At 44.1% G+C, this 103,204-nt stretch carries 100 protein-coding genes and 6 tRNA genes (1 of these 106 only partly in view); 60 read left to right on the forward strand and 46 right to left on the reverse strand.

Annotated elements, in window-relative coordinates; all coding sequences use genetic code 11:
* From HYN59_RS17395 to HYN59_RS17415, 5 genes are all read left to right on the forward strand, one after another.
* Nucleotides 1-443, forward strand: partial view of an aspartate aminotransferase family protein gene (locus HYN59_RS17395; protein WP_108779498.1) — the 3' end only. Its footprint begins 745 nt before the window's first position; only the last 443 of its 1,188 coding nucleotides appear in the window; the start codon falls outside the window, past its left edge; it ends in the stop codon at nucleotides 441-443.
* Nucleotides 444-550: 107 nt separating this feature from the next.
* Nucleotides 551-1,951, forward strand: coding sequence for a tetratricopeptide repeat protein (locus HYN59_RS17400; RefSeq protein ID WP_108779499.1), 1,401 nt, complete (start codon nucleotides 551-553; stop codon nucleotides 1,949-1,951).
* A gap of 59 nt (nucleotides 1,952-2,010) precedes the next feature.
* On the forward strand, nucleotides 2,011-2,469 hold the full coding sequence (locus HYN59_RS17405; protein WP_108779500.1) for an energy transducer TonB: 459 nt from the start codon (nucleotides 2,011-2,013) through the stop codon (nucleotides 2,467-2,469).
* Between the two features lie 6 nt (nucleotides 2,470-2,475).
* Nucleotides 2,476-3,228 (forward strand): shikimate dehydrogenase family protein, encoded by a 753-nt coding sequence (locus tag HYN59_RS17410; protein WP_108779501.1) that lies wholly within the window; start codon nucleotides 2,476-2,478, stop codon nucleotides 3,226-3,228.
* Between the two features lie 145 nt (nucleotides 3,229-3,373).
* Nucleotides 3,374-5,593, forward strand: coding sequence for a DUF349 domain-containing protein (locus HYN59_RS17415; RefSeq protein ID WP_108779502.1), 2,220 nt, complete (start codon nucleotides 3,374-3,376; stop codon nucleotides 5,591-5,593).
* Nucleotides 5,594-5,990: 397 nt separating this feature from the next.
* Here the strand turns inward: HYN59_RS17415 and HYN59_RS17420 are convergent, their stop codons facing one another.
* The 5 genes from HYN59_RS17420 to def all read right to left on the reverse strand — a co-directional run bounded on the left by HYN59_RS17420 (nucleotide 5,991) and on the right by def (nucleotide 12,739).
* On the reverse strand, nucleotides 5,991-9,260 hold the full coding sequence (locus tag HYN59_RS17420; RefSeq protein WP_108779503.1) for a T9SS type A sorting domain-containing protein: 3,270 nt from the start codon (nucleotides 9,258-9,260) through the stop codon (nucleotides 5,991-5,993).
* 264 nt (nucleotides 9,261-9,524) lie between these two features.
* Nucleotides 9,525-10,586: a hypothetical protein gene (locus tag HYN59_RS17425; protein ID WP_108779504.1), complete on the reverse strand. Its 1,062-nt coding sequence runs from the start codon at nucleotides 10,584-10,586 to the stop codon at nucleotides 9,525-9,527.
* Between the two features lie 66 nt (nucleotides 10,587-10,652).
* Complete coding sequence (gene mazG / locus HYN59_RS17430; protein ID WP_108779505.1) at nucleotides 10,653-11,426, reverse strand: nucleoside triphosphate pyrophosphohydrolase; 774 nt, start codon at nucleotides 11,424-11,426, stop codon at nucleotides 10,653-10,655.
* 220 nt (nucleotides 11,427-11,646) lie between these two features.
* Nucleotides 11,647-12,096, reverse strand: coding sequence for a DUF5606 family protein (locus tag HYN59_RS17435; protein WP_108779506.1), 450 nt, complete (start codon nucleotides 12,094-12,096; stop codon nucleotides 11,647-11,649).
* A gap of 55 nt (nucleotides 12,097-12,151) precedes the next feature.
* On the reverse strand, nucleotides 12,152-12,739 hold the full coding sequence (gene def, locus HYN59_RS17440) for a peptide deformylase (protein WP_108779507.1): 588 nt from the start codon (nucleotides 12,737-12,739) through the stop codon (nucleotides 12,152-12,154).
* A gap of 166 nt (nucleotides 12,740-12,905) precedes the next feature.
* Here def and HYN59_RS17445 point away from each other — a divergent pair, with 166 nt between their 5' ends.
* Both HYN59_RS17445 and HYN59_RS17450 read left to right on the forward strand, forming a co-directional pair.
* Nucleotides 12,906-15,125, forward strand: a complete 2,220-nt coding sequence (locus HYN59_RS17445; protein WP_108779788.1) for an FUSC family protein — start codon at nucleotides 12,906-12,908, stop codon at nucleotides 15,123-15,125.
* Nucleotides 15,126-15,457: 332 nt separating this feature from the next.
* Nucleotides 15,458-15,766, forward strand: a complete 309-nt coding sequence (locus HYN59_RS17450; protein WP_108779508.1) for a GIY-YIG nuclease family protein — start codon at nucleotides 15,458-15,460, stop codon at nucleotides 15,764-15,766.
* Between the two features lie 92 nt (nucleotides 15,767-15,858).
* Here the strand turns inward: HYN59_RS17450 and HYN59_RS17455 are convergent, their stop codons facing one another.
* The 5 genes from HYN59_RS17455 to HYN59_RS17475 form a co-directional block, all read right to left on the reverse strand.
* Nucleotides 15,859-17,355 (reverse strand): malate:quinone oxidoreductase, encoded by a 1,497-nt coding sequence (locus HYN59_RS17455; protein ID WP_108779509.1) that lies wholly within the window; start codon nucleotides 17,353-17,355, stop codon nucleotides 15,859-15,861.
* 103 nt (nucleotides 17,356-17,458) lie between these two features.
* Complete coding sequence (gene ruvX, locus HYN59_RS17460; RefSeq protein WP_108779510.1) at nucleotides 17,459-17,875, reverse strand: Holliday junction resolvase RuvX; 417 nt, start codon at nucleotides 17,873-17,875, stop codon at nucleotides 17,459-17,461.
* Between the two features lie 29 nt (nucleotides 17,876-17,904).
* Nucleotides 17,905-18,690, reverse strand: a complete 786-nt coding sequence (locus tag HYN59_RS17465; protein ID WP_146185982.1) for a hypothetical protein — start codon at nucleotides 18,688-18,690, stop codon at nucleotides 17,905-17,907.
* Between the two features lie 16 nt (nucleotides 18,691-18,706).
* Nucleotides 18,707-19,444 carry a class I SAM-dependent methyltransferase gene (locus tag HYN59_RS17470; protein ID WP_108779512.1) on the reverse strand — a complete coding sequence of 246 codons (738 nt, stop codon included), beginning with the start codon at nucleotides 19,442-19,444 and terminating at the stop codon, nucleotides 18,707-18,709.
* Between the two features lies 1 nt (nucleotide 19,445).
* The gene (locus HYN59_RS17475) at nucleotides 19,446-20,729 is read right to left on the reverse strand and encodes an MBL fold metallo-hydrolase (RefSeq protein ID WP_108779513.1); all 1,284 of its coding nucleotides are present in this window, start codon (nucleotides 20,727-20,729) and stop codon (nucleotides 19,446-19,448) included.
* A 204-nt stretch (nucleotides 20,730-20,933) separates the two neighbouring features.
* Here HYN59_RS17475 and HYN59_RS17480 point away from each other — a divergent pair, with 204 nt between their 5' ends.
* Both HYN59_RS17480 and HYN59_RS17485 read left to right on the forward strand, forming a co-directional pair.
* The gene (locus HYN59_RS17480) at nucleotides 20,934-21,749 is read left to right on the forward strand and encodes a 2,3,4,5-tetrahydropyridine-2,6-dicarboxylate N-succinyltransferase (RefSeq protein ID WP_108779514.1); all 816 of its coding nucleotides are present in this window, start codon (nucleotides 20,934-20,936) and stop codon (nucleotides 21,747-21,749) included.
* A gap of 9 nt (nucleotides 21,750-21,758) precedes the next feature.
* On the forward strand, nucleotides 21,759-23,594 hold the full coding sequence (locus tag HYN59_RS17485; protein ID WP_108779515.1) for a glycosyltransferase family 9 protein: 1,836 nt from the start codon (nucleotides 21,759-21,761) through the stop codon (nucleotides 23,592-23,594).
* 103 nt (nucleotides 23,595-23,697) lie between these two features.
* Here HYN59_RS17485 and HYN59_RS17490 read toward each other — a convergent pair whose 3' ends face one another.
* Together HYN59_RS17490 and HYN59_RS17495 are read right to left on the reverse strand one after the other, a co-directional pair.
* Nucleotides 23,698-24,528 carry a glycosyltransferase family 2 protein gene (locus HYN59_RS17490; RefSeq protein ID WP_108779516.1) on the reverse strand — a complete coding sequence of 277 codons (831 nt, stop codon included), beginning with the start codon at nucleotides 24,526-24,528 and terminating at the stop codon, nucleotides 23,698-23,700.
* A gap of 92 nt (nucleotides 24,529-24,620) precedes the next feature.
* On the reverse strand, nucleotides 24,621-25,394 hold the full coding sequence (locus tag HYN59_RS17495; protein WP_108779517.1) for a lipopolysaccharide kinase InaA family protein: 774 nt from the start codon (nucleotides 25,392-25,394) through the stop codon (nucleotides 24,621-24,623).
* Nucleotides 25,395-25,662: 268 nt separating this feature from the next.
* Here HYN59_RS17495 and HYN59_RS17500 point away from each other — a divergent pair, with 268 nt between their 5' ends.
* Genes HYN59_RS17500 through HYN59_RS17510 form a run of 3 tightly spaced genes read left to right on the forward strand, consistent with a single transcriptional unit; the run spans nucleotide 25,663 to nucleotide 28,397 of the window.
* A complete protein-coding gene (locus tag HYN59_RS17500; RefSeq protein ID WP_108779518.1) occupies nucleotides 25,663-26,517 on the forward strand; it encodes a glycosyltransferase in 855 nt (284 codons plus the stop codon).
* A 39-nt stretch (nucleotides 26,518-26,556) separates the two neighbouring features.
* Nucleotides 26,557-27,618 carry a glycosyltransferase family 4 protein gene (locus HYN59_RS17505; RefSeq protein ID WP_108779519.1) on the forward strand — a complete coding sequence of 354 codons (1,062 nt, stop codon included), beginning with the start codon at nucleotides 26,557-26,559 and terminating at the stop codon, nucleotides 27,616-27,618.
* Nucleotides 27,619-27,641: 23 nt separating this feature from the next.
* Complete coding sequence (locus HYN59_RS17510) at nucleotides 27,642-28,397, forward strand: class I SAM-dependent methyltransferase (protein WP_108779520.1); 756 nt, start codon at nucleotides 27,642-27,644, stop codon at nucleotides 28,395-28,397.
* A 175-nt stretch (nucleotides 28,398-28,572) separates the two neighbouring features.
* Here the strand turns inward: HYN59_RS17510 and HYN59_RS17515 are convergent, their stop codons facing one another.
* Nucleotides 28,573-29,439: a hypothetical protein gene (locus tag HYN59_RS17515; RefSeq protein WP_108779521.1), complete on the reverse strand. Its 867-nt coding sequence runs from the start codon at nucleotides 29,437-29,439 to the stop codon at nucleotides 28,573-28,575.
* Nucleotides 29,440-29,562: 123 nt separating this feature from the next.
* On the opposite strand from HYN59_RS17515, the gene glf reads away from it, so the two are divergent.
* From glf to HYN59_RS17560, 9 genes are all read left to right on the forward strand, one after another.
* Nucleotides 29,563-30,672, forward strand: a complete 1,110-nt coding sequence (gene glf / locus HYN59_RS17520) for a UDP-galactopyranose mutase (protein WP_108779522.1) — start codon at nucleotides 29,563-29,565, stop codon at nucleotides 30,670-30,672.
* Nucleotides 30,662-31,435: a DUF4422 domain-containing protein gene (locus HYN59_RS17525; RefSeq protein ID WP_108779523.1), complete on the forward strand. Its 774-nt coding sequence runs from the start codon at nucleotides 30,662-30,664 to the stop codon at nucleotides 31,433-31,435. The genes glf and HYN59_RS17525 overlap by 11 nt, the downstream gene beginning before the upstream one ends.
* A 12-nt stretch (nucleotides 31,436-31,447) precedes the next feature.
* Nucleotides 31,448-32,551 (forward strand): DegT/DnrJ/EryC1/StrS family aminotransferase, encoded by a 1,104-nt coding sequence (locus tag HYN59_RS17530; RefSeq protein ID WP_108779524.1) that lies wholly within the window; start codon nucleotides 31,448-31,450, stop codon nucleotides 32,549-32,551.
* Nucleotides 32,548-33,123: an L-threonylcarbamoyladenylate synthase gene (locus HYN59_RS17535; RefSeq protein WP_108779525.1), complete on the forward strand. Its 576-nt coding sequence runs from the start codon at nucleotides 32,548-32,550 to the stop codon at nucleotides 33,121-33,123. The genes HYN59_RS17530 and HYN59_RS17535 overlap by 4 nt, the downstream gene beginning before the upstream one ends.
* Nucleotides 33,123-34,556, forward strand: coding sequence for a CCA tRNA nucleotidyltransferase (locus HYN59_RS17540; protein WP_108779526.1), 1,434 nt, complete (start codon nucleotides 33,123-33,125; stop codon nucleotides 34,554-34,556). The genes HYN59_RS17535 and HYN59_RS17540 overlap by 1 nt, the downstream gene beginning before the upstream one ends.
* A gap of 3 nt (nucleotides 34,557-34,559) precedes the next feature.
* On the forward strand, nucleotides 34,560-35,576 hold the full coding sequence (locus HYN59_RS17545; RefSeq protein ID WP_108779527.1) for a COX15/CtaA family protein: 1,017 nt from the start codon (nucleotides 34,560-34,562) through the stop codon (nucleotides 35,574-35,576).
* A gap of 96 nt (nucleotides 35,577-35,672) precedes the next feature.
* Nucleotides 35,673-35,855 (forward strand): CsbD family protein, encoded by a 183-nt coding sequence (locus HYN59_RS17550; RefSeq protein WP_108779528.1) that lies wholly within the window; start codon nucleotides 35,673-35,675, stop codon nucleotides 35,853-35,855.
* Between the two features lie 391 nt (nucleotides 35,856-36,246).
* Nucleotides 36,247-37,095: a transketolase gene (locus HYN59_RS17555; RefSeq protein ID WP_108779529.1), complete on the forward strand. Its 849-nt coding sequence runs from the start codon at nucleotides 36,247-36,249 to the stop codon at nucleotides 37,093-37,095.
* Between the two features lie 118 nt (nucleotides 37,096-37,213).
* Entirely contained in the window at nucleotides 37,214-38,167 is a 954-nt protein-coding gene (locus tag HYN59_RS17560) for a transketolase family protein (RefSeq protein WP_108779789.1), read from the forward strand.
* A gap of 122 nt (nucleotides 38,168-38,289) precedes the next feature.
* Here the strand turns inward: HYN59_RS17560 and HYN59_RS17565 are convergent, their stop codons facing one another.
* Complete coding sequence (locus HYN59_RS17565; RefSeq protein WP_108779530.1) at nucleotides 38,290-39,186, reverse strand: FKBP-type peptidyl-prolyl cis-trans isomerase; 897 nt, start codon at nucleotides 39,184-39,186, stop codon at nucleotides 38,290-38,292.
* A 79-nt stretch (nucleotides 39,187-39,265) separates the two neighbouring features.
* On the opposite strand from HYN59_RS17565, the gene HYN59_RS17570 reads away from it, so the two are divergent.
* Nucleotides 39,266-39,661: an RNA-binding S4 domain-containing protein gene (locus HYN59_RS17570; RefSeq protein ID WP_108779531.1), complete on the forward strand. Its 396-nt coding sequence runs from the start codon at nucleotides 39,266-39,268 to the stop codon at nucleotides 39,659-39,661.
* 33 nt (nucleotides 39,662-39,694) lie between these two features.
* The gene (locus HYN59_RS17575) at nucleotides 39,695-40,192 is read left to right on the forward strand and encodes a phosphoribosyltransferase family protein (RefSeq protein WP_108779532.1); all 498 of its coding nucleotides are present in this window, start codon (nucleotides 39,695-39,697) and stop codon (nucleotides 40,190-40,192) included.
* Here the strand turns inward: HYN59_RS17575 and HYN59_RS17580 are convergent.
* Nucleotides 40,189-40,704, reverse strand: coding sequence for a shikimate kinase (locus HYN59_RS17580; protein WP_108779533.1), 516 nt, complete (start codon nucleotides 40,702-40,704; stop codon nucleotides 40,189-40,191). The two genes, HYN59_RS17575 and HYN59_RS17580, sit on opposite strands and share 4 nt — an antisense overlap.
* A gap of 141 nt (nucleotides 40,705-40,845) precedes the next feature.
* Between HYN59_RS17580 and HYN59_RS17585 the strand changes: the two genes are divergently transcribed.
* From HYN59_RS17585 to HYN59_RS17610, 6 genes are all read left to right on the forward strand, one after another.
* Nucleotides 40,846-40,918 (forward strand) — tRNA-Lys (locus tag HYN59_RS17585).
* Between the two features lie 26 nt (nucleotides 40,919-40,944).
* A tRNA-Lys gene (locus HYN59_RS17590) sits at nucleotides 40,945-41,017 on the forward strand.
* A gap of 54 nt (nucleotides 41,018-41,071) precedes the next feature.
* Nucleotides 41,072-41,153 (forward strand) — tRNA-Leu (locus tag HYN59_RS17595).
* 393 nt (nucleotides 41,154-41,546) lie between these two features.
* Complete coding sequence (locus tag HYN59_RS17600; RefSeq protein ID WP_108779534.1) at nucleotides 41,547-44,861, forward strand: T9SS type B sorting domain-containing protein; 3,315 nt, start codon at nucleotides 41,547-41,549, stop codon at nucleotides 44,859-44,861.
* Nucleotides 44,862-45,031: 170 nt separating this feature from the next.
* Entirely contained in the window at nucleotides 45,032-45,334 is a 303-nt protein-coding gene (locus HYN59_RS17605) for a hypothetical protein (protein WP_108779535.1), read from the forward strand.
* 127 nt (nucleotides 45,335-45,461) lie between these two features.
* Nucleotides 45,462-46,799, forward strand: a complete 1,338-nt coding sequence (locus HYN59_RS17610; RefSeq protein ID WP_108779536.1) for a sigma-54-dependent transcriptional regulator — start codon at nucleotides 45,462-45,464, stop codon at nucleotides 46,797-46,799.
* 129 nt (nucleotides 46,800-46,928) lie between these two features.
* On the opposite strand, the gene HYN59_RS17615 is transcribed toward HYN59_RS17610, so the two are convergent.
* The 3 genes from HYN59_RS17615 to HYN59_RS17625 all read right to left on the reverse strand — a co-directional run bounded on the left by HYN59_RS17615 (nucleotide 46,929) and on the right by HYN59_RS17625 (nucleotide 51,322).
* The gene (locus HYN59_RS17615; RefSeq protein ID WP_108779537.1) at nucleotides 46,929-49,340 is read right to left on the reverse strand and encodes a hybrid sensor histidine kinase/response regulator; all 2,412 of its coding nucleotides are present in this window, start codon (nucleotides 49,338-49,340) and stop codon (nucleotides 46,929-46,931) included.
* 65 nt (nucleotides 49,341-49,405) lie between these two features.
* Nucleotides 49,406-49,735 (reverse strand): helix-turn-helix domain-containing protein, encoded by a 330-nt coding sequence (locus HYN59_RS17620; protein ID WP_108779538.1) that lies wholly within the window; start codon nucleotides 49,733-49,735, stop codon nucleotides 49,406-49,408.
* Nucleotides 49,736-50,179: 444 nt separating this feature from the next.
* The gene (locus HYN59_RS17625; protein ID WP_108779539.1) at nucleotides 50,180-51,322 is read right to left on the reverse strand and encodes an acyl-CoA dehydrogenase; all 1,143 of its coding nucleotides are present in this window, start codon (nucleotides 51,320-51,322) and stop codon (nucleotides 50,180-50,182) included.
* 87 nt (nucleotides 51,323-51,409) lie between these two features.
* On the opposite strand from HYN59_RS17625, the gene HYN59_RS17630 reads away from it, so the two are divergent.
* Nucleotides 51,410-52,483: an anhydro-N-acetylmuramic acid kinase gene (locus tag HYN59_RS17630; RefSeq protein WP_108779540.1), complete on the forward strand. Its 1,074-nt coding sequence runs from the start codon at nucleotides 51,410-51,412 to the stop codon at nucleotides 52,481-52,483.
* Here HYN59_RS17630 and HYN59_RS17635 read toward each other — a convergent pair.
* Nucleotides 52,480-53,157: a response regulator gene (locus HYN59_RS17635; protein ID WP_108779541.1), complete on the reverse strand. Its 678-nt coding sequence runs from the start codon at nucleotides 53,155-53,157 to the stop codon at nucleotides 52,480-52,482. The two genes, HYN59_RS17630 and HYN59_RS17635, sit on opposite strands and share 4 nt — an antisense overlap.
* Nucleotides 53,158-53,258: 101 nt before the next feature.
* Between HYN59_RS17635 and HYN59_RS17640 the strand changes: the two genes are divergently transcribed.
* The 10 genes from HYN59_RS17640 to HYN59_RS17685 all read left to right on the forward strand — a co-directional run bounded on the left by HYN59_RS17640 (nucleotide 53,259) and on the right by HYN59_RS17685 (nucleotide 62,554).
* Nucleotides 53,259-53,984, forward strand: a complete 726-nt coding sequence (locus tag HYN59_RS17640) for a LytR/AlgR family response regulator transcription factor (RefSeq protein WP_245895610.1) — start codon at nucleotides 53,259-53,261, stop codon at nucleotides 53,982-53,984.
* Nucleotides 53,985-54,167: 183 nt separating this feature from the next.
* The gene (locus HYN59_RS18125; protein WP_181369477.1) at nucleotides 54,168-54,338 is read left to right on the forward strand and encodes a hypothetical protein; all 171 of its coding nucleotides are present in this window, start codon (nucleotides 54,168-54,170) and stop codon (nucleotides 54,336-54,338) included.
* Nucleotides 54,339-54,402: 64 nt separating this feature from the next.
* Nucleotides 54,403-56,442 (forward strand): tetratricopeptide repeat-containing sensor histidine kinase, encoded by a 2,040-nt coding sequence (locus HYN59_RS17645; protein ID WP_108779542.1) that lies wholly within the window; start codon nucleotides 54,403-54,405, stop codon nucleotides 56,440-56,442.
* A 69-nt stretch (nucleotides 56,443-56,511) separates the two neighbouring features.
* Nucleotides 56,512-57,738: a Glu/Leu/Phe/Val dehydrogenase dimerization domain-containing protein gene (locus tag HYN59_RS17650; protein WP_108779543.1), complete on the forward strand. Its 1,227-nt coding sequence runs from the start codon at nucleotides 56,512-56,514 to the stop codon at nucleotides 57,736-57,738.
* A 56-nt stretch (nucleotides 57,739-57,794) separates the two neighbouring features.
* Entirely contained in the window at nucleotides 57,795-59,009 is a 1,215-nt protein-coding gene (locus tag HYN59_RS17655) for a bifunctional folylpolyglutamate synthase/dihydrofolate synthase (protein ID WP_108779544.1), read from the forward strand.
* Between the two features lie 83 nt (nucleotides 59,010-59,092).
* Nucleotides 59,093-59,167, forward strand: a tRNA-Val gene (locus HYN59_RS17660).
* A 205-nt stretch (nucleotides 59,168-59,372) separates the two neighbouring features.
* Entirely contained in the window at nucleotides 59,373-59,618 is a 246-nt protein-coding gene (locus HYN59_RS17665) for a hypothetical protein (RefSeq protein ID WP_108779545.1), read from the forward strand.
* Between the two features lie 201 nt (nucleotides 59,619-59,819).
* Nucleotides 59,820-60,116, forward strand: coding sequence for a hypothetical protein (locus tag HYN59_RS17675; RefSeq protein WP_108779547.1), 297 nt, complete (start codon nucleotides 59,820-59,822; stop codon nucleotides 60,114-60,116).
* 353 nt (nucleotides 60,117-60,469) lie between these two features.
* Nucleotides 60,470-61,627: an alpha/beta hydrolase-fold protein gene (locus HYN59_RS17680; RefSeq protein WP_108779548.1), complete on the forward strand. Its 1,158-nt coding sequence runs from the start codon at nucleotides 60,470-60,472 to the stop codon at nucleotides 61,625-61,627.
* 27 nt (nucleotides 61,628-61,654) lie between these two features.
* On the forward strand, nucleotides 61,655-62,554 hold the full coding sequence (locus HYN59_RS17685) for an alpha/beta hydrolase family protein (protein WP_108779549.1): 900 nt from the start codon (nucleotides 61,655-61,657) through the stop codon (nucleotides 62,552-62,554).
* 66 nt (nucleotides 62,555-62,620) lie between these two features.
* On the opposite strand, the gene HYN59_RS17690 is transcribed toward HYN59_RS17685, so the two are convergent.
* From HYN59_RS17690 to HYN59_RS17700, 3 genes are all read right to left on the reverse strand, one after another.
* Nucleotides 62,621-63,991: a hypothetical protein gene (locus HYN59_RS17690; protein ID WP_108779550.1), complete on the reverse strand. Its 1,371-nt coding sequence runs from the start codon at nucleotides 63,989-63,991 to the stop codon at nucleotides 62,621-62,623.
* Nucleotides 63,992-64,371: 380 nt separating this feature from the next.
* A complete protein-coding gene (locus tag HYN59_RS17695; RefSeq protein WP_108779551.1) occupies nucleotides 64,372-66,051 on the reverse strand; it encodes a T9SS-dependent choice-of-anchor J family protein in 1,680 nt (559 codons plus the stop codon).
* A 326-nt stretch (nucleotides 66,052-66,377) separates the two neighbouring features.
* Nucleotides 66,378-68,063 carry an RluA family pseudouridine synthase gene (locus HYN59_RS17700; protein ID WP_108779552.1) on the reverse strand — a complete coding sequence of 562 codons (1,686 nt, stop codon included), beginning with the start codon at nucleotides 68,061-68,063 and terminating at the stop codon, nucleotides 66,378-66,380.
* A gap of 114 nt (nucleotides 68,064-68,177) precedes the next feature.
* Between HYN59_RS17700 and HYN59_RS17705 the strand changes: the two genes are divergently transcribed.
* The 3 genes from HYN59_RS17705 (at nucleotide 68,178) to HYN59_RS17715 (ending at nucleotide 70,458) form a co-directional block, all read left to right on the forward strand.
* Nucleotides 68,178-68,735, forward strand: a complete 558-nt coding sequence (locus HYN59_RS17705) for a DUF6642 family protein (RefSeq protein WP_108779553.1) — start codon at nucleotides 68,178-68,180, stop codon at nucleotides 68,733-68,735.
* A gap of 94 nt (nucleotides 68,736-68,829) precedes the next feature.
* Complete coding sequence (locus HYN59_RS17710) at nucleotides 68,830-69,945, forward strand: AI-2E family transporter (RefSeq protein ID WP_108779554.1); 1,116 nt, start codon at nucleotides 68,830-68,832, stop codon at nucleotides 69,943-69,945.
* Between the two features lie 84 nt (nucleotides 69,946-70,029).
* The gene (locus tag HYN59_RS17715) at nucleotides 70,030-70,458 is read left to right on the forward strand and encodes a hypothetical protein (RefSeq protein WP_108779555.1); all 429 of its coding nucleotides are present in this window, start codon (nucleotides 70,030-70,032) and stop codon (nucleotides 70,456-70,458) included.
* Between the two features lie 201 nt (nucleotides 70,459-70,659).
* On the opposite strand, the gene rpsT is transcribed toward HYN59_RS17715, so the two are convergent.
* From rpsT to proS, 4 genes are all read right to left on the reverse strand, one after another.
* Nucleotides 70,660-70,911 (reverse strand): 30S ribosomal protein S20, encoded by a 252-nt coding sequence (gene rpsT / locus HYN59_RS17720; RefSeq protein ID WP_108779556.1) that lies wholly within the window; start codon nucleotides 70,909-70,911, stop codon nucleotides 70,660-70,662.
* 37 nt (nucleotides 70,912-70,948) lie between these two features.
* Nucleotides 70,949-71,020 (reverse strand) — tRNA-Glu (locus HYN59_RS17725).
* A 20-nt stretch (nucleotides 71,021-71,040) separates the two neighbouring features.
* Nucleotides 71,041-71,112 (reverse strand) — tRNA-Glu (locus HYN59_RS17730).
* Between the two features lie 80 nt (nucleotides 71,113-71,192).
* Complete coding sequence (proS, locus tag HYN59_RS17735; protein WP_108779557.1) at nucleotides 71,193-72,665, reverse strand: proline--tRNA ligase; 1,473 nt, start codon at nucleotides 72,663-72,665, stop codon at nucleotides 71,193-71,195.
* A gap of 103 nt (nucleotides 72,666-72,768) precedes the next feature.
* Between proS and HYN59_RS17740 the strand changes: the two genes are divergently transcribed.
* The 4 genes from HYN59_RS17740 (at nucleotide 72,769) to HYN59_RS17755 (ending at nucleotide 78,000) form a co-directional block, all read left to right on the forward strand.
* On the forward strand, nucleotides 72,769-73,881 hold the full coding sequence (locus HYN59_RS17740; protein WP_146185983.1) for a hypothetical protein: 1,113 nt from the start codon (nucleotides 72,769-72,771) through the stop codon (nucleotides 73,879-73,881).
* A 64-nt stretch (nucleotides 73,882-73,945) separates the two neighbouring features.
* A complete protein-coding gene (locus HYN59_RS17745) occupies nucleotides 73,946-75,469 on the forward strand; it encodes an OmpP1/FadL family transporter (protein ID WP_108779791.1) in 1,524 nt (507 codons plus the stop codon).
* A 737-nt stretch (nucleotides 75,470-76,206) separates the two neighbouring features.
* A complete protein-coding gene (gene rimO / locus HYN59_RS17750; RefSeq protein ID WP_108779559.1) occupies nucleotides 76,207-77,538 on the forward strand; it encodes a 30S ribosomal protein S12 methylthiotransferase RimO in 1,332 nt (443 codons plus the stop codon).
* A 63-nt stretch (nucleotides 77,539-77,601) separates the two neighbouring features.
* Nucleotides 77,602-78,000: a hypothetical protein gene (locus HYN59_RS17755; RefSeq protein WP_108779560.1), complete on the forward strand. Its 399-nt coding sequence runs from the start codon at nucleotides 77,602-77,604 to the stop codon at nucleotides 77,998-78,000.
* A 2-nt stretch (nucleotides 78,001-78,002) separates the two neighbouring features.
* On the opposite strand, the gene HYN59_RS17760 is transcribed toward HYN59_RS17755, so the two are convergent.
* On the reverse strand, nucleotides 78,003-80,270 hold the full coding sequence (locus HYN59_RS17760) for a B12-binding domain-containing radical SAM protein (RefSeq protein ID WP_108779561.1): 2,268 nt from the start codon (nucleotides 80,268-80,270) through the stop codon (nucleotides 78,003-78,005).
* An 87-nt stretch (nucleotides 80,271-80,357) separates the two neighbouring features.
* Between HYN59_RS17760 and HYN59_RS17765 the strand changes: the two genes are divergently transcribed.
* From HYN59_RS17765 to HYN59_RS17785, 5 genes are all read left to right on the forward strand, one after another.
* Entirely contained in the window at nucleotides 80,358-81,143 is a 786-nt protein-coding gene (locus tag HYN59_RS17765; protein WP_108779562.1) for a Cthe_2314 family HEPN domain-containing protein, read from the forward strand.
* Nucleotides 81,144-81,204: 61 nt separating this feature from the next.
* Nucleotides 81,205-82,794, forward strand: a complete 1,590-nt coding sequence (bshC, locus tag HYN59_RS17770) for a bacillithiol biosynthesis cysteine-adding enzyme BshC (protein WP_108779563.1) — start codon at nucleotides 81,205-81,207, stop codon at nucleotides 82,792-82,794.
* A gap of 36 nt (nucleotides 82,795-82,830) precedes the next feature.
* Nucleotides 82,831-83,061, forward strand: a complete 231-nt coding sequence (locus HYN59_RS17775; RefSeq protein ID WP_108779564.1) for a hypothetical protein — start codon at nucleotides 82,831-82,833, stop codon at nucleotides 83,059-83,061.
* A complete protein-coding gene (locus tag HYN59_RS17780; protein ID WP_108779565.1) occupies nucleotides 83,051-83,338 on the forward strand; it encodes a type II toxin-antitoxin system RelE/ParE family toxin in 288 nt (95 codons plus the stop codon). Before HYN59_RS17775 ends, HYN59_RS17780 begins: the two co-directional genes overlap by 11 nt.
* 56 nt (nucleotides 83,339-83,394) lie before the next feature.
* Complete coding sequence (locus HYN59_RS17785) at nucleotides 83,395-83,814, forward strand: nucleoside-diphosphate kinase (RefSeq protein ID WP_108779566.1); 420 nt, start codon at nucleotides 83,395-83,397, stop codon at nucleotides 83,812-83,814.
* 60 nt (nucleotides 83,815-83,874) lie between these two features.
* Here HYN59_RS17785 and HYN59_RS17790 read toward each other — a convergent pair whose 3' ends face one another.
* On the reverse strand, nucleotides 83,875-84,171 hold the full coding sequence (locus HYN59_RS17790) for a DciA family protein (protein ID WP_108779567.1): 297 nt from the start codon (nucleotides 84,169-84,171) through the stop codon (nucleotides 83,875-83,877).
* Nucleotides 84,171-84,584, reverse strand: a complete 414-nt coding sequence (locus tag HYN59_RS17795) for a lipocalin-like domain-containing protein (protein WP_181369478.1) — start codon at nucleotides 84,582-84,584, stop codon at nucleotides 84,171-84,173. The genes HYN59_RS17790 and HYN59_RS17795 overlap by 1 nt, the downstream gene beginning before the upstream one ends.
* Nucleotides 84,585-84,687: 103 nt before the next feature.
* Between HYN59_RS17795 and HYN59_RS17800 the strand changes: the two genes are divergently transcribed.
* Nucleotides 84,688-85,770: a serine hydrolase domain-containing protein gene (locus HYN59_RS17800; RefSeq protein WP_108779569.1), complete on the forward strand. Its 1,083-nt coding sequence runs from the start codon at nucleotides 84,688-84,690 to the stop codon at nucleotides 85,768-85,770.
* Between the two features lie 307 nt (nucleotides 85,771-86,077).
* Here the strand turns inward: HYN59_RS17800 and ftsY are convergent, their stop codons facing one another.
* From ftsY to HYN59_RS17865, 12 genes are all read right to left on the reverse strand, one after another.
* Entirely contained in the window at nucleotides 86,078-87,031 is a 954-nt protein-coding gene (gene ftsY / locus HYN59_RS17810; protein WP_108779571.1) for a signal recognition particle-docking protein FtsY, read from the reverse strand.
* A gap of 95 nt (nucleotides 87,032-87,126) precedes the next feature.
* A complete protein-coding gene (locus HYN59_RS17815; protein WP_108779572.1) occupies nucleotides 87,127-87,279 on the reverse strand; it encodes a DUF4295 domain-containing protein in 153 nt (50 codons plus the stop codon).
* A 10-nt stretch (nucleotides 87,280-87,289) separates the two neighbouring features.
* Nucleotides 87,290-87,472 carry a 50S ribosomal protein L33 gene (rpmG, locus tag HYN59_RS17820; protein ID WP_008253902.1) on the reverse strand — a complete coding sequence of 61 codons (183 nt, stop codon included), beginning with the start codon at nucleotides 87,470-87,472 and terminating at the stop codon, nucleotides 87,290-87,292.
* A 26-nt stretch (nucleotides 87,473-87,498) separates the two neighbouring features.
* Nucleotides 87,499-87,735: a 50S ribosomal protein L28 gene (rpmB, locus tag HYN59_RS17825; RefSeq protein ID WP_054409746.1), complete on the reverse strand. Its 237-nt coding sequence runs from the start codon at nucleotides 87,733-87,735 to the stop codon at nucleotides 87,499-87,501.
* A gap of 79 nt (nucleotides 87,736-87,814) precedes the next feature.
* Entirely contained in the window at nucleotides 87,815-89,062 is a 1,248-nt protein-coding gene (locus tag HYN59_RS17830; RefSeq protein WP_108779573.1) for a competence/damage-inducible protein A, read from the reverse strand.
* On the reverse strand, nucleotides 89,059-89,406 hold the full coding sequence (locus tag HYN59_RS17835; RefSeq protein WP_108779574.1) for an Hpt domain-containing protein: 348 nt from the start codon (nucleotides 89,404-89,406) through the stop codon (nucleotides 89,059-89,061). Before HYN59_RS17835 ends, HYN59_RS17830 begins: the two co-directional genes overlap by 4 nt.
* Nucleotides 89,406-90,017, reverse strand: coding sequence for a fumarylacetoacetate hydrolase family protein (locus HYN59_RS17840; RefSeq protein ID WP_108779575.1), 612 nt, complete (start codon nucleotides 90,015-90,017; stop codon nucleotides 89,406-89,408). Before HYN59_RS17840 ends, HYN59_RS17835 begins: the two co-directional genes overlap by 1 nt.
* 12 nt (nucleotides 90,018-90,029) lie before the next feature.
* Nucleotides 90,030-90,806, reverse strand: a complete 777-nt coding sequence (locus HYN59_RS17845; protein ID WP_108779576.1) for a 3'-5' exonuclease — start codon at nucleotides 90,804-90,806, stop codon at nucleotides 90,030-90,032.
* Nucleotides 90,807-90,910: 104 nt separating this feature from the next.
* Nucleotides 90,911-91,582: a M15 family metallopeptidase gene (locus tag HYN59_RS17850; protein ID WP_108779577.1), complete on the reverse strand. Its 672-nt coding sequence runs from the start codon at nucleotides 91,580-91,582 to the stop codon at nucleotides 90,911-90,913.
* Nucleotides 91,583-91,627: 45 nt separating this feature from the next.
* Nucleotides 91,628-91,843 carry a hypothetical protein gene (locus tag HYN59_RS17855; RefSeq protein ID WP_108779578.1) on the reverse strand — a complete coding sequence of 72 codons (216 nt, stop codon included), beginning with the start codon at nucleotides 91,841-91,843 and terminating at the stop codon, nucleotides 91,628-91,630.
* A 4-nt stretch (nucleotides 91,844-91,847) separates the two neighbouring features.
* Nucleotides 91,848-92,678, reverse strand: coding sequence for a hypothetical protein (locus tag HYN59_RS17860; protein WP_108779579.1), 831 nt, complete (start codon nucleotides 92,676-92,678; stop codon nucleotides 91,848-91,850).
* A gap of 86 nt (nucleotides 92,679-92,764) precedes the next feature.
* On the reverse strand, nucleotides 92,765-93,064 hold the full coding sequence (locus tag HYN59_RS17865; protein WP_108779580.1) for a hypothetical protein: 300 nt from the start codon (nucleotides 93,062-93,064) through the stop codon (nucleotides 92,765-92,767).
* Nucleotides 93,065-93,216: 152 nt separating this feature from the next.
* Here HYN59_RS17865 and HYN59_RS17870 point away from each other — a divergent pair, with 152 nt between their 5' ends.
* The 3 genes from HYN59_RS17870 (at nucleotide 93,217) to HYN59_RS17880 (ending at nucleotide 94,616) form a co-directional block, all read left to right on the forward strand.
* Nucleotides 93,217-93,834, forward strand: a complete 618-nt coding sequence (locus tag HYN59_RS17870) for a hypothetical protein (RefSeq protein ID WP_108779581.1) — start codon at nucleotides 93,217-93,219, stop codon at nucleotides 93,832-93,834.
* Nucleotides 93,835-93,989: 155 nt separating this feature from the next.
* A complete protein-coding gene (locus tag HYN59_RS17875; RefSeq protein WP_108779582.1) occupies nucleotides 93,990-94,223 on the forward strand; it encodes a hypothetical protein in 234 nt (77 codons plus the stop codon).
* A gap of 162 nt (nucleotides 94,224-94,385) precedes the next feature.
* Entirely contained in the window at nucleotides 94,386-94,616 is a 231-nt protein-coding gene (locus tag HYN59_RS17880; protein ID WP_146185984.1) for a hypothetical protein, read from the forward strand.
* Between the two features lie 237 nt (nucleotides 94,617-94,853).
* Here HYN59_RS17880 and hisS read toward each other — a convergent pair whose 3' ends face one another.
* On the reverse strand, nucleotides 94,854-96,278 hold the full coding sequence (gene hisS, locus HYN59_RS17885; protein WP_108779584.1) for a histidine--tRNA ligase: 1,425 nt from the start codon (nucleotides 96,276-96,278) through the stop codon (nucleotides 94,854-94,856).
* A 169-nt stretch (nucleotides 96,279-96,447) separates the two neighbouring features.
* Here hisS and HYN59_RS17890 point away from each other — a divergent pair, with 169 nt between their 5' ends.
* Entirely contained in the window at nucleotides 96,448-97,689 is a 1,242-nt protein-coding gene (locus HYN59_RS17890; protein ID WP_108779585.1) for an ABC transporter permease, read from the forward strand.
* Nucleotides 97,690-97,786: 97 nt separating this feature from the next.
* Here HYN59_RS17890 and prmC read toward each other — a convergent pair whose 3' ends face one another.
* Entirely contained in the window at nucleotides 97,787-98,680 is an 894-nt protein-coding gene (gene prmC / locus HYN59_RS17895; RefSeq protein WP_108779586.1) for a peptide chain release factor N(5)-glutamine methyltransferase, read from the reverse strand.
* Nucleotides 98,681-98,768: 88 nt separating this feature from the next.
* Nucleotides 98,769-99,275 carry a GNAT family N-acetyltransferase gene (locus HYN59_RS17900; protein WP_108779587.1) on the reverse strand — a complete coding sequence of 169 codons (507 nt, stop codon included), beginning with the start codon at nucleotides 99,273-99,275 and terminating at the stop codon, nucleotides 98,769-98,771.
* Nucleotides 99,276-99,351: 76 nt separating this feature from the next.
* On the opposite strand from HYN59_RS17900, the gene ribD reads away from it, so the two are divergent.
* Nucleotides 99,352-100,443, forward strand: coding sequence for a bifunctional diaminohydroxyphosphoribosylaminopyrimidine deaminase/5-amino-6-(5-phosphoribosylamino)uracil reductase RibD (gene ribD, locus HYN59_RS17905; protein WP_108779588.1), 1,092 nt, complete (start codon nucleotides 99,352-99,354; stop codon nucleotides 100,441-100,443).
* Nucleotides 100,421-101,032, forward strand: a complete 612-nt coding sequence (locus HYN59_RS17910) for an HAD-IA family hydrolase (protein WP_108779589.1) — start codon at nucleotides 100,421-100,423, stop codon at nucleotides 101,030-101,032. Before ribD ends, HYN59_RS17910 begins: the two co-directional genes overlap by 23 nt.
* 59 nt (nucleotides 101,033-101,091) lie before the next feature.
* Here the strand turns inward: HYN59_RS17910 and HYN59_RS17915 are convergent, their stop codons facing one another.
* Nucleotides 101,092-101,886, reverse strand: coding sequence for a hypothetical protein (locus tag HYN59_RS17915; RefSeq protein WP_108779590.1), 795 nt, complete (start codon nucleotides 101,884-101,886; stop codon nucleotides 101,092-101,094).
* Between the two features lie 69 nt (nucleotides 101,887-101,955).
* On the opposite strand from HYN59_RS17915, the gene HYN59_RS17920 reads away from it, so the two are divergent.
* The gene (locus HYN59_RS17920) at nucleotides 101,956-102,558 is read left to right on the forward strand and encodes an IMPACT family protein (RefSeq protein ID WP_108779591.1); all 603 of its coding nucleotides are present in this window, start codon (nucleotides 101,956-101,958) and stop codon (nucleotides 102,556-102,558) included.
* A gap of 60 nt (nucleotides 102,559-102,618) precedes the next feature.
* Here the strand turns inward: HYN59_RS17920 and HYN59_RS17925 are convergent, their stop codons facing one another.
* Complete coding sequence (locus HYN59_RS17925; protein WP_108779592.1) at nucleotides 102,619-103,017, reverse strand: acyl-CoA thioesterase; 399 nt, start codon at nucleotides 103,015-103,017, stop codon at nucleotides 102,619-102,621.
* Between the last annotated feature and the right edge of the window lie 187 nt (nucleotides 103,018-103,204).

Here is a 103,204-nt window from a genome sequence, read left to right on the forward strand (position 1 = left end):
GTGGGATGCCCGTGGGCGCTTTTACCGCATCGCCTGAAATGATGGACCTGTTGAGCCACGATCCGAAGCTTGGACACATCACGACATTTGGCGGCCATCCGGTAATTGCAGCGGCTTGTTTGGCTACATTACAGGAAATAACCGAAACTGACATTATGGCGCAGGCTTTGGAAAAAGAGAAATTGTTCCGTAAACTGCTCGTGCACCCGCTTATTAAAGAGGTGCGCGGCGAAGGGCTGATGCTGGCGGCAATGACCGAAAGCGCCGATATTACTAATAAAGTGATATTGCGCTGCCAGGAAAAAGGGCTGATATTGTTCTGGCTGCTGTTTGAAGGGACGGCCATCCGGATAACCCCTCCCCTCACCATATCGGATGATGAGATAATAGCAGGATGTGGCATTATTATTGAAGTTATGAATGAGGTAGTGGCAGAACAATAAAAAACACTATTTAAGTGTTAATTAAATTGTTCAAAAGATATCTTAATTAATTCCTTTTTACCGTAACTATTCGTAACTTTAAGAAGGATAATTTTAAACAAAAGACTATGAATTTGAGTCACGAAGAAGAAGATCACAGTTTATCCTTATCAAAGTTCGAATCTATGTTGAAAACCAACAAAGTATTCTTCTTTGACTCCGAAGAGTTTGAGGACATTATTCTTCATTACCTCGACTCCGGAAAAATCAATTTAGCTAAAAAGGCCTTAAAACTCGGCCTGGAACAACATCCCAGGTCAACAGGCTTAAAATTAGTACAGGTAGAGATTTTAGTTTTTGACGATAAGCTCGAAGTTGCAGAGCGCTTACTGAATGAATTATACGCCATAGAGCCCACGAACGAAGAAATATATATACAGAAAGCCAATATTTATTCCAAAAGGGATGACCACGAAAAAGCGGTTGAACTCCTGAAAATAGCCCTTAAATATACCGATGACTATGCCGATGTATATTCACTTATCGGGATGGAGTACCTTTTTATGGACAATCTGGAATTGGCAAGGGATAATTTTATCAAGTGCCTTGAAGAAGATACCGAAGACCACTCTGCATTGTATAATGTGGTGTACTGCTTTGATTTTCTTGACCAGAACCTTGAGGCTATTGATTTCCTTAACAGCTTTATCGACAGGAACCCGTATAGCGAAGTGGCGTGGCACCAGCTGGGCAGGCAGTATTATGCCATAAAAGACTACCCTGGTGCATTGCGTGCTTTTGACTATGCTACGCTTATCGATGACAGCTTCCTCGGTGCATTCCTTGAAAGAGCGAAGACACTGGAAAGGCTTAAACGCTATGAAGATGCTATCGAATGCTACAATGTAACTATGGAGCTGGACGACCCTACGTCGTATGCTTTGTTGCGTGTGGGCAAATGTTATGAGCGCCTTGGCAACCATGAAAAGGCACTGAAATTTTACCTTAGGACGGTTCATGAAGACCCGCTTCTGGATAAAGGGTGGATCGCCATTACCGACTTTTACATCCGCCGCAAAAATTACCAGAAAGCGCTGTATTATGTGAACAAAGCCAATGGTATTGACAATGAGAACAAGCTGTACTGGAAGCGTTATGCCATCATCAACAAGGCGTTGGGCTTTCATGAGGAATCGGAAGAAGGCTACCGCAAGGCTGTGGAGTTTGGCGATTACCAGCTGGACACCTGGCTTTTCTGGACCGACAGCCTGATAACACTGGGCGAATATGATACGGCTATCACTACGTTATTGCAGGCCTGCGAATATTTCCCGGAAGAATATGAGATTGAGTACCGACTTGCCGGGCTATATTTCACACAGCAGGAACCGGATAAAGGGATATTCCACCTCAGTAATGGTTTAAGGCTGAACTTTAAAAACCATACGTTGATAGAAGAATTTTTCCCATCGGTATGGTATTCGGATATGGTTCAGGATGCTATAGAAAAACATAAAAAAAGAAAATAACCGCTTAGTTTAGGTAAAACCCGACAGGGCCTCGCGCTTTTGCCGGGTTTTTTATTACTATGAAAAAGATAATTTTTAGCATTTCAACGCTCATCTTTACGTTGTTTACACAAGCACAGGAAAATCATATTAGAATATCAGGTGACGATATTCCTATCGATGCTTCCATAGCAGAACCAGAGCAATTTGAAAAGGACAATAAAGTTTATCAACTCTCAGAAGTAGAAGTGCTACCTGAATTTTCTGGTGGGAATACTTTTTTAGCATCCTACTTAGACAAGAATATCAGAAAAGATGCGTTTGAAAAGAATTATCCTCCATCATGCATTGTTTATGTTTCGTTTATTATAGAAAAAAACGGAAACATGACTAATATCAAAATAGAAAGAGATCCGGGTTACGGCATAGGAAAAGAAACGCTTAGGGTTTTAAAAACCATAAAGACCAAATGGAATCCCGGTGTCCAAAATGGAAAGCCTGTACGGGTTAATTATCCATTACCAATAAAAATATCCTAAACCTATATGAAGATCAAAGAAAAAATATACGGGCTGGTTGGGCGCAATATCCATTACTCATTTTCGGCTACCTATTTCAATAAGAAGTTCGCAGAAAAAAAAGGGACGGAAAACTGTACGTATGTTAATTTCGATATCCAGAACATCAGCGAGCTGCCCGGCATAATCGAAAACACCAAAAAACTGAAAGGGCTCAATGTGACCATACCTTATAAAGAGGAAGTGATACCGCTTTTGCATTCGCTGTCGAAAACGGCAAAGGTTATTGGGGCGGTCAATACCATAAAAATATCCAAGGACGGAACGCTAAAAGGCTATAATACCGACCATCATGGCTTCAAAAAAGCATTACAGCCTTTATTGCAGCCCCACCACACCAAAGCCCTGATACTGGGGACGGGCGGTGCAGCCAAAGCGGTGGCCTATGCCTTACGTAAATTGAAAATCGAATATGATTTTGTTTCGCGTAAAGAAACCGATACCGTATTTTCGTATGACAGCCTGGACAACGAGATATTCAGTGAATATCAAATAATCATTAACACAACGCCACTCGGGACATTCCCCGCTGTTGAGGAATGCCCACCGATAGATTACAGCCTTTTCACCGATAAACATATCGCCTTCGATCTGGTATATAACCCTTCGGTAACCAAGTTCTTACGATTGGCAAAGGCTAATGGCGCCGTTACTGAAAACGGTTATGCCATGCTGGTACACCAGGCCGAAAAGGCATGGAAAATATGGAACGAGAAATAAACCCTTCATTTCCTGATTAATAAAATCTTACTTCTCTTTTAAAATAATTGTATATCAGGGCAGAAATTCATGTTTTTCTTTGAATTTTAAACTTGCTTTATTATCTTTCGCCATTAAAGTAGTAAACCCTTAAGCATTATATACAATGTTAGAAGAAAAGAATGATAACCTGCATGGCGCAGATGGAGAGGAACTGAACGAAGTGAACGGTACCGTAAACAAAGACTTTGTGCCTGAAGACGGTGCAGCTGATGGCGACGATATGCCTGTAGTTCACGAAACGGAAGGCCAATTGCCTTTTGCCCCGAAAGAACTGCTGGACGCTGCTAAAGTAGCTGAAAATGAAGAAGTAACAGCAGAAGCGGCAACAGAGGAAACCAAACCTGCATCGGAAGAAGATACCGATGACAGCGGTGCGGGGCTTTCAGCTGCGGAAACCAATGCCGAAGTGACGCAGGCCAACAGGGAAAGCTATGCCCCGGAGGTAGTTGCCAATGATACTAAAATAGACGAAATCGCTGCCGAGACCATAGAGCCGGCGATTGAAACAGAAGATACACCGCTTTCGGCCGTTGAGTCGATTGCGGAAAGCAATGCCGAGGAAGGCGAAGATGAATCACTGGCCGAAAGGCACGACATCCCGATGCAGGATTATGATGCATTGAGCATGGAACAGCTGCATGACGAGCTTGAAAAGCTGGTAGGCACTGAAAAAGTGATGTCGGTAAAAGAGCATGTAGAGGAGATAAGGAAAGCCTTTTACGCCAAATACAATCATTTCATAGAAGAGAAAAAAGACGAGTACAGCCATGAAAACAATGGCGACACTACCGACTTTGAATACCATTTTCCGCTAAAGAATAAGTTTGACACCCTCTACAACCAGTACAGGGACAAAAAGAACAGCCATTTCAAAAAAGTGCAGGGTGACCTGAAGGGCAACCTGGAAAACAGGCTTGCAATAATCGAGGAGCTTAAAAACCTTGCCGATGGCGGCGAAAGCATGAAAGATGCGCTGAAGCATGTGACCGAACTGCGTGAGCGCTGGAAAAATGCAGGGCCTATACCACGTGATAAGTACAACCACGTATGGAATAACTTCCACTTCCATATAGAGCGTTTTTACGACCACCTGCACCTTGACAGGGAGGCTCGCGACATGGACTTTAAGCACAACCTGGAGCAAAAGCAAAAGATAATAGCCCGTGTTGAAGAGCTTGTAAAAGAGGAAGACATAAACAAAGCGTTCCGAGAATTGCAGGCGTTGCACAAAATATGGAAAGAAGAGATCGGGCCGGTATCGCGCGACCACCGCGAGGATATATGGAACCGTTTCAGCGAACTGACGAAGCAGCTGCACGACAAGCGAGAGGCATTGTTTGCCAAAAGCCGTGAGCTGGAGGAAGAAAATCTTGCGAAGAAAAAGGACATTATCGCCCAGATCGATGCTATAGCTGCGGAAAAAATAACCGCCCATAATGCATGGCAGGGACAGATAGACCGTATTGAAGCGCTGAGGGAACAATTCTTTAAAGCAGGTAAAGTGCCTATCGAAGTGAACGAGGATACGTGGGCAGCTTTCAAAAATGCTGTGCGGAACTTCAACTCAGTGAAAAACTCCTTCTATAAAGACATCAAGAAAGACCAGCAGGACAACCTTAACAGGAAGCTTGCCTTGGTGGAAAGGGCAAATTCGCTTAAAGACAGCGAAGATTTTGATACCACTACACAGGTGATGAAGCAGATACAGGACGAATGGAAGACCATTGGCCATGTGCCAAGGAAATATTCTGATACTGTATGGAAGGATTTCAAGGCAGCGTGCAACCATTATTTTGACAGGCTCCATGCGTACCGCAACGAGGCCAACAAAGATGAGATAGACGCTTTCGAAAAGAAAAAAGAATACCTGGACAGTATAAAGGATTTTGAGCTTACAGGTGACCATAAAACCGATCTTGATGCCATCAAAAAGCATATTGAGAACTGGAAAGGCTTTGGCCGTGTTCCTCAGGCAAGAAGGCACATCGAAGGCAAATTCAACAAGATACTTGATGCGTTATTTGACAAGCTGAGCCTCTCTAAAAAAGAGACGGACATGGTGAAATTCAACAACCGCCTTGAGCAGATGGCTGAGGGCGACGATACCCGCAGGCTGGAAAATGAGCAGCTGTTCATCATGCGCAAGATTGATGAGATCCAGGCGGAGATATTCCAGTTGGAAAACAACATCCAGTTCTTCTCTAATGCAAAAGGCGATAATCCATTCGTAAAAGAAGTCCGCAAGAACATTGAGCGCCACAAGGATGAGCTCAAGACCTGGAAAGACAAGCTTAAGCAGATACGAAGCATGAAGAGCGAATAATAATAAACCCCGGCCTGTAAAGCCGGGGTTTTTACTTTTTGCAATTATATGGAGTTATAAATACTTATATAAATACCCGATAAATAAGAACGCGGATGACGCGAATTTCGGCGGATTTACACGGATTCCTGAGCAAACTCTTGGCCTAATTGAAAACATTTAATAAACTCTATATATACACCCCAGAACACTGGCCAAAGTGGCGCTCGCGTGAGGAATTGCAGCGGCATCCCCGCTTGCGGAGGGATAGAGCGGAAAGCCCGTCCCGCCGTGGCGGGACACGCCCAAATATAAAAAAGCCGCAGTGTCTTACGATCAATGCGGCATTTTTTATTATTCTTACTTCTCGACTGCGCTCGAAGTGACAATCGCAACGTAAATATATATTTAAGTACTCTTACTGCTTCGCAATTTTCACAGAAGCCGAACCATTACCGGAGTATACCTGTAGTATGTAGCTTCCCTGTGCCAGCGCTGAAACATTTACTTTCAGGTCATTGCTGTTACCGTCAATATCCATAACTTTTTGGCCTAAAAGGTTTGTAATAGTTATACGGCTGATGATGCCATCGTTGGAAATATTCAAAATATCATTGGCAGGATTAGGGTACACCATCAGGTTTTTAAGCCCGAAGGATGCAGTTGCAAGCAATTCGTTGGCTTCTATTGACAGGGACATACTTTCGCAATTGCCAACGGATTGTGTTACGTAATAAACAGTCCCGTCTTCAAGTGGGGTATCAGTTCCTACTTCCACAAGCTCAAAAGCATCATTCATCATGTACCATGTTACGGTAGCCCCTGATTCCGTTGTAATTTCCAGGTCTGCAATAGTTTCGCCTGCTGTAAAATCCTGGAAATCCATTCCGCCCGGAAGCTCAGGAGTTGGGTGAACAGTTACTGTAACTTCGGATGTACCGCTTTCACATTCGTCGTGCACCTGTGTAGCATAATAAGTTGCACCGTCTACAAGTAGTGTAGATCCCGGCAGCATTTCGCCACCTTCTCCTTCGTACCATTGCAGGTCTGCACCTTCCATGTAATCTGCCTCAATATCGGCAAGTGTAGCGCCTGAACAGAATTCCTGTCCGGCAGCTATTGCAGGCTCATCCAGCTCTATTATAGTTACGGCTACTTCGACCCTTGCGCTCTCGCATGCCGCTACAGTTTGCGACACATAGTATGTACCCGTTTGTAAAACTACCGATCCCGCAAGCGGAGCCCCGCCGGTAGCTGTATTGTAAATATGGTAGTTATCATTACCCTCTGTAGCATCGGCTACAGTGATACCATAACATCCTGTCTGGGTGGCCTCGATATCGGGAAGCGGAGCTGCATTAAATGTCACGACAACATCCTCCCTTGCACTTTCGCAATTACCTACCGTCTGCGATACGTAATACGTTCCGGGCGCCAGCAGTGTAGTTCCTGCCAGTGCAGTACCACCTGTTGCATCGGTATACCAGTTGAAAGTTGCAGATGCAGATCCTGTAACAGTTAAGTCACTAACCATTGCACCGGAGTCAGGGCAGAAATTCTGGTTGGCCGCCATCGGAAGCGAAGGCGCAGCTACCGTTACTGCTACAGCAACCCTTGTGCTTTCGCAGCTTCCTACTGTTTGAGAAACATAATATGTTCCTGTAGCCACTACAGCGGTCGAAACAAGCTCGGTTCCACCTGAAGCAGTAGTATACCAATTGATCTCTGCACTTGCAGTTCCCGTAGCAGTAAGGTTAGCTACTGTAGAGCCCGGGCATAGTGTCTGGGCGCTTGCAGTTGGAACCGCAACCGTGGTGATCGTTACCGCTACCGGTATCCTCGTACTTTCGCAACCATTCATGGTTTGCGAAACATAATACGTTCCTTGTAGTAAAATAGCAGCAGGGACCAGTTCTGTACCTCCTGAGGCTGTAGTGTACCAGTTAAATTCGGCACCAGTACCACCTGTAGCTACCAGGCTGGCAACTGTAGTACCCGGACAGAAGCTTTGAGCGCTTGCTGTAGGTGCTGCAACCGTTGTGAAAGTTACCGCTACCGGTACCCTATTGCTCTCACAGCCACCCACCATCTGGGATACATAATATGTTGCAGCTGATAATGGTGTTGTAGCCGCAAGGGCAGTTCCGCCAGTGGCAGCGCTATACCATTTAAAAGTTGCGTTTGAAGCCCCTGTAACCTGCAGGGCTGCTATTGTTGACCCCGGGCAAACCTGCTGTGACGTAGCGACAGGATCGGCAGGAGTTGTACAGTTAAGAGCTGAATAGGTAACAGTTACCGTCCAGTTAGGGTCTACACGGTTCCAGGTGGTATTACAATCCGAGCCTCCATACATTCTCCACGCCCTTAGCTCAAATTGTACAGCGCCTGTAGCACCATTGGCAAAAGTAAGACCCGTACGGCTGTATGCCTGTGTTCCGCCACTGTTGCCGGTACCTGTAGATACAGCATCTTCAGAAGTATTGGTTGTCGTACAAACCAAAAGTGAGCGCTGCTCTGATTTCCATCCGTTGGATGCGGTTGTCATAGTATAGGACGTCGCCACTGAAGCGATTTGGTATCCCGCAGGAACATTTACAGTCAGCGTTCCAGGGCAATCAGTGGTTGTATCTACCGTCGGGTCATCGTCAGCAAAGAGTGTTGGTATCTCTGACGGGCCGGTTCCCGAAAGCTGTCCGGGCGTAAATGTTACCATTACCCATGGGCCTTTATCGGTAGTACTACAATTCGACCTCACCCATGCAAAATAAGGTATGCCTGTAGTAAGGCTGGAAAGGTTTGCGGTAGTTATAGCTGAGCCGACATTTCCTGATGGCACGGTAGCATCCGTAGGCGGCGTACTGCTTGTTGAATAATAATAGTCATATCCGCCGGCAGGTACTACAATAGCCGGAGACCATGATAATACCGCAGCATCAGCCGTAGCTACAGCGCTAAGGCCTCCCGGAGACGGACAAGTACCCGTTTCTTCCGCAGTAACCGCAAATATATTCAGTGCTCCTTCAGCAGATGATATTTTTGTAAATTCTATGCTGGCTATGGTCTTTAACTGGTTTTCAGGCAATATTTCCATGGTATATTGATAAATCCTTGGGTCTCCAGAAGGGTTTTCAATGACATTGGTATTTCTGTAAACACGGCCAATGCCTGAAATCGCTACAGGAAGCGCATTACTGAAAAACCAGTCAGGTATTACCCCGCCCGATACCAGCTGCGTAGAAGAATCGGTAAAATGTATGGTCGCACTTATGGTAGACGATCCGCTGCCCGTTGTAGCCAGCAAATATAGTCTTGATGCAGGTACACCATTAGAGAACACCAGGGTACCTGTATCATTTTGTTCAGGAAGGCGCAATGAGTTGTTACCGGATAATGGCCCAAGCTGGAAGGTAAGCCCGCTGGTTACATTTGATGTTATAAGCCCCGTTGCCGGGATCGCATAGGCAGGCGGCGTTATCGAGCCAGGCTGGAAATCGGTAGCCATAAAGCAAATGTTGCCATTATCGATACCAATTGTAGAGGAATTCAGGGCCGGACCCGCACCGTTGGCTATTACATCCTGGTTAAAGCCTGATGTTACCAAAAGCTGTTCATAGGTTTGTGCCTTTATCGTACTTAGCGATAAAAGCGCCGCAAACACAGTAAAGGATTGAAGTAATTTTTTTTTCATGCAAGTAGGTTTTTAATTGGTTGAATTGATAGTAATTTTTGTTATCAAGGTAACTAATACTCAGTAATTTAACAAATACATTCACCTTTTGCGGAATAGCATTCAAAAACAAAAGAACATTATAGAATAATCAGGATATCGCATAAAATTGAGATATAAATTAATAATCATTCAACAAAACCTATAAAAAGCCGTTTTAAAAAAATAAAAAAGCCCATTCCTGAAGGAAAGGGCTCACTATTTTCACAAAATAAATTGGCTTTGTTATTTACCGTAAGGAACAGGTATCTCCCTGGTGACGATGGACGGTTCCCGCACGATCTTTTTTTCGTACCGCGGCGTAACCGACTTATCCATATATTTTTCGTCTTTATATTTGATATGCTCAATGATCGCTGATACTTTTACATTGACATCAAGGGCCTGTACAATATTATCATTGGCAAGTGCAATGACGAATTTTCCCTGCAGCTTGTCGTTTTCTGTAATTCGCTTATAGCCTGCTATCCCCTTTCCGCTATCGAAAGATTTATATGGCTTGCCTTGCAGGAACAATTTGTTGTTCTGCTCGTTCACCAGGGCATACTCAACATCTTCACCATTCACGGGCAGCATAAGATTGGTTATCGCCCCGGCCGCAATGCCACCCAGCGGTGTTGTAAAATAAGTTGCCACGCCCTGTACCGCGCCCGCGATCACTTTACGGTTCTGGTTCCAAAATTCATTGCTCTCCTTGCCCACGCCAATCCAATAGGCCCAGGCCACAACCTTTTTGGTCTCATCTTTTGTAACCGTATTTACCGGAAGCGAAAAGTTTACTGATGCTTTTGTATCGCCAAAGCTTGTCTTAGCATTCACACGCTGGCTTTTATCAAACACCATTTCTTCATATTTCTTTTCAAAAGCGACTACCCGCCTTGTCTTTTGTACCTGAAGCGTATCATAGCCGGCCACCACATCTTTAGTAAGTGAATTCCAGACAGTATCCTGTACTTTTATCCACTTTACGGCCGTATTAAAGTTCTTATCTTCCGATCTTTTCGGTACGCGCTGTATCGTTACATTGCAGTTCCGCTTTCCTTTAGTAGTATTGCCAAACCTGAAAACATATACCGAATTGCCCTGTACCGTAAATTCCTTCTTTTCCTCCTTTACATTTTGGCCTCTGTACTTCAGCGCAGCAGGATATTCAGTCACAGTAACCTCACTGACAGCGCTGCCTTGGGCTTCGATTGTAAAAATAATCCTGTCACCATCTGCAAAGCCGTACATCAGCTCTTCGGTGGCTCCGGGTTCAATCTTAATTTGTAAATCGGCAACGGGCATTTTTTGCCCAAAAGAAAATGCTGAAAATAACAGCAAAACAACACATCTGATCATAATACTAAACTCCTATAATTTTTTTGCTTCGTTCCAGAAAACATCCATTTCTGCAAGGGTCATATCGGCTAACGGTTTGCCGAGCTCGCCTGCCTTGCTTTCAAGGTACATAAACCGTTTAATGAATTTTTTATTGGTGCGCTCCAAGGCATCCTCAGGGTTGATGTTTAGGAAACGCGCATAGTTGATCATGGAGAACAGCACATCACCGAATTCCGATTCGATTTTATCCGCATCGCCGTTTTTCACCTCTTCCTGGAATTCCTCAATTTCTTCCTGCACTTTATCCCATACCTGGTGCGGCTCTTCCCAATCGAACCCAACGCCTTTTGCCTTGTCCTGTATGCGGCTGGCTTTCACTAGCGCAGGCAGGCTTTTTGGTACACCTTCCAGAACCGACTTCTTGCCTTCCTTCAGCTTTAGCTTTTCCCAGTTCTGCTTTACCTGTTCTTCATCTTCCACAACCACATCGCTATAAATATGCGGGTGGCGGTGTATCAGCTTGTCGCAAATCTCGTTGGCTACATCGGCAATATCGAAGTCGCACGTCTCACTGCCTATTTTGGCATAAAAAACAATATGCAGCAGTATATCGCCCAGCTCTTTTTTGATCTCCTGAAGGTTGTTGTCGAGGATAGCATCCCCCAGCTCATAGGTTTCCTCAATAGTAAGATGGCGAAGGCTTTGGAGCGTCTGCTTTTTATCCCACGGGCATTTTTCGCGAAGGTCGTCCATTATGTCGAGCAGCCTGCCAAAGGCATCGAGTTGTTGCTGGCGTGTGTTCATGGTGGAAAATTTTGTGCAAAATTACGGAATAGCTACCGAAATATACTCCTACGGGAAATCAAAAAGATTTTTTACAACGAATGACACAAATTTCAAAATTCCAGTACTCCAAAAATTTAAGGAATTCGTGTAATTCGTAGCAAACACAATTCATAGGGAAAATAAAAAATCCTGCCTCTTGTTTGCAAAAAGCAGGACTAGTAATATAACGTAAGATGTATTATTCTTCTGTCTTTACCTCTTCAGCAGGGGTTTCATCTACGGCAGGGGCGGCAGCAACAGGGGCTTCTTTATTAACAAGGCCTTTTGCCTGGAGCATGTTGTACCAGTTAAGTATCTTTTTGATATCAGAAGCATAAACCCTGTCCTCATCGAATTCAGGAAGCACTTCCCTGAAATACGACTCCAGCTTGGCATTGTCTTCTTTATGCGACATTGCCGGGCCGTTATCCTCTTTTTCAGCTATGGCGCGGAATACCTCTGAAAGCTTTATCTCGCCGTCATACGTGTATACCGATATTTCAGAAAGCAGGCTTACGTTGCTCCTCATGCCAACGGTTATTTTCTTGCCGTCTATAAGCGATTCTGCCACAAAACCTGTGCGCGTTTGGATCTTTAGTTCATATAATCCAGGTTTCCCTGAGATAGCTAATATTTTTTCAACACTCATTTTTCTTTTTTTTAAGGATGGCAAATATGCAATGTTTGGTTTTAAAAACAAAAAATTACCTGCCTTTTTTGGCGATAAATTTCATTTTATAGTCCGGCCTTGTCTTGCCTTCCATGATGTTCTGTAGTTTCTTTTGTATCAAACGTTTTTTCAGCGACGATATTTTATCGGTAAACAAAATACCTTCAATATGATCGTATTCGTGCTGTATCACCCTGGCAATAAGCCCGTCATACACATCCGTGTGCTTGTTAAAATCCTCGTCGTAATATTCTATGGTAATCTTTTCATGGCGGTACACGTCCTCACGAACTTCAGGAATGCTCAGGCAGCCTTCGTTAAAGCCCCACTCCTCGCCTTCTTCCTTCAGCATTACCGGGTTGATAAACGTTTTTTTGAAATTCGCCAGCTGTTCCTGCTCTTCTTTCGGAAGGTCCTCGTCATCGCTGAATGGCTTGGTATCTACAATGAACAGGCGTATGGCAAGGCCAACCTGTGGTGCAGCAAGGCCAACGCCATAGGCATTATACATGGTCTCATACATATCAGCAACGATCTGCTTAAGGTTCGGCATATCCTTCGGGATGTCCTCTCCTTTTTTTCTGAGCACAGGGTCGCCGTATCCTACAATCGGTAATATCATATCAAATGTATTTTAAATCAGGCATAACGCCTTTTTCCGGACTGCAAAAGTAATAAATAAAATTGACTCTTTAACCCTTGCCCAAATGCTAAAATTTTGTGAGAATTCACGCATGCTCCCGAAGAATGATTTGGCATTTAGTACCTTTGCGGCATACCCTTTTTTTATGATCGAAAAGATAAGGCAGTTTGCTGACAGCACCAATTTTACCAAAGCCGTTATCGTAACGGTCGCTGCCGTGCTGCCTGTACTTATCCTCGCTCAGTTCGGGCATTTCGAGACGGGTTTTACCATTGCCATAGGCGCATTCCTTACCTATCCGTCCGATATCCCGAGCAACCTGTTGCACCGTACCAAGGGCCTTCTTACTGCTTCCGTTATCGTTGCGGGGTGCATGCTGGCTGTGAATACGCTGCATCCCTGGCCGTGGTTGTTCTATCCCGTGGTGATTGCGCTGGTTTTCTTCCTTTCGATGATATCGGTCTACGGGCAGCGCGCCACGATGGTTTCTTTTTCGGGATTGCTTGCGCTGGCGCTGGGTTCCGGGCACATTCATACAGGGTGGGATATCGTTACCTATGTAGGACTGGTACTTGCCGGGGGACTGTTCTATACCTTTATATCGGTAACATTCAACTACCTCAGCCCGCACCGTTATACCGAGTTGGAGGTAGCAGAGTGTATGAAGCTAACCTCAAAATACATGAAGCTGCGCGGTGACCTCTGGAACGCAGATGCCGACAGGGCTGCCATTGTAGAGAAACAGCTGCACCTGCAGGTCGAGATAAACACCACCCACGAAAACCTGAGGGAAATACTCCTTCGTAACCGGAGCAATGCCGGGCACTCTAACCGAAGCCGGAAAATGCTCTTGGTATTCATATCGTTAATGGAAATACTCGAACTGGCGCTGTCCACCTCGTTCGACCACAGCAAGCTGCACCAGAAATTCAGCGCGCACCCTCAGGTTTTGGACACTTACCAAAATCTTGCTTACAACTTGGCATCGACATTAAAAAGGATATCGAAAAGCATTTTTAACCGCAAAAAGTATCTGCCAAAGCACCAACTGCTCCGGGATGTGGAAGCGCTCGAACAAGCCATTACTGATTATGAAGCCCTGCTTGGCAAAGAAGCTGCCTCCGAAGGGGTGTGGATGCTGTCGAACATGCTGCATTATGCCGAAAAGCAGTTAGAGCGCATCAAGATCATTGAGCGTGCCTTTACCAATAAAATTGACTTCAAAGACCTGAAAGGGCGCGATAAAGACCTTGAAAAATTCCTTGCGCCGGAGTATTATCCATGGCATACACTGCGCGAGAACCTTAGCTTTTCGTCAACCATATTCAGGCATTCGCTGCGGCTCACGCTTACGGTTGCCATTGGGTTTATCATCGGAATCATCTTTGAACTGGAAAACGTGTACTGGATACTGCTCACTATTGTGGTTATCATGCGCCCCGGCTACGGGCTTACCAAGCAGCGTTCTTTCCAAAGGATTATTGGCACGGTAACAGGCGGCGTGATTGCCTTCGCCTTCCTGAGCGTTGTGCACCATAATATCATTATAGGTACATTGGCTATTGTATGCATGATATTGGGCTTTGCGTTCACAGCCATCAATTACCGCATAGGTGCAACATTCGTGACCATTTATGTAGTGTTTGTCTATGCCTTGCTGAACCCGAATTTTGCCGACGTTATCCAGTACCGCATTGTAGATACTGCTGTGGGTGCGCTGCTCGCTTTTATGGCGAATTATTTCCTGTGGCCCACGTGGGAATTTATCAACCTGCCGGGATTCATCAAAAAATCCATAGAAGCCAACCGGAACTACCTTGAAGAAATATCGGTGTATTACAATCATAAAGGCAATGTAACGACTTCCTACCGCCTTGCCCGTAAGAGTGCTTTTATCGAGTTGGGTAACCTGATGTCGTCCTACCAGCGTATGGCACAGGAACCTAAGTCGAAACAAAAACAGCAGCAGCAGGTGTACAAGTTGGCAGTGCTCAACCATACATTGCTATCGTCGCTGGCTTCACTGGGCACGTACATCCAGTCACACAAGACCTATAAGGCGTCTGAAGCATTCAATGTAGTCGTGAATACGGTCATCCGAAACCTTGACCATGCCATTGCCCTGCTTGCCATGGAAACACAGGCGGGCGAAGCACAGCAATCGCAAAACGAAGAGCTTGCCATGCGCTTTACAGAACTCAAAAACATCCGGGCGCGTGAACTTCGTGAAGAACATTTAACCGAAGAAGAGGAATTCAGGTTAAAAATGGAAGAGGCACACTTGGTTATAGAGCAATTGGTTTGGTTGAACAGCTTATCTGAAAAGATAGTGAAAGCGGCCAGGCAATTGGAGTTGGTGAAGTAGGTTTTTGTTGGAAGCAGGGATGTCCGAAGTCCGATGCGTTTTGGCAACATGCGTCCGTGTCATTTCGACCGTAGCGCAGCGGAGTGGAGAAATCTTTAATTATTTATTCTTTTGAAACGAATGTTCGTGTCATTTCGACCGCAGTGCAACGGAGTGGAGAAATCTTTAATTATTTATACTGAACGTGCATCCGTGTCATTTTGACCGCAGTGCAACGGAGTGGAGAAATCTTTAATTATTTATACTGAACGTGCATCCGTGTCATTTCGACCGCAGTGTAACGGAGTGGAGAAATCTCAGAAAAAACATATATTTGAAATAAATACCTTACGATGTATAAGACACTTGGAACACACAATTACTACGTCTATATCCTTACAAACAAAATAAAAACAGTCCTTTATATTGGCTTTACAAACAATATGAAGGAACGATTATACTATCATCAACATCCTGAAGCATTTTGCAAGGCTTTTACAACAAAATATAAATGCTATAACCTTGTGTATTGGGAACATTACCAGGATGTTGATATCGCAATTGATAGGGAAACACAGCTAAAAAAATGGAGCCGGAAGAAAAAGGATGCACTCATTACCGCCTTCAATCCGGAGTGGAAATTTCTCAATGATGAAATTTGAATTTTGAGATTTCTCCACTCCGCTGCGCTGCGGTCGAAATGACACGGAATTAGCGCTACACGACTGAAAACTGTGACTGCGACTGAAAACTACTAATTCACCAACCCCAGCACTTCACTCGTATGTTCCCGCATGGCTTTAAGGATTTGCGGGTTCTCATTAAGGGACTGCCCGTGGGACGGGATCATCTCACGAAGCTTATCCTGCCATTCAGCGCTTTGCATCTGCTCCGGGAAGCAGCGCTCAATAACATCGAGCATGATAGAAACCGCTGTTGATGCTCCCGGGGAAGCACCTAGTAATACGGCCAGTGAGCCATCGGCGCTGTTGATGACCTCGGTACCGAATTCCAGCTTGCCGCCTTCTTTTTCATCTTTCTTGATCACCTGCACGCGCTGCCCTGCCGTTTCCAGTTCCCAGTCTTCCATCTTTGCTTCAGGAAGGTATTCTTTCAGGGCTTCAAGGCGGTCTTCGCGGCTTTGGGTAACCTGTTCAATGAGGTATTTCGTCAGCGGGATATTATGGAAACCAGCAGAAAGCATCGGACCTATATTATTGAATTGTATTGAAAGCGGCAGGTCGAAGTATGAACCGTTCTTCAGAAATTTAGTGCTAAAGCCCGCATAGGGTCCGAACAACAATTCTTTCTTCCCGTTGATCATACGGGTATCGATATGCGGCACCGACATTGGCGGCGCACCTACCGAAGCTTTGCCATATACTTTCGCATTGTGTTTTGCTATCACCTCCGGGTTGTTGCATTTTAGCCATTGCCCGCTCACAGGAAAGCCGCCAAAACCTTCGCCTTCCGGGATATTGGCTTTTTCGAGAAGGTGCAGTGAGCCGCCTCCCGCGCCGATAAAGACGAATTTGGCATAAGGCCTTGTCTTTTCACCGGTTTGCAGGTCTTTTATCTTAAGCTTCCATTTGGGTGCTTTTGCCGAACGGCGGATACCTTTCACTTCGTGCTCAAAAAACAGGTTTATGCCTTCCTGCTTTTCGAGCCAAACGAACATATCTCGGGTCAGTTCGCCAAAGTTCACATCGGTGCCTATCTTCATGCGCGTGGCAGCCACAGGCTCATTGCCTTCACGGCCTTCCATGATTAGCGGCGCCCATTCGGCGATCACTGCGGGGTCTTCGGTATATTCCATCCCCTGGAAAAGCGGGAATTTTTGAAGCGCATCATAGCGTTTTTTCAGGTAGGCCACGTTCTCTGCGCCCCACACAAAACTCATGTGCGGAATACTTTTTACAAATTCTTCGGGATTTGAGATCAGGCCTCTTTCGACCAGATGTGCCCAGAATTGTTTTGAAGCTTCGAACGATTCGGCGATCTTCACCGCTTTGGAGGTGTCGATGCTGCCATCGGGAAGCTCGGGCGTATAGTTGAGCTCGCAGAAAGCCGAGTGGCCTGTACCCGCGTTGTTCCACGCATCGCTGCTTTCGGCGGCAGCCACATCAAGCCTTTCGTAAATGTTTATTGTAATTTCAGGCATCAGCTCTTTCAGGAACATGCCAAGGGTAGCGCTCATGATTCCGGCGCCTATAAGAACCACATCGGGTTCATTTTGTATGATTGCAGACATTGTGTAAATTTGAATATGCAAATTTACCTCCAAAGAGTCTAAATATTATCTTAATATACGCAGTTGCAGGCCTAAAGCACCATTTTTACCGAATTTGAAGGAATTACAGGAATTTTTTTCGCGATAGGTAATCCTGTAATAAGATCGTTGCCGAAATTTCATCAATCAGGGCTTTATTCTGACGCTGCTTCTTTTTAAGGCCACTGTCAATCATCGTCTGGAAGGCCATTTTACTTGTGAAGCGCTCGTCTACCTGTTCCAGCGGCATATCTGGGAACTGCTCTTTAAATTTTACGATAAAAGCTTCGATAATAGGCGCGCTTTCGGATGGCTGGCCGTTCATCTGTTTTGGCTCGCCAATAAGTACGCGCTCTACTTTTTCTTTTGCAAAATAATTACGCAGGAAATCGATAGCCGTAGCCGACTCAATAGTGGTAAGTCCAGAGGCTATCATTTGCATCTCATCGGTTACTGCTATTCCGGTGCGTTTAAGTCCGTGATCTATGGCGAGGATCCTCATTTCTGGAGTTAGATTATTAGTTTATTGTTTTACATTAGTACATCCATGAGGATGTATTCATTTTCAAAATCGAATACTGCGCAGGTATCCCTTAGCATTTCATAGCATTCAGCTAAATTATCATTCGTCAGGGCCGGGTCAAGGGTTTTCAGAAAATCACAGTAACCATTGTATTTGTTTTTAGCAGGAATGCAGGCGCCAAGTTGCGAGCTGTCGTAATAATGATCGGTTATCTCCTTGAAATAATTAAGGTTGGCCATCATCCTGAAACTCATCAGGGCAGGCCTTGACGAAAGCCAAAAATCGTTTATACCTTTAAAATCCCTTTTATAGCCAATATAAATGAACATTTCCTGTTCCGATGGGGCAGGCTTGTGTAAAACGACATGTTCGGCAACAGTGACGTCCTCATGATGTTGCAACAGGTTTATAATGTCCACGGGGTTTAGCTCACGGCCGCTGTCAGCTACATGCAGGATCTCTTCATCAGTAAGTGTTTCGATATAATAAAATTCCCTGAAGTTCAACTTAAAAAAATCTTCAAGCAGGTATACTGAAGGCGTGTAAGGATTCTCAAAATAGGAAGAATTGATAAACAATTCAACCGAGCTATCCTCAGTATCAAAAAGCTTTGAATGATCGATCTCCAAAGAACCGTATTCCGATCTGGCAGCCCATCGTCCCTCATTGGTATCATATAATTCGATCCCCCGTAACTTTAAAAACCCTAGTATCGATTTCTTCATCAGGAACTGATTGATATCCGCAAGCTGGCGTACGCAGTATATATTTATTTTGTAGTGCTTCGTCTCCATAAACATCGGGCTGCTTTCATTTTTTTAGCCTTCCCACCCGCAAAAGTAACAGAAAAACAGCCTTGCCATCGCTTTTGTCCCATGATTCTTTTAATTCATCACGAATGAGGTCGACCGGGTTGCTGCCGTTCTTTTTGATATAATGCTGCACTGCCGACCACGAGTCGATATAGCCAATAAGGTGCTCAAACGTCCATGTAAAGGTCTCAGAGAATTGTTTTGCTTCAATTTCGTCGAACGGAAAAGGGATGGTTTCGTAATCCTTGTCTACATACCTGCGCTCCGGATCCCAGTAGTCGCCTAATGTCTTTTGATGGAAATGGCGGATGATGCGGTCGCTCTCAGGGTTGGTGGAAAAAAGGCCGTAACCCATAACTATGAATAGCCCATCCGGTTTAAGAATACGGTACACTTCTTTATAAAAAGCATCAAAATCAAACCAGTGGATGGCCTGAGCAACTGTTATAAGGTCGAACATTTTATCATTAAAAGAGGTATGCTCTGCCCTTTCTTTCTTATAAATAATATTATCGGCAGTAGCAGCATTTTCCAGCTGCTTATCGCTGATGTCTGTCGCATATACCGTTGTAAAGTGCTTTGCAAGCTTTGCTGCTACCTGCCCATTGCCTGTAGCTACATCGAGGGCAAGGCCTTTTTGAGGGACTAAGGAAATTATATAATCAATGATCTCATGGGAATAGTCGGGCCGGAATTTAGCATAGGTTTGCGCCTGTGTGGAGAAGTTGTCTTTCATTTTAATAGCTTTGTGAAATATTTAATGTACATAAGCCCGAACACGGAGCAGTCGCTGTTATCAAATTTTCTTTTAAGGCAATGCTTCCTCTAATAGTTTCTAGATGATTCCAATTATTTGAAACATATTTTCTTCTAGCATTACAATGAGCATGTTTATGAGTGTTGTCAAGCCCAAATGAATATGCCAACATTGATGGTTTACTGGCATATGGCACACCGTCAACACTTCCATTTGCACCATGATGACTAGCTGTTATTCCTATAATTGTTTTTGAAGGATGATAAGGTATTTTTAAAAATTTTGCATCCCCAGATAATAAAACATACTCATTATTTCCATAGTGAACAAATAAAGCCAGCCCAGAATTGTTCTTATTATTTATATTGCCGGAACACCTAACTATTCTGTGATTTGAAAAGTCAATAAAGTTATCTGAATTATTCCAACATAGTAAATTTCCATTCCGTAATAAAGCAGTAGCTAATTTAATCGCTGTATTACTTAGCCTTTGTTTTGGAACTAACCATTCAGTATTTAAAAGGTCTGAGTTATTTATGTCGAAAGCTAAACATATATGATCTAAATCCCAATGTGAAAGTATTACTTTGGGTTGATTAGAAAAACATAACTTAAATCCAAAAGGAAAAGTTTTTTTATTGGCATTACATCCCCCGCCAACATCGAAATAAAGTAAAGGTATATTATCACCGCTTACTAATGCATTACAATTACCCTGTCCCACATTATATATATTAACATGACTGAAACTATTCAAATTAATATTCTCCAAAAATGCTTTATTTTGTTTTCTTGGGGTACTACTTATTTGGGTGGCGGAAACTATTTCCCTAATCTTTTCCTGCTCGATTTCGGAAAGGTTTTCAAATAGTGTTATATTTTCTAAATCATAATTACCCATAGGCTCTTCGCCTATTAATTGAAAATTGAAAAATTGTTGTTGTAAAATATCTGTTTCTCTTATATTTGTTTGAATTTTCATCCAATCACTCTCCATTCCATAAATAAAATCCGTTCCGAATTTATCAATAAGTTTTGAATAATTTCCACGAACATCAATAATTATTGAAGGAAAATTTAAAATGGTTTCATTATTAATATTTACCTGAAGAGCATCCTTAATATTGATACAGTCGAACCTTATATGTAATTCTCCCATAATTTTCTCAATAGAATCCAAATAAGCAAAATAGCTTTCTCCTGTCAATTTAGGTAATTCACTTTCTTTGATAAGTTTGGGATTGATATTAAACCCTTCATTCATAAAATAATTTATTTAAATGTTTATTTATCGGTATATTTTCGCTTGGAGAGAAGTTGTCTTTCATTGTGTGCTGTTTACCATAAAGATAAAAAAATATAACAAAAACGAGACAGTACATTGAAAAATATTTGTACTTTGTTCCGTGAAATTTGGCATCCATAATAATTACGGATTGTTATCTTTGCCGAAAACATACTTTTTGCTATGAACGCCTTACAACCTATTATAGAGGCTGCCTGGAATGACAGGTCGCTGTTACAGAATGAAACAACTACCAATGCCATACGCGAGGTTATCGAACTTTTAGATTCCGGGAAACTTCGGGTTGCCGAACCTGTAGAAAGCGGCTGGCAGGTAAACGAATGGGTGAAAAAGGCAGTGGTGATGTATTTCCCTATCCAGAAGATGGAAACCCTTGAGGCCGGTATATTTGAGTACCACGACAAAATGCCGCTAAAGCGCGGCTATGCCGAAAAAGGCATTCGTGTGGTACCTAATGCCGTAGCCCGCCATGGAGCCTACATATCATCGGGCGTGATCCTGATGCCAAGCTATGTGAACATCGGCGCTTATGTAGACGAGGGCACCATGGTAGATACCTGGGCCACCGTAGGCAGCTGCGCACAGATAGGCAGAAACGTACACCTGAGCGGCGGTGTGGGCATTGGCGGCGTATTAGAACCGCTCCAGGCCGCACCCGTTATCATTGAGGATGGTGCCTTCATCGGCTCCAGATGCATTGTGGTAGAAGGTGTTCGCGTAGAGGCCGAAGCGGTGCTTGGCGCTAACGTGTGCCTGACTGCCTCCACAAAAATTATAGACGTTACAGGCGATACGCCGATAGAAATGAAAGGTGTGGTGCCTGCACGAAGTGTTGTGATACCGGGCAGCTATACCAAAAAATTCGCTGCAGGCGAATACCAGGTGCCGTGCGCCCTTATTATTGGGAAGCGCAAGCCTTCAACCGACCTGAAAACTTCGCTCAATAACGCTTTAAGGGAATATGACGTAGCGGTTTAACCATAGCTTATGAGTGAACTCAACACAAGAATATCTGCCCTCGCAATTGTTTTTAACGAAGAACATAATATAAGGGAGTACCTGCAAAACATGTCGTTTGCCGACGAGATCGTTGTTGTGGACTCTTTCAGTACCGACCGTACGCCACAAATCATAAAGGAAGAATTCCCCCATGTGCGGTTCTACCAGCGTGTTTTCGATGATTTTTCCTCACAGCGTAATTATACCATAGACCTGGCTAACAACGAATGGGTGGTTTTTTTTGATGCCGACGAAAGGGTTACCCAACAAGGCATTGAAGAGATCGTTGCTACGGTAAACAGCAATCCTGAAGAAGCCGCTTTCTGGGTAAAGCGTATTTTTTACTACCAGGGCAGGCCGCTTGTAAACAACAGCTTTAACGAAGACAGGACCGCAAGGGTTTTCCGGAAGTCGCTGTGCCGTTATTCCGATAAGCTTGTGCACGAACAGCTGAGCATCAACGGCAAAAGCCGTGTACTAAAGCATGCCATACACCACTACTCCTTTAAGGACAAGGAAGACTTTTTGCAGAAAAGGCTCCAATATTCAAAACTGAAGGCAAAAGAATTTCATAAAGATGGCATAAGGCCGAATATTTTTCATTTTACGGTGCGCCCGGCTTTCCGCTTCTTTAAGTATTATGTCCTGAAATTCGGTTTTGTAAATGGCAGGCGCGGCTATGAAATTGCATCCATACTGGGGCACCATGTGTACATGCGCTATGTGTACCTCAAAGAAATGTATGCCGGCGAAGGCAAAAAGATATTAGTGATCCAGCAGAAAATGATTGGAGACGTGCTGGCCAGCAGCGTTATCTGCAATACACTGAAAGAAAACTGCCCGGCATCGCAAGTAGATTATATGGTGCACGACTTTACCAAACCGGTAATTGAGAACAACCCTAATATAGACAACATCATTGTCTTTAAGGAAGAATACCGCAAAAGCCGTCTGGCCTTGTTCCGCTTTGCACTGTCAATCCGAAAATCCAAATACGATGCGGTTATCGATGCGTATAACAAATGGGAAAGCGGCATCATTACACTATTCTCGGGTGCAAAAACAAGGATAGGCTATAAAAAATGGTATACCTCTTTCTTTTACGACAAGACTATTTCGCCCGACTGGAAAGCGCCCAACTCGGCACTGGTACACCGTATGCAGCTTGCAGAAGCCCTTACAGGACAACAACACCCGGTAGTGTACCCTAAGATATACCTTTCCGAAAGCGAAGTGGCCGGGGCAAAAAAAGTACTTGAAGCAAGCCTTGATATGTCGTTGCCCGTGATCATGATAAGCGTACTGGGAAGTGACGAAATAAAGAGCATGCCGGCACCTGAAATGGCGGCCATATTAGATGCTATTGTACAGAACAGCAATGCGCAGCTGCTTTTTAATTACCTCCCTAAACAAGTGGATCAGGCCCGCGAGATCTACAACCTGTGCCGCCCCGAAACACAGCAAAGGATATTATTCGACCTGTATATAAGGGGATTGCGCGAATTTATGGCAGTACTCTCGCAATGCGATGCGCTGATAGGTAATGAAGGCGGCGCGGTGAATATGGCCAAAGCGCTTAGTGTGCCTACATTTACCATATTTTCCCCGTGGATCAACAAAGGATCGTGGAGCATGCTCAACGATGATGAAACGCACATGGCAGTGCACCTACAGGACTTTTTCCCGGAAATTTATGGCGACAGGCACCCGAAGGAATTCAAGGAAAAGTCACTCGAACTATATCAAAAGCTGAAGCCGGAATTGTTTAAGGACAAGCTGCTACGTTTCCTGAAACTGAATGTTAAGCAGCATATGCCTATTTAGAGCATATTGAACATGCGATCTTTATTTTCTTCTGCGTCCGTTTCATAGAAAGATTGCTTCGTCGTGCCTCCTCGCAATGACTCGCGTAGTGGGAACTTAAAAATTACTCAACAGTAACGCCCGGCTCCTTCACAATGCCATAAGGTGTCCATTTTATCTTTTTCTCTTTAACTTCTTTACGGATGGCAAGGTTGGCCGCTAATGATTCCGGCGTTTTGTAACCGCGTGCATGGTCAAGGTGCAAGCATACGGCCTTGTGGCGTATCTGCTTGCCTTTCACGCCAAAATTCTCAAGACGTTCGCCAAACTCACGGTCAGGACCGCCATATTTCATTCTTTCATCATAACCATTCACCGCTATCATATCCTCACGGAAACCTGATGAGTTACAGTTATTGAACGAAGGTGTTGTAGTAGTCACCGTATCGAGCACGGCACCTAATACAGGGCCCGCAGATAATTTCAGCGCCTGCGAAAAGCCCAGCTTGTCCTGTTTTTTCAACCAGTCTACATCAAAGCAATTTTCGTTGAGGATATCTTCTTTGGTAATGGCCTCACTTGTTTTCATGGTGAGCTTGCAGTACCCACCTGAAAGGAATTTCCCCTTCTCGGCAAATTTTGCATGTATCTCTACAAAATCCTTACGCGGAATGCAGTCGCCATCGGTCATGATGATGTACTCATTGGCCGCCTCTATAATGGCAATATTCAGTATCTCCTGCCTGCGATAGCCTTTGTCCTCATGCCAAAGGTGGCGTACAGGAACGGGATAATCAGCGGCATAGCGGTCGATCAGCTCTTTTGTAGCCGGCCGCGAACCGTCATCGGCAATAATAAGCTCAAAATCTTTATAGGTCTGGTTGCTGTACCCTATCAGGACATTCTCCAGCCAGCGTTCTGCATTATACGTACTTACTACTACTGATATTTTCATTTTTTTTCTGAGATTCTTAATTTCTTAGGTACTTAGCAAACTAAGGAACTAAGCACCTCAGCACCTAAGCACCTTTTACTGCACAAAGATAGTTATTTTGTCTTTTTCCTGAGGCCAAGCTTTTCCTTAAGGCGGCGCTTGCGGTGAAAGCGGTTGGCAAAATATTCCGTATACTTTACCATCATTGCCAGTACTTCACTGTATGGGCTGCCGTAAAGCCTGGCATATTCATCACTCATTACTTCCACAAGGCGGATCTCGGGAGTGAGCTTTGCCATATTGATTACCCTTTGCTTCAGTGTCATAGCGCTGCTATGGAAGTTCATCCGGTTCAGGTCGACCAGGAAAAATTCATATTTCTCAGGGCCGGTCTTTTTTATCAGTGTATTGCCCGGTGTATGGTCGAGAAATTCTATTCCCAGCTCATGCAGCCTAAAGGTGAACTGCGTGAACTGGCGCAGGATGATCTCGTGTTCCGGATAATCAGGAATCTCTATCAGCTGCCTGTATGTAAGGTCGGCTTCCAGCTGCTCGCTCATATAATAGCTGTCCTTTAGCGACAAAGGCCCCTTGTTTTCAAAATAAGCAATGGGCTGCGGGGTGCCAATACCTTTTGAAAGCAGGATGTTTGCAAATTCATAAGAGCGCTGTGCCTTGCCTTTTCGCAAAAAACGGTACACTAATTTATTGAGGATGTTGGGCACTTTGAACGATTTGACATTTACCGTCATACTGCCCAGCGGAAATAGCTTTATCCTGTTGCGCTTGCCGTCGATGAACAGAACGCCTTCGGTATCAAAATTGTCGATAATATGTGTTATCTCTTGTGTTTGCGGAAGGAATTCAGGATGGATGGTTTTATTCATCTACAATTGCAAATTTTGTACAAAAGTAACCATTTTGCATTTTACACTTCAAATAATTGCGCTATTTTTACCGGATTAAGTATCTGGCTGAAATATCCAACCACATAGGAACATAGGTTTCATAGCGTTTTAAAGAAAGTGTATACTCACATAGGTGAAGCGTCGCTTCATCTATGTGTTCTTAAGCATCACTTAAAGGTTCTTTTAGGCCTATGTATCTATGTGGTTAAAAATAAAACAGATCGTATAATTAACCATAACCCGCTTTATGTTCAACCATTACCTCATCACGCGCTTCAACCTGAAAAACCCCAAGTGGGATGTTACCAAGAACAACGAATCCCTTCTGACGGATGAGTGGCTGGAACACAGGCTTTGGCTGTTCGAGAATTTCTGCTTCCCTTCTGTGGCGGCACAGGTGAACAGGAACTTTGAATGGCTTATTTATTTTGACATAACCACACCTGATACTTATAAGCAAAAAATTGCCGCTATCATCGGGAACCAGCCCAACATCAGGCTGTTTTATATTGAAGGGATGCCTGCTTTTTACCCTGAGATCCAAAAGCTCATCGCAACAGAAGCTACCGGAAAGCCTTACCTCATCACTTCGCGCATTGATAATGACGACTGCATACGGAACACCTTCATCGACGAAGTGCAAAAACAATTTGACAAACAGGATTACCTTGCCATCGATGTAATAAAAGGCTATTCTTTACAGATAAAGCCCGTGATCATGCTGGGCAAGAAAGAGCACATCTTCAACCCGTTCATTAGCCTTATCGAGAAAAACGACAACCCGACGACCGTTTGGGCCAACGACCATAACCACTGGAAAAAAGAAACCCGGGTAAAGCAGGTTACCGACAAACGCTTATGGATGTCGATCATCCACGAGAAAAATAAAGTGAACGAGTTCGACGGCTACGGCAACATCAAATGGGACGATGTAAAGAACGATTTTATCGTGTCCGGTGCCATGGCATCAACTATAAGCCGGGACATACTGCCGCACAGCCAGTGGTGGTGGACCAGCTTTAAGAACGGATTGTACGTAAACTGGGTACTGTTTAACAAGTCGCTCAAAAAAGCGCTTGGCATTTATAAATTAAAACAATAGCGGGACCTGCCGGAATTGATAATCCTATAAAAGAATTACATGAGATCTGTCTTCCTGGAATCACACAATATGAAGAACCGCGCCGGCGGACTGGGCACTTTCAATTATGAGCTCATCAAAGCAATCGCGAAAAAGCCGCTGACAGACCTGGAGATCTGCCTGAACCTGAAAGATCCGCAACAGGCACAGGATGAGTTTAAGGACATATTCAAATATAAAAAATACACCAGCCTGCAGCGTCATGCCTTTTTCAGGATACGCGGGAAATTCGATGTATGGCACAGCATGAACCAAAACACGAAAGTAGAGCCGTTTTCTGCGCCTAAAAAATACATCCTTACTGTGCATGACGTAATTTTTATGGAACAGGGGAATGAAGCAGACAGGCAGAAAAACGTGAAGCTTTTTAAGGACAAGCTGGAGCGTGCCGATGTAATAACCTATATTTCCGACTTTGCCAGGCAGCAGGTGCACACGCATTTCCGGGTCCCGCAGGTGGAGGAAGTAATCATCTATAATGGGAACCCTGTTGCTTCAGCGTTAAATTATGAAGGCTATACACCACAGGCACCTATGGATAAGCCATTTTTTTACAGCCTTGGTGACTTCCTGGAACGCAAGAATTTTATGGCGCTGGTAAAAATGATCGAAATAACCGATGGCTATAATCTTGTCATCTCAGGGAATAACGACAAAAGCTACGGGCAGGAAATAAAGGATTACATTAATCAAAAGAACCTTCAGGACAGGGTATTCCTTACCGGAAAGGTGAGCGAGGAAGGCAAGCGGTTCTACATGGCCAATTGCGCCGCGTTCCTGTTTCCGTCTGTTAATGAAGGTTTTGGGCTTCCGCCGATAGAGGCTATGTACTTTGGTAAGCCGGTATTTTTAAGCAACCTGTCGTCGCTGCCCGAGATAGGCGGGGATGCTGCTTTTTACTGGGAAAATTTCGATCCGGGATACATGAGGGATTTCGTACTGCAAAACCTGCAGCGCTATCATGCCAGTCCGGGCAGTTATGTTGAAAAAATAAAAGCAAGGGCAGCTTTTTTCAGTTGGGACAAAGCCGCTCATGCCTATCTGGAACTGTACCGCAAGTAACATTACGATATAAATAACACACTATGATAATAGAGCAATATTTTACTAAAGGCAAAAAGGTTCTGAACGATCCTATATTTAAGGACGCGCAGCAAAAAGGACGCGACGAACTGAATAAAAAGCCTTCCCGCAGCGATATTATTAACTTCCTTTTATCGAAACTGAACCGCGAAACGACCTACCTTGAAATTGGCGTGCGCAACCTGAATGATAACCACAACCATGTAAAAGCTGATAAAAAATATGGCGTAGACCCGGGAGTTGATTTTGCAGGCAACCCTAATGGATTCCAGCTTCCCAGCGATGATTTTTTTGCAAAGCTGGAAAAGGGCGAAGTTCTCGATAAGGATATTTTGTTCGATGCGATCTTCATTGACGGCCTTCACCTTGCAGAGCAGGTAGACCGTGACATCATCAACTCCCTGAAGTATATTAAGGATGACGGCTTTATCGTGCTGCACGACTGCAACCCGCCAACAGAATGGCATGCCCGGGAAGATTACGATTACAAGCACTCCCCAGCAGGCGTGCAATGGAACGGCACCACCTGGAAGGGATTTGTAAAATGGAGGCACGAATCATCAGTCTACTCCTGCTGTGTAGACAGTGACTGGGGCGTGGGCGTAATTGCTAAAAAACATGCTATAGGCAACAGCATAGCTACACCTAACAGCAATCCTTTTTATGAGTTCGATGTATTTGCCAAAGACCGAAAGGGCTACCTCAACCTGATATCGTTCGAAGAGCTTAAGGCAGCGGTAAACAAAGCAATGCCATAATTAAAGAGATATAAAAAGGCTCCGATGCTAAACACACCGGGCCTTTTTTTTATGCTTAATACGTTACAACCGAAAATATTCTAAAGCCGAACGAAAATGTCAGATTGAGCGCAGTCGAAATGCGGCATTTTCGTTCTTCATGCTTACCGAGTACGCTCGAAGCTGCAAGATTATCTTATTTTTTAAACAAAAACTTGAACCACTGCCCGAAATTCTTTTTAAGAAGGAAGAAGGAAGGAACATTCAGCTTACCCGAGCGCTTAAAGTTCTCCAACAGCTCCTGTATGGTTTTGCCCGGCATGAACTCCAGCGTTTTCCAATGCATCGGGTTCAGGTAAAAGAAGCCCTCGATCTGCTTGTAGTTCGACTTGTTCACCATATCCCACTTTTTCATAAAAGCCTCTTTGTCTATATCGGTATTGTGGCCCCAGTTTTCCAGCTTCTGCACCAGCTCTCCCCTTTCCCTCGAAAGGCAGTCGTGCAGCGCGATGCTGTTGGTATAAACGGACCTGCATTTACAGTGGCGGCCCACCTTATAACCCGGGTGGTTGGAGGCCACCATGAACTTATCTAGCTTATCTACATAGAGAACGCCTTCATCTACATATTTATACAGGTTCACCTTGAAGGCACATATTTGTATCTTTTCGGCCCCTTCCTTCAGGAAATGGTTCTTTGACCTTAAGAAGTCGGTAAACGATTTGAAGTCATAAAAATATTCGTCGCTGTCCAGCTGTACAAGCCAGTTGCCAACACCCATTTTTTCGGCCAGCATCTTGCGTTCCCTTACTTCACATGCCATAGTGCTGAGTTCCGGCACGTAAAACTCATCTTCATAAATGACAATCTTATTGTCGGTATCTACGGCTTTTATCCATTCGAAAAAAGACGGGTCGATATCAAAACTTTCCCCGTTCCAGGTTTTCTTATTCTTGTCGATAGCCAGGAAAATGGTATCGCTCTCAGAATATATAGGCGGCAATGCGAACTTAATCAGCTTATAATCATACGACACAAGAAAGCCTACCTGTATTTTTTTCATGTTGGAAGATGTTGATTTTTATGCGGTGCAAGTTAAGATAATTTTGAATTTCATGTGCAGGTAATATTTTCTTTGTGACGGCGGTTCGCCAAAACTTAAAAAAATATTGCATAATTTCGCCAAATGGACAAATATGATTACGTTATAGTGGGTTCGGGGCTTTTTGGAAGCGTTTTTGCGCATGAAGCTTCCAAAAGGGGAAAAAAATGCCTCGTGATAGACAAGCGCGACCATTTGGGCGGCAATGTATATTGCGAAAATGTAGAGGGCATCAATGTGCACAAATACGGCGCACATATTTTTCATACCAACGATAAAGGCCTTTGGGATTACGTGAACCAATTTGCCGAATTCAACCATTACAGGAATTCGCCGTTGTCGCTGTCTAAGGGCAAACTGTACAACCTGCCTTTCAATATGAATACCTTTTACCAGCTTTGGGGAACGATAACCCCGGCAGAGGCGCAGGCAAAGATCGATGAGCAAATAGCTGAATACGGGACATCCGACCCGCAGAACCTTGAGGAACAGGCGCTATCGCTGGTGGGGAAGGATATTTACGAAACCCTTATAAAAGAATATACCGAAAAGCAATGGGGAATGAGCGCAACGCTGCTGCCTGCTTTTATCATAAAGCGGCTGCCGGTGCGTTTTACCTTTGACAATAATTATTTTAACGACACCTACCAGGGCATCCCGAAAGGCGGCTACAATAAGATCATAGACGGCCTGTTGGAAGGAATAGAATGTAAAACGGATATTGATTTTTTTGAGGAAAGGGAAAAATGGGAAGGCCTGGCCGATAAGATCGTGTTTACCGGCAAGGTGGATGAATATTTCAATTATGAGTTCGGGCAGCTGGATTACCGTTCACTGCGCTTTGAGAACGAGATATTGCCAGTGGCTAACCACCAGGGGAATGCGGTGGTTAACTATAATGATAAGGAAGTTCCCTATACCCGCATCATAGAGCATAAGCACTTTGAGTTTGGCACACAGCCATCGACGGTCATTACGAAGGAGTACCCCGACGAGTGGACGCCCGGCAAAGAAGCCTTCTACCCCATAAACGATGATAAGAACCAGGCGATCTACCAAAAGTATAGCGAGCTGAAAAAACAGCAGCCCAACACCATATTTGGCGGGCGCCTGGCAGAATACCGTTATTATGACATGCACCAGATCATTGCCTCTGCACTCACTGCCATAAAAAAAGAATTCAATGAGAACTAAGATATTCGTAGTTACCCACAAAGGCAAGCCGCCTGTAATTAATGAAGTGTTTATCCCGATTCAGGTAGGCAAAGGCGAGACCATTTATGATGGCATTGCACGTGACAACACCGGGGATAACATCACGCAAAAGAACAGCAGCTTTTGCGAACTTACGGCATCCTACTGGATTGATAAGAACATAACCGATGCCAACTATGTAGGCATCTGCCATTACAGGAGGTATTTCAATTTTTTCCCGCCGCTGTTCACTTTTAAGCCCTCGCGGCAGAAAAAGGCAACGGAGCAGGAATTCAAAGCGTCCCCTACCGGAAAGGCTTCTGCTGAAAAGACCGCTAAGAAAGTAGCCGCGATCATGAAAGACCATGATTGCATTATGCTGCGCCCCTACCACATGAAAGAAGGGCTTTCGGAATCATATTACAATGCGCAGGGCGGGCACCGGGAATCGGACTGGAAAGAAACCATGAAGATCATCAGGGAGCTTTATCCTGAATACGACCAAAGCATTGTGGACTATCTTGACAACGGGCACAATTTCCACATGGGCAACATGATGGTTACTACCAAAGAGAAGTGGGCTGCCTACCACAAATGGCTTTTCTCCATACTATTTGAACTGGAAAAAAGGATCGAAGTGCCGACTGACGCTGTACAGGGAAGGGTTTTCGGGTATATCTCGGAAAGGATCATCAACCTGTATGTATACCATAACAAGTTCAGGATAAAAGAAATGGGCGGCTATAAGATCACCGACCTTTAAACTGTCTTTGGCATGATAAAATTCCTCGACCTGCAAAAAATAAACCTCCTGCACCAACAGGAAATTGAGGCACGCCTGCTTAAAGCGTTCAGGAGCGGCTGGTACCTGCTGGGCGATGAAGTAAAGCAGTTCGAGAAAAATCTTAGCGCTTATATTGGCTGCAGGAATGCCATTGGGGTTGCCAACGGGCTTGATGCATTGCGCCTGATCCTGAAAGCTTATATGGAACTCGGTGTAATGCAGGAAGGCGACGAAGTGATTGTCCCGGCAAATACGTATATTGCCTCGTTGCTGGCCATTACCGATAACCGCCTCTCCCCGGTTTTAGTAGAGCCGGACATTGACACTTATAATATCGACATTGCCAAAATAGAAGCCGACATTACACCGAAGACCAAAGCCATAATGATTGTGCATCTGTATGGGCGTGTTATATTTTCGGAGGAACTGAAGGCATTGGCACAAAAGCATAACCTGAAAATAATTGAAGATAACGCCCAGGCCATCGGGGCTGAATGGAACGGAATAAAAAGCGGCAACCTTGGCGATGCAGCGGGCTTTAGCTTTTATCCCGGCAAGAATCTTGGCGCGCTGGGCGATGCCGGCGCTGTTACGACCAATGATGATGAACTGGCAAAAACGATCCGCACACTGGCCAATTACGGTTCGGAAGAGAAGTATGTGAATAAGTTGCAGGGACTGAATTCAAGGCTGGATGAGATACAGGCAGCCGTTCTGGATGAAAAGTTGCACTACCTTGACCAAGAGAATGATAGGCGAAAAGAGGTGGTGAAATTTTACCTGGACAATATAACCAACCCTGAGATCATACTGCCGCAGCTTCCCGAAAATGAGAAAGAGCATGTATGGCACCTGTTCGTTATCCGTACTAAAGAACGGGACAGGCTGCAAAATTATTTAAAGGATAACGGCATACAGACATTGATCCACTACCCTATCCCGCCACACAGGCAGGAAGCGTACCCGCAACTGCATCATCAATCGTTCTCGATAACCGAGAAGATACATGAGGAGGTTTTGAGCCTTCCGGTAAGCCCGGTGATGACGGATGAAGAAATAAAGAAAGTGGTTGAAACACTAAACAATTACAAATGAGCACACCCGATATAAATACCGAAGTACACAATGCCTTTGAGGCTATAAAAAATGGCGGCATTATTCTCTATCCTACTGATACCGTGTGGGGCATTGGCTGTGATGCGACTAATCCCGAGGCCGTAAAAAAAATATATGCCCTAAAGCAGCGCGAGGAAAGCAAAAGCATGATCGTGCTGATGAACAGCGACCGCATGATGCATAATGTTTTTAAGGAAATACCTGAAGTGGCCTGGCAGATACTCGACTTGTCTGAAAAGCCTACAACACTGATACTGGATAACCCGCGCAATGTGGCCCCGAATATCATTGCCGAAGACAAAACCCTTGGCGTAAGGGTGGTAAAAGAGCCTTTTTGCTACAAGCTCATGGAACGCATGAAAAAGCCTTTAGTGTCTACTTCAGCGAATATCAGCGGCAGCCCTACCCCAAATTCTTTTAAAGAAATAGACCATCATATTTTGGACGGCGTAGACTATATCGTAAATTTGCACCGTGAAAAGATCGCCGCAAAACCTTCCACCATCATTAAGCTGGGGAACGATTTGCAGGTGAAAGTGATACGCCCCTGATGGAAAACAAAACTTCATATAAAGAAGCCCTAAATAATAAGATCTTCAGCATTACCTCGCAGGCCGCCAAAGAACTTAACGTAAAAAGTTATGTAATCGGCGGGTTTGTACGTGACCTGTTGCTAAAGCGCGATTTCAAAAAAGATATTGACATCGTAGCTGTAGGAAGCGGCATCGACCTTGCCGAAAAGGTCTCTTCCCTTTTACCGAAAAAGCCAAAAGTGCAGGTATTCAAAACCTATGGCACTGCAATGCTGCGTTTTGAGGAAATTGATATTGAGTTTGTTGGCGCCCGCAAGGAGTCGTATACCGAGAACAGCCGCAACCCGCAGGTGGAGACCGGCACGCTGGAAGACGACCAGAACCGTCGCGACTTTACCATCAATGCCCTGGCGCTTTCACTGGATGAAAAAGACTTCGGTGCATTGGTTGACCCGTTCAATGGCGTTGAAGACCTTCGCAACAAGATTATCCGTACGCCATTAGATCCGGATATTACCTATAGCGACGATCCGCTGCGCATGATGCGCGCCATACGTTTCGCCACACAGTTGGGCTTTACCATTGAGGAAGATTCGCTTACTGCTATTGAAAGGAACAAGGAGCGTATCAAAATAATTTCGGGTGAGCGTATTGTAGATGAGTTGAACAAAATACTGTCGGCTGCTGTGCCCTCTGTAGGCTTTAAGCTGCTGCATCAAACCGGCTTGTTGCACATCATCCTTCCGGAACTTACCGCCCTACAGGGTGTTGAGGAAGTGGAAGGCCAGACCCATAAAGACAATTTTTACCACACACTTGAGGTGGTTGACAATATAGCGCCAAACACCGAAGATGTATGGCTCCGCTGGGCTGCACTGCTGCACGATATTGGCAAGGCGCCTACGAAGAAATTCAGCAAAAAAGTAGGCTGGACCTTTCACGGGCATGAGTTTGTTGGCGGCAAGATGGTGAAAAAGCTGTTTGAGCGCCTGCACATGCCGCTGAACCAGAAGATGAAGTTCGTATCGAAAATGGTGATGCTGAGCTCTCGCCCTATTGTATTGTCGCAGGACATTGTGACCGATTCGGCTGTACGCAGGCTGGTGTTTGATGCCGGTGAAGATATTGAGAGCCTTATGACACTATGCGAAGCCGACATTACGACCAAGAACCCGAATAAGTTCAAAAAATACCATAACAACTTTAAGATCGTGCGCCAGAAGATCGTAGAGGTTGAAGAACGCGACCATGTACGCAACTTCCAGCCGCCCATTACCGGCGAGGAGATCATGGAAACATTTGGGCTTACTCCGGGGCGTGAGATCGGGATTTTAAAGGAAGCTATTAAAGAAGCAATACTGGAGGGGGAAATACATAATGATTATGAGTCGGCACATGCTTTCATGATGGCTAAAGCGGAAAATATGGGCCTGAAAATTCAAAACAACTAAGATATGAAACGCAATAACGCTGTGATATGGTGGCTGCTTTCAGGCTGTATCCTTGTTTTTATAATGGTAGTGGTTGGCGGTATCACGCGCCTGACAAATTCGGGCCTTTCGATGACCGACTGGCATCTGGTTACTGACACCTTCCCTCCTATGAGTGAAGAAAAGTGGAGTGCTGCATTTGAGGAATACAAAAAGTTTCCCGAATACCAAAAGATCAACATCCATAACGACTTTACCCTTGACGACTACAAGTTCATTTATTTTTGGGAGTGGTTTCACAGGCTTATTGGGCGCATCATCGGCATTGTTTTTATCGTACCTTTCATCTATTTCCTGATAAGAAAGCAACTGGACGGGAGCACTATAAAAAAATGCCTTATCCTATTGGGCATGGGTGCCCTGCAGGGATTCTTCGGATGGTTCATGGTGAAAAGCGGCTTGGTAGACAACCCGGATGTGAGCCACTTCAGGCTTTCGCTTCACCTTACGTTTGCATTTATAACTTTCGCCTATACGCTTTGGGTAGCGCTCGACCTGATTTACCCCGAAAGGCATACTGTAAACCACAAACTGCGCCGCATTGGAAGGATTGCACTTGCTATTTTATTACTTCAGATCATCTACGGCGGATTCGTTGCGGGCCTTAATGCCGGGCTAATACACAACCACTGGCCGCTTATGAGCGACGGGCAGTTGGTACACGACAGCGTTCTTATAGAGAAGCCAACAATCCTGCTGGCCCTCACTGAAGGCCAGAGTGGTGTGCAATTTGTGCACCGCACCATGGCGTATATAGTTGTGGCAATGATCGTATATCTCTACTTTACCGCAAGAAGCACAGCCAATGCCCAGCAAAGAAAAGGATTGAATGCACTTATATTGATCGTGTTCATTCAGTTTACACTGGGAGTATTCACGTTGTTGCTGCGGGTTCCGCTATGGCTGGGGCTGGCGCACCAGGTAGTGGCTTTCTTCCTCCTTACTTCCATGACCTATACGCTGCACCGTTTCAGTAAGTAGTCATGTTTGTGATTTAATTAAGATTGCTTTACCATCAATTTGGGAAATCATGGTGTAATTTTACAATACAGAAAGCAACTAATAAAATTACACATTATGCCAAATTCAACGGAGATCCAGGGTGGCTGGGACGAATTCAAAGGTAAACTGAAACAGAAATATGCCGAACTTACAGATGATGATCTGACATATGAGGAAGGCAAAGACGATGAAATGTGGGGAAAACTTGAGCAGAAATTAGGCAAGGCAAAGAAAGAAATACTTTCTATTTTCCAATAGCCTTTCCCTTAAGAAAAACTACCACATATTCCGAAACTGTTCTATAGGCGCAAGTTGCTTATCGAACAGTTTTTTTTATGTGGATTTCAGATTTCAGAATGTAGATTTTAGATTGAGCTTCACTCGGGTGTGCCACTTTATTCGATACCTGCCTATAATCATTTCAATGAAAATTCTGAAAAACCATTAAAAAAAACAATCTGCATATATCATGAAGTCTTTTCATCCGAGTGAAGCTCGCGTGAGGGACAGAAGCGACATCCTGCTGAGGCACGAAGCAGATAGAGCGGATGGCCCGACGTCGTAGCTTGCGGAGCCGGCACGCCCAAATTAATTTGCCAGTCGTGAAAATTAAAAGTACTTTTGCGCAAGTTTAATTTTAATCTGACAAATGAAGCCTAACACCCAACAACTAAACGATTTAACTACACAGGTACGAAGGGATATCCTTCGCATGGTGCATGCCGTAAACTCAGGCCACCCGGGCGGTTCGCTGGGATGTACTGAATTTTTGGTAGCGCTTTACCAGGTTTTGATGGACCGCAAAGAAGGATTTGACATGGACGGCATCAATGAAGACCTGTTTTTCCTTTCCAACGGCCACATTTCGCCTGTATTTTACAGCGTGCTTGCCCGCAGCGGCTACTTTCCTGTAGCAGAGCTGGCTACCTTCCGCCTTATCAACTCCAGGCTTCAGGGGCACCCAACAACCCACGAAGGGCTTCCTGGTGTGCGCGTTGCTTCAGGCTCCCTCGGACAGGGACTAAGCGTTGCTCTTGGCGCTGCGCAAACCAAAAAACTTAATGGCGACAACCACCTTGTTTACAGCCTGCATGGCGACGGTGAGCTCCAGGAAGGGCAAAACTGGGAAGCTATAATGTATGCTTCGGCTTATAAAGTAGATAACATCATTGCTACAATTGACGTTAACGGAAAACAAATTGACGGCCCAACAGACGATGTGCTGCCGATGGGAAGCCTTAGCGCAAAATTCATCGCCTTTGGGTGGGAGGTTGTAGAGATACCGCAGGGGAACAATATTGAGGCCATCATTGCCGGCATGACCGAAGCCAAAGCGCGTACCGGAAAAGGAAAGCCGGTTTGCGTATTGCTGCATACCGAAATGGGCAACGGCGTTGACTATATGATGCATACCCACGCATGGCACGGAAAAGCGCCGAACGATGAGCAGCTTGAACTTGCTTTTGCACAGAATGCGATAACCTTGGGAGATTATTAATAGATTTAAGAATTCAGATTTCAGATTTCAGATTGAGCTTCACTCCTGCCGGATCAGTTCGGAATATTAAAGTATGAGTGGCAATCTGAAATCTGAAATCTACAATCTGAAATATTTCATGAAAAAATACACAAATACAGGAAATAAAGATACACGTTCGGGTTTTGGCGCAGGCCTTACCGAACTTGGGCAGACTAACGAAAATGTTGTTGCCCTTTGCGCCGACCTTATCGGGTCGCTTAAAATGGACGATTTTAAAAAGAACCACCCGGAGCGTTTTTTCCAGATGGGTATTGCCGAGGCGAACATGATAGGAATGGCTGCCGGTATGACTATCGGCGGAAAGATACCTTTTACAGGTACGTTCGCCAACTTCTCTACCGGAAGGGTATACGACCAGATACGCCAGTCGGTTGCGTACTCTGACAAAAACGTGAAAATATGCGCATCGCACGCGGGGCTTACCCTGGGCGAAGACGGTGCAACCCACCAGATACTTGAAGACATCGGACTAATGAAAATGCTTCCGGGCATGACCGTTATCAATACCTGCGACTACAACCAGACGAAAGCTGCTACCATAGCTATTGCCGAGCATCACGGGCCGGTTTACCTACGTTTCGGAAGGCCGTCGGTACCGAACTTTACGCCCGAGAACGGTGAATTCAAAATCGGTAAGGCTGTATTGCTAAATGAGGGTACCGATGTGACCATAATTGCTACTGGCCACCTGGTTTGGGAAGCTTTGGTTGCTGCTGAGGCACTGGAAGCAAAAGGCATTTCTGCCGAGGTGATCAACATTCACACCATTAAGCCCCTTGATGAGGAAGCTATCCTGAAATCGGTTGCCAAAACAGGATGTGTGGTTACTGCTGAGGAGCACAACATCCTTGGAGGCCTTGGGGAGAGCGTTGCCCGTACATTGGCATTGAACACCCCTGCCCCGCAGGAATTCGTTGCCGTGAACGACAGTTTTGGCGAAAGTGGTACACCTGCACAGCTTATGGATAAATACAAGCTGAACAACCAGGCTATTGTTGAAGCTGCTGAAAAAGTGATAAAGAGGAAATAGTTTTATTCCTTATTTATAGATATAAATCCCGTTCTTATGAGCGGGATTTTTTGTTTAGCTGTAATGCACAAAAAATCCCGATGCCAACGACACCGGGATTTCTGTTATAATTTATTCCTTCATTACCAACAAGAAGGATCCAAATGCTTTTTCAGCGTCCCGCCGGAGCAGGGTGGTATTTGATCAAACGAATAATATGCCGCAGGGCTTGAATCAGGTATCATTATCTCATACTTTGTAAAGTGCCCATCGCCATCATCATCGGTATCAAGATAGTTTGGCACATCGTCGCCATCGGTATCATAATCTTTTATATCTACACCATCAACAGTCTCATATTTATTCAGGATACCATCGCCATCTATGTCGGTGTATTCAAGAGCATAAAATTTAAAAGTGAAGATCATCGAATCGTAAGCCGAAACCCCCGATGCAGGTGTCGAATTATAATAGGCCAGCCCTGAAGGGAGGAACATGGCACCAGCTCCGTAATTCTGGAAAGTAGGGGGATCATTCGGGTTAGTATCTACATATTGCCCTGTCTTAAACAACGGTATTATTTCCTGCCATCCCAGGATAGTACCAGCAAGGGACGAAAGGGTTTGCGGGTAGGGCTGCGAATCGAACTGGAGGCCCGAAAATATGGTACCGCTATAAGCAACCAGCACATTATCGGCCCTGGTAGGCGACTCGCCTGTACCTTCATTGAACATCAGGTAATATACGGTATAATCAACATTGTTGCTATTTACGATCTTGTTACGTAAAGGATACTCCGTCTGCTCCCATATAGAAGTTTGGGTCCCGCCTTCGGGTATCGCAAAAAAGGTAGCATCAAGGGTGGTCGGATTAACGACCATATAATGTGTTTTCAGGTAATTCTCTATGTCAACTTTCTCAGTAGCATACTGTACGGCATAATCCCTTGGCGGCACTACATTGACACCATCGTCTTTTTTACAGGCTGCAAAGAGGGTAATTATTGAAAGAAGGCCAAAAGCCTTTAAAAATCTATTCATTTTAATTTTTTTAATGGCGCAAGATACAATTTTCATTTATTTTTGTATGGCATTATAACAACGATTTTTAAGAATTAGTATGAGAATCGACAAATATTTGTGGTGCACACGCTACTACAAAACCCGCAGCCTTGCTACACAGGCGATACAAAAAGGCCACGTTACAGTAAACGGGCAGCAGGCCAAAGCTTCGCGGGACATTTTCCCTTCGGATAAGATCACTGTGCGCCGTGACCAGATCAATTATATACTCACGGTCCTTGATATACCCAAAAGCCGGGTGGGCCCGAAGCTGGTGGACATTTACCGGAAGGACGAAACCCCGCCGGAGTCTTTTGAGCACCTTGAAATGCTGCGGCTTACAAAAGAGCATTACCGTGCCAAAGGGACAGGAAGGCCCACCAAAAAAGACCGCCGCGACCTTGACGATTATGGCGACGACTTTGACGATGATTTTGAGGCGGATGCCAACTAACAACTGCCTTTATCTTTAAACCAATACAACCCAATGAAAAATATCATACTCACACAACAGGAAATAGCACATAAAACCAGGCGTATTGCCTACCAGATCTATGAGACATTTCCTGATGAGACCGAAGTTGTGCTTGCCGGTATTGCCAGCAACGGCTACCTTTTCTCCAAAATGATAGCGGCTGAACTGGATAAAATAGCGCCTTTAAAAGTTATCTTGTGTGAAGTGACCGTGAATAAGGAAAAGCCTTTGGAAAAAGTGCAGACCTCCCTCCCACCGGAAGACTATACAAATAAAGCGCTCGTACTGGTAGACGATGTACTGAACAGCGGCACAACATTGATCTATGGTGTAAAGCATTTTCTTGACGTGCCCCTCAAAAAATTCAAAACCGCTGTACTGGTCGACCGGAACCATAAGCAATATCCCGTAAAAGCCGATTTTAAAGGGCTATCGCTCTCTACATCGTTGCGGGAGCGCGTACAGGTCGTTATCACAGATAACGATCAATATGCTTACCTTGAAGATTAAAACAGGCTCATTATCTCATTAACTACATCTTCGGGAGATTTGCCATCGGTAACTACCACATGTTTTGCCTGATGGTAATAATAGCTCCTGTCAAAAAGGTGCTTAGCTACATATTCCTGCAGTTCATCGTCCGGCAGCTTTTCGAGAAGGGGCCGTTCCTTGCCCTGATGGCGCAGGCGGTTTACAAGCTCTTCAATCCCTGTTTTCAGGTACACCGATACTACATCATCGCGCTGTAAGAATAAATGGTTGTTGGCATAGCAAGGCGTGCCCCCTCCAAGCGAAAGGATAAAGGCATCTTCTTCTGCAAGCAGTTCTTTGAGGTTGTCATGCTCCAAACGGCGAAATGCGATCTCACCGTCTTGCGAAAAGAGCTGCGGAATGCTTTTACCTGTCTTTTTCTCGATAACCTCATCAAGATCGAGGACCGGCATACCGGCCGCTTTGCCCAATAAACGGGCGATCGTGGTTTTACCGGAAGCCATATATCCGCATAACAATATCTTTTTCATAGTAATAAGCCCTTATAAATTAAGGCGTTGAACAATTTAATCAAAAAAAACTCAAATTTATAATAATTTAGCTTTGAATAATTAATAATACATCCGTATATTTGCACCCGCATTCAGGGAATGAAATAAGGTACAAATAATGACTCGGTAGCTCAGCCGGTAGAGCACATCACTTTTAATGATGGGGTCCTGGGTTCGAATCCCAGCCGGGTCACAAAACCTTACATTTCCTAATGCTACGACTCGGTAGCTCAGCCGGTAGAGCACATCACTTTTAATGATGGGGTCCTGGGTTCGAATCCCAGCCGGGTCACAAGAAGTTAAGCCGCCAAATGCAAGCTTAACTTTTTTTATTTAAAGTACTACCGGCCACGTGGAGAAATTGGTAGACTCGCCATCTTGAGGGGGTGGTGCTGCAAGGCGTATGGGTTCGAATCCCATCGTGGTCACAACAAATAAACCGTAATAAAATTACCTGAGCAAACTCATAATTTTATTACGGTTTATTATTTCCAAAGCCTTCCTTTCAGTGTGCAGCAGGAAGCCCTGTTTTTGCCACAACAAAATCCGCTATATTCCGTTTTCTTAATCAGGCGAACCTGATTATAAACCTATTCATTTTACTGTCTTACAAAAAATATACTAATAAAAAATTTTAAGTTAGGGTTTTCAATTATATAACTGTTTATATAATAACTAATTATTAAAAAAATAATATATTAGCTTCGTAATAATAATTTGCTAAAAATCAGGATTTCACTTAGTTAATTTTTAAATACAGGTGTTTTGTTGTATGATTTTTGATTACTATTACCAATAGTAAATATTTTTGAAATGCGGTTATGAGTTTTTTCCACACCTTATTCCCTCACGGCTTTAAATATGACTTTTATTTAAGGCCAGTCGCCATACTATGGTTATTATGCACTGCAATTACCGCAAAAGCCCAACTTCCTGACTTCGACTTCAATGTTGCCTTTACAAACGAAACCTGTCCCGGCAACGGCACGCTTACGTTTAGTACCGAAAACACAACCCCCGGCGCTACATTTTTATACACCGTTTACCACAATCCCAACCTTGATGTCCCCATTTCTTCTTCCGCCGATTTACTGGTGGATGGCTTGAGCGCCGGTACATACACCATCATTGCCCTGCAAACGCTCGGCAACCAGACAAGCACCGAACAGGTTGAAGTTACGCTAGAAAACCAAATAACACCATTGACGTATACAATCAGTTCTACCACCCATGATTGCATGGTCGGCGGACAGCTTGTAATCACTACGCTAACCGGAATCGCCTCACAATATGAGATCATATCCGGGCCGGTAACACGGCCGTTGCAGGATTCAAATGTGTTCGATGCCCTTCCTGCAGGGCAATACAACATTAGGGTTTTTAATAATTGCGGCCAGGCTGTAGTAACCACCTATACCGTAGTGGCCGATCCTGGGGCACCCGTCGTTTCGCAGCCTATTCTTGAAGATGTGTATAGCGGCGATTGCGATTCGGTTACGATAACAAATACCCTTACGTATCCTGAAGGTACGGTGATCAGTTATCCTCTTACAGTAACCTATACAATACATCTTCCCGGCGGGGCGCCGCCACAGGTGGTCACCATGAATTTTGCCGATGGAGCGCCGTCATACCTCGAGTTTGTCAATGAGTTTCCTGCTTTTGCAGGCGAAACCTATACTTACGACCTGGTAGTGACCAACAGCTGCGGCATACAGTATGGCAACAGCGGCATGACTGTCAACCCCGCGCCGGAAATAAGCCATTCGCTTATCCCGCTGCCCTGCGGTCATTACTATCTTACGCTAGATGTGGCACATTATATGCCGCCTTTTACATTCGATTTTTCAACAGTACCGGCAGGCTTTAACCCCACAGTATTTAATGCCGCATACCCCGGACCGTATGCCGAGGGGCCGGTCGCATTTGGCGGGGAGAGCATGCATGTACCGGAAGGTAATTATACCGTTTCGGTAACCGACGCTTGTGGCAGGACGGGAACGATCTCCTTTACCGTTCAGGAAATAATACCCGAACCTTCAGTAAGCGGAAGGAACAACGGCTGTTTTTCGCTATTCGGGCGCATCATAGCGAGCGTGACTGACAGAAAGCTGGTTTTTGCCGAAATAACTGCCGCCCCTGCTGACTACACCTTTGCGCTCCCAAGTAATGTATCAAGCTTTATAAATGGCTCAGGAACACTTATCGTTCCCAACCTGCCATTGGGTTTTTACACTTTGCACCTCATAGACGAATGCGGCACGGAATATACCGTTACCGCAGAAGTTCCACCGTTCACGGAGCAGGATTTTACCGCTCTTCCCCTCGCAGATTGCCGTGAAGGCATAGGTGCCGTACGGGTTACCAGCGGGAATGGCAAGCTTACTGCTTTATCAATTACATCTGCCCCTGCCGCATTTGGGCAGACACTTCCTTTTGATGTCTCTGCAAGCATAAGCAGTGCAGGTATTTTTTTCATGGACGACCTGCCTGCAGGGAATTATACTTTTAGCGGTACCGATATATGCGGAATACAAAGGACCGTTTCTGCCAATATAACTGGTTATATGCCCATGGGTGGGGTGCCTTTCACTTTTGAGCCCCATTGCAGCTCTTTTGACATAGCGCTGTTCGACAGTGACACTTCTTCGGGAACACCCGGTTATTGGCTGCAAATGGAAAACCCTGATGTACCGGGACAATGGGTACATCCCGGGAACGGTACTATTTATCCCGAAGGCACACTGCCGGATAGCAGTAACTCACTTGCGCTCGAAAACAACCATACCACTGTTAATTTGCTTTATTTCGGTAAATTCAGGATCGTAAAAGCTTTTGAGACCGTTGGTAACGGTACCTCGTTAAAGATCTGCATTGAGGTGTTAGGGGAATTCAATTATTATGATGGGGTTAAGATCGAAAACATTTACAATATTTCATGCCTGGAAAATACCGACGATATTTTTGTCGAGGCTACCGGGCTTGCACCTTTGCATTACCGCATCGAAAAAAAAGACGGCCTGCCGTTCTTCCTGGATAACGGAACTAACAGCGTGTATTCGGGACTCGCTATCGGGTCTTACCAGTTTGTAGTGGAAGATGCCTGTGGGCATATTGGCCGGAGGACAGAAAACATCAACCTGCTGCCCGAACTCGCACACGCACACGATCCCGGTGGAATGCTGGAATGCATACAGCCGGGCCAGCCCGAATTTCTTCCATTTGACCTCTCGTTGCAAAATTCAGGTATCCTCGGGGATCAAAGCCCGAATGCCTATACTGTAACCTACCACCTGAGCCAGGAAGATGCCGATGCAGGCATAAATCCGCTGCCGGTACTGTACACAAATACCAGCAACCCGCAAACTATTTATGCCCGGCTGGTACATAATTTCATAGACATTTGCCATGATGTGGTATCCTTTGGCCTGCAGGTTTCGGAATATCCGCGACTGACCATGGACGAGGAAGAATATGTGTGCGTTGACGGTGGTTCGGTAACACTTTCCGCCGATCCGGGATATGATACTTATGAATGGTCGACAGGGGAAAATACAAGTTCAATTGTGGTGGAAACGCCCGGCATTTATACCGTGACTGTCGCAAATGTTTACGATGGTACGGTTTGCGCGACCACAAGGGAAATAACCGTTAACCCTTCAGAAGCTCCCACTGTTTTGGATATCGAGACCTCCGACTGGACCGACAACCACAACTCAATAACCATCAGAGTAAGCGGGTCGGGCCTGTATGAATATTCGATAGATGGTAATAACTTCCAGGATAGCCCGGTTTTCAGCGGGCTCGAAACAGGCGTGTACTTTTTATACATAAGGGATAAAAATGGCTGCGGAATGATCGTGAAGGAATTTTACCTGCTCAACTATCCTAAATTCTTTACCCCGAACGGCGATGGCATCAATGATACCTGGAGGATACAGTTCTCCATAGTAGAGCCGGGCATGGAAATTTTCATCTTTGACCGATATGGCAAATTCTTGGCGCAGATTGATCCCACCGGTCGCGGATGGGACGGAATGTACCACGGCAGGCCTCTCCCATCTACCGATTACTGGTTCCTTGTAAAACGCACTGACGGCAAAGAGCACAGGGGGCATTTTTCTATGATACGATAATCAATAAAAGTTGTGGAATTTCTACACTATTGTGTGGAATTCTACAACTGACCTGATTTGAAGGCAAATAAAAATAAGCTAAAAATCAGAGGTTTGATGTAAAAAAGTATGAATCACGCAATTGGTATGATTATTTCATAAGTAGTAGTAAGCTTGTAAAATACTGTATCATGAAAAGTATAGTGACAGCAATAGCATTTATATCAGCACTGAGTGCAAATGCAGGGCCTGCCCATCATGAAACAAATGATATTGCGAAGATTTGGTGTGGATACCGTAAAATTGATATTACCGATGTCCCTATTGCCATTCTGAAACAAATAAGCGATAAATACTATGGCTATTCGGTGTCGGGGGCATATACTTCCGAAGAAGGAGAAAACGAATATAAGCTGGTGTTGGTAAATAAAGGCCGGATAGTTATTGCCTATTATAAGCATACCGGCGATTTTATTAAAGATGAAATGAAATAGAAAAATATATAGTAAGGTGATTGAAGAATTTATTCTTCGGCAAAGGAGATGGAAGCATCTCCTTTTGTTTTTCTTAACACTTTAAAACTTTCAAAACTATTACATTTGCAGATATTCCCTTTAGCTGATGACTCCTAAAATCCTTGTTGTTGACGACGATACCGCTTTTTGCGTAATGCTTAAGACATTCCTTCAAAAAAAAGGATTTGAAGTGGTAAACGCATTTACGGCGCAGGAGGCGGAAGACGCCATAAAAAGCCAGTTTTTCGATATTGTCCTTACTGATATACGCCTTCCGGACAGTGACGGCCTGCATATACTCAGGTTGGTAAAAGAAACTGCCATGGACAGCCAGGTAATATTAATGACAGGCTATACCGATATCAGGACAGCAGTAAATGCCATGAAGCTTGGCGCATTTGAGTATGTAGGCAAGCCCATTAACCCCGACGAGATACTCCATACCATTGGGTTAGCGCTCAATAAAAAATCCGGTAAGCAGACCCCTCCTTCTGAAAAGAAACAGGCAAAAGCATCCGGGGTACCGTTTGTAAAAGGCATCAGCAGCGATTCTGCAAGGCTTCAGGAGCATATTGCCCTTGTAGCCCCTACCAACATGTCGGTGCTTATCATTGGCGACAGTGGTACCGGCAAAGAGCATATCGCCCACTCCATCCATTCGCAAAGCAAAAGGGCATCACAGCCTTATATCGCGGTCGATTGTGGCGCGATACCGAAAGAGCTGGCGTCAAGCGAATTCTTTGGGCATATAAAAGGCTCTTTTACCGGGGCAATAAACGACAAGACCGGCCATTTTGAAGCAGCTAACGGCGGTACGCTTTTCCTTGACGAAGTAGGCAACCTCAGCTATGAAGTGCAGGTACAATTGCTCAGGGCATTGCAGGAACGCAAAATAAAACCCGTAGGCAGCAGCAATGAGATACAGGTAGACATACGGGTTGTGGCAGCTACCAATGAAGACCTTGCCGAAGCGGTAAAGCGTGGCGACTTCAGGGAAGACCTGTACCACAGGCTCAACGAATTTTGTATTAAAGTCCCGCGCCTTTCTGAGCGCAAGCAGGACATCATGATATTTGCCAACCATTTTTTGGCGCAGGCCAATGACGACCTCGAAAAAGATATCGAAGGCTTTGATGAGGAAGTGACCACGCTGTTTAAAAATTACAGCTGGCCGGGCAACCTCCGCGAAATGAAAAATATCATCAAGCGCTCGGTATTGCTCGAAAAATCCGCGACGATACATATTGATGTACTGCCGCCGGAAATGCAGGAGGCTTCAAAACTGGAAGGCTCACTTTCGGGATATTCAAAAAGCAATGAGGAAGAAGCTATAAGACAGGCGCTCGAAAAGGCAAATTATAATAAATCTAAAGCTGCGATATTGCTTGATATCGACAGGAAAACACTGTACAATAAACTGAAGTTGTATAATATTGACCTTTAAATATCTTTTTAATTTTCACGCAAAGCCGCAAAGGCGCTAAGACTCATGCCGAAACCATATATTTTAAGCCGCAAAGGCATTGCTTTGCAATGTTTTAAGTATGCAGGGATAGCTCGGTGTTTTTGTAAATCAGGCAACTTCTTTTTCCAGGGCATTGCACAATTCCTGTACTTCCCCGCATATCCTGTTTATGTAGCTTTCCAGTTCCGGCCAATCCAGCCCGGTGGCCCTGTCTTCAAGAGGCATGAGCAAACCTGCTATAGAATGCACTTCCATTTGCTTTAGCATCGGTATCATCCTGTGGGCGGTGGTTACAAGCTGCTCTCCGTCTTTCGTTTCCACTGCTTTTAGCAGTTCATCACAATTGGTTTTTGCGCTTTCAATAAAAGTAAGCACAATTGTCCTGAGGGAATCGGGGTCGTTATTGGTAAAACGCGAAAGGCTTTTAAGGTCATATAGTTTCCCCGAAGAACGCTTCTCTTCAACCGGTGTCTTTTGTACAGGCAGCTTCTCATCAAAAATTCCGGCCAATAGCTCCAAAAGCTGTTCAAACTGCACCGGTTTCGGATGATGGGCGGTAAACCCCCTGCTTACGAAATCATCAGCGCTAAGGTCTCTCCTGCCCGAAAGCGCGATTACCGGGAGCGACGCGATAGCAGGGTCCGGATGCTGCCTTATCCTGGCCAGCACTTCAAACCCATCTACCGAAGGCATTTGTATATCAGTTAATACGATATCAAAATCGCCTTGTTCAAGTGTTGCTTCCAGAGCCGAGGGATTGATCTCGGTCTTTATTGCGGCAACATAAGCCCCCAGCAATTCGCTCATTAGGGTAAGCTGCGTGCTGTCATCATCCACGACAAGAATACGTTTGTTCTTTAAAGCGGGGGGCTCCGGCTTCGATGCAGGGGCTGCTGTGCCCGGAGTGTCACTTTTACCCGCAATGCATGGTATTGAAATAGTAAATATAGACCCCTGCCCTTCGGCACTTTCAAGCGTTATGGTGCCGCCAAGCAGTTCGAGTATCTTTTTAGAGATCGTAAGGCCAAGCCCTGTTCCGCCAAACTTCTTTTCGATCCCGGCATGGGCCTGCGTGAACTCCTTAAATACATCGCTGTGCTTTTCCGGCGCTATACCTATTCCGGTATCCAGTACTGATATCAGTATGTCAAAACCTTCAATTTTGGCTGTAACCTCAACAGAACCATCGCCCGTAAACTTTATGGCATTGCTGATAAGATTTGTAAGCACCTGCTTAATGCGGTACGGGTCAGAAATATAATTACGGTCCAGCTTATCATCGATATCCCAGTTGAGCTCGATATTCTTTTTCTGTGCCATGGGCTCCAGTGTCATACACGTCCCTTCAATAACATTTTTCATGTTGAAGACGGAGTTCTCGATAGCGATACGATTATTTTCCAGCCTTGAAAAATCAAGCAGGTCGTTTACCAGCTTCAGGATATAATCAGCCGACTGCTTGATATTGCCAAGGTACTGCCCTTGTTTTGGTGTAATTCCCGAATCTTTTATAAGGTCATGAAACCCGACGATGCTCCCCAGCGGTGTCTGCAGGTCGTGCGTAACAGTAGCCATCAGCATGGATTTGGTGCGCAATAGCTCTTCATTCTCATGGTTGAGGAGCTCGAGCTGCTTCCTGTAGTTCTGGTTGGTAGTAAGGTCGCGGATGATAACCCAGGCAAAAACAATGAGCAGGAAAAGCGTGATCGCCCCTACCCATGTCATTTTTTTTACGGTATCCGATATGGCTGCCTGTGACTGATCGATCCGGGCATAGGACTTTTCTATGAATTCTTTTTCCACCGAAGCCAGTATCGCCCTCAGCTGGTCGGATATGACACGGTTTTCATCCAACAGCTTTTGCTCTTTACGGTTAAGCACATTTTTGAGCTTCCTGTCCTTTACCAGCACATTGGTAATTACTTTATCGAAAATTATCGCAAGTGAGTCATTAGAAACCGGGAGCTTACTCAGGGAATCGAGCATTTTTGGCGGAAGCGCAGAATAGATGAGCTGCTTGGCTTCGTAGGATCTTGTGGACTTTACGGGCTTGGTTTTATCCCATACGGAATCCCTGGAATTGTAAATGCGCTCGATAGAAAGGCTCAGGGCATCTTTTTGCCCATACTTCTTGCGGTAAAGGCCTATATCGGTAATGCTCTGCTTTTTTCTCGCCAGCAGCATTTGTATCGAGTCGAATTTCGGCACCTGGCTTTCTTCTACATTTGCCTTAATAGCCTCGATATCATTGTTAATGCTGTCAATCAGTTGTTTGTAGCGATTATAGTCTTTTTGGGACCCTGTCAGTATAGAGCTTCTGCCAATGGCTTCGGAAGCATAAAGATCGGCAATGGTGTTGCTGATGCGAATGATATTCTTATTGTCTTCACCGGTTTGTGCCGGTATAGCGATGCGTATGATCTCGCTGTAAAGGAACCACACGGAAAAAACGGCTATGGCAAATAACAGCACATAGCCGGCAATGACTTTATATTTAACCGATCTTGGTTTTTGTACCATCTTATAAACCCGGGTTTATTATCCTAATAGAACGGTACAGTAAGGTTTTAAGTATGAATTATAGGTTAGCTTCTCACCATCACCCTTAAAAAATTGATCTCGTCTTTCAAATGCTGTATTTCAGATGTAAGGCTTTCCACCAGTATGTCATATACTTCTTTATTTGAATTACTGAAAACCGCACCGTCCGCACTCATAGGCTCATTAAAAATATATGCGATATTAACATCCAATATACGCACAATTTTCAAAAGCTTCACCACATTAAGCCTCCTGTCATCTTTTTCGAGGCGCCCATAGTTGCTTTGGGTTACATCAAGATGAAGAGCCATGGCTTCCTGCGTAATACCTTTCTCTTCCCTCAGGTTTTTGATTCTCTGTCCGATTACGTTCATTGTAGTAGTTTTTTAGTAAATGTTTTAGCTGCCCCTTTATAAGTAAATAATAACTAATTTGTAAAACTTTCCTTCGCTTTCAGGTCTGTGTGCCAGACATTAAAATCATTATGATCATTAAGTAGTAAACTGCCTTCTACCACATTTCCTTAAAGCTTTCATTGCATGGAAAATTCTCTGTTTAGTATTGATTTCAGTATTTTTCATAAATTTAATAAAAGAAACGGACTTATAAATTTAAATGTAATTTTTTCGATATAATGCGCTTTTTGCCGTTGAAATTCAGGTAAAAATTACATATATAATTATTTTTTAATAGTTAAATTTTAAATTAACATTATCTACGTATATTCTCAAAATACGGTTTTAAGAATATTAAAAACTATAAAGCGATTTAAAAATTTAGAATAAATAAAAAACCCACGCTTCTGCGTGGGCCCTTTATTATTGTGAGATAATTGCTCTCGAAATGACGATCTTCTGTATTTCCGATGTCCCTTCATAGATCTGGGTGATCTTGGCATCGCGCATAAACCTCTCTACGTGATATTCTTTTACGTAGCCGTTACCGCCATGTATCTGTACGGCTTCAACAGCAGTATCCATAGCTACCTGTGAGGCATATAGCTTCGCCATGGCGCCGCTAAGGTCATAATTCTGGCCGTTGTCTTTATCCCAGGCCGCTTTCATGCAAAGGTGGCGTGCCGCTTCAATCTGTACGGCCATATCGGCAAGCTTGAAGGCGATAGCCTGGTGGTTGCATATCTCTGTCCCGAATGCTTTGCGTTCTTTAGAATACTTAAGCGCCAGCTCGTAAGCACCCGCTGCTATACCCAACGCCTGGGATGCAATGCCTATCCTGCCGCCCGAAAGCGTTTTCATGGCAAACTTAAACCCAAAGCCATCTTCGCCTATCCTGTTTTCCTTAGGTACTTTTACATCGGTGAACATGAGAGAATGCGTGTCGCTTCCGCGGATGCCCAGCTTTTGCTCTTTAGGCCCTATTTCAAAGCCCGGCATGCCTTTTTCTACGATAAGCGCATTGATGCCTTTGTGCCTTTTATCTGCATCAGTCTGCGCTATAACAAGATATACATCGGCTGTGCTTCCATTGGTTATCCAGTTTTTGGTACCGTTCAGCAGATAATGGTCGCCCATATCTATAGCCGTGGTTTTTTGTGATGTTGCGTCGCTGCCCGCTTCCGGTTCGCTAAGGCAAAAAGCGCCTATGATTTCGCCGGTTGCCAGGCGGGTAAGGTATTTTTGCTTCTGCTCCTCGCTTCCAAAAGTCTGGAGGCCCCAGCATACAAGCGAGTTATTTACAGACATAACCACTGATGCCGATGCATCTACTTTAGAGATCTCTTCCATGGCCAGCACATAAGAAATGGTATCAAGCCCGCTCCCGCCGTACTTAGGATCGACCATCATGCCGAGAAAGCCCAGCTCTCCCATTTTTTTGATCTGCTCCGTTGGGAACATTTGTTTTTCGTCTCTTTCTATAACGCCCGGGAGCAATTCGGCCTGTGCAAAATCACGTGCCGCTTTCTGGATCATCAGGTGCTCTTCAGTAAGTTTAAAATCCATAATTACGCAATTAGTTTTTTATTTTTGTGCGTCCAAATGTAATTATTAAATGTGAATTTTTCAACACGATTGCCTAATTTTAGCCCTATGGAAGAAGAAAACTATAACGTTATAGCTGTAATGTCGGGAACTTCGCTCGACGGGGCGGATCTTGCCCATGTTTCACTGGCATATAAAGACGCAAAATGGGCTTTTAAAATTGCCGAAACCGCAACTGTACCGTATACGGATGAATGGGTCCAAACGCTAAAAGCTGCCGTAGAATTTACTCATGAGCAGCTGGAGCACCTTAATAAAGAATACACCACATTATTAGCAGGCATCATTAACGGCTTTATCAGGGAGCACGGCCTGGCAAATATAGATGCCATATGTTCGCACGGACATACCATACAGCACCGTCCGCAGGATGGCTACACACTACAGATAGGTAACCTTCCGGAAATTGCCACACTTACAGGACACAAAGTAATATGCGATTTCAGGGTACAGGATGTGGAACTGGGCGGGCAGGGTGCACCGTTAGTACCTATAGGCGACAGGCTGTTGTTTGGCCAATACAGGTATTGCCTTAACCTTGGCGGGTTTTCCAACATCTCTTTTGAAGAAGGACAGGACAGGATTGCCTTTGATATTTGCCCTGTTAATACGGTATTGAACTTTTATGCGAACAGGCTTGGATTTGATTATGACGATGGCGGCTCGCTGGCATCCAATGGCAATTGTATACCCGGACTTTTGGAAGCGCTGAACAGCCTGCAATTTTACAGCTTGCCTTATCCAAAATCGCTTGGTTTTGAATTTGTTAAGGAAATGGTGCTTCCGCTAATGGAAAAATATGATACAGCTCCGGAAGATAAGCTCCGGACCTTCACAGAGCACATCGCATTTCAGATAGCTGAAGTGATAAAACAAAAAGGAGATAAGGGGGAATTGCTGGTAACGGGCGGCGGCGCTTACAATACGCTCCTCATAAACCGAATGAAAGCTTTACTGCCGGATACACTTATATATATACCTGACGATACGACCATACAATTTAAGGAGGCGCTTATTTTTGCTCTGCTTGGAGTATTAAAACTAAGGAATGAGGACAATGTGCTTAGCAGTGTCACAGGCGCCGAAAAAGACCATAGCTCGGGCAGGATATACCTTCCTTAAAGTATACCCATTTTCTTTATGGCCTCAATAAGTTCGTGGTCATCTCCTCCCCTGCCCTGAAGCAACATGTTTTTCATGCGTGCTTTCCTTTCTTCAATATCGCTCAGGGAGAGCGGAATATAATTAGGGATATTGGCTGTTTGTATCCCTTCGGTGAGGCGCATAAGTATCTGCTTGTCGTAGCTGTCCAGGTTATAATTATCAAATACTTTATCTTTCAGCGATTTTACTATTTTGCTGCTCAGGTAGGTATTTCCGGAAAAAATGATCTTGAATGCATTGAGAAACTCATCAATGTCTATATCGCTTTTGCAAAGGATCCCCTGTGGGTTTATTTCTTTTATAAGCCTGTCTATCAACGATGCTTCACTATGCATCGTAAGTATTATTATGACACAGTCCGGCAAAATGTCCCTTATAAGGATGCCAAGGTCAAGCCCGGAAAAAATATTCTTATCAGCATACGGAGGAAGGCTCAGGTCGAGATAGGCAATATTGAAAGGGTGTCCGGTACTTTGGGCATTGGTAATTAAGTTGTAGGCCTGCTCACAATCCAGTGCTTTTGTAAAAATCAGATTATAACCTTCAAAATCTTCATCGGATAATACATTTATATATCCGTTAACTGTCATGGGGTGGTCATCGACAATTAAAATATTCAAATCCTCGCGCATAGAAACTAAAATATCAACAAATTTAACAAAAATACGGTTTGATTATAAAATCCTAATTTAAAATATATAACTTGCAAAAAATTTTTTTTAACTTTTTTTAAGTGCAGTATTCGTACCTCATAGTTGATGACAATGCAACCCATGCACAGGAAGCCCTTAGACAGCTCGAAGGATTTCCTGAATATTTCTGTGTGGGTGTGGCAACTAACAGGAATGATGCCGTGAATAAAATCCTGGAACTGCAGCCCCAAATAGTATTTATTGAAATAAGCCCGGCAAGCAAAAAAAGTGATCTTTCGTTATCTATCATTACAGAGCTGCACCAGTTTATCGATATTCTTCCTTACTTTATAGTAAACACTGCCACGCCAAAACATGCTTTTGAAGCTATAAGGGCAGGCGTATCGGATTACCTGCTTAAGCCGCTCAGCCAGTTCGAGCTCAGGAAAAGCCTGCTTAAGTTCCAAAAAACAAATCCGGCAGCAGCCAATAACACGATTTGTATAAAATCGTATGGGGATTACCAGTTCATATCACTGAACGAGATCGTGTACCTGAAGGCCGACAATAATACTACCGACTTCCATTTACAGAATGGCAAAAAGGTCACAGCCTACAAAACGCTCAAGCATTATGAAGCGAGCCTGCCGTTTTTCTTCTTCAGGGTGCACAACAGTTATATAGTTAACAGCAACTATATCACCAGGATAAACACCGGAAAGTCTTTGTGCTACCTCAATAATAGCGACTTGTCCATTTCTTTCTCCAAGACTTTTAAGGATAATATAGATACCATTATCCGTAAGATCGCACCCGAGTATTTATAAAAATACTTCATTTACCCTTCAAATCGGTCGAGTTACTCGCATACGGGTATCATTCACTAAACCACCTGTAAATCATAGCAGTTAACGTTTTTTTAGTCCTACTTTTGCTTCAGAATTAATCGCAGAACGGTAATTCAAAAAGCAAAATTTAAATAAAAAACATCTATAAAAAACCTTACTACCATGAAAAAGTTTATACTAACTATCGCTCTTATTGCAACACTTGGCGCTACTACTGTTTCTTGTTCAACTGATGACAGCGCACTAACTGATACATCTGCAGACAGCCTTGGGCAACAGCTACCTGGTAATGGCGATGTAGGCCTTCCAAAACCGACAACTCCGAAGCCATAATTGGCATTTAACATAAAATATATTATTTTTGAGGCAATAGTCGAACACTATTGCCTCAAAAATTTTGAATAAGTACCTATTATATATACTTATCCCGGCTCTCTGCCTCACCTTTTTTTCCTGCGAAAAATCTTCGGGGGGTAAAAGCAAATCCCAAAATACGATTGAAAAGCTTTTTGATGAGGGCGAGAATACCAATACCGACCAAAAAGTAAGAGAATCCAGAATTGATTCTGCCTACACCTTATTTTCCAACAATGACAACGATTCTATAACGCGGTTTTTCTACCGCAGGGCAACCGTTGCTTACTACGACCTTAATAAATATGACAAGTCCCTGCGGACAAGCCATAAAGTATACGACATGGGCACCGAGGCAAAAGATTCGGTAACCATGGCCAAAGCCTCTTACTTTTCGGGTCTATCCCATTCGGAAAAAGGGAACAATGACAGCGCCTTTTATTATTACGGGCAGGCAGAAAGGCTTTTTCTTGATATTAATGACTCCAGCCTTTTAGGGGAGATAGGATTATATAAAGCCTACATTTATTATAACATAGGGGAATATGTGCAGTGCGAAAGCCAGGCTATCAAAGCCCTGCGATTGCTGGAGGCAAAAAACAGCACTATAGATATCTATAAATGCAACAACCTCATAGGGAGTGCGCTGTTAGGCGAAGGCAATTTTACGGAAGCTATCAAATATTACCGGGCAGCTTTGGGATTGCTTGAAAACCTCAGGAAAGAAGGTTACCCTGACAATATTATATCCAACTACAAAGCATACTGTTACAATAATATGGGCCGGGTATATATAAAGCAGAAAGATTACGATGACGCCATCCGCATCTACGAAGAGGCTTTTCCTGAAATTGACCAACGAATCATAGAGCCTGCGCTTTATGCCATGATGATAAATAACCTGGCGTATGTAAGATTCAAATCCGGGAACAATGCCGGCCTTCCTGATATGTTCTACCGCTCATTGCACATAAGGGACAGTATCGGGGACCGTTCGGGCGTTGTGGCCAGCAACCTGAGCCTGGGGGAATACTTTGCGAGCCGCCGCGATACTGCCCGTGCGATAATGTACCTGAAATTTGCTTATGATGGTGCCCGCAAAATAAAAAGTACCGACGATATACTTACCACCACTAAAATGTTATCGGATATTGACCGTAAAGACGGCCCTTTTTATGCCGACCAATATATCCAGGTGAGCGAGGCATTGCAGGAAACCGCTAAAGCCAACAGGGGTAAGTTTGCCAGGATAGAATATGAAACCGACAAGCTACAGAACGAGAAAGAGGCCCTCGACCGGAAAAACAACTATATAATGGGTGCATCGGTAATTGTATTGCTGTTCGTCGCGGCCATATTCATAATATATTACCTGAATTCCCGGAACAAGGAACTTTTGCTTATACAGGAACAGCAAAAAGCAAGCGAGGAAATTTACCAGCTTATGTTTGAGCAGCAGTCCAATATCGAATCGGCCCGTACCGAAGAAAAAACGCGTATCGCCATGGAACTCCACGACGGCATACTCAACAACATCTATGCTGTCCGGCTAAACCTTGAGTTCATCAATAAAAAGGCCGATGAAGAATCTGTAATAAAGCGAAAGGAATACATTAAGGAACTGCAGAACGTGGAAAGTGAGATACGCGCTGTATCGCACGACCTTAGCCGCAATGATATCTTTAACCAGGGACAGGATTTTGGCACCATATTGAAATTCATGATAACCTCCCAGAAGAATAACTTCAATACGGGCTTCGATGCGGAGATTGACCCTACAATAGACTGGGATGCCATGAACAACACCTTTAAGATAAATATTTACAGGATCGTGCAGGAGGCATTGCAAAACATCAATAAATATTCGCAGGCCGAAAATGCCGGCGTAGAGATAATGCAGCAGGGCAACAACCTGAACATACTCGTTACAGATGACGGCATAGGGTTCGAACCTGAAAAAGCGAAAGGCGGTATCGGGCTGCGCAACCTGCGTAAACGGGCCGACTCGCTGAAGGGCATACTGAACATCACCTCGCAGCCTGGCAAAGGCGCATCCATTGAAGTAATATTCCCGTTAGTATAAAAATAAAAAATACGGAATTCTCATAAATTTGTTTTATATATTTGTGCCGATTTATAAAAACACAACTAAATGAAAGATTTACTAAGTAAATTCGAAAATAAACAACCTGAAATAATATTCAACTGGAAAGATACCGAAACCGAGGCTGAAGGCTGGACAGTGATCAATTCACTTCGCGGTGGCGCTGCCGGCGGTGGTACCAGGATGCGCAAAGGCCTTGACATGAACGAGGTGCTTTCGCTGGCCAAAACCATGGAAGTAAAATTTTCGGTTTCCGGCCCTGCAATAGGGGGCGCAAAATCGGGAATTAACTTTGACCCGAACGACCCACGCAAAAAAGGCGTGCTGCAAAGATGGTACAAAGCCGTATCCCCATTACTGAAAAGCTATTACGGAACCGGCGGCGACCTTAATGTAGACGAGATACACGAGGTGATACCAATGACAGAGGAGTGTGGCGTATGGCATCCGCAGGAAGGTGTTTTCAACGGGCATTTTAAGCCAAGCGAAGCGGACAAGATAAACAGGATAGGCCAGCTGCGCCAGGGTGTTGTGAAGGTTATCGAGAACCCTGCCTTCTCCCCTGACGTGAACAGGAAATATACGGTGGCAGACATGATTACCGGATATGGCGTTGCTGAGGCAGTACGTCATTTTTACAACATTTACGGAGGTGACGTTAAAGGCAAAAAAGCCATTGTACAGGGCTTTGGTAACGTAGGTTCTGCGGCGGCATTCTACCTTGCTGAGATGGGCGCTAAAGTAGTGGGCATCATCGACCGTGACGGCGGGCTTATCAATAAAGAAGGCTTTACTTTTGAAGAGATCAAGCAACTGTTCCTTAATAAGGACGGCAACAAACTTGTGGCTGACAATATGATCCCGTTTGAGCAGATCAATGCGGAAATATGGAATATAGGCGCGGAAATATTTACGCCATGTGCCGCTTCGAGATTGGTTACCAAAGAGCAGATAGACAGCATGATCGCTTCGGGCCTTGAGGTGATATCTTGTGGCGCCAACGTGCCTTTTGCCGATAAAGAAATATTCTTCGGCCCGATCATGGAAACTACCGACAGCAAAGTAAGCCTTATCCCTGATTTCATTTCAAACTGCGGTATGGCAAGGGTATTTGCTTATTTCATGGAGAAAAAAGTAAGCATGACCGATGATGCGATATTCAATGACGCGTCAACAATAATCGGCAATGCGATACAAAAAGTACATGCACAAAACAGCAGCAAAACAGGCATTAGTGCTACGGCATTTGAAATTGCCTTAAAGCAACTGGTGTAAACCCAAAATAAATTATACTTTTATAATGGCAGGCGATCCCTGCCATTTTTTAATATATGGACTATAAAGAAACCGTTGAATGGATGTTTGGCCGCCTGCCCATGTACCAGATGCAGGGCGCTTCGGCCTATAAAAAAGACCTTACCAACACCCTGCTGCTGGCAGATCATCTTGGCAACCCGGAAAAGAAGATTACGGCCATACACGTGGCGGGAACCAATGGCAAAGGCTCCACATCGAACATGCTGGCCTCCATACTACAGGAAGCAGGCTACAAGACCGGCCTGTATACCTCGCCGCACCTGAAGGATTTCAGGGAACGGATTAAGATCAACGGTCAGGACATACCGGAGAGCTTTGTAATTGGTTTTATAGAAAGGAACAAGCCTTTTTTTGAAGAGCAGGAACTCAGCTTTTTTGAGATGACCGTAGGCCTTGCCTTCGATTATTTCGTGGCGGAACAGGTAGACATAGCAGTGATTGAAGTAGGCATGGGCGGCAGGCTCGATTCTACCAACATCATTACGCCGCTGGTATCTGTTATTACCAACATCGGAATGGACCATATGCAATTCCTTGGGAATACATTACAGGAGATTGCGATGGAAAAAGCAGGGATCATCAAGCCCGGCATACCGGTAGTCATTGGTGAGTATACACCTGAGACCAGGCCTGTATTTTTAGCGAAAGCGAAGGCGTGCTCCTCCCCTGTCTTCTTTGCTTCAGATGAAGTAACCGGCGACTATCCGTCCGACCTTGTTGGCGATTACCAAAATTACAACAAAAAAACGGTTCTAAAAACCATTGAAATACTACAGGAGCGATTCCCGGTAACACAAAAAAACATCAGCGAAGGCTTGCTTCATGTGTCAAAAAATACAGGATTCGCAGGCAGGTGGCAGCAGGTGCATACTAATCCTACAGCCATAGCCGATACTGCCCATAACAGCCACGGCCTTAAGATCGTGATGGCACAGCTTCAAAAGCAAAAATTCGGTGCCCTGCACATCGTTCTTGGTGTGGTGAATGACAAAGACCTGGCCGATATCCTCCCGCTATTCCCGAAAAATGCCACCTATTATTTTTGTAAGCCCATTGTACCCCGCGGACTCGACGCAAAACTTTTGCAGGGAGCGGCAACAGGCTACGGACTGAATGGCAATGTATATAATTCGGTTACAAGCGCTTATGAGGATGCGCTGGCAAATGCATCTGCAAACGACTTCATTTACATTGGCGGGAGCACTTTTGTAGTAGCAGAAATTTTATGATTTTTTACTTTAATGTTTGCAAATATCAAAAAACACCCTATATTTGCACTCGCAATACGGAACAAGATTGCAAAACATATTGGGGGCGATTAGCTCAGCTGGTTCAGAGCATCTCGTTTACACCGAGAGGGTCGGGGGTTCGAATCCCTCATCGCCCACAGATTTAAAAACTCTTCAGGAAACTGAAGAGTTTTTTGTTTTTATGAGCTTTTGGTATTGATTCTTTTTAATCTTATTTTAGTTTAGTCAAAATACTCGTCTTTGTAAGTTGTAAACGGCTAAATTGGGGGATGTTAATTGCTAGACCAAATACAGCCGAATAAATATGAAAGAACTAAATAAAAAAGAATAAATTAAACTATTATGGGCACAGAAAATTTACTTGAAGATTTGGTTAACCATGTTGTATCATCGACACTACATGTCGTTATGATCGATCCAAAAACTCTTATGCCTAAATGTGCCGGTAGCGGATGTTTTATCATATATAAAGAACGTCCGTTTTTTATTTCAGTTCAACACGTAACAGATAAAGAAGGGTTACAGGCGGTTATTGATAAAGGAACAGGAAATGAGACTGGGACAGACGTGTTTCCTGTCCTGCTCTAAACTATATTGGTGAAATTGATATTAATCAATTGGACATCAGTAAACCTGTAATTGAGCAGACAAAAATGTTAGATGTTTGTTATGCTGAAATGAAAGAAGATATCGTCATTTATCAAAAAGAATTATGGTTTAATAAAATACATGTAAAAGCTGATAATAAACGATTGCTATTTACCGATTTGACTTATATTCCCAATACAGATGAAAAAATACTGTTTCTATGGTAGAATACGTGCAGCCACATACCAAAATGAATTAATTCAAACGGATAAATTATTTTTGGGTTTAGAATATGACTGTAAAGTTGGACCATTTGAGCGTTTTATTTTGCAAGATGTTATACAAGAACATAACCATATTGATTTTATTGGGACCAGTGGAGCACCGATTATTTCGGAAACCGGAGAACCAGTTGCATTTGTTGCTCACGGATATACAGGCGAAAAATATATTTATGCTTTCTCGGATAGAGAAATAAAAAGATATCTGGATATATAATATATATTGACATGCACCCTAATGAATAAAATTAACCATGATTTATATGTTTTGTATATATCTAAATCATTTGTAATTTCAATTCAGAATCAAATAAACAATAAACTCGTCTAATGATTTATAACTCTCCAGGAAACTGAGGAGTTTTTTTGTTTTATGAACTTTCGGAAGTGATCCGTATTAATCCCTATTTCTGCACTTCCCGCAAATGGAATAATAAAATAAAGACATTTTAAATTCTCCAAAAATTATTTGTGCAGTCCTTTTTTTTGTAGTATTGTAAAATACCTAGTTCATTCATTCTTTACTATTATCAGGTTTGCATTATTTAGCTGCCATTTAATAACATCGCGATGATAAAAAAAATATTTATATTACTGTTTCTTTTCAATTTGCTGCCTGCAACGTTGTCTGCACAAAATTATGAGAGATACAAGAAGCTGACCGACAGTACAATAGTATCTAAATACCTCGGATACGACAAAAAGATATCGGTGTTAGTACCAATAGAGTGGCAAAAGGATTTAAAAAACAAATTTCCCCTGATTATTATATTCGATAAGCAGAATAAAAGAAGCCATAATTACATCATTAATACAGTTGATTACCTGACAAGTAATGAGCAGATGCCATCCTCTGTAATAATTAGTGTAGCATCCGAACAGCGTTATCGTTACCTGGAAACACAGTATAAAATTTCTGATTCGAGCGGACTTGCTGCAGAGAATGAAAAATTCATATTTGATGAACTTATCCCGATTGCCGAAAAAAAATATAAAACTAATGCCCTAAGAATATTAATCGGCCATTCGAGATATGGGTACTTTACCACTTCACTATTCAAATCCAGGATTAACGATTTGACCGGCGTTATTGCTATGAGTCCGTTTTTTGTACAGAAAAATATTAATCTAACGGACTCAATAAGCAAATTAAACAATCCTTCCCACTCCAGGAAATATTTCCGTTTCGCAATTGGAAATGATTTTCCGGAGGATTTCAGCATGATGGAATCAGGTTTGGGGAAGCGTACTCCCAACGCCTTGCTGGATATAAAAGGATACCGCTTTAAAGAAGCCGCCCATAATGTTACACCCGGTTTATTGATAAGCACATCGCTCTATGAAATATTCGAGGAATGGTCCAATATCCAGGCGCAATATTCTTCGGTTAAGCAAAACGATTTAAACTGCAAAGCTACCCTTGAGAAACAAATAACCTCGTGCTATGGAACAGGTGTTAACTTTTCAATTGGTGTACTCAATGGGAAGGGATGGCATTTTTTCAATGAAAAACAATATGACAAGGCAGTTCAGGCGTGGCAAATATTGATGGCTGCTTATCCAAATTTTTCCGAAGGTTATCTATACATAATTGAGGCCCAAATTCAACTGAAAAAAAATTATGATAAAACAGTTCAAGATTTCAGGGATTCATTGGCTGCTTCAGGATTTTACACAGAGCAGGAAAAGAAAGACTTACTAATTGAATTACAGGAATTGATAAAATAATAGGCTGATAACAATCATACATATCAAATGGATTTAAACTTATTTTCTAAAGCATTGCTTTGGTTATTACTGGTAACCTTACCGGAAACCGCATTTTCCCAATCAGCCGACTTTACCATTAAGGATGTAAAATTTGAAAGCCAGGGCATCACTCTTGCGGGCTCAGTTTTAACGCCTAAAAAACCCGTTGCGGCAGTTGTAATTGTTCACGGCTCTGATCCTGTAAAAAGAGAACTGGAGTTTGCAAAACGCCTTGCGAAAGAAGGCATTGCTGTATTAACATATGATAAACGCGGCGTTGGAGAATCCGTTGGTGTGTATGTCGGGCCGTCTGTTGGCACCAATAATATAGATGCTGCCAATCTTGATTTATTAGCTCAGGATGCATCAGCAGCAGTTAGTGTGCTTCGAACTAATTTGAAAGATAAGAAAATACCAATTGGCCTGGCAGGCTTCAGCCAGGCAGGATGGATCATACCAATTGCTGCGGGTAAAAACCCACTAATAGCATTTATGGTTCTGTTTAGCTGCCCTACGATTACCACCCTGGAACAACTCAGGTTTCAGTTTTACACTAATGGAAATAATAGTTTTTGGGAAAATCATACAGATGAAGATGCCCGCGAACATACTAAAAATGACCCGGACAGGTACCAGTTCGCTGCAACTGACCCAAAAATTTCGCTTAATACCCTGTCAATTCCGGGACTTTGGCTTTATGGTGAAAAAGATATACAGATCCCGGTAAAATTATGTATAGAGCAGCTAAATACATTGAAAGCAAAAGGCAAACCTTTCGAATATACTTTGTTCCCGGCATTAGGACACAATACTTCTTCTGAGACTATTATAGAGCCCGTTGCTATTTCAATTCAATGGATAAAACAAAAAGCTTTGGAGATTAAGAAGGTGAAAGTATCCCAATAACCACCAGTTTCATTTCATCCTGAAAACCTTTCAAAATGGGAGGCGGTTATGTTTAGCCCAGGCTCTTTATTCAATCAGTTCGACCAACAAAGAGCATGCCCCGCCAACATAGGTGGTATTTGTATCTGAAACTGTAGGACGTACGGATATTTTCTGGTAAGCGTTGCAATTCACCATGACCGTTTTTTCTATGGTGGTAAGGCTATTGTTTGACAATCTTTCTACCGAATAGCTTCCGGGAACAGAGGTGGAGTAATCCAGATAGAGCATAAAGCCTGCATTTAATGCTGAGCCCCCCGATTTAGTGAGTCCGAGAGTGTAGGTTATCCTGTAGATACCGGCTTTCGGCAGCGTTATCCCATCTGTTTCAACGGTAACTCCATTGGAAACCGTTGCTGTAGGAAGGCTCACATTAGTATACTGGTTAAGGGCCTGTCCGCTTCCGGAATAATAAATTTGTCCATATACTTTAGTTGCTTTTTGCCAGGACGCCTTGCCTGCAGCATCGCTGGTAAGCACATACCCGTTTGCCTGCGTTCCGTCCGTAAGCTTGAATGTCCCATTCACATGTAGGCGGGTGTCGGGGGTATTGGTACCGATACCCACTTTATTATCCGCGTTCGACGAGCTCCCTAAAATGACCGAATTTGCCTGTGTTGCTGTTGCCTGGAAACCAATAGCCGTGGCATTTTGACCGGAAGCCGAAGCTTCGGTCCCAAAAGCTCCTGCCTGATAGGCCGTTGCAGCCGCACCATATCCTACAGCTGACGTATTATTTTGCGTGGCGGAGGAATTCATTCCAATAGCCAGTGACTGATATCCTGTGGCAGAAGCAGAATAACCGCCTGCAAAGGCATTATTGGACGAAGCCGTTGAGCCATATCCTATGGCTGAAGAGCGGTATCCCCCCGCATTCGATGAAATGCCCAGTGCCATCGCTTCTGTGTTCACTGCAGAGGTTGCCCCGCTTCCTATAGCGATACCTTTGGTGTCATTGGCTAAAGCGTTTATCCCTAACGAAATGCCGCCCCCGGGATGGAGTTTGCCCATGAGCAGGTTGTTCACTTTAATGGTGAAGGGGTTATAATTAAGGGTTCCTATAAAATTCCCGGATCCGGCGGTATTCCCCGCAACACCCCATGAAGGGCCTGTCACGGCAGATGCAAGGAGTGGTTTCCAGCTGCTGTCCCAGTAATAAAACCCGGGGAGCACATCGTTTTGGGAAACAGTATTGTACACCAGCAGGCCGGCAGCAGGCGAAGGCACCGTAACTGCGTCTGTGGTAGACACCAGGGAAACACGCGGGATAAGCAGCCCTTTGGAAGAGCTTTTTAGTTCCAGCACCGCAGAAGCGTTCGGCGTGATTGTACCAATACCTACCTGTGCATAAAGGCCTGAGAACAATAAGCAAAAAACGAACGTTATAACAGATTTCATATAATATGTTTACATTAATAAATTACCGGAGGGGGCCGGGCATACAGAAGCAGGGGGCAGCCTGCGTGGCAAAACTATTATATGCGGTAAAACTATCCACACCAGAAGTAACAACAGGCGGGAATGCGGTAACAAATGAATGTATTTGAATATATAGCGGCGGGCTAATCCTATACTACTTTTAAAATAGACGCGAATCTAACATTAGCAGAAATTTAATCCCGCATAAATGACGGTGAATATTGCAATAGTATTGGGAGTAATTGTATTGGCTGCAATACACTATATAAAGATTGCTGTCAGCCATTCCGGGATGGGCTGCTGCCAAAGAAAAACGCCATTGACTTGCAATGGCGTTTGGTATATTTTAGCGTATCAGCTTATTCTTTCACAAACTTTGCATTCCTGTTGCCGATCTTCAAAATATAGACACCGGAAGGCAGTGCACTAACATTAACAGAGCTGCTGTTGTTTAATTTTTCATGAACTATCAGCCTGCCGGTAAGGTCATAAATAGCTGTATTGGTATCTTCTAATGTACCCTGAACAGCGATATTCAGTTCGCTTTTCACAGGGTTGGGGAAAATTGTCCACGAACTTACGGCATAATCACCATGCTCCGGATTAGAAAGTGTTGAGAACTGGAACCTTGCGCTCATAGGCAAATGGTCGGATGTAGTACTGTAATAACCGGCAATGGTTTGGGGTACACTTATTTCCTGTGCGGCGCTGTCCGTTACATAATTGCCTATCAGTTCATTGGAGATAATAATATTCTCAATAATCGGGTGAATTCCCCAGTCGGTATCGGCATCAACAATATCCTTGCTTATGCCGGTATAATTGGTAGTATCATCCATAAAATTCTTATATGGTGAAATGCTGCAATTGCAATTGTTGCTCGAAGTCCCGATGAGATAGTCATTAAAATCGCCAATTACTATCAAATTCTTAGTATTGTAAGCGCTTCCGTCAAGTATTCCTTTTAGCCCTTCAGCGGCTCCTTTCCTGCGGGTGTAGCTCTCGCCATTATCGTTATTATCTTCTGCTTTGGCATGGATGTTTATAAGCGAAACCGGAATTAATGTGGTGCCCGCAACAAGCTTTACATTATAAAGCACCGGAAAGCGGCCGTTTGTCCAGTTATACGAATAGGTATTGCCCTGCGAGCCATTCCCGTTGCTTAACTCCAAAGAATTGACAAGCTGCACTTTTGATTTTTTGTAAATAATACCCTGCCTCTGGTTGCAGTCGCCTGTATTGGAAGGCACAATGGCTCCACCCCACTCATTTCCTAATAGCGTAAGCAATGTAGCGATAGAAGGCTGCGAAGATGTATTGATAACTTCCTGGATACAGTAAATATCCGAGTCCATAGTGATCATTGCCGCGGCAACGTTGTTGATCTGCTGGGTTTCGTTAGTTGGGCCAAATTGCGTGCATCCGAGCCATTCGGTATTCCAGTTCGTTATTTTGAAAACAGCAGTGTTTGGGTCTTCGCCTGTGACTTTCACGTTCTTTATTTCCCATGTGGCGCTTTGGGATGCACTGCTCTTATAGCGGAAAGCAATACGTGAGTTGGCCGATTTTGCCGCCGCAGGGATAACAAGCCCGCCTGACGATACATAATCCCAGGCGTTTGCTATACTTTGGTTGAGCCCAAGGTCTACCCATTGCGTGGTGGCAGGGTTGCCGGTATAATTGGCCGTTGCAAATGCTTCATACCATCCCTGGTCGAGGCCGGCATTGACCAGCGCTCCCGGGCCGCGTGTATGGCTGAAGGAGAGCTGTGCGTTGTTCGCCTGCAAAAGGTTCATAGGTGAGCTGATAAGCCAGTCTTCATTTGCAAAGCTCTGCCCTCCTGAATACCCGCTGCACACCGCGCCATATTGCGCACTGAAATTCCATGTTTGCGTACCCGTTACGCTCACAGCTGTAAACGTATTAAAGCTTTGCTGTGTCAATAATGTCTCGTCAAGTATCGTGGTTTGCGCATTCAGCTTGCTAAAGCCAAAGCAAAGGCATGCCAGCACAATAATAAGTCGGTTGAATTTTTGCATATGTAAATAAGGGTATCGTTCGTTCAAAAATGATTCTGTTAATAATTTCCGGCAAATATATACGAAATTGGGTAAATGCCTCAACAATATTATAGTACACCAGCATCACCAGCCGGAAGTTATAGTATTGGCACAAAAAAGCACTTCTTTAAAATCCTTTTCCTTTATATTGAAAACCCTGAAATCCTTAATAATTGCTAGCATTTTCATTCGTATGAGAATCAAAATGACGGTAGTATCAACGGCTTATAATGTATATTATAAAAAGGTTAATTTATTTTGAAGTCAAAATTTAAGCTGAACCCATATCAAACCAACCAACAACCTTAAAACTCCTCACTCACCTCAAACTTCATCATCTCGCCTGTTACCGGATGGATGAATTCAAGATACGCCGCATGCAGGTGCAGCCTGTCCGCAGCCGTCCCGTAGAGGTTATCGCCAACAATAGGCGCGTTCAGTCCGTCTTCGTGCGCGGCATGCATACGGAGCTGGTGCGTGCGGCCTGTAAGCGGCCAGAAATGGACTTTGGTAGTCCTTTCTTTCCGTTCGATGACTTTCCATTTTGTTATGGCCTTTTTACCGAATTCGAAGCAAACCAGCTGCCTTGGCCTGTTATCCAGGTCGCCCCGCAACGGAAGGTTTATCTCCCCTCCCTCTTCTTTTATTACTTTTGAAAGCAATGCAGTGTATCGCTTGGTTACGGTTCTTTTCAGGAATTGCTTCTGGATATCCTTATGGGCTTCCTTCGTTTTCGCCACCACCAAAAGCCCCGATGTTGCCATATCCAGCCTGTGGATGATAAGCGGCTCGATAGTAACGAACGCTGCTTTCAATCTTGAATATACCGAATCATAGATGTTGATACCGGGAACAGAAAGCAGCTCGGCAGGCTTGTTTACGATCACAAAGCTATCATCTTCATAAATGATATCCAGCTCTTTACCTTCGCCCGGATTGTTCAAAAGCGGGTCTTCGTCTACTTCCATACCTTCCAGCATGTGGGCCAGGATAGGCTTGCATTTCCCGGTACACGCCGGATAGAACTGCTTGTGCTGCCTGATCTCGGACTTTGGAGGCGCACCCCACCAGAATTCTGCCATGGCAATGGGCCTATAACCATTCAGGAAGGCATGCTGCAACAGCTTGGGTGTCGCGCACTCCCCGGCGGCGGCAGGCGGTTTGCCAAAAACGGTATCGCTGAAAATCGCCTGCAGGCTTTTCTTTTTGTTGTGTATGTTCAGGAATTCGTATTGCTCAAAAAGCTGTTGTTGCAACGCTGCCGACTTTTCTTTACGTTCCTTTTTAAGGGCATCGATCTGTCCGTCCAATTCGGCCAGGGCAGACCGCGCTTCGTCCAGGCGTTGCTCCCAATACCTTGCAAGGAGCCGGGACTGGTGCCTGTCGTTCAGGCTATGGCGTACCAGATAGGCTTCCAGCCGTGCAAAATGCTTTTCGCTGAGTAGTTTCCGCTGCTCTTCCCTAAGTTCTTTACGTTCGGCTTTACTGCGCTTTAGTTTGTCTTTAAGGGCAGCGGTTTCCTTTATGGATTCAGAAGATAACTGTTCAAACTCCCGCTTAAGGGCAATATAATGTTCGTCAGTCTCTATTTCCTTTACCTTATCATTGATGGTGTTGAGGATGTTTTGCTCTTTAAGGAAGAAGCTGTTCTCGATCAGCATATCGAACACCGGCGGCACAAAACGTGAATGCTCATTAGTCCCGGCCAACTTTCCGGAAAAAGCAGATAAATAGCCGAGTTTTCCTTTCTTATCCTCTATTACCAGCACACCAAACATTTTCCCGATAACAAGCCCCTGACCATTTTCTGAAAGCCCGAAATTATGGTCCAGGTCCGCATCGCTTTCCAGATAGTCCTGTAATTCTTTCGCTGCGATATTTGCTAACGGATGCGGTTCGTAAAAAAAAGGAAAGGTAAACCGTTCCGGCAGCGCTATCCCTTGTATGGCACTGTCAGAAAAATAGGAAATATAATTTTGGCTGCTATCCAACTAATTTTTTTTCGCGAAAATAATGCAATATTCGCTTAGTGCAGACGCCAAAGCAATTTTAACGCAATGTTTTTGGAAGCCTTGCCATGATAGCTTATTTTTGAGTACTACATTATGGATGATAAATTTATATTCTGCCTCGAAGCAGTCCCCGATACAGAAACAGGTACTATCACAGAAACCGTCAGGAATTTAGAACAACTGGCTTTCGAACAGGGCATTGACAGCATTTACAAAACATGCGATACCATCGAGGGGCTGGAGGAAAGCCTGAACGCATTGCTGTATAATGACCATAACTTCAGGAATTATGAGATCATTTACCTGGTGATGCAGGGCGAAGGCAATACCATCTGCCTCAACGATTATTACTACAGCCTCGAGGAAATTGCCGAAATTTTTGAAGGAAGGATGAGAGGGAAGATCGTGCATTTCGCCAACGCCAAGGTTTTGGACCTGACAAGTGAGGAAGCCCAATATTTTTTAGACATTACCGGGGCAAAAGCTGTATCGGGATACGGTACGATATTCGACACGATTACCAGCAGTAACCTCGACAAGGCTTTCTTCAGCCTGTTTGAAGATGAGGACAATGTGGTGGAGATCGTAAAAGAGCTTCATGAAAAGCATTATGCGCTCTGCAGGCTGCTCGATTTCCGGTTGTACTATTAAATTCATACGGTTTTTCTCATCTTTTAAGATGCTTTTGGTAATTCTTTCTTTTTATTTAAATTATATTTGATTGAACCCACCAAGGATCCTTACTATGAGACAAACTGTACAATTCCCTTTTTACGCAAAATTAGCCCTATCGCTATTTATAGTCATTGCTATTACCGCTATTCTTTATATTGGGCAGTCGGTTATCATACCGCTGCTGATGGCTTTGCTGTTTGCGATCCTGCTCCGCCCGGTTGCTAACTTTATGCAGACAAAAATGCGGCTGCCCCACGTGATCGCCTGCCTGCTAACGGTCATATTGTTCGTTTTCTTCTTTGCCGTGATCTTTTACTTTATATCCGTCCAGATCATTGATATGGCCAACGACTGGAATACCATGAAGGCCAATCTGATGCATCATTACCATAACCTGCAGGAATATGTAAGGGACAATTTTAACCTCAACAAGACCGATCAGGAAAAGCTAATTGAAAAAGCCGCCGATGGCTCGCTTGATTCAGGCAAACAGATCGTGGGAACTACGCTGCTATCTTTTTCCGACACCATGATGAACATGGTACTCGTGCAGGTATACATATTCCTTATACTGCTCTACAGGACACACTTTATTAAATTCCTCTGCAAATTATTTGACCAAAAACACCACCAGACGCTGCAGGAAATTCTCGGCACCATAAAGGTTTCGGTGCAAAGCTATATTGTTGGGCTGCTCATTGAGTTTGTCATCGTGTCTGTGCTTACCGCCATCGGGCTAATGATCATCGGGGTAAAATACGCCATCCTTCTTGGGGTCATAACAGGGCTGCTCAACCTCATACCTTATATTGGCATCCTAATCGCCGGAGTGCTCACAATAATAGCCTCTCTCACAGGAACTGCCGATACTTCTATCATCATTGGCATCATTGTGGTAAACGTTGTGGTACAGCTGATCGACAATAACCTGCTTGTACCGATGATCGTAAGCTCGAAAGTAGAGATCAATGCGATAGCCTCCATTGTGGGGATCATCATTGGGGGAATGCTGGGCGGCATTTCGGGCATGTTCCTGGCCATACCGCTGATGGCCATCATGAAAGTTATTTTCGACAGGATCGATGCCGTTGAGCCGTGGGGTTATTTATTAGGCGACGACCTGCCCCGTACGTTCAAATGGCGTAAAAAGAGGAAACCGCAACCTACCGATGCCCCGGAGGCGTAAATGTGAAAATTACCCTAATAATTAAGGCTTTAAATATACTGTAACATTTTATCGCCGTAAATTAGTCTCACTAAGTATTTGACCATGGAAATGACAGAGCAGCTTTTCTGGCTATTCGTACTGGCAATCCCAATATCCTGCGTGGCTTGGACGGTCACACATGAAGAGATATTCAGGGAGCCTCGGGAATATTGCGTGGGACGGAGCAAAAACGGGCGCAGCATGTTCGAACGGAAATTCTTTTACCTTTTCACCTGCGAATATTGCTTCAGCCATTATATCACGATTATTTTTATTGCAATGAGCGGCTTTCATTTGCTGCTTGATGACTGGCGGGGCTATATCATTGCGGGCTTTGCGCTGGTTTTTGTGGCCAATGCCTACATGAGCGCCTTTGCATTGCTGCGCCAGGCCATCAAAAAGGAAAAGACTGAGATAAAGGTAATGCAAAAAAGCGTCGACACTGAGGAAAGCATCGCGGAGTTGTATAAAGGCGACAATGAGATACGATAAATCATTCCTGTAAAACTGCTGTTATCCGGCCGGTTACCCTCTCCTCCATCCATGCAGGGAAATAAAAAATCCCTCCGACGGGAAGGATTTTTATTCAATAAAACTCATTTTTTATCTTTAAACCGGAAAGTTTTACAACTTTACCTAAACAAAAACTCCCCGCTATTGCGGGGAGCTTGTATACTATCGTGTGGCTTCTGATTAAAGAGCCGCTACGTGCCTTGTAAGTTTTGATTTAAGGTTTGAAGCCTTATTAGCGTGAATGATATTCTTCTTCGCCAGTTTGTCAATCATAGAGATAACAGAAGAAAGTTTCTCTGAAGCCTCACTCTTATCAGTAGCCATACGTATTGCTTTGATAGCGTTACGTGTAGTTTTATGCTGATACCTGTTCAACACCCTTTTCTTCTCGTTTGTCCTTATTCTCTTTAATGCTGACTTATGATTTGCCATTTTTTCTTAACTTAATCTCGTTATTAACTTTTTATTGTAGTCCGTAGGGGAATCGAACCCCTGTTACCAGGATGAAAACCTGGCGTCCTAACCCCTAGACGAACGGACCATTGTCCTCTTTGAAATTTGTAGCCCGTAGGGGAATCGAACCCCTCTTGCCAGAATGAAAATCTGAAGTCCTAACCGATAGACGAACGGGCCATTTTGTTTCTCTAATGCGGATGCAAAAATACAACTATTTTTTATTTTCGCAAGAGGTAAACAAAAAAATATTTAAAATTTTAGTAGGCTCTTGCAAACAGCACCCTGCCTTTAGACGGAGCCCCTGTAAATACACAGCTTCCCGCCTCTTCTTTCCTGTCTAAAGGAATGCAGCGGATAGTTGCTTTGGTAAGGTCTTTTATCTTTTCTTCAGTCTCCGGTGTGCCGTCCCAATGGGCAGAAACGAAACCGGCCTTATTCTCAAGAACTTCCTTAAACTCTTCAAACGAATTTACTTCGGTGATATGTTCTTCCCTGTAAGCCAACGCTTTGGTAAACATATCTTTCTGCATCTCCTCAAGAAGGTCGCTGATATGGCTTACAATGTCGGCGCTCAATATTGTTTCTTTGGTTAGCGTATCCCTCCTGGCTACTTCAAAAGTACCGTTGGCAAGGTCGTTCGGCCCGATAGCGATACGCACCGGCACGCCTTTAAGCTCATACTCATTAAACTTCCATCCCGGCTTGTGCGTGGTCCTGTCGTCATATTTTACCGATATGCCCAGCTTCCTTAGGCGGGCCATCAGTTGTTTTGCTTCTTCGGATATGGCAGCAAGCTGCTCATCGCCTTTATATATAGGAACGATAATTACCTGTATTGGCGCCAGGTTAGGAGGCAGCACCAGTCCGTTATCGTCGGAGTGCGTCATTACAAGCGCACCCATCAGGCGGGTAGAAACACCCCATGAGGTAGCCCACACATATTCCTGCTTGCCTTCCTGGTTGGCGAATTTCACATCGAATGCCTTGGCAAAGTTCTGCCCGAGGAAGTGCGATGTGCCTGCCTGCAGGGCTTTTCCGTCCTGCATAAGCGCCTCGATACAATAGGTCTCAATAGCGCCGGCAAAACGCTCGTTGGCGCTCTTTACGCCTTTTATCACCGGTATTGCCATGAAGTTTTCGGCAAAGTCGGCATATACGTTCATCATTTGTTCTGCTTCGGCTATGGCCTCAGTTTGGGTAGCGTGTGCGGTATGTCCTTCCTGCCAAAGAAACTCAGCAGTGCGAAGGAATAGCCTTGTACGCATTTCCCAGCGTACCACGTTGGCCCACTGGTTTACGAGTATCGGCAGGTCGCGATACGATTGTATCCAGCCCCTGTAGGTATCCCATATTATAGTTTCCGATGTCGGCCTCACGATAAGCTCTTCCTCAAGCTTGGCATCAGGGTCGACCTCGATCTTTCCATCCTCGCCTGTTTTTAGCCTGTAATGAGTAACTACGGCGCACTCTTTTGCAAAGCCATCTACGTGGCTTGCCTCCTTGCTGAAGTAGGACTTGGGTATGAACAGCGGGAAATAAGCATTCTGGTGGCCTGTTTCCTTAAACATCCTGTCCAGCTCTGCCTGCATTTTTTCCCAGATCGCATAGCCATACGGCTTGATCACCATGCATCCCCTAACTCCCGAATTTTCGGCAAGGTCTGCTTTTACCACCAGTTCATTATACCACTTGGAATAATCTTCTGCGCGCTTCGTTAAATTCTTACTCATTTTTAATAATTTGGCACAAATATTGTTTTATCTTTATAGAAAGAAATCGTCTGGCAAAACTAACTATTTTTGTACAGTCCAACAATAAAAAAAATGCAGAGATATGAAAACTGATTACACTAAACTACGGTCACTCTCCCTCTACTCTATATTGGGAGTCCTTGGCATGGCGGTTACGTCATGCAGCTCCTATAATACCGCTTCTTCTACCGATAACGACGGCATATATGGCAATGTGCCCCGCAACGAAAAGAACGAGCCGGTATATACTTATAACGATGGCAACGTGAGCCAATACAAAGACGGCGCTGTTACCGGACAGAACAGCAACGGCTACTCTACTTATTTCAATTCCCTGCAGGACCAGTACCCTGTAGTTACCGATGTTGACGGCTACAGCTCTTATGATAACGATACCATTGCAGTAGCCCAATCCTATAATTCAAATGCCGGCTGGGGCGAAGACCCAAATAATGTTACCGTAAATGTTTACGGAGGCAACGGTTATGGCTATGGAGGCTATGGCTGGGGCGGTTATGGTGGCTGGGGCTATCCTTACTATGGCGGCTGGGGCTGGGGCCTTGGCTACGGTTGGGGAGGCTACTACGGCGGCTGGGGCTGGGGGCTTGGCTACGGTTACGTAGGCTGGGGACTTGGTTATGGCTGGGGTGGTTACGGCGGATGGGGCGGCTACTACGGTGGCTGGGGATACCCTTACTACGGCGGCTATTACGGAAACCATTACCACCATTATAACAACAACTATGGTTACGGCAGGTCTACAGGATATTACCTGGGTGGCCGCAATAGCGGTGTAAACGGCAGGTATGCACAAGGCAGGAGAAGCACTACAAGCATAAACAACGGCAGGTCGGCTTACTCATCTTCACGAGGCAGCTCTGTGGCAGGAAGGGCACCAAGGTTTACCAACAGCAATACTAGCCGCGGCAATAACGGCATCGTAAGGTCCAGGGGCGATGTACAATACAACAACTCAGGACGAAACAGCTCTTACAGCAATTCTTCAAGGAATAGCGGCAACAACAGCTATACACCATCACGAAGCTACAGCGCCCCATCGAGGAGCGGCGGTAACTTCAGCACTCCATCAAGAAGCAGTGGCGGCTTTAGCGGCGGCGGAAGATCCGGCGGCTTTGGCGGAGGCGGTGGCGGTGGCTCACGCGGCGGTGGCGGAGGCGGCGGACGCAGAGGCTAATACAAAATAAACCCCATGTTGATTTACGTAAATCGGCATGGGGTATCTTAATACAATACACATCATGAAAAGAATCATATTTTCTGCTGCAGCTTTTTTTGCAGTAGTGGCAACCTATGCCCAACAGGATCTTAATACCGCTGCCGATGCAGTGCGCTATTCCTCAGACAATTTAACGGGTACTGCGCGCTTCAGGGCCATGAGCGGCGCTTTTGGCGCTGTGGGCGGCGATGTTTCGGCAATGGGGGTTAACCCTGCCGGATCGGCTATTTTCAATTACAATTCCGGTACTGCTTCGGGATCAAGCTATAATGTTAACAACAGCGCGGATTACTTTGGGACTAAGACCGTAAAGAATAGCAACAACTTCGACCTTAACCAGGTGGGTGCCGTTTTCGTTTTCAGCAATGCTGCCGAAGGCGCGTTCATGAATAAGTTTACCTTGGGCTTTAATTATGAGAATACCAACAGCTATTACAATAAGATCGATGCACAGGGCACAAACCCAACGAATTCCATTGACAGGTATTTTTTGCGCTACGCGAACGGTATAGGCAGCGAAGGCGGCATAACGCTTAACACCCTTAACAATGCTTATTACGATGAATTGAGCTTCATCGACCAGCAGGCTTACCTTGGCTACAATGCCTACATCTTCAATCCTGTTACGCAGGACGATAACAATACCGCGTATACCAGCAACATTCCCGCCAGTGGAAATTATTTCCAGAAGAACTCCTTATCTACAAGGGGCTATAACGGCAAGATGGCGCTTAACTTCGCCACACAGCTCAAACAAAGGTTTTACCTGGGAGCAAATATCAATTTCCATTTTACCGATTATGTAAAGACCACCAGCTTTTATGAGGATACAAACAATCCGTCATCAACCGGCCTGCAGGCGGTACGTTTCAATAACGAGCGTTATACCTATGGCGGCGGCTTCTCTTTGAACCTGGGAGGCATTGTAAAGATTACCGAACAGCTTAGAGCGGGTATTGCTTACGAGTCGCCTACATGGTACAGGCTACAGGATGAGATAACCCAAAGCATATCGTCTTTTTGCCCTGAATGCGACGCTAATGGCAGTAGCGATACAGTTACCACAGATCCGGGCATAACATTCGTGTTTGACAACTACACTATAAAAACACCATCAAAATGGACCGGCAGCCTTGCGTATGTATTTGGAAAAAACGGCCTTGTAAGCGTGGATTATTCCCTGAAAGATTACAGCAAGACCGAGTACCGGAATGCCCGCTACCAGGCTATCAATACCGAACTTACCAGTAGCCTTACCATGGCCGGGGAACTTCGGATAGGTGCTGAGTACCGTATTAAAAAATTCAGCCTAAGGGGCGGTTACCGTTACATGGAGAGCCCTTATAAAAACGGAACTACTATTGGCGCACTAACCGGCTATACGGGCGGCCTTGGCTTTTCTTTCCCCGCCTCGAGGCTGGACCTTGCGTATTCGTGGTACCAACGTAAAATGGATTCACCATTGCTTACCGCAGGATTTACCGATGCTGCCAGGGTAACCACAACCAATAACAACATCACGCTTTCGTATACGATAGACTTATAGTTTTCATCTTGCTATATTTTAAAAAGCCATCTTTTTTAAGGATGGCTTTTTTGTTTGAAGGTCAGATGTCCGAAGTCGGATGATATACGCCGGAAAATAGTATCGTTTTATGTTCTTCTATCGTTTATCAAAGGAGATGGAGCCAGGACGTTTCATTACTTTTATAATAATTAGAGGTTGTTAAGCCCTTTCAGGGCTTTTAACCGACATCCACGCCTTTCCCCGGGCGATGCCCGGGGCTAATTTGTATAACCCCTTTGGGGTTGAAAAACGGGGGTACTCTCTTGTCCTAAAATAGGTTTACATCAAAGTAAATAATAGGGAAAAGACATACGGCTTCATGTATAAATCTTTGCTTAACCCCAACGGGGTTTGATGCTATAGCCTCGGGCATCGCCCGGGGAGTTAAAACAGGCCAATAAAAAAAGCCCTGTAGGGGCGATACAAATGAACTACTCCCGCATGAGTGAAGCTCGCGTGAGGGATAGAGCCGGTATCCTGCGGAGGAACGAAGCAGATATAGGCGAAAGCCCGACGGCGTAGGCACGGAGCCGGCACGCCATAGAAAAGATTTTTAGACTGTTGGTTCCAACCTTGCAGGTATAATCTAATTTTCCAGACCTACAAGGTTAAAAGAAAACCTTGCAGGTCTTTCGTAACTGTAACCGTAAACTTTACCATTTAAAACCTGATACTATCAATAAAATGATTAATTTTGCACTCCAATTTTCAATTACATGAGAACCAAATCGTTAAAGAAGAATAAGATCAATGTAATCACGCTTGGATGCTCCAAGAATGTATACGACAGCGAAGTGCTGATGGGCCAGCTGCGTGCCAGCGGTAAAGATGTAACCCACGAAGCCCCGGCGCATGAGGAAGGGAACATCATCGTGATAAACACCTGCGGTTTCATTGACAATGCAAAGGAAGAGTCGGTTAACATGATACTGAACTATGTAGACAAAAAAGAGCAGGGTATTGTAGATAAGGTTTTTGTAACCGGATGCCTGTCTGAGCGCTACAAGCCGGACCTTATTAAGGAGATACCGAATGTAGACCAATATTTCGGGACGACTGAGCTACCGGGACTGCTGAAAGCCCTGGGCGCCGACTATAAGCACGAACTGCTTGGCGAACGCCTTACCACTACCCCGAAAAATTATGCTTACCTAAAGATTGCCGAGGGCTGCGACCGCCCGTGCAGTTTTTGTGCGATACCGCTAATGAGAGGCAAGCACGTTTCTCAACCTATTGAAAAACTGGTGAAAGAAGCGGAAGGCCTTGCCCGCAACGGTGTGAAAGAACTGATACTTATTGCACAGGACCTTACCTATTACGGTCTTGATCTTTATAAAAAACGCAACCTTGCCGAACTGCTTGAAAACCTTGTGAAGGTAGAAGGTATCGAGTGGATCAGGCTGCATTATGCGTTCCCTTCCGGTTTCCCCATGGATGTGCTGGAGCTGATGAACCGCGAGCCTAAGATCTGCAATTACATCGATATCCCATTACAGCACATCAGCGACAGTGTACTGAAGTCGATGCGCCGCGGTACAACACAGGAAAAAACTACGAAGCTACTAAAAGAATTCAGGCAGACTGTTCCTGGAATGGCGATACGGACTACCCTTATCGTAGGCTATCCGGGTGAAACGGAAGAAGATTTCCAGATATTGAAAAACTGGGTGGAAGAGATGCGTTTTGAGCGCCTGGGCTGTTTTGCCTATTCACATGAAGAGAATACCCACGCCTACCTTTTGGAAGACGATGTGCCTGCCGAAGTGAAGCAGCAACGTGCCAACGAGATCATGGAACTGCAGTCGCAAATATCTTGGGAACTGAACCAGGAGAAGATCGGGCAGACTTTCCGCTGCATTATCGACAGGAAAGAAGGTGGCCACTTTGTAGGCCGCACCGAATTCGACAGTCCCGATGTGGATAACGAGGTATTGATCGACGCATCGCTTGCTTATCTTAAGACAGGCGAATTTGTAAACATAAAAATTACCGATGCCACAGAGTTCGATCTTTACGGCATTCCGGCCGATATAAAAATTGAGGCATAATATTTGAAAGCTAAAGGTATACTTTAGCTTTTTTTATTAAGTTTGATAAAATATTACCAGGTTATGAAATTCAGGGCATCTTATATCGTATTCCTTTTTGTATTCTTTATATCCGCTGCGGCATCGGCACAGGTTGACCGTACCATTGCTCCTCAACAGTACAAAAGGGCTAACCCTAATAAAAATAAGAGCAAAGCCAGTACCGATTTCGTTGAAAGGTCTGTAGTTTACCTGACATCAACACTAAAGCTGGATGATTTCCAGGCAGCAGCAATACGGGATATCCTTGAGCAGGAGCGCGACCATATTACATCTCTTAACACCATTCAGGGCATTACAACAGATGAACGAAGGGATATGGCCGTAGATATATCCAACAGGATATACAAGCAGGTGCTTCCATTATTATCGAAAGACCAAGCCGAAAAATACACCAAGATGGAGGAATCCAAGAAATTCTGACACTACAAAACAAGCAGCCCGAATTCCCTTAAGGTATTCACAGGCTTGCTGTACCAAAACAGCTCAAAATCTTCCATAACGCTTTCGTAGCTTTGCTTTGCCTGCGCGAAAGTCACCACCGTATTGTTTTTTGAAGCTGCTTTCCCGAGGAAATCCATTAGCCATTCCGCATTTTCTTTGGAAACCTGGATAGAGAAACTTTCTTTCTTATCGTGGAATGTCAATGTCGCCATTTCGAAGGACTGCCCTTTTTTGTTTTTGGTAAAATAAGAAACCGAGGGCTTCCCCCCTGTCCAGACCAATTTGGCGGTCGGTTTTATATTTAAATTATCTTCTTCCTGCAAAACGCTGTATATGTAATCGTCAGCAACTTTCGTTCGCGGCACTTTAAATTCGAACCAATCCTGTAGCGGATAGTCGAAACAAATACCATGCATATAATTGAACAGCGACTTCTTTAATCCAAAACTGAACTTGTCATGGTTGGCACCGCTGTTATCAATATGCACAATGTCGTTATTGGCAAAGCTGCCCACAATATCGCTTTCTTTCACCACACTGAATTTCTCAGGATACATACCCACGGGGCTGTGTGCTGTCATGGCGAATTGGTGCCAGAACCCCGACTGCAATATCCCGGTTTCGAACATCTGGCGCACCATTTCGAGCGAGTCGATGGTTTCCTGTGCAGTTTGTGTAGGGAAGCCATACATGAGGTAGGCATGTACCATGATACCGGCTTCGGTAAAGTTGCGGGTCACACGGGCCACCTGCGCAACGGTCACGCCTTTTTGTATCAGTTCGAGCAAGCGGTCGGATGCTACCTCCAGCCCACCGGAAACCGCAATACATCCCGAGGCTTTCAATAACCGGCACAAGTCGGCAGTGAAGCTCTTCTCGAAGCGGATATTAGTCCACCACGTTACAGCGAGGTTGCGGCGCAAGATCACCAACGCTACTTCGCGCATTAATGCCGGTGGCGCTGCCTCATCGACAAAGTGGAAGCCGTTCTGCCCGGTTTGGGCGATGAGCACTTCCATCCTGTCTACAAGCAGCTTTGCCGCAACAGGCTCATATATCTTTATATAGTCGAGTGAAATATCGCAAAAGGTACATTTGCCCCAATAGCAGCCGTGCGCCATGGTGAGCTTGTTCCACCGTCCGTCGCTCCACATGCGGTGCATAGGGTTTACGATCTCGATGACCGAAATATAATCGTCCAAAAGCAGGTCAGAATAATCCGGTGTGCCAACCTCTGACTGCTTATAATCTTTAAAGCCGGAATTGTCAATGTATTTAATTTGGCCATCAACAAGTGCGAAAGTACGTTTCAGCTGGCTGATATCCCTTTTGCCGTCAATATGCTCAATAAGGCATTCGATGGGAGCTTCGCCATCGTCGAGTGTAATGAAATCGAAGAACTCCATAACCCGCACATCCGAAAGGGAGCGTAGTTCCGTATTAGGAAAACCGCCGCCCATGGCGACCTTTACACCCGGAAAATGCTGCTTTATATATTGGGCACTGCGGAAAGCCGCATACAAGTTACCCGGGAACGGAACGGAAAAGCACACCAGCTGCGGGTTAAGCTCCAGCATTCTTTCCTGCAGCAGGCCAATCAGGAGCCTGTCGATATATGTATAAGGCTGTTGCAGGCTTTCGTACAGCTCATCGAATGAATTGGCCGAACGCCCGAGCCTTTCGGCATAGCGACTAAAGCCAAAATGCGGGTCGATACACTCCACGATCAGGTCGGAAACATCTTCGAGGTACAGCGTAGCAAGGTGCTTGGCCTTATCCTGCGTACCCATGCTACCAAAAGCCCAGTCCAGTTCTTCCAACTGTGCAAAGCGGGAAGCTTCGGGCAGGAAATCCTCGCTACAGATAAGATGTGCCAATGTTGGATTCTTCCCCTGCAAAAAGAGCATGACAGGGTTAATGGTTTTGAGGTAGTCGTTTTTGAGGGCAAGGATGCGTTGGGAGTTGGGAGAAAATGGTTCCGGGTTCCGCGTTTGGAGTTCCGGGTTTGGAGTTCCGCGTTCCTCACGTTTGGAATTTGCGATTTGTAATTTGGAATTTATTTCAATTTCCTTAAACAGATCGGTCAATCCCTGTTTTGAGAACAGCTTTAAAATAACCTCGATACCAAGGTCGGCCTGAAAGGACGCAATCCCTTTGGTATTGAGGAAACCCTTCAGGTAGGCCGTTGCCGGATAGGGCGTGTTGAGCTGTGTGAAAGGCGGCGTTATTAAAAAGGCTTTGGTGTTCAAAACAATGGATTAAGAGTGCAAAGGTAGGAGATATTTTCGGGATTGGGAAGTGAGGGGAATTTGGTATATTTACAGTAAAAATATCTTATGAAAAATATAGAACTGATAGAGGAATTACAGAATAAGATATCGACAATTTACTTAAAAGAACAACTGTTCCCATTGAGAGGCGAAAATGATTCATATGAAATCGACAACAAACCAATTCTTATTTGGCATGGTGATGTAACAAGGCATTGTTGGTGTCATTATAAAGCTCATTTTAATTTTGACGATAACATTGATGAACTTCTCTATTCTTCAGACGAAATTGTGTACTTCACTGCTCATCTATATTTATATCGTCCATATATTAGTACACCTTTGAGAGACGCATATTCTATTGAGGGAAAAATGATATATCCCGCTTTATATAACTTACCTCGAAAAAGATATGATATGTATATTGGAATTGTATTTGAAAAAATATATAATTATTGGGATAGAATAGGAGATTTAATTGCTGCATTTTTTCCACATTTATTCAAGGGTAATATATACCTTAATACGACAATCAAAGGTCTAAAAGACAAATATAATGGAAATGAGAATTTTGAATGGTTATTGAATTTTGTAAATAATGAATATTCGGATTTTAATACTCAAAGGATTAATATTGTTCACTACACTTCCCACAATACGTCAACTAAGTCCCAACAATTAAGACAAGTTACGGATTACAACGAAACAAAACTGTTGTCAGAAAAAATTTTAAATTTTCCTGATTATTTTAAGGAAATGAACGAATTAGCAAAAACAGGATTTATAAAAACCAGGCGATTTTTAGATGACGTAAATAAAGTAGAAAATTATAAATGTCCAGATTTAAGCTAACAAACATTTAATGTAACTCTTTTCTATGCTTTTTCCGTAATTTTACACAAAACAAATTACAATGCCATCAGACTGTATCAGCTTCCAGGACTCAGGATATTTTACCCCGCTAATCGTTGATTACCTTAACCAAAAAGATAACCTGAAGCCGCTGTACAACCGCTTCCCTACCCTTGAGAATTTTAAATTACAGCTCGAAGAAAAGCAGCAAAATTACAATGCGGATTTCCGCAAGGTACTGGCAGGCTCTTTGCTGAGACAGTACAAAGACGTTGACGCTTCTGAACTTACCCTTGAAAATATTCAGCTTTTAAAAAGCGAAAACACTTTTACCATAACCACCGGCCACCAGCTGAACCTTTTTACCGGCCCGCTGTATTTCCTTTATAAAATAGTATCGACAATCAATCTGGCAAAGGAGCTGAAGGCTGCTTATCCGGCTTATAATTTTGTGCCTGTTTACTGGATGGCGACAGAAGACCATGATTTTGAAGAGATCAATTACTTTACTTTTAAAGATAAAAAAATAAAATGGCCGCGTGAAAGCACCGGGCCTGTAGGAAGGCTGTCAACCGATGGGCTTGATGCCGTACTGGAGGTTTTTTCAAAAGAATTAGGCCCCGGCAATAATGCGGACTATTTGAGATCGCTATTTAAAAAAGCCTACCTGGAGCATAACAATCTTGCGGCTGCAACACGTTACCTGGCAAATGAAATTTTCAAAGAGAAAGGACTGGTAATAATTGATGCTGATAATCCTGAACTGAAAAAGCTTTTCATTCCGTATGTAAAAGAAGAATTGCTCAATCAGATTTCTCATCATAAAGTTGCCGAAACTTCAGGGCTGCTGAAGGATTATAACATCCAGGTAAACCCACGGGAGATCAACCTGTTTTATATTGAGGACAACATCAGGGAACGTATAATTTTACAGGACGGCACTTACTTCATCAACAATACGCAACTTCAGTTTACCGAAACGGAACTGCTAAGCCTGCTTGAAAGCAATCCTGAAAAATTCAGCCCGAACGTGATCATGCGCCCGCTCTACCAGGAAGTGATACTGCCCAACCTTTGCTACATTGGCGGTGGCGGCGAAATTGCCTACTGGTTGGAACTAAAGTCTTTCTTTGAAGCTTCGAATGTAACTTTGCCAATTCTTCTATTACGTAACTCTGTATTACTGGCTACCCAAAAACAGTCTGAGAAGCTGGACAAGCTGGGACTGACATGGGCTGATATGTTCTCTAAACAGCAGGATCTGGTGAACCACAAAGTTCAGGGCTTCTCTGAATTTCAATTGGATTTTTCTGAACAGAAAGAATTCCTGAAAAAGCAATTCGAAAAACTGGCTGCAATGGCAGCTAAAACCGATGCCTCTTTTACCGGCGCTGTAAAGGCTCAGGAAAGCAAACAATTGCAAGGACTCGAAAACCTTGAAAAACGCCTGCTGAAGGCCGAAAAACGCAGGCATGCTGACGAACTGGAACGTATAACCCAATTACAGAATGAGCTTTTCCCCGGCAATAGCCTGCAGGAGCGCAAAGCCAACTTCTCAGAATTTTACCTGGAATTTGACAGGAAGCTGCTGGAGGAATTATTCAGGCAGCTAAAGCCTTTGGAACAGGAGTTTAACGTGGTGGTGCTTTAATATTTTTTGTACATTTATGGAAATAAATTATACGCCATGGACATTACAAAAGAAAAAGAGCGCCTGAAAATCGCTATAGATAAGGTTGAGGATCCAGAGATACTCGATAAAATAAGTGCTATAATATCTGATTCCGAACCCAGCATGATGACGGGTGAGCAATTATCCGTTGTAAGAGAGCGTAGGGAACAATACTTAAAAAACCCTTCCGATTGTGTTTCATTAGAAGAATTTAAAGCTATAGTAAAACAGAAGTATGGCTTTTAAGGTCATTTTCAGTCCCGCGGCTTTGACAGACATTTTTGATGCGATGGAATGGTACGAAGAACAACAGGAAAATCTGGGCAACCGGTTTTATGAAGATGTTATTTCAACTTTAGAATATACCGTTACACATCCGCATTCCTTTAGTAAAAAGAAAGACAATTTCAGGGAGCTTGCGTTGCCAACATTTCCATACGTAATCATCTATGAAATCTTTGACGACATAGTAACTATAGCCGCTGTTTTCCACACTTCGCAAAATCCCCGAAAGAAACCATAAAAATGCTATTGATTTGATGTAAAAACTACTATTTTTGCACCAAATTTAAAAAGACTATGGCTACTAACAGGACATTTACAATGATCAAGCCGGATGGTGTTGAAAACGGACACATCGGTGGTATTTTATCTATGATAACTGAAGCAGGCTTCAGGATCGTATCTCTTAAACTTACACAACTTACAAAAGCAGATGCTGAGGCATTTTATGCTGTGCACAGTGCAAGGCCTTTCTATGGTGAATTGGTAGAATTCATGAGCAGGGGCCCTATCGTTGCTGCTATCCTTGAAAAAGAAAATGCTGTGGAGGAATTCAGGACGCTAATAGGATCTACAAATCCTGCTGACGCTGCTGAAGGTACTATCCGTAAAAAATATGCAAAATCTGTGGGCGAGAATGCCGTTCACGGTTCTGACAGCGATGAGAATGCCGCTATCGAAAGCGCTTTCCATTTTGCAGGCAGGGAGCAGTTCTAATACAGGACAAGCAAACACACTATATGAAAAATGCCGCTTTTTGAGCGGCATTTTTTTGTTTTATCGTAATACAACGGTTGTAACCACTTCACGCTTCAGTTCCTCGTTGATCATTTTTACGATCTTTTCCTTGCCATAGCTCAGTTCCTCACGAAGTACCGCCGAAGTTAGTTCTACATACAGCGTTGTACCCTTGAGCATTATTTCGCGGGTATAATTATTCACGCCATTGCCCATAAGGTTCTTCCAGGCCTCGCGCACGTCTATTTTATCCATCCCCGGCTGCAGCCTGTTCACATTCATAAATTCCTTCAGCACGTCGCCTATCGAATTCTCTCCATTAAGTCGCTTTGCCATTATTTTACTGTAAAAGGTTCTGCCCGTTTATAATGATATTCCATGTCGTGGTTGTTTTTCACAACAAGTTCTTTATCGTCCAATGAGATTATTTCTTCATTCCATTTAGCAAATTCGGTCGAATATTTTATGAATGTCTTCCCGTCTTTTTCGGTTATATTGATTTTTTCCGAAACATCATTTGCCAAATACTTGCCATCAAATTGCGGCATTACTTTTTTACGGAAGCCTTCCTTACCCTTCAGCTCGAAATAATCAATAGTCGGGTTTACCTTATAATCTTTTTGTGAACCATCCGGCATCACGACCTCCTGTATTTCCCAGTAGCCATTAAGGTATTTCAAATTATCTTCTGATACCTTACCACACGAAACCGCAGCCATAAAAACCAACAGTAGTACAAACTTTTTCATTATCATAAATTGAAGCGTAAAATTACTCAATATTTGCATGATGACCCGAAACCAATTAAACTATTTCATACATTTAAAGTCTTACAGAAAAAACTGATATAATATGAAAAATATCTGGCTCTTTACATTGTCACTATTCCTTGCAGCGTGCTCTCATTCCGACAGCGAAACCCCGATGGAAAATCCTGATACCGAAACGATGTATTTTCCCGAAAACAATTCGGATACATGGGAAACGAAAGATATTTCTACCTTAGAATGGAATCAGGCTGCCGTACAGCCATTATTGACTTATCTTGAAGAAAAGCACAGCCGCTCGTTCATGATACTGGTAAACGGCCGTATCGTCATGGAAGAATATTTCAATGGCCATACTGCTACAACCCCATGGTATTGGGCCAGTGCAGGAAAAACTTTAACCGCAACAATGACGGGGATTGCGGAGCAGGAAGGTTTTTTAAGCATCGATGATAAGGTTTCCGACTATCTCGGTACCGGGTGGACGAGCGAGCCATTAGCCAAGGAAAACCTTATAACCAACCGCCACCTGCTCACCATGACCTCCGGGCTTGATGATGCTAATGGTGATGATGTTTCGCCGGCGAACCTGCAATATAAAGCCGATGCCGGTACGCGTTGGGCCTACCACAATGTATATGTGAAGCTTCAGGATGTGATTGCAGAAGCTACAGGGCAGTCATGGAATAATTATTTTACGGCCAAATTGAAAACGCCTATAGGAATGACAGGCACCTGGCTGGCCAGCGGAGATGGTGATGACCTTAGCGTGTATTGGAGCACTACCCGCAGCATGGCGCGTTTTGGCCTGCTGGCACTCAACAATGGCAAATGGAAAGACCAGCAGATCATCAACTCTGCTTACTTTACGGCCATGACAACGCCTTCCCAAAGCATTAACAAATCGTACGGTTACCTGTGGTGGCTCAATGGTAAGGAAAGCTACCACATGCCGCAGACACAAATCCAGTTCAACGGGGCGCTTATACCTACAGGGCCATCGGATATGTTTATGGCATTAGGCAAGAACGACCAGAAAATTTATGTGATACCTTCTAAAAAGATGGTGGTGATCCGTATGGGCGATGCTGCCGATGATGTGAACTGGGCATTATCCGATTTTGATAAAGACCTATGGGAGAAGATAAGCGCGGTTATCGGAAATTAATAAAGTAATCGTGTATAGCAGAGGTAAAATATGATCCTGCAGATAAAATCAGGATTGAAAGTACCGCAATTGGTAAGAAGAGTTTTTTGGTAGCCAGATAAAAGACATTTAAAAGAACTACAAAAACATAGATTGCGACCATGGCAATAGTAAAATTCCGGATCCCATTTAAAAGGGAGTCCGGAATTAAAGGATTGCTTAAATTAAGATCAGATTGAAAATATCGTACCGAGACTATAATTGCCTGCAATAAGCTGATAGCAAGTATAACAATGGATATTATCTTTCTGTCCTGAAATTTATTCATTTACTTAAAAAACGAATCAACGAATTCATATTTATTGAATACCTGAAGGTCTTCTATCCCCTCACCAACGCCTATATATTTTACAGGTATCCGGAACTGGTCGGATATGCCTATTACCACACCTCCTTTAGCGGTACCGTCGAGCTTGGTTACAGCAAGGGAGGTCACCTCTGTAGCGGCAGTAAACTGCTTTGCCTGCTCAAAGGCGTTCTGCCCGGTTGAGCCATCAAGTACCAGCAATACATCATGCGGGGCATCTTCCACCACTTTCTGCATTACGCGCTTCACTTTGGTAAGTTCGTTCATGAGGTTCACCTTATTGTGAAGACGGCCTGCAGTATCTATTATAACTACATCGGCGTTCTGGCTCACGGCGCTTTGTAACGTATCAAAGGCTACTGAAGCCGGGTCGCTGCCCATCTGCTGCCTTACGATAGGCACACCTACCCTGTCGGCCCAGATCTGGAGCTGGTCTATTGCCGCCGCCCTGAAGGTATCAGCCGCACCAAGTACCACACTATAGCCGGATTTCTTCAGCTGGTAAGCCAGTTTGCCTATCGTAGTTGTCTTGCCAACGCCATTCACGCCGACAACCATCAATACGTATGGCTTTTTATTGGCAGGTACTTCAAATTCGGTAGCCTCGCCTGAGTTGGTTTCCGAAAGAAGGGAAGCGATCTCCTCGCGCAATATCTTGTTGAGCTCGTCGGTGCCCAGATATTTGTCGCGCGAAACACGTTCTTCTATACGCTCAATGATCTTAAGAGTAGTATTAACGCCAACATCTGATGATACAAGGATTTCCTCAAGGTTATCCAAGACTTCGTCATCCACCTTCGATTTTCCCGCAATAGCCTTGGACAGCTTAGAAAAGAAGGTAGTTTTTGTTTTTTCGAGGCCCTTATCCAGCGTTTCCTTCTTTTCGGAAGAAAATATTTTTTTAAAAAAATTCATAGTTGCAAATAGTCAGGTTTTCGGCGGTAAATATAGAAAATAAAAAAGCTACTTTCTTTAACCGAAAGTAGCTTTTCTATATATTGTAAAGGATATTATTTCTTCTTAAGAAATGCATCCACCTCTTCAGGAGTCATAACGCTCTCAACAAAAGTATAAGCACCTGTTTTAGGCGATTTTACCATCTTGATAGCCTTAGTTAACCTCTTTGAAGCTGTTTGTAACGTTGCTACGGTTTTCTTTGCCATGACTCTCTAATTATTTAATTTCTTTGTGTACAGTCACACGTTTAAGGATAGGGTTGAATTTTTTGATCTCAAGCCTGTCCGGAGTGTTCTTTTTGTTTTTGGTAGTAATGTACCTTGAAGTACCCGGAACACCAGAAGTCTTGTGCTCAGTACATTCTAAAATTACCTGGATCCTGTTGCCTTTCTTTGCCATCTTGCTATATATTTATAAGGTAAGGATTATTTTATAAACCCATTAGCTTTAGCTTCTTTCAAAACCGCAGCAATACCATTTTTATTAATTGTTTTGATAGTAGAAGCAGCTACCCTAAGAGTTATCCACCTGTCTTCTTCAGGAAGATAAAAACGCTTCTTCACTAAGTTTACACTAAATTTCCTTTTAGTTTTGTTCATAGCGTGGGAAACATTATTTCCTACCATCGCTTTTTTACCTGTAAGGGCACAAACTCTTGACATTATTTCTCGCTTTTATATCGTTATTCAAAATCAGGGTGCAAAGAAACAAAAAATAAAAGTATTAACCAAACACAATCAATCAGTTTTTTAAAATTTCCTGATAAATCTTTTCAAGCCCTTTGTTTGAAGCCCTTTCGATCACTTTTTCGCGTGGCTGGCCCAGTTCATATTTCTCGCTATAAACTTTTTGCGGCGTTGCAAAAGCGATGTAAACTGTGCCTAAACCTGCATCGGAATCGCCTTTCGATGGCCCTGCATTCCCGGTCGTGGCAATGGCATAATCGGTACCGAATATCTTCTTTGCGCCAGCTGCCATAGCTTCGGCAACCTCCGCACTCACCACAGAATACTTGTCGATAATTTCCTGCGGAACACCCAGCACGGCAACTTTTGAATCCGTAGAATACGTCACTGCCGATCCTTTAAAATACGCCGATGCACCCGCTACAGATGTTAGCAGCTGGGCGATCCTGCCCCCTGTACAGCTTTCTGCCGTGGCTATTGTTTTGCCTTTTTCGGCCAAAAGCCTTCCCAATACCACTTCGATGGTATCTTCTTCGTCATAACCTACTATTATATCGTCTATCAGCACCTTAAGCTTTTCCGTTTCGGCAGCGATACGGTCCCTGAGCATTGCCTCATCGGTACCCCTCGCAGTCATCCTGAGCCTTACGCGGCCGGGGTGCGGGAGATAAGCCAGCTTTATGAATTCCGGCAGGTTGTTCTCCCAGTCCTCAATGCGCTCGGCAATATGGCTTTCGCCCTGTCCGTAGGTTAAAATTGTTTTATGGATGATGTAAGGCCTCTCAAATTGCTTCACCAGGCGCGGCACTACCTCATTTTCAATCAGGTATTTCATTTCATATGGTACACCGGGCAGCGAGACAAAAACGGCATTGCCTTTTTCCAACCACATGCCCGGGGCGGTCCCTACAGCATTATGGAGCACCGTGCTTTTTGAAGGTACGAGCGCCTGGTCCCTGTTTACCTGAGATGTCGGCCTTCCTGTTACCCTTTCGAACAATTCGACCACATGCGCTTCCACAGCTTCATTTCGCACCATGTGATCGTCAAAATATTCGCAGAGGGTTGTTTTTGTAATATCATCTTTTGTGGGGCCGAGGCCGCCGGTAATGATAACCACATCTACGCGGTTCTGCAAAAAAGCAAGCGTGCTGAGGATGTGCATCCGGTCATCGCTTATAGACAGCATTTCATGTACACCGATGCCGATCTTATCCAGCGCCTTTGCAATAAAACCCGAATTGGTATCGGTAATCTGCCCTATAAGGATCTCATCGCCTACAGTAACTATTGCTGCTTTCATGATAGTTCGTAATCTTTTTTTATCTCTTTGAGGGTAAGGCTCACCAGCTCCTTAAGGCTTTCTACAACCTCCCTGATTTCCCTTCTCTTGCCTTTTTGCCTTGTCCAGTTTTCAATTGCTATCACATCTTCGTAGGCGAGATCCATACCCAGCAGGTCAAGCGTGGGCTTAATCTTATGGGCTGCATGGTATACCCTCTCATAATCCTTATCCTCAAAGCCTTTCCTGATGTTCTTAATTTCAATTGGAACTTCTTCGGTAAACAGCACAACGATCTGCCTGGCAAATTCCAGGTCGTTGTCCGAGATCGCATATACTTTTGATAAATTGTAGTTCAGTGCCATTATTTTACCTGTACCTTAAATAATTTCCTGCCTTCCAGAAAGCCTTCCAAAACATCACCGGGACTCACCTTTGCAACACCTTCGGGTGTCCCGGTAAAAATAACATCACCCGTACGGAGCGTGAAGTACTGCGACACATACGCAATTATCTCATCTATCTTCCAAAGCATGTGCTGTGTATTTCCCTGCTGCACTACGGCGCTGTTATTGGTTAACTCGAAACTGATATTGTCTAATGCACCAAATTCCGATTTAGGTACAAAATCCCCTATTACCGCCGACCCGTCAAATGCTTTTGCCTTCTCCCACGGCAGGCCTTTTTCTTTCAGTTTCGCCTGCAAATCGCGGGCGGTAAAGTCGATACCGAGGCCTATTTCGTCATAATATTTATGTGCAAATTTCGCATCGATGTATTTACCTACTTTATTGATCTTTACCAAAACCTCAACTTCATGGTGTACATCATTGCTGAATTCCGGAATCACGAAAGGGAACTGCTTTTGCACCACAGCCGTGTCGGGCTTCAGGAAAATAACAGGCTCTTCGGGCCTTTCATTTTGCAGCTCTTCAATGTGTTTGGCGTAGTTCCTGCCAATGCAGATGATTTTCATATCCTGCTGTATTTAAGCCAATTTATTATTTAATTTCCGGAGTTTGATAGCCGTTAAGACTTTTTTAGTATAAAGCGGGAAATCGGCATTCTGTATCCAGCCATAATAGCCCGGCTCCTGCTCCAGCACCTTTTCTACCTTGGCGCCTTTATGCTTCCCGAAGGTAAATATCTCGTCGCCATCCTTGTCTTTTACAATAAACCCTGCAAAATCGACATTTACCTTACGGGTCGTATATTCCGACAGTGACCTTATATCATTCTCAAGATCATCATAACGGTCCAGCTGCGATTTGAGTATCTCATACGTAGCGTTGGTATCCGCCTCTGCACTGTGTGCATTTTCCAGTACCTGCCCGCAATAGAATTTATAAGCCGCACTTAGGGTACGCTCTTCTTTTTTATGGAAAATCGTCTGCACGTCTACCGAAACCCTGCCCTTCATATCAAAGTCTACATCTGCCCTCAGCAATTCTTCGGCAAGAAGCGGAATGTCAAACCGGTCTGAATTATACCCCCCGAGATCAGAATCTTTTATCATATTATATATAGTATGGGCAAGTTCCTTAAATATAGGCTCATTGGCCACTTTCTCATCGGTTATACCGTGAAAAGCAATTGTTTGAGGTGGTATCGGCCTTTCCGGGTTTACCAGCCAGGTGCGGCTTTCCTTGTTCCCGTTAGGATATACTTTCAATATTGATATTTCAACGATACGGTCCTTGCAGATATCAGTACCGGTGGTTTCCAGGTCAAAAAAACAAATCGGCCTGTGCAGTTTAAGTTCCATATATAAAAATTAGGGAAACAAAGATAAGGGTAGAAAATCAGAAAAAGCACAACAAGCCATCTTTTCTTTGCTTTACAGTATTAAGTATAAATAATAGATATCAGCTACGGGCAATCCCATTTAAAGCCGGCATTGGCATAGCGTTTCTTACGGTAGTCGAAATGCCACCACTCACTGGAAAGCGGCGTAAAACCCGCTTTCATCATTATAGTACGCAGCAGTCTCCTGTTCTTTTTCCCAACCTTCGAAACGCCTTCGTTGTCGTAATGTGATATTTCGGAGAAGTCGTCAAACGTGCCGCCCATGTCCAGCAGGGTGCCATTCTCATCGGCCAGGGTAATATCTATAGCTGCGCCGCGGTTGTGGTTAGAGCCTTTCCCTGGCGGGGCCACATACTGCGGGTCGTTCACAATCTCATACATTGTTTTTTGGAAGCTGTAGGGCCGGTAGCAATCATACAGCACCAGCCTGAGGTTTTTATCTTTTGCGATAGCATTGGCCGTAGCAAGCGCTTCGGCCACTTCTGGGCGCAGGAAGCAGCGGGCACAAGGATAAATCTTTGTATGCATGAAGTTGGCGGTATCGGCGTAAGCCATATGGTTGATCATCCCCGACGCCTCGAAATCGACCTCAGCCCAAAGCGGGTTAACCGAATCCAGGGCTGTTGAAGCGATGCGGTTTTGGGCATGGAAATTTATACCGGTTGGCCTCATAGCGCCGGCGGAGCACAATAATACTATAAGTCCTAAAAGCAATATATTTTTTACGATCTTCATGCGGTACAGGTTAATAGGACAAAGATAGGCAAACCAGATGAGCACTTAATCCTCATAGCCACAAACGGTCTTGCCCTGCTTTTGCGCTTCCGACAGCGTAACTTTTTCTATTTCGGCCTTGCAATTGGACAGCCCCCTGCAGTCTTTAGTAAAGTGATAGCGTTTCGCACCTTTGCTCTGGCAGATATACACTTCTTTCTCAACTGTGTTTGTAAAAGAAGTGAGGCAGGCAAATAGTATCAGGAGTACCGTTTTTTTCATGATGTTAATCTTTTATGCCTTCAGCCTTAGCTATTTTATCCCACGCTTTCCTTGTCATCACAAAGAGCTGGTTTTTATCACAGTCCCAAATCGATACGTTATTTTTCGAAATTACATAATGCTGCTTCCAATTGGCATACGGCCCATACAGCATTAGTGTGCAAATATCGGTTGCTGTAATAAGGTCACCCGTACTTTCCTGGTGGTTATGCATTGTGGTAATCTCTTCCTCCTGTTTAGAATTATATTCTATGGGAATTATGTTCTTATGCAATGCTTTCTTCGATTTTATATTATTCTTTTTATCGAATTCAATAAGGTAATCGTTACCGAAAACCACCACACCTCCTACGCTCGGGCCGGTAAGCACATATACTTTCTTTGTGTTTTTTAGGATTACGGGTATAAAATTGAGGCTGGTATTATTATAGTGTTTAAATAATATCGTATCATTTACACTTTCTTCCCTGGCTTTTTGGCGTATGGTGTAAAGGTCTTTTTCGTTCGGGGTAAGTTTCCTTGATGTAGTATTTACATCAGCTGCTTCTGCTACAAAGCTGTCATCAAAAGTCAATGCACCCAGCACATTGGGCTCCTGTTCCCTGTCAAAAAAAATACAGGTATGCTTCCCGTCTGCCGAATAGGAAAAGTAGCCTCCTATATTTTCTTTCTTTTCGGGAAACTTTTCCAAAAAGAGGTCGGTACCAAGCCATGATGCCCTCTCAGAATTATACAATAGCCATGCTTCGGCAAGCACCTGTTCTTCCTCTTTAGTTTGGGAGAATAAAGGTAATGAAAGCAAAGCAAGGACGATAAGTAGAAGTGTCTTTTTCATATCCGGTTTATATTGAACCAAATATATAAAAAAGCCGGGAGATATAACCCCCGGCTTTTACACCTGCAAAATATGCAGTCTCGGTATTAAACGGTAATATCGGTATCCGTATCAGGCTCGGCGTAGCGGCTCATCGGATGATTATCCTGGGCGTCATGGCCTTCCAGCTTTACAATCTTGTTGTAAAGGCCAAGTAATAAGAAAGGAGCCGCCCACTGCCCTACGAATAGCGCGGTGTGGCTTTTGCCGAAGCATTTAAGGGTTGCCGAAACACCCATTGAGCCTAACGCAGCCCAAAGGAAAATGTCGGATGGAAGTTTTGATGTCTGGTTCTCGATAGCCTTTGCTACCCTGCCTTCTGAATGGTCGTTTTTCGTGATTGCCATAATAATAGATTTAGAATTAATACTTTATAATCGGATGAAGTGTAAAGGTACCGGCATTGCCGTTAAGCAATGTATAGCGTAGTGTTAATTACTCCCAAGGTTACGTTAAACTTGAAAAACCCTTACTATCTTTACGTTTTAATCAACATTTCATGAAAACACTATTTGCTTTATGCGGACTGCTGTTCCTGCTGGCGGGCTGCAATTCGGCTTCGTCCGGCACTACCGCACCGCAATCGTTCAGCGCCACTTCCGGGAAAGGCCTTGCCATCGGCACCATAACTTTTGAAGGGGATACGCCTGCCAATGATATTTACCGCTTTTTCTACGGGCCAACATCAGGCGACAAAAAATTCATCAGGCGCAATGCCGGTAAAATAATGATGAAAGCCGGAAGGGAGAACGGCAGGAATTTTACAGGCGACTTTAACAACAGCAAGACCTATCTTTTTGTCATTGAGGCCGAACCGGGCAGTTATGCTTTTACCCAATACAACCACCTCGACCATATCGGGCCGATGGGCAGCCTGACAAGCAGCCGGAAATTTGCCATTCCGTTCGAAATAAAAAAAGGGGAAATTGCCTATATAGGCGAACTTAATTATAAGGATAAAGCCGAGGCCGGAACACCTAAAATTTTCGTTTCCGGCGCTTTCGAACGCGACATGGCCGAATTTAGGAAGAAATTTCCGGGTATCGACTGGAGCGCTACTCAGGACAAAACTGTAAAATCGGGCGATAAAGGAAATGGCATGGTCGAGTTCCTGTAAGAATTCCAAGTCGTTTTAATAATTTTAACAAGAATTTATATATTAATACAAACAAATTAGTCTTGTAGTGTTAAAATATTAACTTTTAACACTTTTTATTGCGATTTTACCAAAGCCTATTCTTACATTTATATCAACTAAACTTAAATAGGCTTATGGAAAAAATTACTTACGACGGAATGAGGAATTTTATTATCGAAAGAGAGCTGACTGACAGCGTAGCGTTATCGCTTCATCCTGACAGCTTTGACGATCTGGTAATGGATTATCTTGACATTAATGGCAACCAGATCGAGCGCCCTTTTGAAATCCTTGGCATTGAAATCCTCCAGGACAATACAGGAAACGTTCCGAAAAATCTGGTGCAGGTCCTTGACATGGTCGGATAAGCAATTCACTCATCTTACACAAATTATCAAAGATCCCGTTCATGCAACCGAACGGGATTTTTTATTGGGCAATTTTGTAAGTATTCCGGACAATTGCATAACACGCCATAGGGATATTTTCGCCTGCTTGCACTATTATTTTCAACAACAAAAACAATAGCTATGCACAGCAGCTTAATGAACTTTGACGGGATGCGGAATTTTATTATTGAGAATGAATTGACGGATAGTGTGGTGATTGCCCTGCACCCGGAAAGCTTTGATACTTTGGCCCTGGATTACATCAGGATACACGAGACTATAGAGCGGCCTTTTGAGATCCTGGGCATTGAAATAGTGGAAGACACTACGAATACAGTGCCGAAAAACCATTTCCGGATTATTGAATTATAAAAGGTTATATTACTAAGAAACTGTCTGATTTTAAAAAATCAATATTTAACCACATAGGGACATAGCTTTAAAGAGAAATTGTAAAGCTAATTAAGTAACACAGAGCACGAAGCTTCGCTTCACTATGTGCAAATATGTTTCCTTCAGCAACAATTAGTCACTATGAAGCCTATGTATTTATGTGGTTAATTAAAAATTGGACAGTTACTAAGAACCCTGCCTCGTGGCAGGGTTTCTTTATTTTATCTTTTCGGCAAGCTCTTCGATTGATATATTTTCCTGAGTACCCGTTGATAGGTTTTTCAGCGTAAAGCGCCCTGCCTCCATCTCTGCATCGCCTGCCAGTACAGCGAATGGTATACCCCGCTTGTCGGCATGCTGGAACTGCTTTCCTATCTTGGCCGCATCAGGATACATTTCTACCTTAATGCCTGTTTGACGCAATTTATTTACAGCTTTCATGGCATATAATGCTTCTTTGTTGCCAAAGTTGATGAACAGCGCCCTGGTAGCCTCAGTAACTGTAGCGGGGAAAAGCCCAAGCTCTTCCAGCACAAGGTAGATCCTGTCCAGCCCGAACGATATGCCCACGCCGCTCATGTTCTTCAATCCGAAAATGCCCGTAAGGTCGTCATATCTTCCGCCGCCGCCAATCGATCCCATAGCTACTTCTTTCGGTGCGGTGACCTCGAATATAGCGCCTGTATAATAGTTGAGTCCGCGTGCCAGCGTTACATCAAGGTCCAGTTCGCTTTTGCCAAGCCCGATCTCTATTACATTTTCGCAAATGAAACGCAGCTCTTCAACACCTTTAAGCCCTTCTTCCGAAGAAGCTAAAAGTTCGGCCAGCTTATCCAGCTTTTCGTTTATTGTACCTGTGAAATTGAACAGTGGCTGCACTTTTTCGATAGCATCGGCTGTGATTCCTTTTTCAAGCATCTCTTTTTTCACACCATCCTCGCCGATTTTATCCAGCTTATCCAGTGCCACCGTGAAGTCGATGAGCCTGTCTTTCGCGCCAATCACTTCAGCAATTCCCGAAAGGACTTTACGGTTGTTTATTTTGATGACCGCCCCGTTTAACCCAAGGGTTGTGAACACACTATCATATAACTGCACCAGTTCTACTTCCTGCCACAGTGAGGTTGACCCCACCACATCGGCATCACACTGGTAAAACTCGCGGAAACGGCCTTTCTGCGGGCGGTCGGCGCGCCATACCGGCTGTATCTGGTAGCGTTTGAAGGGGAATTCTATCTCATTCTGGTGCTGTACCACATAGCGCGCGAAAGGAACGGTAAGGTCGTAGCGGAGGGCTTTCTCAGAGATCCTTCCGGTAAATTTATTCAGTTCGACCAGTTGTTCCGTAGTAATAGTTTCCGAAGAATTTACCAACAACTCCTCCAATGATGCCGGCAGCTCGATTTTCTTTTTATCGAAAAAGAAATTACCCGAGTTCAGTATCTTGAAAATAAGCCTGTCGCCTTCCTCACCATATTTTCCCATAAGGGTTTCGGAATTCTCAAACGTAGGCGTTTCAATTGGCTGGTAACCAAAAGTCTCGAAATGGTGCTTGATCGCCGACATAATATATTGACGCTTAGCCACCTCTGAGGGTGAGAAATCTCTTGTACCTTTTGGAATACCCGGTTTTGTTGCCATTTTATCGAATTTACGTTTTTGCAAATATACGTAGGGGATTTCAGATTTCAGATTTAGATTTCAGATTCCACTCAAACCTTTAAATTGTGCGTAATCTTAGACGGCAAGAGTGAAGCTCAATCTGAAATCTGAAATAATTACGTACATTAGTGCCTTAAAACAGCATCCTATGTTCAGCCTGATAGGGGAGAATACCAAAATAGCGTTTGATTCTATAAGGAGCCAGAAGCTCCGCACCTCACTAACCGTGCTGATCATCGGCATCGGGATCTTTGCACTTGTGGGCATACTCGCCGCAGTGGCTGTACTGAAGAGCAGCATCATGGGGAATTTTTCATCCATGGGGGCTAATACCTTCTCCATATCCCGCTACGATTTCTCTCAGCAGATAGACAACGATAATACTACAAAGGTAAACCCAATCATCAGCTATCCGCAGGCAAAGGAATTCCAGGAAAAATACAACTACCCTTCTGCTGCTACGTCACTTTCCTTTACGGCGGCCAGTAATGCCGAGGTAAAGTACGAGGACAAAAAAACCGACCCTGAGATCACGATAGTAGGGGCCGACGAGAACTTCCTGCCCAACTCCGGGCTTGAAACTACCAAAGGGCGGAATTTCAACAATTTTGATATCAGCAATAATAATTATGTATGCATTGTAGGTTCCGATTTTGAGAAAGGCCTGTTTAAGGACATGAACCCGATAGACAAAACTGTGTCCGTAAGGGGCGCAAGGTTTAAGGTTATCGGCGTGCTTAAAGAAAAAGGCTCGACCTTCGGCAGCCGCCAGGACCTGAGGCTCATCATCCCCATACAGGTGGCGCGCTCGCTTTTTACCGCACCGAGGATCGACTACGAAGTAAAGGTCATGATAGCGAATGGCGACATGCTCTCTTCTGCGGTGGATGAGGCCGAACTTACCATGCGCCGCGTACGCAGGCTTAACCCGGTTGAAGATGACGATTTCGGGATAGAACGCAGCGACGAGCTTTTAAGGAAGATGATCGAAGAGCTGTCGTTCCTGGGTAAATCGGCTTGGATCATTGGTATTATAACTATTTTCGGGTCTTCAATAGCATTAATGAACATCATGCTTGTTTCGGTAACCGAAAGGACCCGCGAGATCGGTGTACGAAAATCATTGGGCGCTACCAAAATGACCATCGCGATGCAGTTCTTTACCGAAACGCTTATCATCAGCCTTATGGGCGGGCTTATCGGCATCATTCTTGGGCTGCTTGTCGGCGGTGTCGGGGTGTCATTATTACTGAATATCACATTCCCCATGCCATGGGAAGCGATTATATGGGCACTGGTCACCGTAATACTGGTAACGCTGGCATCGGGACTGGCTCCTGCAGTAAAGGCCGCCGGACTGGATCCTGTTGAGGCACTGCGGTATGAGTAATGGTTTGCAGTCGCAAAACAATGTTATGAAGTTTACGGATTTCCCCTCCTTTGGAGGGGTGGCTGAAAGCCGAGGTGGTTTTCTATTTATTTTTAATTTATAAACTAACCACCCCGCCCTTTGGGCATCCCTCCAAAGGAGGGGAATCCAGGAATGCTGCAACCATCCGGTCATTCCCGTAAATATCTTTTTTCAATTCAACATCTTTAAATCCATAATTTTCCAGCATTTCAGCCGTTTCGTTGCCAAGGTATTGATTGATCTCAAAATAGAGCCTGCCGTTTTCAGGAAGATTACTTTTGGCAAGGAGCGCTATTTTGCGGTAAAACAAAAGCGGGTCGGAATCTTTTACGAATAAAGCCAGGTGAGGTTCATATTCCAGCACATTTGCCTTTATTTCTGCCTTTTCAAGCTCACGCACATACGGCGGATTGGAAACAATGATATCAAAAGTATCAGGAAGTGATGCTGCCTCCAGTATGTCCTGAAGGATAAAATTCACAGTAATATCATTAGCTGCTGCATTCTTTTCGGCTACAGCCAATGCTTTTTCCGAAACATCAATAGCAAAAACTTCGGCATCAGGAAGGTTTTTGGCCAGCGATATTGCTATGCAGCCACTGCCGGCACCAATGTCGAGTATCTTTATTTTTCCCTTGTGTTTACTTTCCTTAACGATCCATTCTACCAGTTCTTCCGTTTCCGGTCGGGGGATTAGGGTGTTTTCATTCACCTCGAATTCCAGTCCGTAAAAATGCGCTTTGCCAAATATATATTGTATCGGCTTTTGCTTTTCCAGCAGCTGAAGCACATTGTCCCACTGCGCGATTTCACCGGCATCCAAAACAGCTTCGGGGTTCATGGCAAGGTCGATGCGCTTCCAGCCCTTCAGCCGTTCGAGCGCAATATTGAAAAAGCTTTCCGCCTCGACAGCATCGTATAGCGGGGTCAATTTTTCAAGAAAGGAAGTACGGTAGTCTTTTAGTTTCATTTTTTATTAGTTTCAAGGGGGCCTCACCCCAGCCCTCTCCAAAGGAGAGGGAGTAGCTACACTCTTGCCCATTATTACATCCCCTTGTCTATTCCGGCTTCTCCCCCTTCGGGGGTAGGGGGGCTAACATCCACACCGGGCAGGATGTGTGGCCGGTATTGCCCATTGGTGCATCTATATAATTAAAGCCACTTTTCAGGTAGAGTTTCTGGGCGGCTTCCATGTAGGGCATCGTCTCGAGGTAGCATTGGGCAAACCCGAAATCTGTTGCCGCCTGCAGGCATTTAGCCATCATTTGGGTGCCAATGCCTAGTCCGCGTGCTTCATTGAGAAAGTACATCTTCTGGAGTTCGCAGGTGTCTGCAGGGCCGTTATCTAACGGTGCTATTCCGGCCCCACCCATAATCCTACCGTCTTTTTCTACAACAAGATAAACAGAATTGGGACTGCTATACGTTTCGAACATACAGTCGAGTGAGGCATCGGCATAAGCGGTACCTACTTTTGGCACGTTGTGTTCAATAAGCACATCGCGTATTACTTTCGCGACAGCGGGATTGTCTTCCTTTTCAATTTTCCTGATGGTAATGCTCATAGTGCAAATTTAATCATTTTGGCAATGCAGGGAAACTTTGAAACTTTGTAACTTTGAGACTTTGCAACTCAATAAAATGACCCACGAAATCTACATGCAGCGCTGCCTTGACCTGGCCCAAAACGGATTGCAGGCAGCAATGCCCAATCCTTCTGTTGGCGCCGTACTGGTGCATAACGGCAGGATCATTGGTGAAGGCCATACCTCTCCGTATGGCGGCCCGCATGGCGAAGTAAACTGTATCAACTCGGTTACCGAAGCAGATCGACACCTCATTCCCGAAGCCACACTGTATGTAAGCCTTGAGCCCTGCAGTCATTATGGTAAAACACCGCCGTGCTGCGACCTTATCATCCATAACCATATAAAGGACATTGTTGTAGGGACTATGGATCCTAATGAAAAAGTCGCGGGCAATGGCATAAGAAAGCTTCGCGAAGCCGGAAAAAATGTGACCGTAGGAGTGCTTGAAAAAGAATGCCGCGAATTCAACCGCCGGTTTTTTACCTTTCATGAAAAGCAAAGGCCGTATATCATTTTAAAATGGGCGGAGAGCGCGGATGGGTTTTTAAGCCCGCTAAACAGATCGTTGGATAATTCGACTGTTGGATCATTAGAAGATAAAAAACCGGTATGGATCACCAATGTGTATTCCCGCCAGTTGGTGCACAAATGGCGCAGTGAGGAAATGGCAATACTTGTCGGTACACAAACCGTCCTCGACGATAACCCGCAGCTTGATGTGCGCGATTGGAACGGGCCAAATCCTGTGCGTATTGTTCTCGACAGGACTGGTAAGGTCTCTGATCATCATTTTGTTAAAAATCAAAAAATAAAGTCAATTATCTTGACAGAAAAAGCTGGTTTCCCTAACTTAGATAACCTGCTTTACGAACAGGTGCCTTTTGACGAAAACTTCCCGCACACCATTGCTGCCCTATTACACAGGCATAACCTGCTATCGGTAATTGTTGAAGGGGGCCGCCAAACCTTACAAACCTTCATTGATGCAGGGCTGTGGGACGAAGCAAGGGTTTTTAAGGGGATAACTGTTTTTGGCGATGGGATAAAAGCGCCCGATTTCAACGGGGAACCTGTAACGTGGCAGAAAATACAGAATGACGAACTTTTAATTTTCAGGAATTATGGTCAACGCGATAATATTTGATTTTGGTGATGTATTTTTGAATAAGGATGGTGATGCCAAAAGGAAAGCTTTTGCCGACCTTGGCCTGACCCAATGGAACGACACCCTGGAGAAGCTGGAAGGAAAACTGGAAACCGGAAAAATTGATGAAGAAGGTTTCCTACGGGGCATACAGCCGCATACTGATAACGCTTCCTTACAACAAATAAAAGACGCATGGAACCTGGGTATTGCCGACTTCCCGCTGTACCGCCTGGAATTCCTGCAAAAGCTGGCTGCCAACTACCGCCTGTTCCTCCTCAGCAACACAGACCCCATCCACATGGAAAAATTCGAGCAGGAGGCCGGGGCTTCGTTCTACAGCGATTTTTATCAGTGCTTCGAAAAGATCTATTTCTCACACGAGATAGGCTACCGTAAGCCGCATGCCGAGGCTTTTAACTACCTTACCAACAACCATGACATACAGCCGAAACGGGCACTTTTTGTAGATGATAAAAAATTCAATACCGATGCTGCTGAAATGCTTGGCTTCCGGGTGTGGAACCTGCAGGTAGGCGAAGATGATGTGGTAGATATGTTTGAAAAGAAAATTATTGATCCAGACTAGGTGTAGCATTATTTCAGATTCAGCATTTGGATTGAGAGTAGTCTTGAAATACGAATAAATTATTTGACAATGGCTTTTAACTCCTGAAAATGAGAAAATCTATTCTCATCTGCGCTGGTACCTGCAAACTCTGTCTTGTAACATTCAAAACAAATTTTAGCAATACCAATTATTTTTTTATTCTTTTTAAATAAAAAAATATCCCTAAAAGTTGGTTCGCAAGTTGTAGTAAACGAAAGTGGCGTATCCTCTTTAAATATCCCCCTTAATTTAGAATTAAGTACCGTATCTAATGGATGAATCTCAAATTTTGTCTGGCTCAATTTCGCCTCAATCGATTTATCAAAGTGGCTACCTTCGTGCCATCCATACACATGGTCTAATGTAATTGAATCAATCTTACCAATAGCTTCGCCTTTATCTTTCTTATCCCAGATTTCCCTGATCACATTATCTTTTATCTGATAATGTATTACTTCATCAAAATTGAAGTAATACTTCGCAGAACTTCCTTCACACCCAAATAGCATCGTGCCTACGACCAGCAGTAAAATTACTACTGCTACTACAGTCAAATACATCTTATTTACTTTCTTATTGACTTCAGGGCCATACATACCTATCGTATCAGTAGAAGCTGCAACACTTTTACGTTTTAGTACAATATCAACCTGCTGCCTGTAGGCATCAGGAAGGAAATAACGGATATCGCTCCCCAAAGTCGACTGGTTGTCATCAACATGGAATGGTACAGCTTCATCTACCAATGCAGCTTCGAAAACAATCTTATCCCTTAGGCTTACCCAAAGCTTAAAATGCGGCCCCTCTTTTATATAAAAAGTATCTGAACTCATAGTACGTTCTTTCTACAAGTATAATCATTTTTCTGCCTCAAACTGAAAACTTTCTTACCTTTGGCGCCCATGGAAAACGACACCTATAAAACGCTCGCAGCGCCTTCGGAAGAAACGCTTTACAAGGAAAAGAACAGCAAGTTCTTCGGGCTGGCATTCCCTGTAGGCAGCGAGGAAGAAGTGAAAGTGATCCTTGAGGAAGTGAAAAAACGGCACAACTCCGCGCGGCACTGGTGCTATGCATTCCAGTTAGGTACCGATAAAATATACTACCGCGCGAATGACGATGGGGAACCTTCCAATTCGGCAGGTATGCCGATCTACGGGCAGATACAATCCTTTGGCGTGACCAATGTGCTTGTTATTGTAGTGCGGTACTTCGGCGGGATAAAGCTGGGCGTGGGCGGACTTATCTCTGCTTACAGGACAAGTGCACAAATGGCCCTCGAAGCTTCGGATATTGTAGAAAAAACGATCGATGTCCATTATACGGTAAAGTTCGGCTACAAGGATATGAACAAAGTGATGCGCATGATTAAAGAGAAAAATCTCGATATCGTTTCGCAAAAAATGGAAATGGATTGCGAGATCGTAATCAGCACACGCAAAAAAAATGCAGCATCAGTTGAAGCAGCATTTGGTAATTTGTATGAAGTTATACTAGCCCCCTAACCCCGAAGGGGCAACTCCACTCGGACGATTTAGCAACCGTGGTAATTCCCCCTTCGGGGGTTAGGGGGCTATTTTCTCAAGCACATAATCCGGTGGAGAAACAGGCCGTCCGGTCTGCATATTTACGAACACCAAAATAGAGTTGCCCGTTGTTAATAACTCGTCCTTTTCGTTGTAGATTTCGTAGTCGAATTCTATCTTGACAGACGTTAAATTTTTCATAATTGTACGCACCCTCAGCAGGTCGTCATAACGGGCTGGTTTTTTATAATTCATGGTTAAGGAAACAACAGGAAGCATGATGCCGTCCTTCTCCATATCAGCATAGCTAACTCCCAGACTACGAAGCCATTCCACCCTTCCCATTTCAAAATATTGTGCATAATTTCCATGATAAACAACCCCCATCTGGTCGGTCTCAGCATACCTGACACGTACATTAAATTCGTGAAATTTCATATTTCTTAATTGTTAATTTTCTATTAAAAAAAACTAAACTATGCTTACAATATTTTTTTATTAAAATCAATATGGAAACAATTTTTTTTACAATTTTTTGTTATCATATTTGTTCTCCCGAACCGGAACGAAATTCATTCTTTCCATTTTGTAAGACAACCTTTAATAAACGACTAATATTCACTGT

It is taken from the genome of Flavobacterium album (genome assembly GCF_003096035.1).
In the GTDB taxonomy this organism is placed as follows: Bacteria; Bacteroidota; Bacteroidia; order Flavobacteriales; family Flavobacteriaceae; genus Flavobacterium; species Flavobacterium album.

What these genes read in the sequence shown, in the direction of transcription:
- HYN59_RS17860 (WP_108779579.1), bottom strand. Translation starts at nt 92,678, where the DNA reads ATGAAAAAGACACTTCTACTTATCGTCCTTGCTTTGCTTTCATTACCT.
- HYN59_RS17570 (WP_108779531.1), top strand. Translation starts at nt 39,266, where the DNA reads ATGAGAATCGACAAATATTTGTGGTGCACACGCTACTACAAAACCCGC.
- HYN59_RS17480 (WP_108779514.1), top strand. Translation starts at nt 20,934, where the DNA reads ATGAACGCCTTACAACCTATTATAGAGGCTGCCTGGAATGACAGGTCG.
- HYN59_RS17650 (WP_108779543.1), top strand. Translation starts at nt 56,512, where the DNA reads ATGAAAGATTTACTAAGTAAATTCGAAAATAAACAACCTGAAATAATA.
- HYN59_RS17600 (WP_108779534.1), top strand. Translation starts at nt 41,547, where the DNA reads ATGAGTTTTTTCCACACCTTATTCCCTCACGGCTTTAAATATGACTTT.
- HYN59_RS17415 (WP_108779502.1), top strand. Translation starts at nt 3,374, where the DNA reads ATGTTAGAAGAAAAGAATGATAACCTGCATGGCGCAGATGGAGAGGAA.
- ribD (WP_108779588.1), top strand. Translation starts at nt 99,352, where the DNA reads ATGACCCACGAAATCTACATGCAGCGCTGCCTTGACCTGGCCCAAAAC.
- def (WP_108779507.1), bottom strand. Translation starts at nt 12,739, where the DNA reads ATGATATTACCGATTGTAGGATACGGCGACCCTGTGCTCAGAAAAAAA.
- HYN59_RS17445 (WP_108779788.1), top strand. Translation starts at nt 12,906, where the DNA reads ATGATCGAAAAGATAAGGCAGTTTGCTGACAGCACCAATTTTACCAAA.
- HYN59_RS17925 (WP_108779592.1), bottom strand. Translation starts at nt 103,017, where the DNA reads ATGAAATTTCACGAATTTAATGTACGTGTCAGGTATGCTGAGACCGAC.
- HYN59_RS17920 (WP_108779591.1), top strand. Translation starts at nt 101,956, where the DNA reads ATGGAAAACGACACCTATAAAACGCTCGCAGCGCCTTCGGAAGAAACG.
- HYN59_RS17655 (WP_108779544.1), top strand. Translation starts at nt 57,795, where the DNA reads ATGGACTATAAAGAAACCGTTGAATGGATGTTTGGCCGCCTGCCCATG.
- HYN59_RS18125 (WP_181369477.1), top strand. Translation starts at nt 54,168, where the DNA reads ATGAAAAAGTTTATACTAACTATCGCTCTTATTGCAACACTTGGCGCT.
- HYN59_RS17705 (WP_108779553.1), top strand. Translation starts at nt 68,178, where the DNA reads ATGGATGATAAATTTATATTCTGCCTCGAAGCAGTCCCCGATACAGAA.
- rpmG (WP_008253902.1), bottom strand. Translation starts at nt 87,472, where the DNA reads ATGGCAAAGAAAGGCAACAGGATCCAGGTAATTTTAGAATGTACTGAG.
- HYN59_RS17625 (WP_108779539.1), bottom strand. Translation starts at nt 51,322, where the DNA reads ATGGATTTTAAACTTACTGAAGAGCACCTGATGATCCAGAAAGCGGCA.
- HYN59_RS17830 (WP_108779573.1), bottom strand. Translation starts at nt 89,062, where the DNA reads ATGAAAGCAGCAATAGTTACTGTAGGCGATGAGATCCTTATAGGGCAG.
- prmC (WP_108779586.1), bottom strand. Translation starts at nt 98,680, where the DNA reads ATGAAACTAAAAGACTACCGTACTTCCTTTCTTGAAAAATTGACCCCG.
- HYN59_RS17505 (WP_108779519.1), top strand. Translation starts at nt 26,557, where the DNA reads ATGAGATCTGTCTTCCTGGAATCACACAATATGAAGAACCGCGCCGGC.
- HYN59_RS17470 (WP_108779512.1), bottom strand. Translation starts at nt 19,444, where the DNA reads ATGAAAGACAACTTCTCCACACAGGCGCAAACCTATGCTAAATTCCGG.
- HYN59_RS17675 (WP_108779547.1), top strand. Translation starts at nt 59,820, where the DNA reads ATGAAAAAATACTGTTTCTATGGTAGAATACGTGCAGCCACATACCAA.
- HYN59_RS17775 (WP_108779564.1), top strand. Translation starts at nt 82,831, where the DNA reads ATGGACATTACAAAAGAAAAAGAGCGCCTGAAAATCGCTATAGATAAG.
- HYN59_RS17495 (WP_108779517.1), bottom strand. Translation starts at nt 25,394, where the DNA reads ATGAATAAAACCATCCATCCTGAATTCCTTCCGCAAACACAAGAGATA.
- HYN59_RS17490 (WP_108779516.1), bottom strand. Translation starts at nt 24,528, where the DNA reads ATGAAAATATCAGTAGTAGTAAGTACGTATAATGCAGAACGCTGGCTG.
- HYN59_RS17565 (WP_108779530.1), bottom strand. Translation starts at nt 39,186, where the DNA reads ATGAATAGATTTTTAAAGGCTTTTGGCCTTCTTTCAATAATTACCCTC.
- HYN59_RS17475 (WP_108779513.1), bottom strand. Translation starts at nt 20,729, where the DNA reads ATGAATGAAGGGTTTAATATCAATCCCAAACTTATCAAAGAAAGTGAA.
- ruvX (WP_108779510.1), bottom strand. Translation starts at nt 17,875, where the DNA reads ATGAGGATCCTCGCCATAGATCACGGACTTAAACGCACCGGAATAGCA.
- HYN59_RS17710 (WP_108779554.1), top strand. Translation starts at nt 68,830, where the DNA reads ATGAGACAAACTGTACAATTCCCTTTTTACGCAAAATTAGCCCTATCG.
- HYN59_RS17890 (WP_108779585.1), top strand. Translation starts at nt 96,448, where the DNA reads ATGTTCAGCCTGATAGGGGAGAATACCAAAATAGCGTTTGATTCTATA.
- HYN59_RS17740 (WP_146185983.1), top strand. Translation starts at nt 72,769, where the DNA reads ATGAAAACTGATTACACTAAACTACGGTCACTCTCCCTCTACTCTATA.
- HYN59_RS17900 (WP_108779587.1), bottom strand. Translation starts at nt 99,275, where the DNA reads ATGAGCATTACCATCAGGAAAATTGAAAAGGAAGACAATCCCGCTGTC.
- HYN59_RS17855 (WP_108779578.1), bottom strand. Translation starts at nt 91,843, where the DNA reads ATGAAAAAAACGGTACTCCTGATACTATTTGCCTGCCTCACTTCTTTT.
- HYN59_RS17840 (WP_108779575.1), bottom strand. Translation starts at nt 90,017, where the DNA reads ATGAAAATCATCTGCATTGGCAGGAACTACGCCAAACACATTGAAGAG.
- HYN59_RS17910 (WP_108779589.1), top strand. Translation starts at nt 100,421, where the DNA reads ATGGTCAACGCGATAATATTTGATTTTGGTGATGTATTTTTGAATAAG.
- HYN59_RS17435 (WP_108779506.1), bottom strand. Translation starts at nt 12,096, where the DNA reads ATGAGTGTTGAAAAAATATTAGCTATCTCAGGGAAACCTGGATTATAT.
- HYN59_RS17485 (WP_108779515.1), top strand. Translation starts at nt 21,759, where the DNA reads ATGAGTGAACTCAACACAAGAATATCTGCCCTCGCAATTGTTTTTAAC.
- proS (WP_108779557.1), bottom strand. Translation starts at nt 72,665, where the DNA reads ATGAGTAAGAATTTAACGAAGCGCGCAGAAGATTATTCCAAGTGGTAT.
- HYN59_RS17620 (WP_108779538.1), bottom strand. Translation starts at nt 49,735, where the DNA reads ATGAACGTAATCGGACAGAGAATCAAAAACCTGAGGGAAGAGAAAGGT.
- mazG (WP_108779505.1), bottom strand. Translation starts at nt 11,426, where the DNA reads ATGAACACACGCCAGCAACAACTCGATGCCTTTGGCAGGCTGCTCGAC.
- HYN59_RS17795 (WP_181369478.1), bottom strand. Translation starts at nt 84,584, where the DNA reads ATGAAAAAGTTTGTACTACTGTTGGTTTTTATGGCTGCGGTTTCGTGT.
- rpmB (WP_054409746.1), bottom strand. Translation starts at nt 87,735, where the DNA reads ATGTCAAGAGTTTGTGCCCTTACAGGTAAAAAAGCGATGGTAGGAAAT.
- HYN59_RS17615 (WP_108779537.1), bottom strand. Translation starts at nt 49,340, where the DNA reads ATGGTACAAAAACCAAGATCGGTTAAATATAAAGTCATTGCCGGCTAT.
- HYN59_RS17850 (WP_108779577.1), bottom strand. Translation starts at nt 91,582, where the DNA reads ATGAAGATCGTAAAAAATATATTGCTTTTAGGACTTATAGTATTATTG.
- HYN59_RS17455 (WP_108779509.1), bottom strand. Translation starts at nt 17,355, where the DNA reads ATGTCTGCAATCATACAAAATGAACCCGATGTGGTTCTTATAGGCGCC.
- rimO (WP_108779559.1), top strand. Translation starts at nt 76,207, where the DNA reads ATGAGAACCAAATCGTTAAAGAAGAATAAGATCAATGTAATCACGCTT.
- glf (WP_108779522.1), top strand. Translation starts at nt 29,563, where the DNA reads ATGGACAAATATGATTACGTTATAGTGGGTTCGGGGCTTTTTGGAAGC.
- HYN59_RS17790 (WP_108779567.1), bottom strand. Translation starts at nt 84,171, where the DNA reads ATGGCAAAGCGACTTAATGGAGAGAATTCGATAGGCGACGTGCTGAAG.
- HYN59_RS17695 (WP_108779551.1), bottom strand. Translation starts at nt 66,051, where the DNA reads ATGCAAAAATTCAACCGACTTATTATTGTGCTGGCATGCCTTTGCTTT.
- hisS (WP_108779584.1), bottom strand. Translation starts at nt 96,278, where the DNA reads ATGGCAACAAAACCGGGTATTCCAAAAGGTACAAGAGATTTCTCACCC.
- HYN59_RS17610 (WP_108779536.1), top strand. Translation starts at nt 45,462, where the DNA reads ATGACTCCTAAAATCCTTGTTGTTGACGACGATACCGCTTTTTGCGTA.
- HYN59_RS17755 (WP_108779560.1), top strand. Translation starts at nt 77,602, where the DNA reads ATGAAATTCAGGGCATCTTATATCGTATTCCTTTTTGTATTCTTTATA.
- HYN59_RS17785 (WP_108779566.1), top strand. Translation starts at nt 83,395, where the DNA reads ATGGCTACTAACAGGACATTTACAATGATCAAGCCGGATGGTGTTGAA.
- HYN59_RS17630 (WP_108779540.1), top strand. Translation starts at nt 51,410, where the DNA reads ATGGAAGAAGAAAACTATAACGTTATAGCTGTAATGTCGGGAACTTCG.
- HYN59_RS17535 (WP_108779525.1), top strand. Translation starts at nt 32,548, where the DNA reads ATGAGCACACCCGATATAAATACCGAAGTACACAATGCCTTTGAGGCT.
- HYN59_RS17865 (WP_108779580.1), bottom strand. Translation starts at nt 93,064, where the DNA reads ATGGCAATCACGAAAAACGACCATTCAGAAGGCAGGGTAGCAAAGGCT.
- HYN59_RS17515 (WP_108779521.1), bottom strand. Translation starts at nt 29,439, where the DNA reads ATGAAAAAAATACAGGTAGGCTTTCTTGTGTCGTATGATTATAAGCTG.
- HYN59_RS17845 (WP_108779576.1), bottom strand. Translation starts at nt 90,806, where the DNA reads ATGGAACTTAAACTGCACAGGCCGATTTGTTTTTTTGACCTGGAAACC.
- HYN59_RS17530 (WP_108779524.1), top strand. Translation starts at nt 31,448, where the DNA reads ATGATAAAATTCCTCGACCTGCAAAAAATAAACCTCCTGCACCAACAG.
- bshC (WP_108779563.1), top strand. Translation starts at nt 81,205, where the DNA reads ATGCCATCAGACTGTATCAGCTTCCAGGACTCAGGATATTTTACCCCG.
- HYN59_RS17410 (WP_108779501.1), top strand. Translation starts at nt 2,476, where the DNA reads ATGAAGATCAAAGAAAAAATATACGGGCTGGTTGGGCGCAATATCCAT.
- HYN59_RS17870 (WP_108779581.1), top strand. Translation starts at nt 93,217, where the DNA reads ATGAAAACACTATTTGCTTTATGCGGACTGCTGTTCCTGCTGGCGGGC.
- HYN59_RS17405 (WP_108779500.1), top strand. Translation starts at nt 2,011, where the DNA reads ATGAAAAAGATAATTTTTAGCATTTCAACGCTCATCTTTACGTTGTTT.
- HYN59_RS17510 (WP_108779520.1), top strand. Translation starts at nt 27,642, where the DNA reads ATGATAATAGAGCAATATTTTACTAAAGGCAAAAAGGTTCTGAACGAT.
- HYN59_RS17765 (WP_108779562.1), top strand. Translation starts at nt 80,358, where the DNA reads ATGAAAAATATAGAACTGATAGAGGAATTACAGAATAAGATATCGACA.
- HYN59_RS17880 (WP_146185984.1), top strand. Translation starts at nt 94,386, where the DNA reads ATGCACAGCAGCTTAATGAACTTTGACGGGATGCGGAATTTTATTATT.
- HYN59_RS17525 (WP_108779523.1), top strand. Translation starts at nt 30,662, where the DNA reads ATGAGAACTAAGATATTCGTAGTTACCCACAAAGGCAAGCCGCCTGTA.
- HYN59_RS17450 (WP_108779508.1), top strand. Translation starts at nt 15,458, where the DNA reads ATGTATAAGACACTTGGAACACACAATTACTACGTCTATATCCTTACA.
- HYN59_RS17635 (WP_108779541.1), bottom strand. Translation starts at nt 53,157, where the DNA reads ATGCGCGAGGATTTGAATATTTTAATTGTCGATGACCACCCCATGACA.
- HYN59_RS17555 (WP_108779529.1), top strand. Translation starts at nt 36,247, where the DNA reads ATGAAGCCTAACACCCAACAACTAAACGATTTAACTACACAGGTACGA.
- HYN59_RS17465 (WP_146185982.1), bottom strand. Translation starts at nt 18,690, where the DNA reads ATGGAGACGAAGCACTACAAAATAAATATATACTGCGTACGCCAGCTT.
- HYN59_RS17875 (WP_108779582.1), top strand. Translation starts at nt 93,990, where the DNA reads ATGGAAAAAATTACTTACGACGGAATGAGGAATTTTATTATCGAAAGA.
- HYN59_RS17690 (WP_108779550.1), bottom strand. Translation starts at nt 63,991, where the DNA reads ATGAAATCTGTTATAACGTTCGTTTTTTGCTTATTGTTCTCAGGCCTT.
- HYN59_RS17425 (WP_108779504.1), bottom strand. Translation starts at nt 10,586, where the DNA reads ATGCCCGTTGCCGATTTACAAATTAAGATTGAACCCGGAGCCACCGAA.
- HYN59_RS17545 (WP_108779527.1), top strand. Translation starts at nt 34,560, where the DNA reads ATGAAACGCAATAACGCTGTGATATGGTGGCTGCTTTCAGGCTGTATC.
- HYN59_RS17745 (WP_108779791.1), top strand. Translation starts at nt 73,946, where the DNA reads ATGAAAAGAATCATATTTTCTGCTGCAGCTTTTTTTGCAGTAGTGGCA.
- HYN59_RS17605 (WP_108779535.1), top strand. Translation starts at nt 45,032, where the DNA reads ATGAAAAGTATAGTGACAGCAATAGCATTTATATCAGCACTGAGTGCA.
- HYN59_RS17835 (WP_108779574.1), bottom strand. Translation starts at nt 89,406, where the DNA reads ATGGCACTGAACTACAATTTATCAAAAGTATATGCGATCTCGGACAAC.
- HYN59_RS17800 (WP_108779569.1), top strand. Translation starts at nt 84,688, where the DNA reads ATGAAAAATATCTGGCTCTTTACATTGTCACTATTCCTTGCAGCGTGC.
- HYN59_RS17715 (WP_108779555.1), top strand. Translation starts at nt 70,030, where the DNA reads ATGGAAATGACAGAGCAGCTTTTCTGGCTATTCGTACTGGCAATCCCA.
- HYN59_RS17575 (WP_108779532.1), top strand. Translation starts at nt 39,695, where the DNA reads ATGAAAAATATCATACTCACACAACAGGAAATAGCACATAAAACCAGG.
- HYN59_RS17685 (WP_108779549.1), top strand. Translation starts at nt 61,655, where the DNA reads ATGGATTTAAACTTATTTTCTAAAGCATTGCTTTGGTTATTACTGGTA.
- HYN59_RS17580 (WP_108779533.1), bottom strand. Translation starts at nt 40,704, where the DNA reads ATGAAAAAGATATTGTTATGCGGATATATGGCTTCCGGTAAAACCACG.
- HYN59_RS17540 (WP_108779526.1), top strand. Translation starts at nt 33,123, where the DNA reads ATGGAAAACAAAACTTCATATAAAGAAGCCCTAAATAATAAGATCTTC.
- HYN59_RS17550 (WP_108779528.1), top strand. Translation starts at nt 35,673, where the DNA reads ATGCCAAATTCAACGGAGATCCAGGGTGGCTGGGACGAATTCAAAGGT.
- HYN59_RS17915 (WP_108779590.1), bottom strand. Translation starts at nt 101,886, where the DNA reads ATGAGTTCAGATACTTTTTATATAAAAGAGGGGCCGCATTTTAAGCTT.
- HYN59_RS17680 (WP_108779548.1), top strand. Translation starts at nt 60,470, where the DNA reads ATGATAAAAAAAATATTTATATTACTGTTTCTTTTCAATTTGCTGCCT.
- HYN59_RS17780 (WP_108779565.1), top strand. Translation starts at nt 83,051, where the DNA reads ATGGCTTTTAAGGTCATTTTCAGTCCCGCGGCTTTGACAGACATTTTT.
- HYN59_RS17420 (WP_108779503.1), bottom strand. Translation starts at nt 9,260, where the DNA reads ATGAAAAAAAAATTACTTCAATCCTTTACTGTGTTTGCGGCGCTTTTA.
- HYN59_RS17500 (WP_108779518.1), top strand. Translation starts at nt 25,663, where the DNA reads ATGTTCAACCATTACCTCATCACGCGCTTCAACCTGAAAAACCCCAAG.
- ftsY (WP_108779571.1), bottom strand. Translation starts at nt 87,031, where the DNA reads ATGAATTTTTTTAAAAAAATATTTTCTTCCGAAAAGAAGGAAACGCTG.
- HYN59_RS17665 (WP_108779545.1), top strand. Translation starts at nt 59,373, where the DNA reads ATGGGCACAGAAAATTTACTTGAAGATTTGGTTAACCATGTTGTATCA.
- rpsT (WP_108779556.1), bottom strand. Translation starts at nt 70,911, where the DNA reads ATGGCAAATCATAAGTCAGCATTAAAGAGAATAAGGACAAACGAGAAG.
- HYN59_RS17400 (WP_108779499.1), top strand. Translation starts at nt 551, where the DNA reads ATGAATTTGAGTCACGAAGAAGAAGATCACAGTTTATCCTTATCAAAG.
- HYN59_RS17815 (WP_108779572.1), bottom strand. Translation starts at nt 87,279, where the DNA reads ATGGCAAAGAAAACCGTAGCAACGTTACAAACAGCTTCAAAGAGGTTA.
- HYN59_RS17560 (WP_108779789.1), top strand. Translation starts at nt 37,214, where the DNA reads ATGAAAAAATACACAAATACAGGAAATAAAGATACACGTTCGGGTTTT.